This window comes from Glutamicibacter sp. BW77 (assembly GCF_002332285.1).
GTDB classification, from domain to species: Bacteria; Actinomycetota; Actinomycetes; order Actinomycetales; family Micrococcaceae; genus Glutamicibacter; species Glutamicibacter bergerei.
In genome coordinates this window covers 1-97,541 of the sequence record NZ_NRGT01000053.1, presented here as the reverse complement: position 1 = coordinate 97,541, position 97,541 = coordinate 1, and the positions used below count along the sequence as shown (strand labels likewise).

Genomic DNA, 97,541 nt, shown 5'->3' with positions numbered 1-97,541 from the left:
TTGACTTGAAAATTTCCGCACCCCTAGCCGCTCACTCAAAATATCAAAAATTAGAACGTCGGTTTTATTAGCGTATTGGGCAATTTTAGGAAAAAGGGACGACTCTATGTCTCCTTTAACCATCCGGGAGCTGAAGTCTGCCGGTAGCGAAGCTACAGGCAGTCGCTTTTCAGGCTTGGAAGTAGAACTAATGAGTGATTGCCTAGCTACATAGTGGACCAGTGTGTTCTCTTCTTTAATTAACTCGAACGTGTCACGTGATACGCAACCGCCATATACGAAAAAATTCTTCATCATTCCCGAACGTGTATGATTTTCTTGTTCACTGTATACTTGTAAGTTTCTTGTTCTCTGATACTTGTAAGCATCAATATTGTTGTGCATTGCTCTAGTGCTATGCTACAGGGCCCCGTTCCTTTGACAGGATACTGACTTCCATGCCTTGTTAATCAAACTTTCCGAAGTTCCTTGCGCTTCGACACTCGCAAATCATATCGAGTTATTCTGCAGACGTCATATCTCTCGTTTCACTGCTACATGGAGAACAATTCAGTCAAGCCAGATATGAAACTTGGGTTTCAAGGTTCCTCAGGCAACGTCTAGGACCGCAGCGGTCTATAAGTATCTAGGATCTTAATAGACGGGATCAGATTCTCTACACCGGCTTTGAACATAGCAGTGTATGCGCTCTTGGATACGACGCACTCCAAGATTCCCTAATCTTACTGTCGCTCAGAATCGCGGTGTTAAGCACGCGGAGCTACCTCCCTGTTAAGATGGAGATAACTGCACACTCACATTTACTGGAGGAAAAGAATTACGCATGGTTAGCGAGCCAAAATCAAATCCGTCTCCGCAATCACGTCCGAACTCTGCAACACCTCAAATAGCGGAATCCACGAGCTTGAATTCGAGTGATGTCGCCCGCAGGTTGCGGAAGATGTCACGGCAAGTCGCATCGTCTGAACAAAGCATTGTTCAGCTCAAGTCCGAGACGTATGCGCTCCAAAAACGCCGGAATGAACTCACTGATCAAGTAACAAAGTTGTCAAAACAACTGGAGCAACAGACTGCGGGTCGGAGAAACGAGTACCTGGCACGCATCTCTTTGGAAAAACGTTTAGCCAAGGAAACCGAACGAGCCAACCGGTTCAAAACGGCCTACGACAAACTCAAGTCTCATCCGGTTGTGCGTTTGGCGCGCGCGGTGACAACACCGATGAAGAAATTTTCCGGATCAAGTAAATCGAATCAACCCCTCGAACTCACAACTACGACGACAGCCACAAATCAGCCACTTCATCCGGTATCCAACAAGCCTGTAACTTCTGAGCTTTCGCCAATTACGGAAATTGCCAAGGCCTACCGCAAGAATGGGCACATCCATCACGCCGTGGAACTGATTGCCTCGTTGCCCGATTCTTATACACCGAATCCATCTGATTCGGTTCTTCTAGAACAAGTGGCCGGAGCAGCACGACTCCTAAATTCCTCGATTTCAATCCCAAGCCGTGCAACTGGACTTGGTTATGTTCCCCAGCCGGGAAGGCTTATGTATTGTGCCCACAGCACCGGGGAATATAACAGTAATGGTTACTCAACGCGCACGTCTGGTCTCACCAAGGCATTGGTGGCGCAACACAGCGATGTCGTCGTAGCAGCTAGACCCGGATATCCATGGGATGCGAAGACAAATAAAAAACCCAATAAAAAGTCACGTTTCGAATCTAATTTCGGCGGTATAAAGACCGTATACAACCCTGGCACTTCATGGTCCCGTCTAGCCCTCGATGAATTCATTCATGAAGCAGCGGATGTCTACGCCCGTGAAGCGATAATCAATCGCCCTTCCCGGATTGTCGCGGCCTCGAACCACGTCACAGCGCTGCCCGCCCTGATCGCCGCCCGCCGTTTAGGCGTCCCGTTTGCCTACGAGGTACGTGGCTTGTGGGAAGTAACCGAAGCCTCAGGAACTGAAGACTACAACCAAAGCGACCGTTATTCCCTAGCTGTCCAGCTGGAAACCTTGGTCGCCACCGAAGCCGATCATGTCTTCGCAATTACCAGCCAGGTACGGGACGAGCTGATCCGACGAGGCGTTGACGAACACAAAATTAGTTTGTTACCGAATGCGGCTGACATCTATGAGTTCGCCCCGGCACGTCCCGACGCTGCGCTGGCTGCCAAACACCGTTTGCAGGACGGCCTGACGCTCGGGTACGCCGGTTCGGTGTTGGCATACGAAGGACTCGATTTGGTCATCCGCGCCATGGTGGACTTGAATGCCAATGGTGTTCCCGCCAAATTTGTGCTCGTCGGAGATGGGCCTGCTCTAGCAAGCTTAAAAACACTTGCAAGTGAAATCGGAGCCCATAAGTTCGTTACGTTCGTGGGTAGGGTACCTTCTAAAGATGTGCCCCGATACATCGAAATTTTCGATGTAGTCGTGTGCCCTCGTGTAAGCTCCGTCGTCACAGAGATGGTTTCTCCATTGAAACCACTTGAAGCAATGTCTGCCGGCAAACCTGTCATCGGCTCAAACGTGGCACCGCTGGCCGACCTGATCGGTTTGGATGCAACGCGTGGCCTGCTGTTCAACGCCGGCGAACAAGCAGACTTTGTACGTGCGGCTACATTGCTGGCGAGTGACCGTTCTCTTCGTGAACAAATGGGGCGCGTTGCACGGCAGTGGATCCGGAAAAACCGTTCTTGGGAAAAAATTGCAGAAGATCAGCTCAACGGACTCAGTAGCATCGATTTACCTACGGCTTCTGAAGCAGACAGGCCCCTTTCGGATCTCACTATCGCGCTGATCTCAGACGAATTCACCCGGACCAGCATGCAGGGCGACCTCGATATCGTCCTGCCTACCCCCGACGATTGGAAAGCCGTTTTCACCGGTCAACCGATTGACGTTCTTCTCGTTGAATCCGCTTGGGACGGAAACAACGGAACGTGGAACCGAAAAATCGGTTATTACGAAGATGAAGAATGCACGGATCTACGCGAACTTTTGGCATACTGCCGTACACAGGGAATCCCCACTATCTTCTGGAATAAGGAAGATCCCGTTCATTTCAATAGATTCCGTAAGACTGCAAAGTACTTTGACCATGTGTTTACTACTGATGCCAATTGTCTGAAGGACTACTGGGCCCAGCGTGGGACACATCTGAAGACCTTGGCTTCCCTGCCATTCTGGGCACAGCCCTCCATCCACAATCCATTGCCAACAGGAGATGTTCGCGAACATTCCATCGCTTACGGAGGCTCGTACTATGGCGAGCGATTCGCCAAGCGATCAAAGGAACTCGTGACCCTGCTCGATGCAGCCATCCCTCACGGCTTGAAAATCTACGACCGCCAGTTCGATAATCCCGAGTCCCCTTACAAGTTCCCCGCACATCTACAAGAGTTTGTGCAGGGGGGGTTGCCCTACGCTGAAATGCTCAAGGCATACAAGAACCACACTGCACACATCAATGTGAATTCGGTGTCTGACTCCCCCACTATGTTTTCTCGCCGAGTCTTCGAGTTGGCAGGTTGTGGAACGCCATGCATCTCCGGTCCCGGTCTCCAGATCGGTGGTCTATTCGGTACAGCAATCACTTCCTCATTCGGCGAAAAAGATACGGTTGCAAAGCTGAAGCTCTGGATGAACGATGAATACGCTCGTCTCGAAGCAGCATGGGATGCAATGCGTACCATCTACCGCTCACACCTTTCGGTACACCGTTTGGCCTATCTTCTACGCACAGCTGGGATTCCGGTGACGGTACCGGCCTTGCCAAAATACGTGCTAAAGGTTGAAAACCTTGACTCACAGACTGCGGAACTCATTACGCGACAGTCCCATATCGCCAACGCAGTCCTTGCCATGAAGCGTCCAACATCTGAAACCGTCGCGATACTGGATAAGCACGGCATATCGGTGGTTGACACTATCCCAACGGACACCGATACGTTCGTCGCGGATATCGAGGAATTTTTGAACGATCCGATGGTTGCCGAGGATCTGGTGACTGCGCTCCTATATACGGGTGCCGACGCTGCTGAACTTCGGGAGGCCGATGTTTCTGCCCAACAGACATCGCTCTGGGCTCTGACGAGTGGTTCGGAAACGACCCCCGGTATGCACCGAAGTGGAGCAGCACCCTCATCGGCCGTCGCCCTTTACCGTCTACCACATCGTGAAATTGTTGAAACAGCACTCCCCAGTGACTTGGCCATGGAGGATAATGAGCCACGTAACGTCCTAATTGCCGGACATGACCTGAAGTTTGCAGGGCAGATCATCGAGGGTCTTAAAGCAGCCGGACATACTGTGACTATCGACAAATGGGCAGGCCATGCCCAACACGACGAAAACTTGAGCCGGCAATTGTTGTTGGATGCCGATGTTATTTTCTGCGAATGGTCTCTGGGCAACCTTGCTTGGTATTCAAAAAATAAGCTACCCGGTCAAAGACTGGTCTCCAGGTTCCACTTCCAGGAAATCATCACCAAATATCCAGCTGAAGCGGATTTCGGCAATGTCGATGAACTCATTTTTGTTGGCGAGTTCCTGCAGCGGACGGCAAATGCAAAATTTGGGATCCCAGAAGAATTGACAAAGGTAGTTTTTAATACGGTGGATGTTCAAGGGCTCGACCGTTCCAAGCATCCAGACGCAAGATTTAATCTGGGATTGGTCGGCATAGTTCCGGAACACAAGCGACTTGATGTTGCATTGGACCTGATGTCCAAACTGCGATCCCAGGATGACCGATACCACTTATACATCAAGGGGCGTCGGCCGGAAGATTACCCGTGGATGGCTGCACGCACCCACGAAATGGCCTACTACGAGGCGCAGTATTCGCGGATCGAGAACGACCCACTGCTCAAGGGGGGCGTCACCTTTGATGAGCACGGGGATGATATGAACGGTTGGTACCAGAAGATCGGCGTTGCGCTTTCGGTAAGCGACTTTGAGTCCTTTCACTACACCCTCGCCGACGGTGCCGCTTCTGGCGCAGTCCCAGTTAGTTTGGCATGGCCCGGGGCAGACCAGATTTACCCGACCGCGTGGCTTTGTAATGGCGTAAATGAAATGGCGCGAAGAGTCGTGGCTAAGACCACGGACGGCACGACATTCCAAGTTGCTGGTGCCGAGGCAAAGTCTTTTGCGAACTCGGAATTCGCGAAGGCGAATACACTAGATGTGCTTCTAGCAGACATCATCGGCTAATATGAATACCCTCTGCTGCTCCTGACCGCCGTTACATTCCGGCGGTTAGGAGCAGTTCCATTTTGCTTTCAGCACCATCTACTAGCTTTCTGACTCTAGGCTTGCTATTGAGCCTTTTCGCGCAAGATGACGCGAGTGAGCCGCTCGACGGCCGCGCGAATGTCCTTGGCGGTCTGCCGTAGTGTTTGGGTCCCCGAACAGTAGTCCACCAGTGGCCTTGTGAGTATTCGTGTTCTTCAATGGACACGGGAGGAATCACAGTAACAAAAGGCACGCAGACACACGCCAGACCAGGACATCGCTAAAGTCCGCCAAGTGCAAAAGATACTCAACGAAGGCCACCCGATGATCGAGGTCTTCAAGGAACTGCAGATCACTGAAGCTACTTAGTACCGCTGGCTCAACTTGTGTGTATCCAAGAAAAACTCCGAAGCCAGAAAACGCACCAAAGAACTCGAAAAGGAAAATGCCCGCCTGAAGAAGCTCCTAGCTGATCAGATGCTAGCCAACGAAATCCTGACCGAGGTGGCCAAGGGAAAATTCTAAGCCCCGAACCGCGCCGTCATGCCGTACGGCTGGCGATGGAAAACTACGGGGGCGTCCGAAAGCTTCGCTTGCCAAGTTCTGGGCCAGAACCAGTCTGCACTACGTAAGAAAAAATTACCGATGAGCTTTGACGAAGCGCGGCTTAGAGCAGATCTGAGGGTCGTCGCGTCCAAGCCCCCGACATGGGGTGGCGCAAGTCCCGTTGGCACCAGCTGACCACCGAACGAAGGAAAGACACCGTCTTGAACAGCGAGCGTGTTCGACGGTTGCGGCGCGGGGAAGGTCTGGTCTGTAAGCCGTGACGTCGAAAGAAGCGGCGCACCGGCTCTGGAGCCGGGGAGCAAAAGCGTTTGACCGCAAAGTATCCGATGGATGTGCTCAGCTTCGACTTTCAGTCGGATGTCACCTCTTGCGGTCGTTATATCCGGTTCTTCAACGTCATTGATGAGTAATAAGTACCGCGTTGGCGGTCGTTCCTCGCCGGTCTTTCATGGCTAAGGACATGATGGCAGTCTTAGAGGGGATCATTGCTGAAACTGGGATCCAGACGACGTTCGTACGGTGGTGCTGATAACGGGCCTGCATTCACTGCCGGCGCGCTGGTGGATTAGTGCAACACTGTTGGGGTGCGGGTTGCGTTTATCGATCCAAGGTCGCCAAGGACGAACGGTTTTTATTGAGTCGTTTAATGCGCACTTCCGGCGTGAATAGATCCGGGGGTATCATGGTGGAAACGAAATAATTGGCTGAAGAATAGAAAGACATTTACAATCAGGAACATCCCCATGGCTCCTTAGATGGAATGACGCCATCCCGATTTTGGGATGGCTCGCTTTTAGAGAAAAAGTTAGCTATTGCATAGCTCTGGGCTACTCAAAGGGAACCAACCAGAGGTTCCGCCTCAATAACAAAGCAAATTAATAGATTCGTCTCTGTTTCCTAGATGATTTGGCAGTGTCTGAACTTCTCCTACATTTAAAGAGATGTAGAGACATTTCGGCGCGAACTGCCAAGTTACAGTAAGCAGATGATCTTTTATGAAATAATCACAGGTAGTACTAATGCTAATCAGCTCGTTGTGCATTGAAGGAGAAAACTATGGCAGTTTCTTGGCCCGATCACTTTCCGTCGCGGTTGATGGGGCGAAGATTGGGCAGCAGCGGCCTCTCAAGTTTCGCTATTGCTTTAGAAGCTTGGCGGCGCGGGCTCGAGGTAACTTTCACTGCTGCCGACCTCCACTTATACACAGTTTCAAATAGCGAAAAAAATGTTAAATTCAACTTCTCAAGGCCTGACTCTCATACGACACGCGAAGATTATCTGCGTCTTGATAGAAAAGCCGAGACTAATGCGATACTTGCAAGTCACGGAATACCGTCGCCAACTAGCAAACTCCTTGAAGTGACGAATATAACCCATGATCAGCTTCGCGTCATTGCTTCCGAAATTGGATATCCCTTGGTGTTGAAGCCTAATCAAGGCTCAATGGGCCGAGGTGTGTTCTCTGGCATCAAGGATTCGGAAGAGCTTTTCGATGCTTTTCAAGAACTGACTGTTAAGCAGAAACAGAAATCGATCCTTATTGAGCGTCATCACACAGGAGATGACTACCGATTACTCGTAGTAGGCAATCGGGTTGTTGGTGCCGTGAAACGTATCCCAGCTAACGTTATCGGAGACGGTAAGTCGACGGTCGCAGAGCTTATCTCTGCCAAAAATGACCGCCGAATCAGGAATCCGTTCTTGGAATCTGGGTTAATCAAAATCGATTATGAGGTCCGTAAATGTTTAACAGACCAAGGATTGACGGTTGAAAGCATTCCTCCGAATAAACGAAAAGTAACGCTGCGCAGGGTCGCAAATGCCTCAGCCGGTGGTGATGTTCAGGACGTAACAGATACTATCCCGGAAAATATCAAGGAGGCTGCGATATCCGCCGTGCGTGTTCTTCCCAATATCTATATCGCCGGCGTTGACGTCCTTTACGATGCTTCTGACGAAGAAAACTATGTAATCATTGAGATTAATTCGCGTCCACAGATCGGAGTGAATATGTATCCCTCAATTGGAACGGGCCGAGACGCGCCAAAGGCCATTCTCGATTCATTTTTTCCAGACTCATCCCGCCCCTCCGAAGATGGGTTCAAGACCATACGTTTTAATCCCTCAGCGGTCCGCGATATTTTTGCAGAAGGTTTGGCCTCAAAGGTTACACTTCCCCATTTACCGCTAGAAGCATTTCCATTTCGCCAGAGGTTTCTCTTCGAAGCAATTGAAGGAGCAGTTCAGCTACGACCTTACACAGGTAGAATCGTAAAGAAGATGGCTCGAACTCGAGGAATTTCTGGGAAAATCATAAGCCGGGATGACGGGTCGCTCGAACTATTCGTTGCCGGTCGCTCAGCTTCAGATGCAAAGACACTTGTCGACAAGGTTTCAGAATTTTGTGGGCAGATTCCAAAAGCTTCGGCGTGGGAGGGGATCGTCACTGTAGGATTCCAAATTTCATAGTGAACACCCATCTCTCTCCGACATCTCATAAACTGCCTGGCTTCGAGGCCAAACGAAAGCTCCGCTACGCACCATGAGAGTAGAGAAGTTTAAAAGGCGATTCTAAATTGAAAGTAGTTTAACGTTTGCTACGCCGAGGCCGTGGCTGACACACCGGGCAAGTGTAAGATGAACGTCCCATAAATGGGTCACGGCGGATCAGCGATTCACGGCCATTATCCGCGCAACGAAGGCATGTCTTGCCTTCGCGGCCGTAAGCATTAAGCGACCGCGAAAAGTAACCACTGGCGCCGTTGACGTTGACATATAACGAGTCAAAGCTTGTTCCACCCGCATCCAGCGCCCGGGTCATCACATCGACTAGTGCCTCGTCCAGTCGGGTGACCTCTGGACGTCGCATAGTTGCTGTATTTCGCAGTCCAGAAAGTCCTGCCTGCCACAAGGCCTCGTCAGCGTAGATGTTCCCCACGCCGGAAATAATTCCCTGGTCAAGGATGGCACGTTTCAGATCTGTGGAGCGCTTACGTAACGCCAAGTACAAATCGTTGGGGTCTCTATGTGGGTCCAAGACGTCGCGCGCGATGTGTGCGGCACCCTGTGCGATCAACAGCTGACTACTACCTGCACCTCCGGGGTATCCATCTGTTGTGAGAACTAACGGAGAGAGGAACATCCCGCCGAAAATACGCTGATCAACAAAACGAAGTTCGCTCGGCGCATCAAACCGCTCGGCAAGAGATAAACGCACCTTGAGGTGCTTTTCATCCTCAGCGTCAGGGTCTTCGACAAGTAACTGTCCGCTCATCCCTAGATGAGCTACGAGTGCTGTAGGTTCTGGCAGCCCTTCGAGATCCATCCAGAGAAATTTGCCACGACGCACTACTGATCTCAGCGTGCAGCCCGTAAGCGTTTCTTCAAAGTCTTGAGCACCATCGGTGTGCCGGCGAACCGAACGCGGGTCAAGCACCTGGACAGACTCGATCAAGCGGGCTCTAACCCACTTGTCGAGTCCAACACGTACAACTTCAACTTCAGGTAGTTCAGGCATGGTGCAACTTTAGTTTGCCGGGAGGTCTTCACCGGGGTGAAGCATATTCCAGGTGTTATGTGCAGCTTCTTGTTCGGCTTCCTTCTTAGAAGGACCAGTGCCGGTGCCATAGACCTTGTCTCCAATAAGAAGTTCGGCCACGTAGGAGCGTGCGTGGTCTGGGCCTGAGCCGCTGACCGCATAACGCATTTCACCATTTTTGGTCGCAGCGACTTCTTCTTGAATGACGGTTTTCCAGTCGGTGGCAGCGCCAAGCAACCGAGGATCTGAAAGAAGCGGTCCGATAAAGCGCATGACCATCTGGCGTGCTTCATCCATGCCGTGGGACAGGTAGACAGCGCCAATGAGCGCTTCCATGGTGTCGGCGAGGATGGAGGATTTATCTGCACCATTGGACTGGCTTTCGCCACGCCCCAAAAGAATATGTTTGCCGATTTCCAGCTCGCGGGCGATGCTGGCCAATGCGCGGGTACTGACTACTGCGGCGCGACGCTTCGCGAGGTCACCTTCAGCCAGATCCGGGAAGCTGTTATAAAGATGCTCCGCAACGCAGAATCCCAGAATGGAGTCGCCGAGGAACTCCAGGCGCTCATTTGTGGGTATGCCACCGTTCTCGTAGGAATACGAACGGTGGGTCAATGAAAGATGAAGCGTCTCGGAATCTAAATTGATTCCGAGACGCTTCAAAAGTTCTTCTTTAGAAGACATGTCTTAGACGTCTGCTACCTTGCGACCCTTGTATTCAAGGAACAACTCGGTACCTGCTGAGTCAGTGACAACCTTTGCCTGGTGAGGCAGGCTGTAGGTAACGCGACCGTTTTCCATGGTTTTCACCAAGCTCGGCGCGGTAGCCTTCCACTGTGCACGGCGGGCACGAGTATTCGCACGGGACATCTTCCGCTTTGGAACAGCCACGACTACTTCTCTTCTCTCTCGTCTGACGTTTTGTCTGTTGCCACATCTTCTGTGGCGGCCTCGGACAACTGCGCAAGCGCTGCCCAACGAGGATCAACTACCTCGTGGTGGTGCTCAGGATCATCATTCAGGTTGGCTCCGCATTCATTGCAAAGTCCTAAACAATCGTCCCGGCATACCGGCTGAAACGGCAGGACAGTTCCCACTGCGTTCCGCAATACCGGATCGATGTCCATGTGGTCACCGATAACCCAATACTGATCTACATCATCATCTTCTTCGAATTCATCACTATCTTCATAGTAGAAGAGTTCCTGAATATCAGCCCCGTACTTGAACCCGATAGGATTAAGGCACCGTCCACATTCGCCAGCGATTTCCACCGTGGCGATGCCGGATACCAAAATGCCCTCGTGTACAGCTTCAAGGCGAAGATCTAAGGAAACCTCAGATCCTCCACGAATACCGATGAGTGCGTTACCCACATCTGCGGGTGCCGGGACTTGCTCGTTGAGAGTCCTCATGGATCCTGGTGCACGACCGAGCTCCATGGCTGATATAACCAATGGCGACTTGCGATCGAGTTCGCCGTGTGACGATCGATCAGAACGCTTACCGCTAATGATGACTCCTACTTAAACATAGTCCGACATTTCATCTTAGCTTGCGCGGAGCCCAGTTCCCAAACTGAAAACCGTTCCACGCGCGAAGATTCACTGTTGCACTGAACACACTTTATCGCACAGATAGCAGAAGGCGGAAGTTGAACACCCCTGCACTAGGGCATGTCTTTTGGATAAACAATAGAACTCACGCATAGGATTGACTCAGCTTTCATCATCACTAAGGGTTCTTATGCGTGCTTTACCAGTTTTGGCCAGTGCAGTTGACTTCGCTAAAAAACGTCTCAAAGCGCAACAACAACGCGGTCAAGTTAATCGTTATGCTAAGCACCTGTTCCACCTGCCACAAGGCGAGCAACGCTACCGAGTGGGCCTGTACTTTGCTGACGAGATGGTCAATGCTTATCAATTGCGTCAGTGGTACGCGCCGTTGCAACAGCTGGCACAGTCAGTTCCGGTAGTCGTGATTACTCGCCAACCCGGGACAGCATTGGCGCTATCTGAAGAGTGTCCATTGCCGGTACATTTAGCACCAACAATCGGTGACGTCGAAGCTCTCATTGATTCACAACGTATCGATGTCGTGTTTTACGTTAACCAGAACATCAAGAACTTCCAGATGATCCGATTCAACGAACCGAATCATGTTTTCATCTGTCATGGCGAAAGTGAAAAGGCCTATATGTGGTCGAATCAGCTGAAGTCTTATGACTACGTTTTTGGGGCTGGTCAGGCGGCCCGGGATCGCCTAGCGAAGAACTTGCGCAACTACGATGCCACGTCACGTACCCGTCTCGTGGGGCGTCCACAGATAGACACAGAGTATCTGGCTCCCTATTCATTGAATGCCAAGCTACCCACCGTGTTGTATGCCCCTACATGGGAGGGTGACCGCCCTTCGATGAATTATGGCTCGGTAACAAGTCACGGCGTCAAAATTATTGAATCACTGATTGCTGACGGCGGCTTCAACATAATCTTCCGCCCTCACCCACGTTCCGGGGTCAACGTAGAAGAATACGGTGCTGATGTTGCCCGGATTCGGCAAAAACTATCTGAGGCGAATCCCGGTTCAGCAGGGCGGTTGCTTTTTGACGACACCGCGCATTGGGGTTGGCAGTGGTCCAAGGCTGACGCGTGTATTACAGATATATCCGCTGTTGCCTATGATTTCCTTGCCACAGGCAAACCTATTTTTATTACTACTCCGGTGTCACCCGAAGCTGTGGTGGCGGACTCACCCGCGCTGGAGCAGTTACCCAGCCTGAATTCAGTACAGGCTGAGAATGCGGCAGAGCTAATTCATCAGGCGCTAGAAATGGAAGACGCCGAACGTAACGCCCTGATTGAGCGTTACTTCGGCGACATCACTCCAGGAGCCAGCATGTCCAGATTCATTTCAGAGACACTGGATCTGCTAGACAACTAATTTTTTATTGCCAGACATGGGCAGGCTGTTTAACAAGTGATTCAAACTGCTTCAAGGCCTGTTTCTGATAGCTAGTAGCATCAAATTCTCGCTCGGCTCGATACCCTGCGAGATACTTTTCCATTCCCTCTTTTAGCCCTGCAACGGAGTTCTCGACTAACTGTCCGTAGCCTCCAGCAAGCACACTGTGTGAACCTACGACGTCAGTAGAAATCGCCGGAAGACCAAGCATCATTGCCTCGATCAGGGCAAGGCCCTGGCCCTCGTAGTCGGAAGAGAAGACAAAGCAGTCTGCAGATTTCAGTGTGGGGAACGGATTTGCCAACAGTCCGGTTATCGCGACTTTGCCATCGAGCCCCAGTTCAATAACCTGCTCTTCTAGGCTCATCCGCAGAGGACCATCACCGATAAGCAGCATGCGCGTGTTCGGATTAGCTGCATGAACTTCCGCGAATGCGCGCAACAATTTGGCTTGTCCTTTTTCTGGGGAAAGACGTGCCATATTGGCGAAGACGGTTAGGTCTTCGCCGGGGAACTCATGCACCGTTTCAGACAGTTGTGACCATTGAACAGGTTTTACGAGGTCCAACAGATTTTCAGAAACGGTAAACGAAGCTGGGTCGATATCAAACCGTTGACCCAGTTCGCGTTCGTTAACTTCGCCAACACTATCCGTGACGGAAACCAAACGGTCATAGTGGGGGTAGGTGGCGAAGAGTCCTGGCATGCTGCCAAAGCGTAGGAGCCACTCGCCCACCATGTCGTTATGGAGGTAAATGCACGTTTTCGTTGCGTGACCGTGAGCGGCAGCAAAAAGTGCCGCCCAGAACCGCGAGTAGCCTTCAAAGTTGATTGCGACGTCAAAATGGGCAGCTCCGAAACTGCGACGCATTTCTCTGGCCATGGTGTTGAGGTGAATTTTTTCTGCCTCGGACGAGCTAAATCCGCGTTGTGCATGATACGAATCTGAAACCCATCGTTCCTCGGCCGACATGGCCGTGGCGCCCGCGCGCGGAAGCACCTGCACATGACTCGGTAGCGAGTTGAGGATCTGAAGTGCTGCCGGGTCAGCGGCTGTTGCATTCATGTCTACCGCCACAGTGACCAAGTACTTGCTTGGATCTAGTGCACCAATCAAGTTAACAAATGCTGTGGCAATGCCGTTGGGCTTAAATGGGCCCTGATAGAACAACAATTTGGTGCGTTGGTCCAATGCAGGAACAAGCACATGTGAATCATCGTCAAAGAAGAAGAATTCAATCACGCGCTTACTTGCCTCCCCATCTTCCAAGGGCGCGAATTCAGAGACATTATCCGCGAAGTTTTCATGTAATTGAGCCGCGGGGGCATCCAGTACAAGGTGCAATTCGTTTAACAACTCGTCAATGCTGTCACTGACAGGGCCTGGCCAGGTAGATCTGTCAAAATACAGACCGCGTTCGGCATCATAGGACGCAAAGTCGGGCGTATAGAAAAGAACTGGTTTACGTGCTGGTAAGAAGTCGTAGAAGATTGAGGAGTAGTCGGTGATGAGCACATCAACTACAGCCAGTAGCTCATTGGTATCGATAGAAGCGGGCACGATGGTTGCGTTTAGCTCCGCATCACCAATGAGCTGCTCGGCAAAACGGTGGGCACGGAACAACATATGATGCTCACCGTTGGCCATCTGAGCAACGTCCGAGACTAGCGAATTCACATCGTAGCTTCGGTCGTTGAGCTGACCGCGCCAAGTGGGAGCAAAAAGAACGATTGGCTCATTACTCTGCGCATCAATTCCAAGCAGGCTTAGAATCTCATCTTTTCGTTCTTGGCTGAGATTAACCATCGAGTCAATTCGAGGGCTGCCAGTCAGAGCCACCTTGGCCGGGAAGATACCATCCAAGTCATGGTCAATGGAGAGAGTCTTCAACGTGTGTTCGTTAGGCACCATCATATGCGTGGTTTGCAGGAAATTGCGCTGCACATTCCGGTGCTCACCCACCGCGCCCTTAACCAGTTTGCCCATAAACTTCAGCGGCGTGCCATGCCAGGTGTTTAGTACCTGTTGCCCCTCCCGACGCGCATAATAGGTTGGGAACGTTGCATTATTCACGAGGTACTTCGCTGTACCGAGTAATCGTATGTAAGCGTCCGAATGCTGTTTGATGACTGCGACGTCTGGATAGTCGGCTAGTTGCGCCGGAGTCTGCGTATGGTCGTTATATACCCACGCGTAGCGGAAACCCGCAAAGCGTGGATCGTTGCGCATCTGCAGGAAGATAGCCAAAGGGTGGCAATGAACGTTCCTACCATGTGAGGATTCAAAAACTACGAGCTTTTCATCCAAAGGCAAATGTTCGCTCGCGTGAATGAACAGTGCCCCACGATGACGTCCCGCGCCCTTGAGCGCGTTGCCGATTCCAGCGACTGCGATTTCGTTAAAAAGCAGCATGTTCTCAAAATACTCGCAGGCCAGTTGTGGCTCGCTAATTTTGCTGAGTGCCTGTCCGGCACGGGCTTGCCACATACGCTGCGTGCTTGAGGTGTGCCACAACGCCTCGCGGTAGCCATTTGCGGCCTGCTGCCATTGCTCCCGCTTCTCGGCACTTTGGGCTAGTGCTATGCATTCTGCGGCGCGGGGACCGGCAACCGCCGGCACTTTGAGCTCATCAGTGAGGTATCCCCACGCCTCTGCGGCCCGCAAATAGATATTCGTAGCTTGTTCATAGCTACCCAACTGATGTAACGCGTGCGCATACCTGTAAAGCGCTACAGGAATTTCTACCCGGCTCTGCTCAGGAAGTAATTCGACAAATGTGGAGTAGGTATTGGCAGCACTAGCAAAATCTTTCGCACGCGCATAGGCACGTGCTTGCGCGTAGGCCGAGATGACTTGTTCTTTAATACTCGTAGCCGTCGCTCGCGACTCACCGAAATGCTTCGCAGCAGTATCAAGAGTGAACAGCTTGCTGTTCACTTCTCCCGCGCGGTAATTCAGCGCTTGCCGAATTTCTGGATCACCGGATTCATTCAGTGACTGGCGATAGGACCGTTCGGCTCGGTTCCAGTCACTTTCTCGCTCATGCAACCGGCCAATGCCGAGCTTAATTATCCGCTCGTTACCAGTGGTGAGCACAGCTTGGGCATCAGCGACTCTGGAACTTTCGTGTTCTCCCAGTTCTTCGTAAGCGCGCGCCAGCCCGTACCAGGCCTTTGAATGCTGTGCTTCGAGGGAGGTGGCTTCTTGGTAGAAGTCTCGTGCTTGTTCGAAGCGGGACATGAATTGTGCCGCTTGGCCTGAGAGGAACATCCACTTTGCGTCTTGGCTATGAACGTCGGAAAAGTTAATTCGTACTTCGAGTTCTCGCCAGCGTTGGCCGGTAACCAGCAGGTGGTTCGCGAGGGCTTCGGAAGTCTCAGGATCTAGGGGGTACTTTGTCACCAAAGTTTCAAGGATATTCCCGGCCAAGTCTTTGTTGCGCGCCGCTACCGCGCACTTGGCATAACGCTGATGCCAACGAACATTCTGGGGCTGTCCGGCGCACGCAACGGCAAACAATTCCAGCGCACGATCAAATTTTTTCATGCGTTGCATGTTCAACGCCAACGATTGAATCCAGCCATAACGATGGGGCTGGTGAGCAATCGCCATTTCCATGTTGGACATGGCTAACGAGTACTTCTTTGACTTATATTGGCACAGTCCTAAACGGAACCGGACGTCGTCAGATTTCAGGAATTTGGCTTTCAGTACCCGTTCATAGAAAACTGCAGCGAGGCGATACCTGCCGCGACGTTCGAGACGTCGTCCAATTCCTAAGACAACCCGGAGACTATACCTGTTCACGTTAACCCTTTTACCATCGACCTAAGAGGTTCCACGAAACCGATCATTCCGCGGTTCAATGCCCACCAGATGATTCTGCCTCATAACGCCAACCAGACTTGGTAATTACTCCCGTGTTGGTATCTAGGAGCGCGTTAGCCCGGTAGTCCTAAGGACTACCGGGCTAAGCATTGACGCTACTTGTTCTGTGGGAAAAACTTCTGCACAACCCGACGCGAGGCAAAGCCATCATCTTGTGGTGCGAACCGTTTAACGAATGCTTCTCTTTCCACTCCCCCGATGTTTTTACCTTCAAGGGCATCGGCGACGGTATCCCAAAGTTCCGCTTCGGTTTCTACAATCGGGCCAGGCATTTCGCTCTGGTAATCAAGATAGAATCCACGCAAGTTGTCGCGATAATTTTCCAGATCATACGCGTAGAAGACGATAGGCCGACGAAGCAACGAATAGTCAAAGAACACCGACGAGTAATCTGTGATCAACACGTCTGTAGCGAGGTACAGTTCCTGGATATCTGGGTATCCAGAAACGTCCAATATCCGTGCGTTAAGTTCCTCCGGAATGCTAATCGCGTTAGACACCAGTACATGCATGCGCAGCAACAAGACGGTGTCCTCGCCAAACCGGCGATCAAACTCTTCAAGGTCCATCGGTAGCTCAAACTTAAAGCGTCCACGCCCATTTCCAGCGTCGTCACGGAAAGTCGGAGCATAAAGCACCGTACGAACGTCCGGCGCTAGTCCCAATCCTTCACGTATAGAGACTTCACGCGCCTCGGCGTCCGGAGCCATGAGGATATCATTGCGCGGATAACCCAGCTCGGTGGCAGTTCCGGAGAACGAGTATGCCGACTTCATGATGTCGGTGGTGTACTTTGATGGTGAAATCAGGTGAGACCATTGTTTGGTCGCATTGACTACCCGCTGCACATAACCTTCATCGCGACCATGGATTTCTTCGATATCCAATGCCATATGCTTCAGCGGCGTACCGTGCCACGTCTGCAGGTAAATGCCGTTCTTGCGCCGGCGCAAATAGTGCGGGAAGCTCTGATTGGTTACCCAGAACTTAGCCCTGGCCAAATACCAGAAGTACTCCGGAGACAGGCGCTGAATAGTGATGGTATTTGGGTCGGTGAAGCGGTGCGCGCCTGAATAGATCCAAACTTTCTTCCGAGTATCACCACTGCGTACGAGCTCCTCGTAAATGTATCGCGGTGAGTCACCATATTGCTTACCCAAACCCGATTCAAAGACTACGAGATTCTCATCCATCGGGGTCCGCGAGACGGTCTTGAACATGGCCCGCATCACCGAGTAGTACCGCTTGTTCTTGCGGAAGCGACTTTTCAGTTTTTCGGGAAGTTCTGCTTTCCAGCCGTCCTGGGAACGCTTACGAAGTGATGCTTTCTCAATTTCCTCGGTCACCCGCTGGCTGTTGTTCTGGTCGCGGTGCGACATGAAAACATCTGCGCGCTGAACATACCGCGGCTCCATGATCTTTCCACGGTCCATGGACTCAGCAAGATCCGTAAGCAGGCTGGCACTGTCGAATGCGATGCGACCTGGAAGTTCAGCATCTAGGTCAAGGTGAGAACCCTTTTTCCCTAGGAACCTTGCACGGTCAAATTGGAAGTAATGCACGGGTTTGTGTAGGAAGCTGAAGTCAAACGCAACGGATGAGTAGTCGGTGACCATGACTGCAGCGGTTTTGATGAGTTCCTGGACATCTACTTCGCCCTGGACGATTAATCGCGCGGGGGTGTCTTGGAAATGCTCACGGAAGTGCTGCATGTTTGGGTGCAGACTGAAAACTACTTCCAAAGAATGCTTGGCTGCCATCTGCGCTAGTTCTGGGGAAGACAGCAGGCCCTTCCATTCCTGAAGGTACGCCGATTCGAGGAAAGCTTCCTCGTTTTGCAGCCAATCCCTCCAGGTAGGGATGATCAGCAGCATATTCTTGTTCGTTGGAACGTCGTTTGCAAGCAGGGAGTCAAAACGCGAGAGTCCGGTGACCTTGACGTCTTCCGGTGAATACAAGAAATCGGAAACGATATATTGTTTCTCTCGATCCGAAGACACCATGAATAAGTCGGTGGTGAAGCCCGGCGAATTCTTGCCGTAGTTCGGCACCATCCACTTGGTTCCCATAACTCCGTGCTGCAGGAATACGCGAGTTGCACGAGTCCTTGCAGAGAAACTCTGATGCCGTGTTGGATACAGGTAGTCGGCATGATGCGTACCAATAAAACGCGAAGCACGTATTGCGAGTTCGAAATGTTCCTTACTTCCGTGGAAAACAACGTGATCCATGGAATCAAAGTTACGCAAGTCTGGGGAATTTTCATCGATGACGTAATAGGCATCGATATCTTGGCGTTGGGCACGAAGGTAGCGGAATAGGTGGAGCGCATTGTCTTGCGCTTTATAGGAAAGCTCGCCAACAATCCAGATTGGGTGGCTTCCACTCTCAAGTATGGGGAAGCTCTTGGCACGAGAATCTTCCAACACTGCGAAGGCTTCCTTCTCGTAGACCTCAAGAATCAGCGACGTCGATTTTGCTTTGAAAGTGAAGTACGGGGAAATCGCAAGTGTTTGGCTTCCCTTGTGTACGGCGCCGGCCTGCGTAGTGGAGCGGACAATATATGGTGTCCTGGTGACACGCATCCGCCGTTCTTCGTCGCTACCCGCATGGCTGAGCATCAGGTAGATGTCGTAATTGTCGCCACGGTCAAATACCTCCCAATCCTGCGCAGCGAAATCCAAATCGGCTTGCCACTTGTATGTCGCCTTACCGAAGCGGCGGTCGGCGAGGTCCGAGTCAAGCTTCAGCTGAACTGGTGCTTCGAACTCAACCTTAGTGCGGCGCCCAATAACACTCAATCGTGCACCGGTCAGACGGTCGGTTTGGGTGTCTAGGACTCCGGCGAGAGAAAGGATACCCGCGTGAACCTGGGTCTTATCCGTTCGAATACGATATGAGTGCGAAACTTCACGGTTGATACCAATCGAAATTTCGGCTCGCTTGTTGACATACACTCCGGTGCTACGTTCGCCCGCTTGATAGCTGCCAGCGCCGAGAAGTTCAGTCTTTTCAAAGCGCCCCATAATCCGGTGAGCAATCACCGGACCTTCTAGCGAGAGCTCGCCCTCTTCTACTAGAGCTTTGACTTCTTTTCGACGCAGTAGTTCACCATGTGGTTCAACTTGGATCCAAGCGATAGCGCTTGGGAGCTCTGTGAATTCGCATTCAAAAGTAAATGCTAGCCTCACGGTTCCAGCAGGAAGCCCGTCTTCCTCCTCGACCTCTTCGATCTCGGACTTGGTTTCGCCGTCTTCCTCTGCATCCAAATCCTCAGAGTTCAAGGTCGCAAGTTCGCGATACTCTTCCCAAGCGTCTAAAACCTGGTCGAGCCCTATGTTGGCCGTGGCATGATAACGGTCTGCGGACTCGTGAGATTTCGAGATGACAGGTTCGGAAAACACGATTTGACGTCCATGAAGTACGGCGACAGCGCTCGGTACATAGTTCAGTTCAGCTTCCACGTTTAGCCGACCGTCGTGAGATTTCACGGCTAACGAGTGGTGGCCCGAGTAGTAGCGGTAGGTTTTCCGCTTTAGCCGTTGATCTCGCAAATCACTGACTAGCGACTGTACTAGTGCCTGCGCGGAATGCTTCTTGAATGCCACTGAGATGTGTTCCTTTAATTTGTGCGTCACTAACTTTGAGAACTCGGTTCTAAACCAGATTCAACTTTTCAAATGAAGATCTATATGGGTACATACTCTGGAACAAGTTTTTGATTACCCGTTCCTGCTGTTGTACCTCTGAGGCCTGACGAATTTCGTTCAGGCAAAACATTTGTGGAAGCACGCCGCGGGTTAGCCTGAGTGCTTGTAGAGCAAAGTCGCTGTCGCCTATATCGAGGTACGCGTAGTCTATCTCCGTCGGGTAGCCCTTAGCACTGCGGGCTGCGAGTTGATGCGCGAGCGACGACGGTAAAGAGATATCCGTTGGATGACGAAATTGATGTTCGACGGTCCGGGCAAGTTCCTCCGGATACTGCTTGTAAGCCAGCTCGTGGATGCTTCTCAATTGGGGATGCGCAACATGCTTAAACTTTCGTGATGTCGTCCGGTGATACGTGGAGCTCATCAACGATTGGTTGTTTTTGGCGGCCGAGTTGACGGGCAGATCGACCTCGTCCGCATCCATAAAATGTCCTCGCGACAGCGAGAATTTCGCCTGCCCAGCAGGACCATAAAATACATTTGGTGAGACTGGCCGGCCAAAAAACACATCATCGTTGATGTAGAGGAACCGTTCTGACAACCCCGGAATGAAAGATAGCCGAGCTTCGATTGCGTGCGAGTTGAAGGTTGGCAGGCACGCTGCATCCAAAATTTCCGAATGATCAACGATAGTTATTTTCGGGTGTTCTTCTACGAGCCATGACGGGGCTTGCCCAGCAGTGACCAAATAAATGTGGTTGATCCATGGCAGATTGAGTTCCAGGGAGCGAAGGGAGAACTTCAGTTCATCATGAGATACAAAACGTCCGGGATCAGTGGAACTGCTGTTCAAGTTGCTATCTGCTTCTGCTTTCGCGTGCTCGTAGTCTGTACGCCACGAAGGATCCGCGGAATTAACCCACGTATAGACTGCGTCTACCGGACCTACGTGATCCATCACGTCGTGGATGGGGTCAGTGGCATTCGGAAATACATTCCAAATCGCACCGGCGCCAAGAACACCAGATTCCAAGGGTGTTGCGCTCACAGACCAAGATGCAGTGGCCGAGTAAGAGCCAGCCTCTGCCAATTGCGCCGAGAATAAACCATTGTCTCGAAGTTCGGATTGCAGTAGGTTCCAAGCTTCGCGTCCAATAACAAACCTGCACGAATTTTCATCCCACATATATTCAATGCCCGTGCTGTCTGCGATCGCACGAACAGCGTTTTCATTCTCTTCGCGTAATTTTAAGATGCTACTAACAGACGTGGGTGCGAGATGGACACGGGATTTAAGTAGTTGCTGGAAAAGTTGTTGGGGCAGCAACTGCCCTATTTTTCCTCTCCATCCTGCGAAATCCACTTGCGAACCTATCCTCGATATTCTTTGACGTACGCCAATATTCTACGTAGCCGTACAACATAATTCGTCCGCAAGACCAGAGATCAGTCCGAGACTTCACCGTGAATATTCTGCGCAAGTACTTGATGACCCACGTTGGATCCTTAGAACTGGGGTCCGAATATTAGTACTACCGTGGAGCTGAGTTAAAACTCCAGATTTGCGGAAACATCGACGGAATTTGAGCGCACTCGCTGGCGGCCGGGGACTGATATGGTCCTCCCATCCAGCAGTAAGTTACCTCAAAGCCGTCACCCTGAGTCACGGATCCGAATTACTCTCGACATGGCCTGGTAGTCTGCTTTCGAAAGTCGACACAGCATCATGCTCATTGGCACTCTATGGTTTTGCCAATGTTCGTCTGCGAAACTCATTGTAATTTCGGTGATTGGTTCGGCTGTCGTCTTCAGTCAATTGCAACGCAGTAGCAAGGTACATACATCTCATACCTAAAGACGATATAAGTCGCAGGCTTCATCGAGTATGAGAGCACTTTGGTGAACAAGCTCGAAGGACGCGGATGGGCGGAATTAATCTACTCTGCGCCTAGACTGACGCATGGGAACTAGCTGAGTTCTTTGACAATCTGGCTCAGCGCGTCGAGGGTGTTTTTCAATGATTCGACATGGCGTTCATCAAATTCGCTCAGCACGCGCTTCATCTCGGTAGTCGAAACTCCTGCAGTACGGGGCAGGTACACTACTTCGACTTCGTCGCCCAGATCATCGAATTTACCCTGCCAGTCTTCGCCAATGCCGAACACCGTTGCATCATATTTTTTGATATCAAGGCGCTTCTGTTCCCAGTTGTCCTCCGGAATAGCCAGATCTACGTATTTGATGGCTTGAACGATCTCTAGTCGTTGGGCGAAGGGCACGATAGGCTTTTTGCCTTTGATCGCATTGAATTCATCGGTAGAGACGCCGACTACGAGGCGGTCACCTTTTTCCTTGAGTCGCTTGAGAATGTTCAGGTGTCCAATGTGGAACAAATCGAACGTACCGTAAGTAAGAACTGTTTTAGCCATGTTTACCTCCACGTCATGTTACTGATGCATAGTTATTGTGGTGGGCTCTGTGGCCCGCCGCCCAGGTTAAAGAACTGGTGGTCGTCCTGCCATAGTCATTCTAAGCACGGTAGACCACTTCAGTTTAGGCCGAGCCTCACGATGCCATGGGCTACCACGCCAACCAGCGCGCCAACCAGCCAAATACTGACGAACCGCAGAGCGATTTTTTCGCATTCTGAGGCACTCCACCAGTAACCAAGATGTCGGATATATCCAGCACAATGGTGCTGGTAGGTTTCTTCGGGCAAGCCAAACTCTGTTGCGAGCGTTCAGGCGGTAAAACTCATCGTGACGACGGGGGTCCACGACCGGATGACCAATGCGCATGTCCCCTGCGTACCAAACATAATGCCCGGTATCCCAAATGCGCCAAGCGAGTTCGATTCCTTCATGGGCATACCAGAATCCCGCGGCCCACCCGCCAGTCGCATCAAAAAGTGCCCTGGGACTGACTAAACATGTCTCCCCCACGTGGAAGACCTTGCTCGGTTCTTCAGCAGTACGTTTATTAAGACGTGGAATCCACCGCGTTGGATCATTTTCTAAGGATTTCGGATCCGTAATTCGGGGCTGTAAGAGTCCCATTTTCGGGTACCGCTTGAAACGTTCAACGGAGGTCATCAAAAAATCTTCGTCGAGGAACCAAGAATCATCATCCAGGAAGCAAAGAAATTCGCCTTGCACATGGCTCACGCCTGCATTGCGTCCTGCAGGAATACCAATATTCTCAGGAAGGAAGTGTGTCTTGATGGGCGCCGGAATGTCCACAGGGTCCCAACCGTTGCCCACAACTACGGCATCAATTTGAACGCACTTCTGTGCCAGCAGAGACTCTAATGCGCGTTTCAATTCGATGGGGCGATTTCCCATCGTCAGGACAACAACGCCAATGCGCGGCAAAGTACCTGTCGTCATTTTCTTCCTCCCTTCAAACTAATTAGCTTTGAGCCTAGTAGAAGCCATGTTTGCAATGAAATGTCCTACGTTGACTAGCACCGTAGCTGGAAGCAAAATCCAGATCATCCATTTTTCGGCAATTCCCGGTTCTCCAACGAGAGCCGAGACGACAGCGCAAGCCAGGATCACGAGGCTGAGTTCCACCGCGTGCAGCATCCGGTGAAACGGCGCAAATCGCGCCAGCGAACGTAAACGTCCGACGAGCGATGTAACCGGGATGGAGCGTGCTTCTGCGGTATCCGGCAGTTTTCCAAGCCCAGCCATCCCACGGGCTGCATGCACCATCAGGGACTGAGACCTGTTTAGTACTAGGAGGACCGCAAGGCATCCACCCATAAACAGGGTTGGCCAGGCTTGAGATGCATTGGCGTTACTGGCAGAGAGCTCTACGAACACGCGATATCCCAGGGCGATGGGAATCAATGCTTCAGTCGTATGGTGACCCACCATGTCGATGAAGATTCCGCGCGGTGACTGAGTTCCTCTCCACCGCGCTACTTCACCATCCGAACAGTCAAAGTAGAGCTGTACCTGCGAAAGCACCACGGCGAGAATCGGTCCCCATATTCCAGGGATCAGTAGTGCCAATGACATGCACCAACCAGCAAGGATCATTAACCCGGTGACGCCGTTGGCCGAAATACGAGTTCGTACAAGTACTGCCGTCAGGTAGATCGAAATATGCCGAAGGTACAGTTCCGCGGTCCAATGCTCGGCATTTTTCCGAGCACGAACTTCAGGCGGTTGGCAGACCGCGCGAAGTTCTTCCAATGTGGGACGCAATGGGCGTTCGTGGCTCATTTAACTCGTCCCTTGTCCAAGGTGCTGCCAGCTCCAACTGCACGACCCTTTATGTAACCCGCAGCCCACGGAAGGTGAATCATGGGGAACGTTGCAGCCGTAAGCAGCTTTTCTTTCAAACCTTTTCCCTTGGCTCTTATCCCTGCAAACACGCAGCAAGCTGCGTAAAGAACCGGCACTACTTGACTAAGTTTCATCAGGATATTGACTTGTTTCGGAAGTGCGTTGGCGGCAACGGCTTGAATAACAGCTGAGAGAAGTCCTGTGCCAACTCCCACGAGAAGCAACGGTGGAAGGTCATGTCGCAGGGATTTCCCTTCGGGGAATCGCCGGGCGATTTCACCACGCCATGTCCCAGAGGCGAACGACTGCTTCATCAGAGAAGGAAAGTTGTCACGCGGGTAATAGCCAACCTTCAGCTCTGGATCAAACCAAACTTTGTGGCCGGCCTGTCGTATCCTCAGGCAAAGCTCCCAGTCTTGTGCTCGCCACATGTTCTCGTCAAAGTATCCGACTTCGTCAAAGACTTCACGGCGGAAGATTCCTAAATACGCCGACTCGGCTTCACCTTCGGGAGCACCTGAATGATAGGCGGGTCCACCGAAACCAAATTTCGAGTGGTATGCAGCGGCAATGGCTCGTTGCAGTGGCGTGCGGCCACGAGCATCCATCAGACCGCCAACATCATGTGCACCAACGCGTTTGAGCGTCTCTATGCCGCGTTTTGTGTAATAAGTAGGAAGCTCACTATGCGCGTCGACGCGGATCACAATGGGATGAGTTGAATTACGGATGGCAAGATTCAATGCTATTGGGGTTCGCCCCAGCGGATTGTCCACCAAGGTAATACGGGAATCACGAGCTGCTAAACGCTGGGCAACAAGAGTCGTTTCATCCGTGCTCGGACCCAATGCAAGCACCAGTTCCTTGTCGCCCTCATAATCCTGCGCGAGAATCGATGCGACTGCCTCTTCGAGGTAATCCGCTTCGTTCAGCACAGGCATTACGTAAGCGACGCCTGGATATTCAGTCATCCGTCCCTTTACTTCTTTTTCTTCAGATGTGCTTGATAGGCCTTGATTACGGTATCCGGGTCGCCGTCCATTTTCTGCACGCCTTTTTCGATCCAGATGCAGCGGTTACAGGTCTCCTTGATTGAATTCATAGAGTGCGAAACGTTAAAGATCGTTCCCGCGTTCTCGCGGATTTCCCGGATCTTGGCTTCACTTCGCTTCTTGAACTTCGCGTCGCCAACAGCCAGTGCCTCATCGACGATTAGAATGTCGTGTTGCTTCGATGCCGCAATAGCAAATTTTAGGCGAGCGCTCATACCTGAGGAGTAAGTACGCATCGGTAGGTCTATGAACTCTTCGAGCTCAGCAAACTTAATAATTTCCTCACGCATTTTCTCCACCTCCTGTCGGCTATAGCCGAGAGCAAGTCCACCAAGAGTGATGTTTTTGTCTCCAGACAACGCAGGGAGCAATGCAGCTCCTACACCAAGCAAACTTGGGCGAGAACGCGCAAAGATACTTCCGGAAGTGGGTGGGGTCAAGCCAGTAATTGCACGCAATAAAGTAGATTTACCCGAGCCATTTGAGCCAATGACACCAATTGATTCATTCTCATACGCTACGAACGAAATGCCCTTCAGCGCGTGGACAGTCCGCGCACCACGCATATTGGTTTGAAACAAGCGACGCGCTCCAGCGGCACCGACTGCTTTACCGCTGGAAAAGACTTGGTACTTCACGTGGAGGTTATCGACCATGACCACCGGCTGACGTGTGTCGTCAACATGAAGACTTGTATTCTTGATTTCCTCTGAGGGGACGACATCAATAAACGATGTATCGTCAGAGAAAATACGCTCAGGCTCATATTCGGGATGAAGTTCCGGGTTAATGAGGTCATCGAAATTAATCCGCACGGCCGTAACGCTCCTCAGCTTGCCAGAAATAGATGAGACCAAATACTAGGGTGCCAATTGCCCATATTCCAACGACGAACCAAGCACGTGGCTCGTATGGACTATTGTCCATAATCATCGCTCGCGCGATGGTTAAAGTCTGGTACAGCGGGTGATAATCAAAGACAGTAATCATCCATGGCCACTTGTTCAGAATTCTATCCACACTGAACAAGACGCCTGAGGTATAGAACAAGACACGACCGATTAGAGGCAGAATATTAGTGAAATCTCGAACATGAACAGTAATACGAGCGCATATCAGTGCAACACCCATATTAAATACGCTGAACAGAAGCACCAAGGGAATAATTACAAACCAAGTCCATTTAGGGCTTGTACCCAAAATGAGTGCGTAAATGAACATTACACCCAGCATGGGAACGAGAGTTAGGAAATTCTGAGTTACTTGAGCAACGGGAAGCGCCAAGCGCGGGAAGGACAGCGACTGAACTAACGCGCTATTTCCCGTGATCGATTTTGCCCCGCCTGACATGGATGATGTGAAAAATTGTAGGAGGAATACACCGATGACTACAAATACCGGAAAGTCCTCAGGCCTGCGACCACCTTGCAACACACCGAAGATGAACCCATACATCAAAGCCAGAAAGGTTGGTTTAAGTACCTCCCAAACCATGCCGAGACGGTTTCGCTCATTCGCAGATTGAACGCGTGCCTTAGCTAACTCATAGATAAACTGGCGCCGGTTCCAAGTCTGCTTCAGGTAATCGACCAGTGACGGTCTTGCCCCTACTCGGTGCAAGCCGTACTTTTCGGCCTCCTCCGCAACTGTCATGTGGAAAATGTCCTCTTGTCGAATGCTAACTACTACTTGAATTCGTAAGCACAGATGATCAAAGTCTAGTTTATGGGCGGTGGTTACACGTGATTTCGGACTCCGAGCTCACGTGCAATTAATCCCACTCACACCTGCATGCGTCTATTCCGGTGGATTCTCCGCCAGGTATTTGACCATGGAATCCGTTTGCAAAGCTTCGGAAATTTGCGAGATCGCCAACTCGCTGGCTAGTTCGATGGATTGCCCGTCCGGGCTAGTGGAACTTCCCGCGGTAGGCATAGTGAACATTTCTAAATTTTTAGTGTCAACATTTTTCAGCTGCATGCCTAACCCAACCATCGTTGCCGCATCAAATTCTGAGTCAAAGGTGAGATACGGCGAGACCTTGTCAACGATGTTGTACAGCTTGGTTGGATTAGTGAGCGTATCGTTTGACAACATTTGGTTAACCGCGGCCATCAAGAAGGTGCGTTGGTTTTTCACTCGCTGGTAGTCGCCATCGCTGAACGATTTACGTTCGCGCACGAAGCGCAGGGCGCGGTCGCCTTCGAGGGTGATCTCGCCTTCAGGATAGAAGTAGTCGGTGTCGTTTGCAGTGAAGGGGATTTCATTAGTCACCTTCACACCGCCGAGGGCAGTGGAAAGTTCACGGAATCCTGCGAAGTCGATCATAGCCACGTGATCAACTTTCGTATCAAATAAGCCCTCTACCGTTTGCATCAGTAATGGGACTCCCCCAAGCTCTACGGCGGCGTTTAGCTTGTGCTGTCCATAGCCCGGAACATCTACCCACATGTCTCGCACTAATGACATGACATAGATTTGTTTTCGGTCCTCTGGAATATGAACCAGCATCATCGAGTCACTTCGTTGACTTACAGCACCATCTAGCGCCGCTGATTCTGCCTCATTCTCATCTGCATGATCAACACCCAGCATCAAAATGTTCATCGATCCATCATCCGGGTTTTTAACCGGACGCAGGCTCTGCTGCTCTTCGGTGTAGTTGATGGCTAAGGTGTTGGATTTAGAATTGAAATTATGCTGAAGGTTAAAGACATAGAATCCAGCACCCAAAGCAGCAACAACGACGAGAGAAACAACAGACAGCAAAACACCGCGCATGCGTCGTTTCCGCTTGCGCTCCACCCCATAGCGGGCGCTACGAGAGGTGAAGCTTTCGCTCTGGTTTGGGATATTCATTCCTGCAGCTTCTCAAAGAAAATCTATGGTCTTCCCATGTGGCAAGTATTTGCTCGCTACAGTGGCAATGAAAAAGACTACTCAAGATAAATGTGATTATCCTGAGTAGCCCCTTACTGTTCGGTTTAGAGAGTTGCCACGAAAGTCTTGAGCCAGCTCTTCATACCCTCGCCCAGCTCTTCGTTCTCGACAGCTAGCGTCACGTTTGCCTGCAGGTAGCTCAGTTTGTCGCCAGTGTCATAGCGTCGCCCTCGGAAAATGACCGCGTGAACTCCGCCGCCTTCGCTATCGATATCAGTAGCCAGTTCCTGAAGCGCGTCAGTTAGCTGAATTTCTCCGCCCCGACCCGGGGCAGTGTGCTCCAACACCTCGAAGACTTGTGGATGTAACAAATATCGACCGATAATCGCTAGATTACTTGGTGCTTCTTCAACGCTTGGCTTCTCGACGAGCGCGTTAACCTTGACGTAGTCTTCACCGTCGACCGCGGAAACGTCCGCACAGCCGTACGCACTAATCTGTTCAGGCGCAACTTCCATGAGCGCAATCACAGACCCGCCGGTTTTCTGCTGCGTGGAGATCATGACTGAAAGTAGTTCGTCGCGTGAATCTATAAGGTCATCGCCCAATAGAACCGCAAATGGCTCATATCCGACGTGTTGCTTAGCACAAAGAACCGCATGCCCTAGCCCACGAGGGTCACTCTGACGAACATAGTGTATATTTCCCAGTTCAGTTGCTTCCTGAACCGAACGAAGCTTTTTGTCATCGCCTTTGGCTTCCAAAGTCGCTTCCAGCGCTGGAACTCGATCAAAGTGATCCTCGAGTGCTCGCTTACTACGTCCAGTAATCATGAGAACGTCATCGAGCCCAGCCCCTACTGCTTCCGCAACGACATACTGGATGGCCGGCTTATCAACAACCGGTAGCATCTCTTTCGGCATCGCTTTGGTAGCAGGCAAAAAGCGAGTTCCCAACCCTGCTGCTGGAATAACAGCCTTTGTTATTGACGACCCGAGAGCCATAGTTTGTTCCAATCGTTAAAATGACATAATTATGATATTTGCATTAGCTGCCGAGATCACACCTAGCTAGACTTTTTCGACAGTCTCTTAATGACCGCGCGTGGGAAGTACTCGTTAACATCCCCACCTAATGACTGCACTTCTTTGAGCAGCGACGAAGATAGATGAGTAAATCTCGTATCAGCCTGCAGAAAGACTGTCTCCACCCCGGTCAGATGACGGTTCATCGTAGCCATAGGAATTTCATAGGCGTAGTCCACTGTGCTTCGCAGTCCCTTGACTATTGCCTCTGCACCTTGTTCCTTACAGAAGTCTGCAAGCAGACCCTGCCCCATGGGTATGGCTGAGACCCCTCGAAGACCTCCAACGGTTTCTTCGACGATGGCAACCCGTTCCTCTTCGGAAAACCGGTAATTCTTTGAGTAGTTAGTTGATACAGCAACAATGACCTCATCAAAAAGACTTGCCGCTCGGGCAATGATCTCAACATGGCCATTGTGAAGGGGATCAAAGGATCCTGGGCATACAGCTCTGCGCATATCTAGAATCTATCAACAAACCTTTGATAACACGTGATTTTGATACAACTGTCATGTAACGATTCATGCGTGTTTGCTTAGACCATCCAGAGGCCACGAAGCATAATTGAGCTATGACCTTTGAATCTACCCCTTGGCGACGAACGGCTCAGAGCGCAAATCTCTTGGGAGCAAATGGTGAACCCGGTGTCACTATCTTTGAAGAAATTACCGGCCTAGCCAACGAACATCAGGCAATTAACCTAGGTCAGGGATTCCCAGATGCAGAAGGTCCACAAGAAATTCGTGAGCTTGCGGTCAAAGCTATCCAAGACGGAGCCAACCAATATGCTCCTGGCAGCGGAATTCCGGCGCTACGGAATGCAATTGCAAAGCATCAACACCGATTTTACGGATTGAACATCGCCCCTGACACTCAGGTGGTTGTCTCCACAGGGGCAACAGAAGCAATAGCTGCCGCAGTTTTGGCCTTCGTCGAGGCCGGCGACGAGGTAGTCACCTTTGAACCCTTTTACGACTCCTACGCCGCCATGATTGGACTGGCTAACGCAACTCACAAGGTAGTGAAATTGCGAGCTCCCACCTTCGCACCTGATCTTGATGAGCTTCGCCAAGCCGTCACGAGTAAAACTCGGATGATTATTGTCAATAATCCGCATAACCCTACCGGGACCATCTTTGACACTGAGGTCTTAGACGAAATCGTTGCTCTTGCACACCAGCACGATTGCATTATCCTTTCGGACGAAGTTTACGAGCATCTCACCTTCGCTTCTGCTCATATTCCCATCGCTACCCGCCCCGGCGGCTTCGCGCGAACCATTACTCTTTCATCCGCAGGCAAGTCCTTTTCCTTTACTGGTTGGAAAGTTGGTTGGGCAACAGGGCCACGTGAGCTGATAACGGCTCTGCGCACAGTCAAACAGTTCCTTTCATACTCTTCTGGTCCTGCCTTCCAGCCAGCCGTAGCGCAGGCTTTGGAACTACCCGATACATTCTTTGAACGTTTTGCCGCAGACCTTGGCGCTCGGGGTGATCAACTTGCCCAAGGACTTGAAGACGTTGGCATTCAAGTGATTCGACCCAAGGGTACGTATTTTCTGGTTGCAGATTTGCAGGGGCTGGGCAATGAAAATGCGGTGGACGTGGCGAAATTGATGCCAGAGCGAATCGGTGTTGCCGCGATCCCCATGTCCGTGTTCGCGCTCCAAGAAAACCAGAAAGACTACTCGTCCTTGCTGCGGTTTGCTTTCTGCAAACGACCTGAGGTCATCAGTGAAGCGGTAGAAAGACTCCAACTACTTCCTAAGGTATTGGCAAAATGAGTGTGAAACCGCTGAAACGCTGGCTTGGTGGGATCCAAGAACACGCAAGCATCTATCCTGATGATCTAGTTCCAGGAGCGATGATCTTGGCCATTGGTGGCGCCGAACAGTCTCACGTTAATCTGGACCAGCCAGAAAAGATCTTCTACGAATACCTCGCGAGAATTGCAAATCACCTTGACGTGTTGCGCCCGCAGCGTGAGCCGCTTAAGTTCTTGCATTTGGGTGCAGGCGCACTGACCTTAGCGCGGTGGGCCTCACTACGGTATCCCGAGAGCAAACATGTGGCTGTCGATATCGAACGTGAGTTGCTTGATTTTGTGTTGACGCACTTGCCTTTGCCAGAACATTGCGATTTGCAAACGCTGGTGGCTGATGCCCGAGCAGTCTTGAAAGAAAAACTGCTCGATAAAGAATTTGACGTAATCGTCTTAGATATTTTCAGCGGCCCGGAAGCACCAGAGCATCTGACTAGACCGGAATATTATGAAGAACTGGCTCTGGCGCTCGCGCCTGCGGGTTTGCTCTTCGTAAATATTGGTGACGACCCACCACTGGCGTTTACGGATCGCCAGGTTCAAGCCGCACAATCTGCCTTCGAGTTCGTCCTGCTAAGTTCAACCCCGGAAATGTTTACGCGCAAATTCCCTGGCAACCTGATACTTACCGCGTCAAAGATGCAAATCGACCAGACTACTATTGCAGCTTGCGAAGCGGCCGGTCCTTACCCATCAGAGGTCAAACACTCCTTAGCCCTGGACCGGTTCGGCAAACCATAACCGTGTTTCACCGTATTTTTTTTCGGCAATCTTTTCCATGTTTGCGGGCCATATCGGTTCAGGCGAACGGCTTGAACGCTCGACAATCACCGTCGCATCCTCTGCCAAGATCCTAGAAACTTTGTCAAGGGTGACAGCGAGTTCCTGATCAGTCAGAGGATATGGAGGATCCATGAAAATTAGGTCAAAGGTCCTTTTTGGAGCATTAGTCTCCTCGTCGAAAAAGCTGGATAGAACAGTATCAACTTTGCCCCGTTGGACCGAGACGACGTCATTCTTCAGCGCCTCATTGATTTTGGTGGCGTTGTGCTGACAGACGCTCACCGCTTTAGGAGCTAGTTCAACGAGCAATACCTGGCGTGCTCCACGGCTTGCGGTTTCAAGTCCTAGGGAGCCAGAACCGGCAAAGAGGTCCAACACGCGTGCCGAAGAAATGACGTTCCAGCTTTCCAGACGCGAAAACAGTGCCTCTTTGACGCGGTCGGTAGTCGGTCTTGTTGCGTCTCCGGGTACTGATTTCAGGCTAGTGCCCCCGGCAATTCCGGAGATAATACGGCTCATGTCTTGCTACTACTTTCGAAGTGTCAACGTTAGTTCTTATTCAGAAATTCTCGGGTGGACTGATCTATCCATGACTCGGCGACAACCAAGAGCTCAGGATACTTTGTAGCCCAGGCGCCATCTTCCATGAGTGCCAGGACGTCTTCTCTCGCAGATTCAATGAGCCCCCGGTCTTTGATAATACTCAGTTCTCGCAACGTTGAGCGGCTACCAGATTGCTGCACTCCAAGGATATTTCCTTCCTTGCGTTCGGCTAGATCCGCTTCGGCTAATTCAAAACCATCAAGGGTTGATTCGATGGTGCGTAACCTATTCACTGATTGATGATCCGCGTCCAACCACGTGGTGAGTAAGCAAGTACCGGGTAAACCACCACGGCCCACTCGCCCTCGTAGCTGGTGAAGCTGCGAGATGCCGAATCTTTCGGCATCCATGATCACCATCAACGTTGCGTTATGAACATCCACGCCAACTTCAATCACCGTGGTAGAGACCAACACATCTATCTGCCCATCAGCAAACTCATCCATGATTTCTTGTTTATCTTGCGAATCAAGTTGTGAATGCAAGGCTTCCAGACGCACACCATCAAAAGACGGCATCGAGGAAAGCAACTCGAACATTGCTTCAACGCTCATTGTTTGGTTGGCGCCGTCCTCAGCGGTTGCCACCAAAACTCCTTGTTCCGCAGCTGTCTCCGAAATTCGAGGGCACACCACATAAACCTGATGCCTCTTGGTCACTTCTTCACGGATTCGTGAGAAAAGTCTGTCACGGTAACCGGTCAACTGCATTGGGACAATATGCGTTGAGATCGGGGCACGCCCGGCTGGCAGCTTTTTAATCGTTGAAGTATCTAAGTCTCCAAAGACCGTCATTGCTACGGTACGTGGAATGGGTGTGGCCGTCATGACCAACGTATGCGGTACGTTTTCTTCACCCTTAGCGCGCAGTGCGTCACGTTGTTCCACACCGAATCGATGCTGCTCATCGATAACTACGAGACCAAGCTCTGCGAAACGTACATGCTCCCCTAACAATGCATGCGTTCCAATGATCAGGCCCGTTTCCCCGCTAGCAATACCTAGAAGCGCCTGACGGCGCTGTGCCGTCTTAGCGGACCCGGTGAGAAGTGCGACCCCAGTACCTTCGCCTTCGCCAAATAAGCCTGGTTCGGCCAAGTCTCCCAGCATCTTCTTAATGGAGGAATAGTGCTGGGCTGCAAGAACTTCAGTGGGGGCCAGTAGGGCGGCTTGTCCACCGGAATCAATGACCTGCAAAATAGCTCGCAACGCGACAACGGTTTTACCCGAGCCGACTTCACCTTGAAGAAGACGGTGCATCGGATGCTCATTGAGCAGATCTGCGGAAATCTCTTTGCCAACCTCTATCTGGTCTTCAGTGAGTGTAAAAGGCAGTCTTGACTCAAACTTTTCAGCTAACCCACCCGTGACCGGTTTGCGCGCGATGGCTGGCTGGTTTCCTACCGCACGGTTTCGTTCTGCCAGGGAGAGTTGCAGCATGAAGGCTTCTTCGAAGGCAAAACGCTGGCGAGCAACATAGGCATGCTTGATTTCACGCGGGTGGTGCCTATCTAGGTAGGCCTTGGCCCTACGTGGATAATGATGCTTTGCCAGTAGTTGTTCTGGCAAAAATTCGGGGAGTTGTTCCTCTGTCATTTCGTCAATGAGCAGTGACAGTAAGTCTCGAATTTTCTTGTTTGGCATTTTTGCCGAGGCCGGATAGATCGGTATGGGCCGCGGATCAGCCTCGGCTACCGTGTCTAAGATGGCGTAATCGGGTTGGCTCAGCTGTAGGTGGTCCTGATACCAGCCGACCTTGCCACTAAACATCGCGATGGTTCCGACTTGCAAGTCTTGACGCGCTTGGTAGCCGTTGAAAAAAGTCATCTTGAGTTCTTGACCATTCTGGTCAAGTTCGTCACTGACTGTTACTTCAAAAATGAAGCCACGACGTGAGTGCATTTGTCGCTGACTTACGTTAGTAACTTGGGCCACGACGGTAACATGCTCGTCGAAAGGTAATTCTGCAATGGGAGTCAGCTCCCCCACATCGACATAGCGCCGGGGAAAATGCCAGAGGAATTGACCAACGGTGGTGTATCCAAAGGCTTTTTCTAATGCGCCGGCATTCTTGGCCCCGAGCACTAGCGACAGTTCAGCCTGCTCCAGAGATACCGCTTTGTTCTCATCCATCATGAGTACACAAATCGGTGATGCTGATGTTCACCGGCTCCCCCTGCTGACGGATAAGCTCTAACGCCATGTCCGCCTCGGCCACGTGCACATGGACCCTCCAGCGGTAAACTTCTTCTCCGGTGGGATTGACTGGCGACATGATCACCGAATCGCCCACTCGATCCAGTTGTCCACGTAGCGTGGCTGCTCCCAACGCATCAAGTGTAATTGTGCACATGACCTCAACACCCTGGGCATCATTTTGGATCAGATGTACATGTGGATCTTGGACTTGGTATCCGTTGAACCCTTCATAAGATTCAAAGTCGGTTTCCGTCCCACGAACTGCAGCGCAGAGCTCGTCCAAGATCACCAGCATGCCCACAGCACCAGCGTCGACTACACCAGCATTTTCAAGACTAGGTAATTCGTTTTCGGTACCGCGAACTGCCATCCGCGAGGCCTGGGCCACCTGATGCAGTACCGTATCCAGAGCTGCGCGGCTCTCCACATCGGTTTTAATATGGGCCAAAGTTGAACCGGCAGCCAACGCTGCAGCACTGATCACCGAGAGCATGGTACCTTCGACCGGTTCACTCAGTGCAGACCAAGAACGGACCTTAGCCCGTTCAAGGCCCTTGGAAAGCAGGCTTGCGGTCAATCGGTCGTGACCCCGCCATGGTTCTGAGAGCCCACTGAGGAACACCGCCAGCAGAGTTCCTGAGTTGCCGCGCGCTGACTCCATGGACGCGCGGGCGGCAACTTCTAAGAACCCACCGATGTCGTCACTTTCCAGCTTGCTGACGGCATCATGTCCGGCTCGGGCGGTGAGATATAGGTTAGTTCCTGTATCCCCGTCGGCGACCGGAAACACATTGATGGCGTTGAGCCTATCTGAATGATTTCCTAGACTCTTCACGCTCCGCTGCAACCATTCACGAATGGCGCGCACGGAGGTATCGAGTTTTTGAGTCATGGGAAATCGGGTCTTTCAGTGTTATTTGGACAGGTCCGTGGTTGCCACGAACTCTTCCATTTTGTCTTCCTGCAACGCCTTACCAAACTTATCAATAGTTTCCATGTCAGGTATCACTATCGACTGGCCGTCTGCGGAACGTCCAGGTCCCTTGTTTGGCAACGTAAAGAAGGTCATGTCACTTGGACGCACGTTGATCATTGACGCCGCGTAGCTGGCAACCTTGGAAGCATCCAATGTTTCATCCACGGCAATAAATGGCGCAATCTCAGTGACAACGTTGTTAAGTTTACCCGGGTTGGTCAAGGTGTCTTTGGACATAATTTGTCCAAGCATCGCCTTGACGAAGAGCTGCTGGTTCTTCACACGCCCGTAGTCACTACCTGGGAAAGACTTACGCTCACGCACAAAGGCTAGTGCTTGTTCGCCGTCTAGGGTTTGCACTCCGGCGGGGAAATACATGCCGTTGGTAATCGACTGGCGGAAGGCTTGCGGGTTGTTTACCGTCACTCCTCCGAGAGCATCGGTCAAACCTTTGAAGCCTTCAAAGTCTACGGAGGCTACGTGGTTGATACGGACGCCGAAGAGCCCTTCCAAGGTTTCTACGGCCTTGGGAACGCCGCCACTGGCAAATGCGCGGTTGATCTTTGCAGTTCCAACACCAGGAATATCTAACCAGGTGTCACGCATCACCGAGGTGACGTACATGCCCTTACGGTCTTCTGGGATATGTACCAGCATCATGGTGTCCGAACGGCCACCGTTTGGAAGGGTTCCGAACTCCTCGCTTGATTCGTCCGTCTCGCGAGTGGCACGGGTATCACTACCCAGAAGCAGGATGTTCACTGCGTCTTTAGATTCTTCTTTAACCTCTGGGCGGGTTTCTTCGGCAGGGAATGCCTCGGCAATCTTGTCGCTCTTCGAGTCGAAGGTTCGACCAAGATTCCAAACGTACCCACCGGCCACGAGGCCAGCAATCACTACTAGCGCCAGAATGCCAATGAGGATTCCACGCCCAGTGCGTTTTTTCTTCGCACGTGGACGCACGGGCTGTTCTTCGAAGGACATATGCTACCTTTCACAGTTTCATCTTTTTACATCTTATCTTTCAGAAACGAACGGTACGCTGTTAAAGTGTCCGTTTTCAGTAATAAGAGTCAAGAGTCATCAAAACTTAATCTAAAGATTAGGCGTACGGCTACTTTAGCCGTAGGCGCCTTGGTGATCACACCCACACTTGCAGCGTGTGCTTCGTTAGCAGCTGTAGAGCCCGCAAGTGACGCAGGAAATCCAGTCTGTGCCGAGATGATGGTGATTCTCCCGCAGTTCATTGGTGATGCTGAGCGTCGCAGTACTAACTCTCAGGCTACTGCCGCCTGGGGTGACCCATCTCAGGTCGTACTACGCTGCGGGGTTCAAGTCCCCGGCCCAACGACTGATCCCTGCGTCTCAGTGAACGAAGTGGATTGGATTGCCCACGAAGGTGAGGACGGTGTGTGGACCTTAACCACCTACGGCCGCACCCCAGCTACCGAAGTCGTTTTAGACCCGCAGGTAATTCCGTCTAGTACTGTGCTCGCTTCGCTGTCTCAGGCAGCCTCGCGCATTCCTGCAGAAGGTGCTTGCGTCAGCGTAGAGAAGAATGTAGACCTCTAAGGCAATATAGCCAGGCAAACACCGAAGCAGTTCAAACATGCGGACCGTCAAAGATCTGAGATCTTTGACGGTCCGCATCAGTTAAGTTGCTTTAGCGTAAACCAATTTTTCGTTCGCAGGCTAACGCTATGAGTTCATTGATCAGTTCGCGGTAGCCGATACCCGTCTTCGCCCACATTTGTGGATACATACTCGAGGGGGTGAACCCTGGCATGGTATTGATCTCATTGATAATCCATTCACCATCAGCGGTGTAGAAGAAATCAACCCGAGATAATCCTTCAGCATCGATGGCATCAAATGCTTTCACTGCCAACTCGCGGATAGTTGATGTCGCCTCATCGCTGAGGACAGCCGGGCAGCTGAGCTTCGCAGCTGCACCATCAACGTATTTTGCCTCAAAATCGTAGAAGGTATGTTCGTTCCCAGCTACCGCTATCTCCCCTGGCATGGACGCACGAGATTCCAGTGAACCATGGCCTTCTAGGACACCGCATTCGATTTCTCGCCCGCTGATCCCCTGCTCCACGATGACCTTAGGATCTTCCGCGCGAGCTAGCTCAATGGCTGCCTGTAACTGCGTGTGGTCATCAACTTTGGTGATACCAACTGAAGACCCTGCACGAGCCGGCTTGACGAACAACGGGTACTGCAAGTCCGCGCACCGCTCTAGTGCGGCCACGCTGTTACGGAGCCACTGTTTGTTAGTGATGACCTGGTACGGGCCAACGTTAAATCCAGCATTCTCGAAGACGACCTTCATGAAATGCTTGTCCATGCCCATGGCGCTAGCTGCGATGCCCGAACCGACATAGGAAACGCCAGACATTTCCAGCATCCCTTGGATCGACCCATCTTCGCCGAAAGGACCGTGAAGCAATGGGAAGACCACATCAATAGGCCCTAAATCAGTGATCTCGGATCCTGAATACTGCAAAAGACACGTACGCTGACCATCATTGGACAGATGCACGGGCTTGTCTGCCACTGAAATCTCAGGCAGGGAGCCGGAGCTCAGCGTCCAGTCCGAGGAGTCTTGGTCCACTAGTGTCCAAGCCCCAGCGCGGGTGATTCCCACGGGAATGACTTCAAAACGATCTTTATCGATTTCCTGCATCACTCCGGCTGCGGTCACACATGAAACTGAATGCTCAGAGGAACGGCCGCCGAAGAGTAAGAGGACTCGTGGTTTTGGTTCGCTCATTTTTGGAGTTCTCCTTCAGATTTCAGTTCTCGGGCCAGAAGACGCTCGGCCATATTCTCTACGCTCAAGCTACCTTCCAAGACCATGACTACCGCTTCGGTGATTGGCATATCAACCTTATGGCTTCGAGACAGGTCAAAGACTGCACGAGCTGATTTGATGCCTTCGGCAGTTTGGGACATACGGTCATTAACTTCTTCAATGAAAAGTCCCTGACCGAGCAGCCGGCCCGCTGTGTTATTCCGAGAAAGGGAGGATGAGCAGGTGGCTACTAAGTCTCCAAGTCCCGACAGTCCTGACAAGGTCTCTAGCCGGCCACCCAAGGCGAGGACTAGTCTGGTGGTTTCTGCCAGCCCGCGGGTGATAACGGTGGATTTGGTGTTATCTCCCATACCCATGCCATCACACATCCCTACGGCCAAGGCGATGATATTCTTAACGATTCCGCCCAGCTCAACACCGAGTACGTCGTCATTGGTGTATGGACGGAAGTATGGGGCGGAGCACAATTGAGCTATCCAATGCGCCGTCTGCCCGTCGGTGCATGCAACAACGGAAGCGGTTGGTTGTTCACGGGCAATTTCCATGGCCAAGTTCGGACCGGACAGCACTGCAATGCGATCAGCGGAAATACCGCTGATCTCCGCCATGACTTCACTCATACGCAAGTCGGTGCCGCGTTCAAGGCCCTTCATCAAGGACAACAAGACGACGTCTTGTTCAAAGTGCTGAACGAATTTAGCAAGTTCTTCACGTAACGACTGGGCAGGAATTGCCAAGACCACCAGGTCTGCGCTCGTTAGGACCTCAGATACATTTGCTGAAGCTGAAACATTGGCCGGAAGTTTTGTGTCTCGCAGGTAACGCGAGTTTGTGTGCCGCTCGTTGATTTCGCGAGCGGCTTCCTCTCGACGGGCCCAGATCTGCACCGGAATATTCTGGTCAGAAACTGCGTCCGCCAGAACCTTCGCAAAGGTGGTTCCCCAGCTTCCGGCACCCATGACGGCGATCTTACGTGGTAGCGGCTTACTCAAGGCTTTTCCTTCGCTAGGTGATCAGACTTAGTCGTTTGGCGGTTTCGGGACATCAAAATCTCTGCCCGTAGTTGTTTGCCCATGTTCACTCGGGTTCCACAGATTTTCTGGAGGTGTCTCGTCACGCAGTTCAGCCTGTAGCTCGGTAATGGAGGCCATGATCCGACTGGTTGCTTCTTGAAGCACAGTGCGTGTGCGCGGTCCCGTACGCAGATCATCAAGTTGTACCTGCTCCCCCACCGTAACTGTCACGTGTTTGCGCGGAAATAGGTACATTTTTTTGGCGTACCGGGGAAACAGTTTCTGATCTCCCCAGTGGGCCATCGGCACCACGGGAGCTCCGGTTTGCAAGGCTAGGCGGGCGGCACCGGTACGGCCCACCATTGGCCACAAATCCGGGTCACGCGTTAGTGTGCCTTCGGGGTAAATGACGATCACGCCACCGGCTTCAAGGACTTTTTTAGCAGCATCCAAAGAGTCTGCGGCACTCATGGATTTGCGTGACACTGGAATCTGTCCGGTAGCGCGCAACGCTGCCCCTAGTACGGGAACCTTAAATAGTGAATCCTTAGTCAACCAGCGCGGTAACCGTCCGCTGCTATATATCGCATGACCAACCACCAGAGGATCAATCTCGGTCAGGTGGTTAGGGCAGAGAATAAACCCGCCGGAAGGAAGCCTGTCAAAGTTTTGCCAGGTCCTGCCAATCAAGGCATTCATAGCCGGACGAACTACACCGGCCAGAATTGCAAAGACGGTTTTACTTTTGACTGTTTCCCGATGCACTGAGTTATCTGTCACGAACTAACGCTCCCCTAGTTGCTCAGTTCAACGTTTGCACCTAGTGCGGTCAGCTTTTCCATGAAGTGCTCGTAGCCTCGGTTGATAATCTCAATACCAGTAACCTTGCTGGTGCCTTCGGCGGCCAGTGCGGCAATCATATGGGAGAATCCGCCACGCAAATCAGGAACGTCAATGTTTGCGCCCTTCAGCTTTGCTGGGCCGAGAACTACCGCTGAGTGCTTAAAGTTACGCTGGCCGAAGCGGCATGGGGTAGACCCCAAGCAGTCGGTATGCACCTGCACGGTAGCGCCCATGCGCACCAAAGCGTCGGTGAAACCAAAGCGGTTTTCGTACACGGTTTCATGGATGACAGACACACCACTAGCTTGCGTCAGCGCGACCACAAGAGGCTGCTGCCAGTCGGTCATGAACCCTGGGTGCACATCGGTTTCAAGGATCAGCGGGTTCAGCTCTCCACCTGGGTGGTAGAAGCGAATACCGTTCTGCTTCACTTCAAACTCTCCACCAATCTGGCGGTAGACGTGAAGGAAGGCGGTGAGGTCACGCTGCTGCGCTTCTTCAACAAAGATATCGCCCTTGGTAACCAGTGCCGCAGAGGCCCAGGAAGCAGCTTCGTTCCGGTCCGGCAAAGCGTAGTGGTCATATCCACGCAGTTCGTCAACACCCTGGATACGGATCACCCGGTCACGGTGAACCGAGATAATGGCACCCATTTTCTGCAGCAACGAGATCAGATCCAAGATTTCCGGCTCAATCGCCGCGTTGCTCACCTCGGTGACTCCCTTGGCGCGCACCGCGGAGAGCAGAACCTGCTCTGTAGTGCCAACGCTTGGGTATTGAAGTTCAAGTTTCGCACCGGTCAGTCCCAGAGGAGCGGAGATACGGATGCCAGCGGCTTCCTTATCCACTACGGCGCCGAATTCGCGCAGGACTTCCAAATGGAAGTCGATAGGACGGTCACCAATTCGGCAACCACCGAGGTCCGGGATGAAAGCTTCGCCCAGAGAGTGGATCAGTGGTCCACAGAAGAGAATAGGGATACGTGAGTCGCCGGCGTGAGCATCAATGGCCTGATTTGAGGCGCTCTTCGCGGCGGATGGATCCATGGTGAGGTCACCGGTCTCGGGGTCCTGAGAAACCTTAACCCCATGGATCTCTAAAAGGCTACGCACGACTGCGACGTCTTTGATCTCCGGAACGTTGCGTAGTACCGAAGGAGAGTTTCCGAGCAGTGCCGCAACCATGGCCTTTGGAACCAGGTTCTTAGCGCCGCCTACTCGAACGGTGCCGTTCAAAGGGACACCGCCATGGACCGTTAGAATCTTACCCATGTATGAATAAACCTCATCGCGTAGTCGTTTTCTCCTGCCAGGGCCGGTAGGCCGATAAAACAGGCAGGACTAAGCAAGCATACCGTCATTGCCGGTGCGCTTCGGAGCAGTTCTGCCCGTGGCGCACACATTGTGAGGATGCTTTCAGGGAAGGGCTGTAGATGGTGAGTCCGTGGTTTGCAATAAAAAAGGAAGGCCCCGTTCGAATACACCTACTGGTGAGTACGAACGAGGCCTGCCAGTCAACTTAGTCAGCTGTTCTTGCCGGCAAAGTCTGAGGTTTAAATGCTGGGCGGCTAGCTTCAAAGGACGTAATGTCTGCTTCTTGCTTCAGCGTCAGTCCAATATCGTCCAGGCCTTCCATCAGACGCCACCGGGTGTAGTCATCAATCTGGAACGGAGCCACGATTGATCCGCACTGCACGGTGCGCGCATCCAGATTTACGGTGACTTCAGTGCCTGGATTATTTTCGAGTTCTTTCCAGATCAGTTCAATGTCACTCTGTGCAACCTCGGCGGCAACCAATCCCTGCTTACCGGAGTTTCCACGGAAGATATCGGCAAATCTGGCTGAGATAACAGCTTTGAACCCATAATCCTTCAGGGCCCAAACCGCGTGCTCACGCGAAGAGCCGGTACCAAAATCCGGACCTGCGACCAAGACCGAGCCCTTGTTATATGGCTCGGTATTCAGGATGAAGTTTTCATCCCGGCGCCAGCCGGCGAACAGCGCATCTTCAAAGCCGGTACGTGTAATCCGCTTCAGATAAACCGCAGGAATGATCTGGTCGGTATCGATGTTGCTTTGACGCAGCGGGACACCAATTCCGGTGTGGGTAACAACTTTTTCCATGATGGTGTTCCTTCCTAGGCCGAGACCGGAGTGTTGGCGATATCCGAAGGGGAAGCGAGAGTGCCACGAATAGCCGTAGCTGCTGCTACCAATGGCGAGACCAGGTGGGTACGCCCGCCCTTGCCCTGGCGTCCTTCGAAGTTTCGGTTGGAGGTAGAAGCGCAACGTTCCCCCTCAGCCAGTTGGTCTGGGTTCATTCCCAGGCACATGGAGCAACCTGCGAAGCGCCACTCGGCACCGAAGTCCTTGAAAATCTTGTCCAGTCCTTCGGCTTCTGCTTCGAGGCGAACCCTGGCCGAGCCTGGCACCACGATCATGCGGATCTGCGGGTCCTTTTCACGGCCCTTCACGATTTCGGCCGCCGCGCGCAGGTCTTCCATTCGTGAGTTGGTGCAAGAACCTAAGAACACCGTGTCCACACGGATTTCCTTCATGGGAGTTCCGCCGGTCAAGCCCATATAGGTCAATGCACGTTCGCAGGCCTTGCGGTCATTTTCGTCTTCAAAATCTTCGGGGACCGGAACGTTGGATGACAGTGAGACACCCTGACCGGGGTTGGTTCCCCAGGTGACGAATGGTTCTAGTTCATCAGCATTCAGGAACACTTCGTTATCGAAGCGTGCACCCTCGTCACTTTGCAGGGTCTTCCAGTAGTCAACAGCAACGTCCCAATCATCACCCTCAGGTGCATGTGGGCGGCCCTTGACGTATTCGAAGGTCGTTTCGTCCGGTGCAATCATGCCAGCGCGAGCGCCAGCCTCGATGGACATATTGCAGATAGTCATGCGGGCGTCCATGGACAATGCGCGAATCGCAGATCCGCGGTATTCCAGCACGTACCCCTGTCCACCGCCGGTGCCAATCTTGGCAATAACTGCCAAGATGATATCTTTTGCAGTCACGCCCGGCTTCAGCGTTCCCTCGACGTTGATGGACATCGTCTTGAAAGGCTTCAGGCTCAAAGACTGAGTAGCCATGACATGTTCAACCTCTGAGGTGCCGATACCAAAAGCCAGGGCACCGAAGGCACCATGGGTTGAGGTATGGGAGTCACCGCAGACAACGGTCATACCTGGCTGAGTAAGACCCAGCTGGGGACCTACTACGTGAACAATGCCCTGCTCTTTGTCACCCAACGAGTGCAGGCGGACGCCAAATTCCTTGCAGTTATCACGCAAGGTGAAAATTTGTGTCCGGCTGGTCAAATCTGCAATGGGCTTATCAATATCAAGGGTCGGGGTGTTGTGATCCTCGGTCGCGATAGTGAGATCTGGGCGGCGAAGTTTGCGCCCCGCCAGACGCAAGCCTTCGAAGGCTTGCGGTGAGGTGACCTCGTGTAGCAGGTGAAGGTCAATGTAGATCAAATCGGGTTGGCGCGCTTCGCCTTCCCCTTCTCCATGGCGCACTACGTGCGCATTCCAGACCTTCTCTGCGAGGGTCTGGGGCGACTGCATGGTGGACATGCGACACACTCCTCAAGCTACGAACTATCAACACCTTTACTTTGACACTTCATAGAACATCATTTCCAGTATTTGGACTTGAATCTCAAATACTGAGACGCAATAATGGTTTTATGACTACAGGTAGCGGTGTTGGTGTTCTCGATAAGGCAGCAGCCATTCTTAACGCATTGGAAAATGGCCCGACTACCCTTTCGCAGCTGGTGGACGTCACCCAGATCTCCCGCCCCACGGTTCACCGTATCGCTCAATCGTTGGTTCATCATGGGCTGGTGGGCCGCGACATGCACGGCCGTTTCGAGCTCGGCGGACGGCTTGTAGAGCTCGCTAGCGCCGCGGGAGAAGACAGACTGGTGACCACCGCGGGGCCGGTACTCACGAAATTGCGGGATCTCACCGGCGAGAGTACTCAGGTATTCCGCAAACAAGGAGACTTCCGTGTTTGCATAGCCAGCGCCGAACGGCCTGTAGGGTTGCGCGACACGATTCCTGTGGGTACCCAGCTATCGATGAAAGCCGGCTCCGCGGCTCAGGTTCTCTTGGCTTGGGAAGACAATGAACGCATGATTGATGGCCTGCATCACGCGCGCTTTACCCCGACCATCTTGGCCGGGGTGCGGCGCCGCGGTTGGGCGCAGTCACTGGGTGAACGAGAACCCGGAGTTGCCTCGGTCTCTGCCCCCATTCGGGGGCAGTCCGGACGCGTGATCGCAGCGCTGTCCATGTCCGGGCCCATTGAGCGCTTGACCCGCCAACCAGGCAAGATTCATCACGAATCGGTAGTGAACGCGGGCCGGGAGCTGTCAGATTTATTGCGCATTCAGTCCGAAGGCTAAAGACCCGGCCAAGCTCTAGCCGAAGTGGTCAAAACCGTTTCGGTAATCCAGCTGTTTTCCGTCGAGGCGAATTGTTGACCGTCGGCCAGCCGTTCGTAAGACCTTTCCAACAACGGTAAATTCTTCAGGAAGTTCGGCCTCGGCCGGGAAAGTTGCGAGCAGGCCGAAGTCTTCTCCGCCGCGCAACACCCACTCCATGGGGTCTGTCTTCAGGAGCGTTGCAGCAGGTTCCAGACGCTGAGCAAAAACTTCCAGTGCCTGGCGGTCTAATTCGAGACTGACTCGGCTAGCCTTTGCTAGTCTTCCAGCATCCCTGAGCAGCCCGTCTGAAATATCCATCATGGCGCTTGCCCCGGCTTGTGCCGCACGCGGACCAGACTCCAAAGGTGGTACCGGCTTGCACTGTGCCTCAACTAGACGGAGCACCGCACGGTTCCAGCTAGTTGAATCGTGAAGCGCATCCAGAAGGGCCAGGCCCGCACCAGCGGAGCCTAGCCTTCCTGCAACCGCAACCAGGTCCCCCGACTTCGATCCATTGCGCAGGACTTTACCGTGTTCGCATTCACCAAGAACTGTAGTGGTCACCGAAATTTCCGAGGACCTGCTTAAATCTCCGCCCAAAATCGCCAAGCGATCGGCGCCTAGCGAAGTAATCGCTCCTGCGATTCCGCGGGCAAATTCTTTGGCCCATGACAAAGTAACGTCTGATGGCATGGATAGCGAAACGACTGCTCCGGTTGGCACACCGCCCATGGCATTGATGTCTGAAACATTCTGAGCAATGGACTTCCAGCCAATGTCATACGCTTTATGCTCGTGACCGCTGGGCCAAACCAAACGGAAATCCTGGTCTTGGACAATAGTGTCTACGGAGACCACTACTTCGCCACCAGCCACGCGAAGCGCTCCAGCGTCATCCCCTGGACCAAGTCCGGCGTCTTTGGCATCTAGCAAAGGAAGAATCTCATTAAGAATCCCCTGTTCGCCAATGTCGCCTACGGTCAAGTTTTTCTCTGTCTGTTGATTAGTCAAAGGCTGCTATTCGACTTTCTTCGCCGCACTGGTAATCAGCGACGCATAACTGTTGTATTGCTCTAAATGGTGTGATGTTGGATCTACGATAAATCGCCGAACAACTTCACCCACTGAATTTTGAAGATTTTTTAGTGCTTTCCTTCGCTTCAGTCTAGCGACCATTTTATTTATAAATGAACCGAAGATTCCTAATACTATGCCCAGCAGTACCCCCACAAATACCATCAGAGTCGGAATCGCGAATCCTTCCACACGCGGAGTCTCTGGAAGGTTGAATTGGAAGTACGCGGCCAGTGCAATTCCACCAAGCCACAATCCCCCTGCAAGTGCCACCACGACACCAAGCCACTGAACAAATTCTGTCACCGGCCACCACCACGACTTTTTTTCAACTCCAAGGGTGCAACTAGCGATAGCAATATCGATGTCGTTTGCCAGCTCTGTTCGCTGTTCACGGATGCCGTCCTTGAATGACTGGGACCAACGTGGCGAGAGATCTTCAGTTGCCGTGTTCAGATACTTCACGACTGCTTGGTCTACAGCAGCATTCTCTGCGACTGATAGTTCGGGACGCGACGTGAGAGAAATTTCAGGCTTTTCAATTCCGCGGCCAAGATTCATTCGTTTCAGTGGGTCAATACGCAACCTGGTCAACCAGCTAGTCAGTGGCCACCCGGTGTTAGTCGAAGCACGCAGCTTATACGAAGTCTGGACCGCATCAGCGATCCGGTGCGTTCCATGCGCCTTGGCAATAGTGCCCTCAAGCTCACTCTGTTCCATAATCCCGGGGGTATGGACCTTGGGCACCGCAAGTTCACCGTCCAACAAGCGCAACAGTCCATCCACATCTGCACGCAATCGCCTAGTTGCCTGCACCTTGTTATTCAGTGCTACCGCAAATTTTTCGCGAACGGCATCTAGGCCTTCTCCCGAACGTGCTGAGGCCAAAACGATGGGCACTTGCCCGATTCCCTCATCCGCAAGCAATGCATTTAAAGATGCCTTGACCGGTTCACGGTCCCTTTCCGCGATGGTATCGACCTGGTTAAGCACCACCAGGAGGTTTCCACGTTGGCCAGTCAGCTCACTGAGGTAGCCATGGTGAATCGAAGCATCAGCATACTTCTGTGGGTCAAGGACCCAGACAAGGTAATCGACTTGTCCTGCGAGCCGTGAGGCGATGAGGTGATGTTCAGTTGAGGTTGAGTCCATATCTGGAAGATCAAGCAGAATAAGTCCTCCACCTAGATCTTGAGACTTCTTGGAGGCTTTGTCCAGAACTTGTGAACTCAGAATATGACGCTCACTGACCTCGAGCCAGTCAAGTAATGCGTCGGCGCCAACAGGCTGCCAGATGGCAGCCACGGTTTTGGTGGTGGTCGGTCGGATGACACCGGTTTGTGCTATCTCAGAACCCACGAGCGCATTAAATAACGAGGATTTCCCACTGCCAGTGGCACCGAAGAGCCCTACCACCACATGATCAGCTGATAGTTGCCGGCGTGCTTCGGCACGTTCAATGATCACCGCTGCTTGGTCAACGACCTCAGGCTCAAGATACGGTTCAGCAATTTGCATCGCTGAAACCACCGCGTCTATTTGTTCCGTAAGTCCCGTATGCGCACGAGTTACCTTGCGCTCACTCATGCTTTGTACCCTCCACCACGTAAAGGCTTCACTTGATTAAGTAGTTCTTGAACAATTTCTGGCTGAAGATGAGCGTCAATTTCATTGCGGTACACGGCTAGATTTTCATCAATGAGTTCCTGGGTTCGAGTTTCGAGCATGGTGCGGGCGCGTGTAGCCATTCGCCTCACCGCGTCTTCACCAAATATTGCTTCCAGCAATTTTTGTCCTACCACTGCTGAGCCTCCAGCGATTCCTACTTCCAATCCGGTGACTCCGGCAGTGGAGGCAAAGACCACCACCATGAGTGCCACTGCCACGCCGTTCACACCGAAGGCAGCGATTCTGGCTGTTTTGCGCTTCCCTGCACCTTCACTGCGAATCATTTCAAGCACATCTTTTTGCCAGGCGCGGATCGTGTCGGCCGCCCTAGTATCCAGTTCCTTGGGCGGACGGTGGGCAGGCAATGAACTGAGAAGTTGGATTCCAATCGGCGTATTGCGCCAGCTGCGATCTACGTCATGGAATGCATTGGTGATCTCACCAACCAAAACCGTATGAAGCCCTGATTCGATGGCATCTTCAACCCGATGAGTTGCTGGCGGCTTTCCGCTAAAGAATGAACCGACTCGGTCACGGATGCGCCCCACTACACCTTCAATGCCCCGCAGCAATTCTCCGGCCCCGACAAAGTCTTGCCACCGCGCTAAAATCTCACCACGCAGTAGCGATCCGTCTTTCAACGCTTCGGTGGTCTTTCCCAAGGTAAATTCAAAACGCTCGGTGGCAATCTTAGCTAGGGCAGACAATTGAAGATCTTGATCTTCCGCCTGTTCACCAAGGCAACGAACATCATATTGCAAACGCTTAATGGCGCCGTCAAGAGTCTGTTCGGCAATGCGTTGACGTTCGGCTGCGTTGGCGGCTAGAGAATTCAGCCATGCCGAAATCGGTTCGAGCCGCTCGCCCGGAATCATTTGCTGTTCATCAAGCGGAACCTCGTTGATGACGTGCAGTAGTTTAGGGTCTAGGTTTTTTGCTGCGAGCAGTCTTTGCAGATCCGGAACAATATCAGTCTCGGCTCCGGACGGGACGCGATTGAGTATCACGCAGACCGTAATTTCCCGACCGCCAGCTTCGGTGAGCACTTCCCACGGGATCGCGTCGGCGTACCGGTTCGCAGTGGTGACAAAAATCCAGAGATCTGCGGCATTCAGCAGCTGTCCTGCAAGAGCCCGGTTGTCATCTGACACGGAGTCAATGTCAGGTGCGTCAAGAATAGCTAGTCCCCGGGGCACATTGTCGTGCGGTACCACCAGAAGTGCATCGTGGCGCTCCATACCGTGGCCTTCGCTGTAACCGGCACCTCTGAGACGGGTCAGTTCGGGAAGGATCCGTTTGTTGGCAAACCACGGCTCGTCAGCGGGGTTCACTGCGAGCACCGGCGTTCGGGTGGTGGGCCGTACTGCGCCGGAGCGGCTAATACGATCACCGAGAAGGGAATTGACTAGAGTAGATTTTCCGGCACCGGTGGAACCTCCGACCACTGCAAGCAGAGGTGCATTTAAATTTTTGATGCGCGGTTCGAGATAGTCATTGATCTGGTGCAAGGCCTTGATGCGCAGCGATTCACCACTGGCGTCGTGAGCGAGAATGAACCGCAGATTAGTGAGTGAGTCTTCAAGCTTGGCTACTCGCTCCAGCAGTTCAAGGGCGTGCGTATCCGGCTCGGTGTTATCCGGGTTTGTCGATTCCGGCAGTGATGACGTGGACTCCATGAGTCCTATCATGCCTTATGACAAGTTGAACGCCGCTAGCAACAAAGGTGTCAGTAGAGGTTAAAAAGAAAAACCACGACAATGTCGTGGGTTTTGTGACCCCAACGGGATTCGAACCCGTGTTGCCGCCGTGAGAGGGCGGAGTACTAGGCCGCTATACGATGGGGCCGTACGCTAAAGATTTCTCTTCAACTCACCGAATAACTCCGGTGAAGCGCTGGGATACCAGGACTCGAACCTAGAATGACGGAACCAGAAACCGTTGTGTTGCCAATTACACCATATCCCAATGTGACTTGGGCATTCAGCGAATAATCCTCGTTGGGATTTGCGCTTGATGCCGTAGCACGAGAATTAACTATACCTAGCTAATTAGTCGCTGACAAATTGAGAAATTGGCGTAGGGCTCACTCTCGCGAATCGATGCTTTGACTAATGAAGACAGTGAGCTGTTCGAGGTTGGATACGGTGAAAGCCGATTGCACTGCATGCTTGGACTCACGGTCCACAAAGATTGCAACAAGTCCGGCGTTCTCTGCGCCCTGAACATCATTTATTGGATTATCACCCACATACAGGGTTCTGCCCGGCGTGGTATCCAGCTGACTGCACCCAGCAAGAAAAGGTGCAGGATCGGGTTTGGGCGCCCCGGCCGTATCTGATCCAATAACTACTGCGAATCCGGTCAATCCGGAACGTTCCAGCTTCATTCGCTGATACGCCTCGACGTTATTGCTCACCGCGCCATAAGGTATCCCCCAACCGCTGAGGGCAGCAAGATGCGGCAATACGTCGTCAAAGGGTTTCCACGAATCCTTGACCAGACATTCATACTTTTCAGCCCAGCGCAGGTAGGACTGCGCAGAAAGTGGTTTGTGGCCAACAAGGTCAAAGGCGCGGTTCAACCGCAATTGTCGTTGCCCGAGAAACGAGACTTCGCCAGCCATATAGAGTTCATAAGCCCCGGCCCCATCATCAGCAAAATCTTCGGCAATGAACATTAACCGCTCGCTAGTAACTCCTTCTAGCAGGTCATCAACCATGGCAAGAAATGCATCGATTGCTGCGGTCCGCAGGTCGACGAGTGTGTCATCTATATCAAAAAGAACACCTTCGATTCCGCCACCCAGGCGGGTGGCAGAATCGAAGGTGTTGTCTAGTTCGCCCAATGTGCGTTCTATCGTCTAACGGGATTCGCCAAAAGCACGCAGGCGCTTCAAGCTGGATTCGCGTCCGAGAATTTCCATTGATTCAAACAATGGAGGCGAAACACGCTTGCCCGAAACTGCAACACGAGCCGGGCCGAAAGCCTGACGGGGCTTGAGTTCAAGCTCGTCAATCAGCTTTACACGTAGCGCATCCTGAATGTTTTCAGCATTCCATTCCTGGACACTCTCAAGTGCAGCAATGCTCGCGTCGACAACCTCAACCAGGTTGGCAGGCATTCCCTTCAGAGCCTTCTCTTCAATCTCAATCTCTTCATCAGATTTGAAAAGGAACTCCATCATTTCGGCTGCTTCGCCGAGCAAGCCGATACGCTCCTGAACCAGAGGTGCGGCCGCGTCAAGTATTTCGTCCTCGCGTGCGCTCAATTCGCTACCGACAAGCTGAGCAGCCTGCAGGTAAGGAACTAGACGGTCACGGAAATCTTGCGGCTCAAGTAGACGTACGTGAGTGCCGTTGATAGCTTCTGCCTTTTTGATATCAAAGCGTGCTGGGTTTGAGAGCACGTCTTTGACATCAAATGCTTCGATTAGTTGATCACGGGTGAAGATATCTTCATCCGCGCTCAGCGACCAACCTAGCAGCGACAGGTAGTTCAGCAGACCCTCGGGGATGAATCCGCGGTCACGGTGCAGGAACAAGCTCGACTCTGGGTCACGCTTGGACAGTTTCTTATTGCCCTGACCCATTACGTACGGCAGGTGACCGAACAGTGGCATGTACTGTGCAACGTTGATGTCAATCAAGGCGCGGTAGAGCACAATCTGACGTGGAGTAGAGGAGAGCAGGTCTTCACCACGGAGCACGTGGGTAATACCCATCAGAGCGTCATCTACCGGGTTCACCAACGTGTACAGAGGCTGGCCGTTGGCACGGACAACCACGAAGTCGGGAATGGTGCCCGGCTTGAAGGTAATCTCTCCACGGACCAGGTCGGTAAAGGTGATGTCATCTTCTGGCATGCGAATGCGCAGCACCGGTTCACGGCCCTCCGCCTTGAACGCGGTGATCTGCTCTTCGCTCAGTTCACGGTCAAAGTTGTCATAACCCAGTTTTGGATCACGGCCGGCAGCCTTGTGGCGCGCTTCGACTTCTTCAGGGGTGGAATACGACTCGTAGACGTGTCCAGCATCGCGCAGCTTGGCAATGACGTCTTGGTAGATGTCACCACGCTGGGACTGGCGGTATGGCTCGTGTGGGCCACCGACGTTTACGCCTTCGTCCCAGTCGATGCCCAGCCACGCCAAGGCGTCCAGCAGCTGGTTGTAGCTCTCTTCGGAGTCGCGCTTCGCATCCGTATCTTCGATACGGAAAATCATCTTGCCCCCGGTGTGGCGTGCGTAGGCCCAGTTGAACAGGGCGGTACGGATTAGGCCAACGTGTGGGGTGCCCGTAGGCGATGGGCAGAAACGAACCCGAACCGGGGTTTCTTCGGTCACGGTAGGAATCAGCGATAGATCAGTCATGGTGATTTCATTCTAGTCCCGGAGACGTGCCGGAAGCATAATAAGCAGCGAAGCTCCTCATCACATTGTGATGAGGAGCTAGTGCGGGACCACCGCCTGTTGATGGCAAGTTGGTGGTCAGTTTAATACTAATCTATGCGATGTCTAGTCGGTGTCTATCGACGGAAGACGCTTCGAAGGGTTCCGATTCCTTCGACTTCAATTTCTACGTTGTCACCTTCAGCGACTAAACCAACACCTGCTGGGGTGCCCGTAAGAATGACATCTCCTGGGAGCAAAGTGAAAGCCTCGGACGCACGAGCGACAAGGTCATTGACTGACCAGATCATTTCGTTGGTTGATCCGTCTTGGCGAACTTCGCCATTCACGCGGGTAACGATTCCCACGTCATCTGGATCCGCTAGCTGCGTTTCAATCCATGGACCTAGCGGACATGCCCCGTCAAAACCCTTTGCTCGCGCCCACTGTGGATCCTTACGCTGTGCATCACGAGCGGTGAGGTCATTTGCCACGGTGTAGCCGAAGATCACGTCTGCAGCTTTTTCTGCGGGAACATCTTTGCAGATACGGCCAATGACCACGGCAAGTTCGCCTTCAAAGGAGACTTCTTCAGAGAATGCCGGAAGAGTCACGGGATCTCCGTGACCCACCACTGAGGTGTTTGGCTTTAAGAACATCAACGGCTCGCTAGGAACGTCGTTGCCTAGTTCCTTGGCATGTTCGCGGTAGGTACGGCCGAAACCGATGACCTTTGAGCGCGGAATGATTGGGGCTACCAATCGGACGTCGTCAAGCTGGTGAGTGACACCGGTGGTTTTGATCCCTTGGAAGAAAGGGTCTCCTGCTAAGACGTGGACATCGTTTCCGTCTACGACTCCGTACATTGGGTCGCTATCAACTACAAATCTGGCAATGCGCATACACACAAGCCTAGGGCATGTTGCCGATCAGACATCCCGTCTCTGACTCGCTTTTCGATGGGGTGTTGTGGAATTCATTACTACGCTGTTTTTATGCGTTTAGCGCGTCATGCTCAGCTGCCTCCGGGTCTTTCCTAAGTAGTTGCAGTAGCCTGTGGCGATGCTTTCTTTGCACTCGGCTTCTTTGGCTGGGATGCGATGGGCTGCAGATCCAATTCAGCAATCGCAGTTTTTTCTACGTTGGCAAAGACCCGTCCGGAATTTGTTACCGTCAGCCGAGTACCGAATTGGCTCTTCAGTTGCGGGCTACCAATCGTCGCTAGTGTTCCCGAATCGAAATCAATGGCAGTGGTAGTTCCTGCGGCGGTATGCACAGCCTTGCCTCGATTCTCTACTACTACTAAGTCTGCGTTTTTCCATCCGGGTCGGTAGCTGGTGTTACGTGAGTTGGTTAATCGGTGTTTCTTCAGAAGTTTGCCACTTACTGGGTCGAGCACGCTGACACCCTCCAAATCGGCAACTAGCAGCCATCCGGCCAAAAGCTTGGGTGAGTAGAGCGCACCACATTGTGCAATGGGCGCCACACTCCATGAGATCTTTTTTGTTGCAATATCTAGCTTGAAAACTTTGGCGTTTCCGTCAGTGTCGGCAAGACCGTAGCCATTTCGCACCGAGGTAGTTCCATAAATGTACTTTTCGTCAGCAACGAGTCCGGTGATCGAATGGTGACGGATAAACCCTTCCCCATCTCCGTCCAACACCCAGCTCACCTCATCGGTACGTGGGTCTATCGCTCCCAGGACTCCGCCGGAACGGCCGTATTCTGGAACCGTACCGAAGAATACCTGCTTGGAATTTTTAGCCCACGCAAATATCCGGGATTGTTCATAATCGGTGGCCAGTCTAAGGAGGCGCTGGTATCCCTCAGGATTGTTTTTAGCGTTGCTGTTGAGCCGAACAATGTCCGCCGAACCGTAAGACCCTACATAGGTTTTTTGAGCGTTGAATTCAATCATTCCCTCAATCTGATTGATGGCATTCTGCTCAGAAGGGGAGGTCCAGTGTTTTCCGGTATCAGGATGAACTGCCGTAATGCCGTGGCCCATATAACCTCCGACATAAATGTTCCCGTCCGAATGCGACATAAGAGATTGAACAACGAACTGCCCACGAGCCAACGCCACGGTGCTTACCAGCTGCACTGATTTACTCGACAAACGGAACACTTCGATCTGAAGTCCCGTCTTATTCGAAGAGACAACCACCACTTGACTGCTCGTGGCGTAAATAGCCAAAGGTGCGCTGGCAGAAAGTTTGCCTACAAGTTGGTCTTGCCACGTGGAGCTGCTGGTAGCAAAGAGCTGGCCGTCGCTAACGTTGTAGAACTGCTTGGTTGCAGGATTTACTGCAGACAATTTACGGCCTGACCAAACTCGATCCATAGATCCAACCCACGAATTAGTTTGAGGATTCAGCAATAGCTGGCCCGAAACGTTGTCAATGGAGACAACGATTGAGTTACCTACAGCTTCCAGCGAAGAGACAAAGCCCGCTCTTTTGGGTTCCGGCAGCGGAATCTCGGTGATTTTCTGCGGGCTCTTCGAAGAAAACCGAAACACACGCGGGTTTCGCGAGCCTGTGCCCAGCCATACGTCATCATTTGAATCAATGGCTACACGCCGCACATAATCTGTGTCGGTGGCTACCCGCTTGAATACGTCTATTTTCTTGGTTTTCGGAGCGTATTTAAACGCCGCACCGAGAGGATAGGTTCCGCCCCACACCGTGCCTTGGGAATCAAGTTGGAGATCATAGATAGTTGTGGCGCCAGGTACTTTACCTACTATCGTTATTTCTGATGGGCTAGAAGGTTTCCAGACAAGCAAATAGTTGAGCGTCGCAAGATAGAGGTACTTAGTCTTTTTGTCCCAGATCATCGATTGCACGCCGCCACTATGGCTCTTGGGAATCTCCACAATATGAGCTGGTGTATTTCGGCTCGGATTAATAATCTGCAGTTGGTGAATTGGACCAACAATTGAAACGGCTAACCAAGGCAGCCCGGTCGCCTGCAATCCTGGCAATAGCTCCACGCGACGTATTTTTGTTGCCGGAAATGCGCCTTCGTATCGCCGCAGCGCGCCCGAGGTGTTTCGAGTTCGTTTAAGTGGCGCTATGACCGACGGGTCACGGTTCTTGAGAACGGGCGTGGGTTTCGGCGTTTGAATCGGCTTCTCTGGCGGACTGGGAGAAACAGAAGGATCTGGTGGTGATTTTTGAAGCTGACCGTAAACGACCGCTCCTGCAGTTAGCGCTCCGAGAGTGAGAACCACGCGTCGACTAATTCTTTTTGCCGAGCGTTCCTCAGTTTCTGCCACTAGTCGACTCCTGAACTCTCATTGAACACCAGAAATAAGGCTAGCGAAAGAAAATGTTTGAATCCTGATACCGTGAGGTCAGGTCTCGGCACGCAAGTCAGTTAGTGGTGCTGGCTAGTCAATGGCCCGAATTAATGGATAGACCGGCTGTATTTCACGACGGCTCAGATTATCCCTGAAACCGAGTCACTCCCCGTATGACAATTACTTGTTCGAGGCCACTTCCCCAAGAACAAAGTCGCGAAGCTCTAGGGAATTCATTTCTTCATGCCCAACTTTTGGGAATCCGTCGGGGTTCTTGAATTGCCATCTCCACATGTCCTCAACCATTTGCTCGAGGCCGCGTTCGGCTTTCCACCCTAAATCTAAACGGGCCTTTTCTGCGTGCGCATAGCTCTCTGCGACGTCACCGGGCCGGCGAGCAACAATATCGTAGGGAACGAGACGTGCGGAAATACGTTGGAATGCCTCAATAACATCCAGAACACTCGAACCAGATCCAGTCCCAAGATTCCAGACATGCAGGCCCCCACTGGAAGCTAAGTAGTCCAAGGCAGCTAAGTGACCGGCAGCCAGATCCAAGACATGAATATAATCCCTGACTCCGGTCCCATCTGCCGTCGGATAATCATTGCCGAAGACTTGGACTGCATCGCGTTTGCCTACAGCAACCTGTGCAACAAACGGCATCAAGTTGTTTGGGATCCCTTGGGGATCCTCGCCGATTAGTCCAGATTCATGGGCACCTACCGGATTAAAATAGCGAAGATTGGCGATGCGCCACCGGGAATCGGAGGCGGCTAGCTCTTCGAGCATTTCCTCGATATGTAGTTTCGTTCGTCCATAAGGATTAGTCGCACTGCGTGGCGTAGTCTCACGTAAGGGAAGGTCAACCGATTCGCCATATACGGTCGCAGAAGAGCTGAAAACGATAGTTCGGCAACCAGCTTCGTCCATTGCTTCTAGAAGATTAATGGTTCCAGTCACATTGTTTTTGTAATAGCGCAAAGGTTGTGCGACAGATTCGCCAACCGCTTTCAACCCTGCAAAATGGATCACAGCATCTGGCTGGATACTGGTAATTGCTTCAGCGAGGGCTTTCCTGTCTAACAGATCTACCCTGAAAGTCGCCACTTTTTTAGAGGCAATCGATACGACTCTCCTGAGTGATTCTGGAGATGAATTGATGAAGTTATCAACTACCGATACCTGGTGTCCCGCTTCCAGTAGCTGTAGAACCGTGTGAGAGCCGATATATCCAGCTCCACCGGTGACTAAAACGCGCATCTACAACATCCTCAATTTTGAATCAGAATAGCCCATGCAAAGGTTACTTGCATGGGCTATTCTATCGACACTTCTACTTTTTAGGCTAAGCGCTCAAGCCAACTGTGGCGATCTTCTACGGTTCCGCGTTGGATACCGAGAAGCTCTTCACGGATGGACATTGTCACTTCCCCGGCAGGCGCATTCTCATCACCAATAAGTTCTTCGCCGTTCTTGAGCACGCCGATCGGGGTAATCACTGCAGCAGTACCGCAGGCGAATACCTCGGTGATGTCGCCGCTGGCGACCGAGTCACGCCATTCATCCAAGGTAATCTTGCGCTCTTCAACGTTCATGCCGCGGTCTTTGGCCAACTGAATTACCGAAGAACGAGTGACGCCTTCCAAGATGGTTCCGGTCAACGCTGGGGTCACCAATGATCCATCCTTGGTGACGAAGAATACGTTCATGCCACCAAGTTCTTCAACGGCGTTGTCATTGAAAGAATCAAGGAAGAGCACCTGCTTGCAGCCATTCTCTTCTGCTTCTAGCTGCGCCACGAGAGAAGCAGCGTAGTTGCCACCGCATTTAGCTGATCCGGTGCCGCCACGGCCTGCGCGGGCGTAATTCTTTGAAACCCAAATACCTACTGGCTTGAGTTCTCCGCCGAAGTAGTTTCCGGCGGGTGAGGCAATCACCCGGTAGGAGACTTCGCGCGCGGCACGAACACCCAAGAACGCTTCGGTAGCAATCATGAATGGACGCAGGTAGAGGGCTTCCCCGTCACCGGTTGGTACCCAGTCAATATCCGTGGAAACAATTTTGCGCAGGGAGTCAACAAAAACGTCTTCATCCAGCTGTGGGAGTGCAAGGCGTGAGGCTGACTTATTCAGACGTGCTGCATTGGCGTGCGGACGAAAGGTCCACACGGAACCGTCTTCGTGGCGGTACGCCTTGAGTCCTTCGAAGATCTCCTGGCCATAGTGCAGGACGGAGGCAGCAGGATCCATGGCGATGGGACCGTACGGCTCAACTCGGGCGTCATGCCACTGACCGGTGCCAGCCTCGGAGCCTGCAGACCAGTCAACAACCACGGTGTGGTCGGTGAAGAAGTCCCCAAAACCGGGGTCTGCCAGGACGGCAGCGCGTTCTTCCGCGCTCTTGCGATTCGATGACAGATTTTCGGTGAATTCCATCTAACTCTGGACTTCCTTGCTCAGTGAACGAAAAACGGGTGCCCCACGCCATTGGCGGAACACCCGTCAGTGGATTTGCTACTCGATTAACAACTAACCGAGCTACATCACTTTTAGCTTAGGCCAGTAGCGCCACAATTGCATCGCCGATTTCACTCGTGGTGCGGTGATCAGTCAATTCTTGGCGTGAAGTAATCTCTTTTTCGACGGCTTGCTCAACAGCGGTAGCCGCAGCTGACATTCCAAGGTGTTCCAGCATCAGTGCCACCGAAAGGATTGCTGCCGTGGGGTCGGCTTTCTGCTGACCGGCAATATCCGGTGCCGAGCCGTGGACCGGCTCGAACATCGATGGGTAAGTTCGGTCCATGTTGATGTTACCGCTGGCCGACAAGCCGATGCCGCCGGTGATTGCGCCAGCCTGGTCGGTGAGGATGTCCCCAAAGAGGTTGTCTGTGACAATGACATCAAAACGCGATGGGTTGGTAGTCAGGAAGATGGTGGCCGCATCCACGTGGAGGTAGTCGTGGGTGACTTCCGGGAATTCTGGGGCCACCATTTCTACGGTGCGGCGCCATAGGTGTCCGGCGTGCACCAGTACGTTGTGCTTGTGGACTAGGGTTACGTGCTTTCGTGGACGTGCTGATGCACGGGTAAAAGCATCACGGATTACGCGCTCTACACCATAGGCGGTGTTTACCGAGACCTCGGTAGCAATTTCATGCGGGGTGCCGGTACGTACCGAACCGCCGTTGCCTACGTAGGGGCCTTCGGTGCCTTCGCGGACAACCACAAAGTCGATTTCTCCCGGGTTGGCCAGCGGGCTCTCAATTCCTGCATACAACTTGGACGGACGCAGGTTCACGAAGTGATCAAGGGAGAACCGAAGTTTCAACAACAGTTCGCGCTCTATGATTCCCGAAGGGATTCGCGTGTCGCCCGGGGCGGCACCCACGGCACCGAACAAGATAGCGTCATGCTTCTTGATAGCTTCAAGAGTTTTATCGGTCAGGGTCTCCCCCGTCTTGAGCCAGTGTTCTGCACCCAAGGTGTACTCGGTGAGATCTACCTGCTGGTCTCCACCGTTAGTCACGAACTTCAGGACTTTCACGGCTTCGGCAACCACTTCTGGGCCGATACCATCGCCTGGAATGACAGCAATATTAATGACGTTTCCCATGCCCTCATCATAACCAAGTGAATCCACCATTTGAGAACCTATCTCAAATTATGAGATAGATTTCTTTTTGCTTCACAGAAACTCAGACCGTGGCATGAGGACTCCGGCCGGGACGCTGGCTAGAATTGAGGTAGAACAGAGCTTTAAGTACGCGCGAGGGAAACTTGATATTCACTAATCCACACCGGCGGATAGATCGGTGGATCCGGTCCAACCCCGGCCGGATAGATATGATTACTGGTGCGCTGTACACATTCCTGTGCGTAATTTTCTCCATAGGCATCGGCTTCAGCGTGGGCGTAGGCTTTGGACTCAGCATCGCGGCCATATCACTACTGCAATCTGCACCTCTCATGGTTCGCCGCCGCTATCCGTGGGCCGCTACCATCACCATTGCCCTTGCCCATATTCTGCAGCTATTCTTCCAAGGCGTGTTTTTGCCTTCTCAGTTCTCGGTCCCACTCATGATTTACACCATGGCTGTTTATGGGAAACGTTGGCAATCCTTTGCTACCTTAGGTCTTGGATTCCTTGGAGCCATTCTGGCTACCTTCAATATTTTCGGCCCGGGGCTTGATGGCAGCAATCCAATTTCCTTTGACAAGATTATTTCCTTCGTCGGCTTGTCCTTAGTAGTCACCGTCGCCTGGACCTTTGGCGACCTCGCACGCAGTAGAAGGCAAACGTTAAGCGCGTTGCGGGCTCACGCACAGCGCCTGGAAAATGAGCGTCTGATTGAACGCGAGCTGGCCGCCTCTGATGAACGCAACCATATCGCCAGAGAGATGCATGACATCGTGGCGCATTCCCTCTCGGTGATTATCACGCAGGCTGACGGAGCACGCTACGCAGCGGCTCAGGACCCAAACATTGCCATTGAAACGTTGAAGACCGTCTCTGATGCGGGCCGGGCTTCCCTGCGGGAAATGCGTCGTTTACTGGGCGTGCTGCGCACCGACGAAGAAACAGAGCACCGGCCGTTGCCGAGTTTGAGTGATATTCCTGAACTCGTAAAAATGGCAGTCAGGTCTGGTCTGGAAGTCTCTTACCAGGCTCAAGGGTCCCCTCGCCGGACCCTGCCCACCGGTGCCGAGCTCACTGCGTACCGATGCGTGCAAGAAGCGATCACCAATGTTATTAAGCATGCGGGACCACAAGCTATATCAACGGTTTCGTTGTACTGGTCAAACCGTGGCCTCGATATTAATGTCAAGGATGACGGAGCCTGTGCCGGAAAACTTGAAATCGATGGTGCCGGCCAAGGGCTGCGTGGATTACACGAACGAGTCGCCCTATACGATGGAACCAGCACGGCTGGCCCGCTTCCCAACGGAGGCTTCTGCGTCTCCGTCTTCATCCCCTACTCCGAGGACTAAAAACGAATGACCACCACCGAGCCGATTAAAGTTGCCTTGGTAGATGACCAGCTACTGGTCCGTAGCGGATTCCGAATGCTGATTAATTCCCAGGACGATATGAATGTGGTTGCCGAAGCATCAAATGGTCGTGAAGCCTTGGCATCTCCGGCCCTGGCTGCGGCGGACGTCATCCTGATGGATGTTCGCATGCCTGAAATGGACGGGATTGAAACCACTGAACGCCTACTGGTTTCCCGCGCGCAGGCAATCGATTCACCGAGAGTCATTGTGCTGACAACTTTTGACATGGACGAGTACGCGTTTAGCGCCATTCAGGCTGGAGCCAGTGGATTTCTGCTCAAAGATGCGCCACCTGAAGAGCTGCTTGAATCCGTGCGTACGGTGAACCGCGGAGATGCGGTCATTGCGCCTTCAACTACCCGACGACTGCTGGATCACATGGCGCCATTGCTGAAGCGCGCTAGACCAACTGAGGACCCCTTGACGGCTGCAGTGGATTCCTTGACCCCGCGCGAACGCGAAGTATTCGGTCATATTGCCCAGGGGCGTTCAAACCCGGAGATTGCCATAGACTTGTTTCTCTCTGAGGCAACGGTGAAAACACATGTAGGTCATATCTTGTCCAAGCTTGGAGCTCGTGATCGAGTGCAAGCCGTGGTCATTGCCTACCAGACCGGTGTGGTCAGCCCGTAAAGATTGTAATTAAGAACAAAGAAGTCCAAGTTTGGTTTTAATCCCAAGCTTGGACTTCTTTGCTTGCTGCGAATTATTTGTCTTCTTCGTACCGCGGGAATACCGGTGCGGGTGCCGGAAGTTCGGTTCCTGGAACCAACGCGGTGCCGAAGTGCTCGAAGCTACGAGCGGTTCCCTGACCGACAGCCAAAAGGTCAAGCATGCTAGTCATGGTTTGCGGCAATACCGGCTGCAGCAGCAAAGCGACCTTACGCACGATTTCGATGGTGACATAAAGAACCGTTTCCATACGCGCTGGATCAGTTTTCTTCAGCTTCCAGGGCTCTTGATCCGCAAAGTACGCGTTGGTGTCTCCCAAGACGTGCCAGACGGCTTCTAGAGCTCGGCTGAAGTCTTGACGCGAGTACGCGTCGCGGTTGAGTTCCAAGAGCTCTGAAGCTGCCGCCAGAATCTGCTCATCGGCGGACAAGAGCTGACCAGGAGTCGGCACGCCTCCCCCGCAGTTCTTGGCAACCATCGACAGCGAACGCTGAGCGAGGTTTCCAAAGTTGTTTGCGAGGTCACCGTTGATGCGAGCAACGATAGTGTCATGGTTGTAATTTCCGTCGGCGCCAAAGGTCACTTCGCGCAGGAAGAAGTAGCGCACCTGGTCAAGGCCATAACGTGCAACAAAGTCATCCGGAGACACGGTGTTGCCCAAGGACTTGGACATCTTCACACCGTTATTGTGCAAGAAACCATGGATCATCACGCGCTTGGGAACCGACAACTTTGCAGACATCAAGAATGCGGGCCAGTAGATCGCGTGGAAGCGCGAAATATCTTTGCCTATGACATGTACATCCGCAGGCCAGTACTTCTGGAAGGAAGCAGAATCCACGTCTGGGAAACCGGCACCGGTCAGATAATTGGTCAGTGCGTCAACCCATACGTACATTACGTGCTTCTCATTGCTTGGAACAGGGATTCCCCAGTCAAAGGTAGTACGTGAAATAGAGAGGTCGGTCAGACCGCCTTCAACAAAACGAACAACCTCGTTAAAGCGTGAACGCGGTGCGCCAAAGTCTGGATTGTTATCATAGTGGGCCAAGAGCTTGTCTTGGTACTTAGAGAGCCGGAAGAAGTATGACTCTTCTTCGGTCCAAGTAACCTCAGTGTCGGTTTCCGTGGCGTAACGGATCCCGTCCTCGCGGACATCCGTTTGTTCTTCGGTGTAAAAAGCTTCGTCACGTACCGAATACCACCCTGCGTATTTATCGAGGTAAATATCGTCATTAGCTTCCATCCGGCGCCACAGCTCCTGTGCCGCGGCATGGTGGTCAGCGTCGCTGGTGCGGATGAAGCGGTCGTAGCTGGTTCCCAACTCGTCATTCATCGCTTGGAAGGCGTCCGAGTTACGCTGCGCCAGCTGTGCGGGGGTAATCCCCTCCTTTTCAGCAGTCTGCATCATCTTCTGACCGTGTTCATCCGTGCCAGTCAAGAAGAAGACGTCATATCCGTCCAAGCGCTTAAAACGCGCCATGGCGTCGGTAGCGACTACCTCGTAGGCATGCCCAATATGCGGGGTACCGTTTGGGTAGGAGATTGCAGTGGTGATGTAAAAGGGTTTCTGCGGAGAAGTCACGATACAAATTTACCTTAGTCAGTGTTGGAAGCTTGATTCGTCAAAGCGATCGTCTCGTCACATGATTTGATCCAAGTAATCCCAGAAGGCTCCGCGAAGCGTCCGGCGTATCGTTTGCTGATCGGTTTTCCACTCCCCCAAAACCTGGGAGCAGTCTTTCAGCAGGGTGCGGTCAATCTCCGGCGGCAGCTGTGGTTTATCTGCTACGAGTTCAACTACTTCGGCTTGTGTGGTGCTGGCCAACCACGACTGAGCCACTTTGGCACCAATCTCTTCGGCTGCGGTAAGTTCCTTCTGTTCATAGGCTGCTTGTCCGTGGAATCCGGAACGCTCGCTATCCGAGGAATACACCATTTCTGGTTGTGTTACTGGTTCTGCGCTCCTAATAGCCTGGGCTTTTTGCGCCAGCATTGCCGGAGTCGGAATACCGGGTTTAGGAGTTGCTGCGGGTTTCGCCGTTGGGGCAGCAGCAACCAAGGCGGTCTTCGCGCAATTGTCCTTGTCCCAATCAATAATCCGAGTAAACGAACTATCTATAATTGAGTCAGGCATGACTTCAATAGCGTCTGCGGTCAAGGCTAAATGCTCGGCCACCGATGCGACGCCAAGTCTACTCTGATCCTTCTGCAACCCAAGCAAGACAACTTTCATTCCTAGATCCTGGGCTTCTTCGACAGCTTCAGCTAAGTCATCATCGCCAGACACTAAGTAAGCGACAGATGCAGATCCATGGCGGGCCACACCAACCAGGTCTAGGGCTAATCGAAGATCAACGCCTTTTTGTTCACCGTTATAAGAGATACGTCCCAAACGAACCTTAACGCCCGGGATTAGCCCGATACGCTTATGCTGCTCAGTAAAAAGACCGTCTTTAGACGCGTCATACCAATAAACACGTAAGTTATTTAGTCCAGTATTTTTCTTGACGGTTTGGACTATCCCGCGAACTAGCGACTCATAATGAGTGGTGAAAGCCGAACGCAAGGTGGTTCCTGCAACCCTGTGCCCGCCTAGAGATAATAAGAACCCGGCATCAACAAATATGGCAGTTTGATTCATCATACTTTTGATACTAGTCAGTGCAGCACAAACTTTCCTGCTCCACAGATGGACTTCACAAACAGAAAAGCACTAAAAAGTCAGAAGGGCTAAGACAAATTGTCCTAGCCCTTCCAAAAGATGCTTTAGATGCTTGTTGCGCGCATCATGTCATCTGCGTCGGAAAGACGCGAATCAAACTCTTCAATTCGGTGACCCACACCAAGCAGCTCAGCAATGGCGGCTACGGTACGCTCCGAAGCCTTACCATCGCCGTACGGGTTGACGGCGGTTGCCATCTCGTTGTAGGCAGCGGAGTCATTGAGCAGCTCCGAAACCGAATCAAAGATCCGCTGTTCGTCGGTACCGATGAGACGTACGGTACCCGCAGTTACGGCTTCTGGGCGTTCGGTATTCAAACGCATCACCAGTACAGGCTTGCCCAAACTTGGTGCCTCTTCTTGTACTCCGCCGGAATCGGTGAGTACCAAGGTCGAGGCATCGATGATACGGGTGAATTCACCGTAGGCCAGTGGTTCGGTCAGCGTGATGTTTGCAATTCCATCGATTTCCGGCAGCAAAGCTTCTCGCACCGCAGGGTTTCGGTGCAATGGCAGAATGAATTGAACGTCCGGCTCGGCTGCGGACAGGCGTGCGAGGGCACGTCCGATGCCGCGCATTGGTTCACCCTGGTTTTCACGACGGTGAGTCGTCACCAGAACGATACGCTTACCGGAGTTTACGAGTTCTTCTAGCTGTGGATCGCTGAATGGAACTTTCTTCTCGACCACGGTGAGCAGAGCATCAATCACGGAGTTACCGGTGATCACGATGTCCTTGCTGTTAAAGGTTTCGCGCTCAAGGTTACGCTTGCTCAATGAAGTTGGAGCTAGATGAACGCTCGCAATCTGACTGGTGAGCTTGCGGTTGGCTTCTTCCGGGAATGGCGAGAAGATGTCGTAGCTACGCAGGCCTGCCTCGGCGTGCACTACTGGAATTCCGCGGTAGAACGCTGCAATAGCGCCAGCCGTGGAGGTAGTAGTGTCGCCTTGGACTACAACGGCGTCCGGCTTTTCCTTTTCAAAGATCTCATCCAAGCCAGCAATGGTCTTGGTCAACAAGCCATTGAGAGTCTGGCGAGGCTGAATCACGTCAAGATCATAGTCCGGCGTGATGCCGAACAATTCATTAACTTGATCCAGCATTTCGCGGTGCTGCCCAGTAACAACAACTACGCAATCGAAAATTTCAGCCTCTTTTAAGGCCTTGACGATCGGAGCAACCTTGATGGCCTCTGGTCGAGTGCCATAGATCGGCATGATCTTTTTCATTTGAATCTACCCTGTCAGGTGGAGAGCGATTAGCGCCAAAGACCGCGAGTGTCGATGACTTCCTTGCCAGCAAGAGTGGTTGCTGGAACCGACTTGAATTGGTCGTGGTCAACCAACAAGGTTACAACGTTTGCTGCTTCCAACGCTTCATCCATTGGAGTCAATACCAAGTTCGAGATGCCTTCGAGCTTCTTAGGCAACGCCTCAACATGTGGTTCGACTGCCAAGAATTCAATGGTCGGGTTGGCCACCGCAAGCTTGCGAGCAATCTCGATTGAAGGCGACTCGCGCATGTCATCGATATTTGCCTTGAATGCAAGACCCATTACTGCGACCTTGCCGGTGAAGCTGTCAAGCTTAGTAGCAGCCTCGACCTTTTCAATGACCCAGTTCGGCTTGGCGTCATTGGTATTACGTGCCATACGAATCAAGTTGGATTCTTCAGGGGCTGCCGAAACGATGAACCAAGGATCAACCGCAATGCAGTGTCCGCCAACGCCTGGGCCAGGCTGCAGGATGTTCACGCGTGGGTGACGGTTAGCTAGGGAAATCAATTCCCACACGTCGATATCCAAACGGTCAGAGATGACCGAAAGTTCGTTAGCGAAAGCGATGTTAACATCTCGGTACGAGTTCTCGACCAGCTTCGCCATTTCGGCAGTCTTTGCATCCGTAGTCAAGATGGCTGCCTGGCAGAAAGTCTCGTAAAGTGCCTTGGCCTTCTCGGCTGCTTCTACCGTGATGCCGCCAACAATGCGGTCATTGGTAACTAGCTCTTCCATCACGTAGCCCGGAAGCACGCGCTCTGGGCAGTGCGCAACCAGAAGACTGTCAGTAGTGAGGTCCGGACGCTTAGCCAGTAGGTATTCTGCTAGGTGCTGGGTAGCACCTGGAGGGGAAGTTGACTCCAGAATGACGAGCTCGCCACCCTTGAGCTTAGGTGCGATACCGTCTGCAGCTGCCTCGATGTAGGACAGATCTGCGGTGTAGTCAGCGTTGAATGGAGTAGGAACCGCAACGATGTACGCTTCGGCTTCTGGAGTCTCAAAGCTTGCGCTGAGCGTGCCTGCTTCAACGGCAGCTGCGACGAAGTCACCCAGAGCTGGTTCAACAAATGGAACCTCACCCTTGTTGACTGCTTCAACCGTGCGAGGGGTAACGTCTACGCCCTTTACGATGATTCCCTTGGAGGCCAGGATTGCGGCGGTAGGCAATCCGATATATCCCAAACCGATGACTGCTACTTCTTTAATGCTATTCACTAAAGTGGCTTTCCTTCTGATGCGAGTGTAATTCTAAAATTTTTTGAGCTTGTTACTGATCATATACCGCAGCTTTTAGCCAGCGCGCCCAGTAAACCCTATCGCAGGTCCCCGCGGTAAGTAAGGAGGTGGATCACAACGGTTTATTTATTACCAACCGGTAGACGCAATCTAGCTTCTTGGCATTTTGCGACCACGTGCGCGTATTAAGTACGAGTTCCCTACCTGAATCGCCCATAACTAATAATTTTTCGGGGTCCTTCATCAAGCGATCTATGCTGCTCGCCCATTGATCAACATCACTTGAGTCCACTAAATAACCCGTAACGCCGTCTTCAATCAGTTCTCCGAGGGCAGGCAAGTCGGAAGCTAGAACCGGAACTCGCGAGGCAAGCGCTTCGACCGGCTTCAGCGGAGTCACAGCACGCGTTACAGCGCTGTCTTTGCGTGGCACGACGAACAAGTTTAATGCTGCGTGATATAAATGTGCTTTTTCACGCGGTACACGGCCCGTGAATTCGCAGTACTTCGAAATTCCAAGTTCAGCCGCTAAGCGTATGAGATTTTCCTTGTCAGTGCCGTCACCAACAATCAGGACTCTAAGGTTCTTATTTTCCGGTTGCAGTCTCGCCACCGCACGAAGAACTGTATCTAGCCCTTCGTAGGGAACCAAGCTGCTGACGGTGCCCACATAAAATGCCTGAATATCCAAAGCGAGTTCATGACGAGCAGTAGAACGGTCAACGGGCTCATTGAGAAATTCATCGCCAATCCCGTTGGGCAAAATTTCAATTTTATCTGCCGCTACACCAACCGACGTAAGATTTTCTTTCATCTGATCGCCAAGAGTGATCACGTGGTCCGCGCTTTTGGCTACATATGCTTCTCGTTCGCGAAAGAGTTTGTAACGCTCGGAATTTTCGGCCGATTCTGGCCTTGTAGAGAGCCAGGTATCTGCCAGTTGACCTCGAACTTCATATACCCAAGGAATGCCGGTGGACTCAGAGACTGCCTTGACTGCAAGAGCATTGGAAAAATCTGTCGTGGTGTGCAGGATTTGAGGACGGTCACGAACAACCTTCGCAAGCAGCTCCTCCGCTTGCTGCTGAATTCGCCCAGACAAGTCGTATTTTGCTCGAGTTGGAATTAACCGCTCGTACTCCACAGGCCCAACGTGATCCGAGGATTTCGTTTGGAATGCACCGATATTTAATGGATAGTTCAATCTCGTGCAAGCATTTGCTTTCCAGCCTTCAGCGACTAGGGCTGACAATGTGGACTGAGTTCGCTGCGCGTAACCACTGCCGGTGTGAGGCAACGAATTGGTCGCTAAGAAGACAACGGATTCCGGTCCGGCACCTCTTAGATTCGAAATTCGTGTTTGGGGCAGCTTCGGTTCAGCTCCCGAATAGACTTGATATTCAGAGACGTAATGCCGCTTTTGCCTGCTTCGGGGTATTTCTTCAAGCAAGGCAATTGCCTCACTCATGTTTCCTAAACCCCATTGCAACCGAGCTCTAGCACGAACCGCGTTTGAAGATGACTTTGTTTGATCCAACAAGCCGCTGGCAGTATCCCATTCGCCACTGGCGATGCAGAGATTCGCTAGGAACACTGCGCCACGCCTTGAACTCGATTCGTCCAGCCACAGGCGGCAGGTTGTTTGTAATTGAATGCTGTCGTCACGAATCATTGCCGAGAACGCAGCTGCTACGCCGTTATGTTTTCCCAGCGAGAGCACTTTGTCCAGAACCTTCACAGGGACTCGATTTTTGAATTTCCTCGCTACCTGGAGGGCGAAGTAGCTTGGGTCGTCGGCAAGATTTGAGAGGACCAGGAAACTGGTATTAGTAAAGTTTGATAATAACTGGGTATTCAAATTTCTGTCCTAGCTCTTGCCTACACGGATTACGACGTCGCTTAACAGCTTGGCGTAGGCTTGGGCAGCATCACGCAGTGACCCGTTTTTCTTGACCCAATTTGAACCATGGTTGTTGGTCTTTAATTTTTCCGGATTAGCTGCCAAGTTCGTTAAATATTCAACAAGTGCGGAAACACTCTGACCAACAACTTCTCCGGATTCAGCAGCGGTAATTATCCCAGCGGCTTCGCCACGCACCATGCCGGTAATATGACGGTCTAAATACAGCAATTCGTAGAGTTTCGAAGGAACCGTGTGTTCAAAGCTAGGCCAGTCCGGCCTAAGCGAAACGATGCAGGTGTCAGCCCAAGCGTAATTTTCTAGTACGAGATCTCCATACACCGGATCTCTGAAATCAACATTTGCTTCGAGTTCATCAGCTAGTTCTGCCAAACGCCGTTTCTCAGTTCCGTTACCTACTATTCTCACGGAAACCTTGTCGCCAAGAATACTTGCTGCCTGAATGAGTGTTTCTAGGCCTTGGCTTCGGCCAATGTTTCCCAGATAGAGCACCTGCAAGGTTTGGGTTCTAGGTTCGTTGTCAATAGCGACTTCAGGCCGTTCAGTTTCCACACCATTGGCTATCGTCGCAACATTTTTGACACCATTGAGTCGCATCTTGATTGCAAGGCCATGGGTCACTGTCACCAGCAAGTCGCTTCGTTTCACAAGATACGCAAGCGCGTGAGAAACCATCGGTTCCAGCCAGCGCCATTTTAGGACCTGGGATTCTCTCAAAAGGTCAGGCCACGCATCGCGTAAATCCACGACGAAAGGAACACCACGGATCTTACTGACTGCGTAACCGACAATGAGTGTCGGCAATGCCGGCACAGTTGCAATCACAACGTCAGGACGTGTTGCTTTTAATGCTTCAGGCAAACTCAATACTGCATCCACGCCATGTTTGAGAACTTTTCCAACCATGGTTTTGGATTTTCGCATCGATTTATAGCGTTTAACCTGAATGCGTTGGTTGTTTATAAATGGGGTAGCTCCCTGAACAGAATTCCCCCTTGGTCGAGGGGTGACTACAGTTATCTCGTTGCCTAGTTTGGCTAGTTCATCTGCGATGACCGCCCAACGTCGTTGTGGAGGAGATATTTCAGGGGAAAACGAATGAGTCAGCAACGTGATTTTCATCTACTGCGTACTCCTTGGTCCTCGTATAAAAATTCGCACACAAGTCCTTTAGAAGAAAAGATGCTTGTCATTGCGTCCAAACCATTGAATCTTACCAGTCGCCGTGAGTTCAGCATCGCTGAGCCCCCAGGTGTGCGCTTTTCCGTCCCCGCTACGCATTTGCATGAAGTTAAACCGGTCGCTCGAATAGACGGTTCCGCCTTCATCTATCACGTCACGCAGGAATTGGGTATCTTCTCCCCTGCTTCGCGAAGCAAAGGGTGTGTTCTTGAAGACAGATGCATGTCCAAGCATCGTTGGCCCCATGACCAGATTCGTAAACCGGTGCTCTCGTTCAGTAAACCTCAATAGGGTCGCATCCGAATCTCCAAGGTACATGAAGTGAGCTTGTTTACCGACCACTGAGGCACCGCTGTAGCGCAGGGCAGACACTTGATCAAAGAGGTAGTTCTCGCCATAAAGATCATCGTCATCCATTTTAGTGATGAAGTCACCGCTGGCCTCCGCGACAGCTGCGTTCAAGCAGTCGCCCAAAGACAGCTCGGATGATAATTCAAGAATCTTATATTCTTTAAGCTTCGCTTCCACGGCTTTCGTCTTAAATTCTTCATGATCAATCCTGAATCCGTGTGTGACCAGAATAAGCTCGGTATCAACATTGAGCTGAGATGCGACGGTGGAAATAATATGGTTTATCTGGTGCGGACGGATCGTTGAAACCACCGCCGTAACCTTGGGGCGCGTGGTCATTGAGTCAGCGGAAGGTTCAACCTGCGGTAACCCCACAAATGCTTCGACTTCGCGGGCACGATGCGCATACGTGTGTTCGGTCCAGATACGCCGTTGCCCAAGGTGCACCATCCGGTCACGCAGCTCGGGGCTCTGGACGATGCTGCGAATCGCGTTAGCAGCGTCTTCACGGGTTGAGACTTCTAAGACCTCTGAGGAGTCAAAGAAGTTACTGATGGCGGCACTTGGAGCCGATACAACTGCACTGCCGGCCGCGGTAATCTCAAAAATGCGGCGTGCACACATGCTCGGTGAATCTGCGACCGAGTTTACGTTGAGGAAAACGTTGTAGTACTTATAGGCCGATAACATCCGGTCATAGTCCAATGAGCCAACCACATACTGGTCATATGGAGCAGGGAACTGATACTTTTCGTCTCCCCCGTGTTGGCGGGAGAAGATATCCACTCCGTGAGGGAGTTTGTGGGAAACATCCGCCGCGCCGCCGAGCACAATTTCCATTTGTTCACGACGCTCTGGGAACTTGTGGGCAAAATACATCCCAGCAAAAGCCACGTCGCGGCGCTCTTGTGTTAGTGGACGTACTGGGTTGTGGAATGCCGGCTGGGCCGCGAAGCTCAAGGCGGCCACCTTATCGTGGCCTAATTCGCGCCTGTAATCCACAATTTTTCGCTCATCAGAAGTCAAAACGAAATCAAAAAGACGCGCGCAGTCCAGGAAGTCTTCGAAGTGTGGCGGGTCTTCCTTATTCCAGAAGACCGCAGGAATTTCTTTAGCTTTGAAGGCCGTGACCATCTCAACTAATGCTGGTCTTGGCGCGCTCGTGCCCGTGAGGTGGTATTGCCAGGCTTTGTTGTTGCCTGCCCACGCGGATTCAACGAACAGCAAATCGAATTCTATCGACTCAAGGTGATCTTGCCAGTCGGTAGGAGTGATGAATGTGCAATCCCATTCTGGACCCCAGGCCCTGGCACTAAAGTCGTCCAAGATGACTGCAACTTTTAGCGGCGTTGCGGAGCCTTGCGCTGGTTCAAAAGTCACCGCAGGCAGCTGAAGACCGAGAGTCTTTTCAACATCAGTTTGGAAGCTGTGGCTAAAACCGCCGGTCCGAGATTCGTAATTACTGCGACGGTACCATTCCTGGAATTGCCGGGGGCCACCTTGGCGGAGGTGCCACAGGGCTTTTCGAAACTCGCCTATTGCAATTTTCACTTCTCAACTCACTCTAAATACTCGCAGGCAGGAATTATCAATATTACAGCGCGGTGCGCCCCGGCTCTATTCGAGCCTGAGGCGCACCGCGCTAACTAGAACTAGGTTCAGAGAACTAGTCAGATTCTATGGCTTCAACTAGCTCAGCCATGATCTTCTTGGCATCGTAGTTTTCTACCGTAAATTTTCGGGCTTCTTCAACAGAGAGGTCGAATCGATCCTGGTTCGAAACGATGTCGACCACCCGATTCGCAGCGAGTTCGGTATCCGTGAACAGCCATTCTTTCGGGTAAAGCCATTCAGAACCTGGCCATGCCAAACCAACCGGTAACGCTCTTGAAGCTGCTCCATCGGCCAACGTAAAGTGGAATGACTCAAAATCGCTGGTGGATACAGCGACACCAATTTGCTGATACCACTGTGCCATGTCGTCTCCCTGCGGGTCGAAGCTGACCGCACCTTGAAGAAGAGGAGATTCTTCGATTCGAGCGTACTGAGCATCGTAGAATGCCATCTCCTCGGTCCTTGCAGCCATCCAAGGATAGTCCTCAGGCCGCTTGCCCTTCACCCGCAAGGTGAATCGTGCGTCCTTTGCGCGTAGCTCTTCCAACAGGTCAAGTACGAGATCAAAGCGCTTCATTTGCGGAACCATGCCGACAAAGCCCAAGACAAACTTGGCGTCTGCATTCTTTGGTAGATCGAGTTTTCGAGTATCTACCGAGTTGGGGATGACACACGTCTTCTCTTCTGGAATACCGAATTTTTGGATCGCCATTCCGCGGATCAATTCGCTTACAAAGATGATTCGATTCACGTTCTTGAACTTGACCTTGTGCGGATAGTCGGTGAACAACTCCTGAGAGTGGAATCGGGTGACTAAGCGCTGGCCTGGTTTGACATGCTTTGAATACCAGGCAAGGTTTCCCAAAGACCACTCACAAAACACTATGTTGGCGTCTTCTAGTAGTTGAGTGCTCAGCTCGCTGTCATGCTGGGCATGACCTGCCCACCGATCTACGTTCAGCTTGTGGCCTTGGCCTTCGACAGTCTTCATGATCTGACCAGCAAATTTAAGGTCATGACCAGCAATCAGAACGTTGCGTTCACCCGTGGTGAAGCGTGTCTCCTCCGAAGCAACAACACTATTCTGCTCCTCCATTATGTTGAACGGACGGCGCAGACGCAGATGGATTTGGCGCAAAGAGTCGTTCGCCTGTTCCATCTTCAGCAGCGGTGAATCCGCAGATGGCTCGTCCTTCATCCATAGCGGCAGACCACGAACGTTGAGGTCCAGTTCGGAGGCTTCAACACTTGCAGCTCCCCCGTACTGGTAGGCGATCAGCAAATCTTCTAATAGGTGTGAGTCGCTTAGAACCTCTTGGACGCGTGAAACAGAAACCTCGGCCTTTCGAGGAGCCTCAGAAGATACAACTCGAATCCCGTGCGCTAGCAACATATCGATGGCTGCAGAATTTTCTTCCGTCAGCGCCACATATACTTCGCTCGGACGAATAGTGGATGCCAAAATCTGTCCTGCAAGATCCTCGTCCAACTTCTCAAGTTCCAAGCCAAGAGTTGGCAGAGTTGGGATTTCAACTGCAATCCCAGCCATACGAAGCGCCAGCGCGAGGCGGTGATGTGCTAAATGCTTTTGAAAGGTCACGCGCATTGGTGCCCAAGCATCCATGACACGATCTGCTTCACTTTGCATCCACAGCGACGTGATCAGTTCAGATTCTTCTCGGCTGCGAACAACAGGCACGGTACCGTCAAACATCCAGGTAACGCCGAAGCTCTTACCACTGATCAGCGGGGTGCCACATGCTGCAATTTCAAAGACACGACGTGAGAACATGGTCGGTGAACCGTTGACCGAGTTGACGTTGACGTGAACTGGATGAGACTTGTAGGCCTCCACCATTTCGTCATAGGTCAGTCCACCTTGAACAAACGGCTGGAGAGCCGCCGGGAACTTATATGGTGATTCCGGGTTATCGGCTTGGCGATCATAGATGGTCAGCCCCTGCTTGCGGGCACCTTCAAGGATCGCACGCAGTTCTTGGGACCGCTCCGCATAACGTTCGCCGTAGTAGGATCCGCCGTAGGCTACAGAATGGGAATAAGGGCGGTTAGAGCCCATTGGGTTATGGATTTCTGCTTGCGCCCAGAATGGAAGGCTGCCCAAGGCGCTCATGTAGCCGCCGCGGTTCTCCCAATAGTCTTCAAGGCAATTCGCATCGGTGGTCAAGACGACATCGAAGAGCTTCGCTGTCCGACGGAACCGGTTGAAGTGAACAGGATCTTCCTTGTTCCAGAAAATGGTCGGAATACCGTTCTTACGGCAGTATTTTGTCAGCGCGTCAAGGTCCGAGCACTGGTCATCATCGTAGTAGCCGACCTTGCGAGTCCAAGTCTCGGAATTACCTGCCCAGGCCGACTCAACAAAGAGCACGTCCACCGGCTGAGCCGAAAGAACTTGACGCCAGTTCTCTGGCGTCGGGGCAACGAGGCTCACTTCACGCTTGAGCGTGGAAGTGGTGAATTCATCCGCAATAATTGCCATACGAATGTCTTTGAGCTTCTTACCTGCGGCAGTACGATTTTGCACCGTTCGTACTTGCTCAGTGAAGGTCTGCGCGACTAATGGCCAAGTTCGGGTTTCTACCGTCCATTGTCGAGCCCTGCGACCAATACTCTGACCAAGTTTAGGATCAAGTGCAAGCTTAGTGATCTGCTCGGTCAAGGAGTCCACGTTATCGGCGGCAAAGAGCAAACCGCGTTCCGAGTCAGTTCCGACCAAAGTAGCAATAGGTGAGACATCCGAGCCAATGACAGGACGGCCCGCAGCCATCGCTTCAATAGGTTTCAGAGGCGAGACCAGCTCGGTGACGATATTGGATTTACGAGGGCAAACCACTGCATCGAAGATCGCAAGGTAGTCGTTGATCTTGTCATTCGGAACACGTCCCGTAAATCGAATACGTTCTTCTAAGCCCAGTTCTGCGACTTGCTGTTTCAAAGCGGGCAAAGCGTTGCCGTCTCCGACGATCAATGCGCCAACATGATCAAATTCTTCTGGTAACCCTGCGATGGAGTCAACGAGAAGGTCCAGTCCTTCGTAGCTGACGAGGCTGCCGGCGTAACCGAGCAGGAATTCCCCAGCTCGTTTTTGAGTAACGACTGAGGAACGCTCAGCAGGCAGCGGAACATACTGGAAAATATTTGCAGCGTTAGGCAGGATTGAAATATTTGCATTAGTCGCACCGCGCGCAACAAGCTCTTCGCGGACTTCTTCGGTGATCGCGAATACCTGATCAGCTTCGTTTGCCACAAGTGATTCAAGGTTGCGTGCAAGTTCAAAGCGCTCTGAATTTAGCCAGGTATCGTTGTCTGCTGCGGCGGTAATTTCCCACAGTCCGCGTACCTCATAGATGAATGGAATTCCGAGTCGACGCGCAGCGATGAGTGCTGGAAGTGCAGTGATGTGATTTGAGGCCGAGACGATGACCGCGGGGCGGTTCATCATTGCTTCGCGTACATAGATATCGGCTGCCAACTGGATAAATTTGTCGAGAGGATCGATTCGAAGAGAGACACCAGGGTTAAAGTGTGTCTTAACACCTTGATAATCGCGGATAAGGCGCTTCTGCGATGGGACTTTCTTGGTTACTTTTGAATCCCAGGGGTAGCCCGGACGCGCGGCAATAAACAGATCCATACCTGCGTCAATAACAGCCTTGGTAAGGCCAGTCGTGCGGGTCGAGTACCCGTTGCTGTTGAACTCACCAGTGCTGTGTGCGCAGTACATCACTTTATCTGTTCGCGGGACGTATGCCGGTGAATACGTCTTTGGCGGTACCGAAGGCAGTGCCTTCAGCAGGCGCTCTTGCCCCATGACTTGTAAATGGAGCGGACCGAAATTCTTTGGCGCGTCTGGCTCTGCTAGAAGTAAGCGTAGAGCATCTGCTGGTTCAGTAATCTGCCCCAAGTCGCGGTACTTTTCGACTTCCAGCTTCGCGATTTGCTGGATACTAGGTTCAGCGACTTCACTGCCCGAAGTAGTACCTGGGGCAATCGGTGTCAGTTCTTTTTGCGAGATCATCGCATTTTGCAGGGTCATCGCAGCTGCTGATTTTGCCGCCGTAGGTTTCTTGCTAAACGGGGTTTTTAGTCCTCGTGCTGTTCGAACTACCGGGTGGTCACGCAAATTATCATAGGCTCGTTTAAACTTCTCGGCACGTGCGTGTTCGTTAGCTAGCTGAGTCTTCAGAGATGCAGCCATGAGGCTGAACCTTTGTCTTTCAGCTTCTGTCTTCTTAATTGTAGATTCATGACGAGCAACCAAACCATTAAGTTTGACGGTCTGTTTCCTAAGCCTCTCGTTTTCTGATTTGAAGGTCAGGTATAGAGACTCAAATTTCACCAAGTCGGCAAGCATCGCCTGTTCGATACCCTGAGCATGTATTTCATACCGCTGTCGAATGGCAAATAACTGGGCTCTCGAGGCCGTTGGTGAACCAGAACTCTGACTTGATGATTTCAACTACGATACTCCGTCTAAGGATTTTGCGCGTTCATTGTTTATTCTATCTGATCGCGCATAACTGGTAGTCGTGGATGACTCAGAGCGCCCGAACATTTCCACGGAGATAACCACCACACGCTCGTCAATCTGGATGCTTAGGACTCTTCGGACAGCGGATTAGTGGTTTCTATAAGCTGCCGTGGCTGACCGCTGGCAACCATAAAGGACTTCATTTGGACGTCAGTAATCGAGCGCCGAATGGCGCTTGCGATTGTTGTAAAAGCCTCGATGCAGCGAATGTCGCATTTGCGTGACCATTCCTTCATGGCGTGGTCCGTGTGATAAGACTGTTTATTTTCGCGGCCGAGAAGAAAGTATCAGCCTGGCCGTTGTTAAAAGGAAATTCCAGTTTTGCCCGTGGACGAACGCATGCCCAACCGGTCGACCAAGCTCCTGTAAGAGGCTGAGACATAGACGCTTCCGCGGCCTGAATGGCAGTCGATGATCGTGAAGAGATAGATGAACCCCTGCTACGTGTCGGCCGGATTACTGCATTGCTGAGCATCCTGCATAGCCAATAGCTACCTCACCCTAGGCATCTTTTAGCCGATAGTCGCTCTCCCCTACTGGAATAAGATGATTATGCTGACCCGTTGATTTCTAGATGACAGGTATTCAACTTTACTAAAAAATTGTTACTCATCGTCTTCACGCCCCGGCAACCCATAAACTTCGCTAATTTCGATTCTCGCTATTCTGCCGATACCATAAGTTTGATTAGCCACCGTCTGTCGGGTATGACTGAATCGCAGCAACGCGACGAAAGAGTAGATATGCAAAGCAATAAACAAAAAGTATTTTCGTACTTCGTCACGGAACCTAACACAGAGGTCACCTTGGTTTTTGCACTTAGCGAAATCGTGAGTCCAAAATCAATCGTTGCTAAAATTAGATGGCTTCCCGAGAACACTCACGGTCAATCAAAGTTAGAACTGGCTTGGTCTAATTCTCTTGATTCGTATTTCGCGTACGTACCCGAGGCTGAAACTCCTGGGCTCAAATACGGACCAACTCTTTTGCTTGACGGTCCAGGCATCCTTGAAATTATTTTCCTCACTTGGCCGGAACGTAAACCATTTACGGACGGGCGCATTAGCGGCACATACGTACAAACCCTTAGCTCACTAAACGGTCAGGTTTATTCTGGTTTACAGCGGATTCTTGAAGTAGGTATGACTCGATGAGCACAAACGTGGATATTTCAGTAGTTATCGGATTTCGAAACTGGGGCCAAAGACGACTACAACTTGCTGTCCAGAGCATTCTCGAATCTTTCGGACCGCTCAAGGGTGAAGTCATTGTTTCAGACTACGGTTCCGATGACGGTCAAGTAACAAAAGCAGGAATAGAATCTGTCGGAGCACGTTACGTATATACCGAAACAAATGGAACTTGGTCCCGATCACGTGCGCTAAACGCTGGATTCGCGCATGCAAAAGGCAAAGTACTTGTCTCAACGGACGCGGACATGATCTTCAGTCCTCGATCATTTGAAGTAATTGGCAATACTTTATTGAACGATCCAACTTTATGTCTTTTGCTTCAATGCCGCGATCTTCCAAAAGGCTGGAGTGACCAAGAAGTTGCGGAAGCCGGATTTACTTGGGAAGAGTTTGATAGTGTGTCCAGACTCCGACCTCGATGGGGCATGGGAGGGATGATGGCCGTCCATCGGGAAATCTACGCACGCATTCGCGGTTTAGATGAACGGATGCACACGTATGGCGGGGAGGATATCGATTTCGCCACACGTGCCAAACGCGCCGGGCAGCGTCTTCTTTGGGTAGATGATCCCGATGTTCGGATGTACCACATGTGGCATCCTCCAACGAGAGCGTTGGTGGAAGTCTCGAAAGAGGCCCGAGAGGCAATCGAGTACAACAAAAGCATTGTCTACAACGACAAATCCTTCGTGCGGAACACGAGCGACTGGCTCCACCGGCTGGATGGTACTCCCCCGTTAGTCTCCGTAGCCATAGCTACCCATAACCGTTCCAAATATCTGTTCGAGAGCATCACCTCCGTACTCGGTCAAACAATGCAAGACTTTGAGATCGTTGTAGTCGACGATGGATCTACCGACGATACACGCGAAGTTGTCGAGGGCTTCAATGACCCCCGGATCCGCTACTTCCACCAGAATCAGGCAGGTGTAGCTGCGGCACGAAATCGTGCCGCAGACGAATCCCGGGGTGCTTATACGGCAGTCCACGATGACGATGATTTAATGACACCCTGGCGTCTTCAGTCGCAACTAGATGCGCTTGAAACGGGCCTCCACGGGACGTTTGGCGCGTTCGTTAATTTTGATGATGCATCGGGCGAGATGAAGCTATACCGGGCAAAAGCCCTCAATGCTGGAACCATCGACGACACAGGTGGGGCACCCGGTCACGGAACATGGCTCTTGGAAACGAAAATACTTCAGCGCTTAAGATACGACGAATCGCTCTCCAGCGGGGTCGACAACAATCTGGCCCTGCGGATGGTTCGATCGGGGTATCGGTTCGCTCATTCAGGAGAAATCCTAATGATGCGCCGAATGCATCCAGGCCAAATCACCGTATCCGACGAACACACCCAGAAGCTGGCGGCACGGCAAACCCGTCAGATGTTTTCGTTCGGGACAACGGCTCGGGGAGCCAAGCACATGAAAGAGCAACGCGGAGCCAACGATTGGACCAAGATTCGCTTCGCAGATCAGCTGGATAGACTGCTTCCGTTCCTCCCGGACCATTTGGTGACGCGACGGTCTTCGGCTCTGCAACTTGTCGCCGACGACGGAACCTCGAACGGTGTACAGGTTTCCCACGAGGATAGAGAACTTGGTGTTTTAATTTCCGCAGGCACAGTTTCTGCTGCGAAACTCGCAATGATCACTGCAAGCGGTATCGTCCCAAATGTAGTTGCTGTCCTTAACACCGAGTCAGTTGGCCCTGATACCTTTGGCAATATTGATGATCCGAATGTCATGATCAATGACTACCTCTCAGACACCGCGCAAGTACTTTTGGAACAATCAGGCTTGAAACAAGCAATAGTAGTGACGGTTCGAGGACTCCTTGACGAAGATAAAAACCAGTTGATCGAAGCGAATTTCTATGCGGATTCTCGGAAAATCCGCCATCGGGAGAAGACAACATCATTTACTTTTCTGATTGATCCGACCGGTACGACGTGGACGTCATGGGTTGCCTTGGGGCGAATGGATGTACATAGCGTCTTGGCCAGGGATGAACTCAATATTTACGCTCCAGTGAATACCCTTCCAGCATCAGAAAGAGTCAAGGCATGATCGTAACGTGGCAAAACGAGTTTGATGGACAGTCGGGATTATTCGCCGAACCCGGCGAATATGACGGAACGCCCACGATCTCGGCACTTTGGATGGATTGCCAACCAAAGACGCGGCACTGGGATAGGCAAGCTATTGCGGCGTATTTGGTATTCGGTTCAACATTTGGCGGTCCGGTGACCATGCCTCACAAGTTTTCTCCTGCCGTCGCAAACGCGATGAAGGCACTTTCGATTCCAGTGCAACTTGACCTGCAACCGATTGAATACTACCCACAGCCCTTGCCCATCGGAGAACGGAAGCTCATTTTAGTCCGGGATACCCTGGTGCCCGATCGTCTGCTGCGGCCCTCGAACCAGACCGAAAGCTATTTGGAGGTGCTGCATTCGGATAAGGCCAGCGGAGCTGTCCGCCGGATCAACGGGTTGTCTGTAGCCTCCAATGCTTGGTTGCACCAGTCCTCAACGGGTCTCGCTTCTTGGTACCCGTTCATTGCGATGGCATGCTTGTTTGCCGAAGACCTCGATGCTGGAACCATTGTGATCCCCGACAGCATCGACACATCGTTGCAGGAATGGAAGAACCTGAAATACCTACTTTCAACAGCACGCCTTGGATTGGAACTAGCATAATGACCATCACACCAGAAAACATCAGCACCAAACCACGGCTGACCGTGATTGGGACAGGCTACCTTGGTGCCACTCATGCAGCGGCCATGGCCGAGTTGGGGTTCGAAGTGCTGGGGGTTGATGTAGACCCAGACAAGATCGAACGACTGAGCCGCGGCGTGCTCCCCTTTCATGAGCCTGATCTACCAGAGCTGCTAACCAAGCACCTTAGCTCCGGGCGGCTCAAGTTCACGACGTCTGTCGAAGAAGCTGGGGCCTTTGGGGATATCCATTTTATCGCTGTTGGCACCCCGCAGAAGGACGGCGAAGGAGGTGCTGACATGACCTATGTAGACGAAGCGGTGCGAGCAATTGCCACTGCGGCGACGCATGATTGCGTCATTGTTGGAAAATCGACAGTACCTGTCGGATCCGCCCGGCGCCTGCAAAACCTCGTTGAAAGCGTCAAGCGGCCCAACGTCGACATCAGCTTTGCCTGGAACCCGGAGTTCTTGCGCGAAGGTTTTGCCGTTCAGGATACCCTTCGTCCGGATCGTCTCGTCGTGGGAGCCAACGACGAGACTGCGATAACTGCACTACGCGAAGTCTACGAGGAGGCCATCTCCCGAGACACCCCGTTCATCACCACAGATTATGAGACCGCGGAGCTGGTCAAGGTCGCGGCGAACGCCTTCCTTGCGACAAAGATCTCGTTCATTAACGCGTTCGCCGAAGTTACTGAAAAGGTTGGCGGTGACATCCGAACTCTCGCAGATGCCATTGGTCACGACGCACGTATTGGGCGAAAATTCCTCAACGCCGGCGTCGGTTTCGGTGGTGGTTGTCTACCTAAGGACATCAGGGCACTTCAGGCACGAGTCAGCGAACTCGGACTGGACCGCACCATGGCCTTCTTGCATGAGGTCGATAACATCAATCTACGCAGACGCGAACGCGTCATCGATGTTGCGCACTCTCTCACCAACGGAGTGAACAAAAAGAAGATCGCTGTCTTGGGTACTACCTTCAAGCCAAACAGCGACGATGTCCGCGATTCGCCGGCACTGGATATTGCTGCACGTCTTTATGGGCAAGGTGCTGACGTTCGTGTTTTCGACCCTAAGGGTATGGAGAACTCCGCCAAGCGGTTCCCGAGGTTAACCTATAGCGATTCGCTCGAAGCTGCTCTACAAGGAGCTGATCTCGTCCTTCTCCTCACGGAGTGGCAAGAATTCCGCGAGATGGATCCGGTACAAACTGCCCATCTAGTTGACTCCAAGAAGATTGTCGACGGACGCAATGTTCTAGATCGAATGAGCTGGATCAATGCTGGGTGGGACTATCACGCACTCGGAATGAAATCGGCACATGTCAAGGACTGATCGACAGTCTAATCAGTCATTAAATTTGGGATTGGCCCGGATCATTACCGTTCCGGGCCAATTGAACCGTCTGTAATTGTTGGTAGTGGCTGCCCTGGGGCTAGCTGGCAGGGTGATACTGGTTCCTCCGACCCGATGTGACTCATGAATCTTCTGACCCGCAAAGGGTGTCATTTCCGGGATCTGTCCGTCTGGCCGGAAGGACCGGCGTCGACATGGCCCACCGCGATGGCTTGATCAGAAGCCTGCACAATCTTCGTGGATTGTGGCCCCTTACAGGCATGCCTCGTAATGAACTTCTCCCGGGCTGCCATCGGTAACGACGTCCGCTCGCAAGAAGGAGACATCTTATGCCAATTGTGGCAGATCACTATCGATTTATTATTGGCGTGGACACTCACGCAGCAACACAGACATACGCGATTTTGGAATCGCCTTCAGTTCGGGATCTGGCTCAAGAAACCTTCCCGACCAATTCCACAGGCTTGACCCGTGTAGCAACCTGGATTAAGCGCCGAACCGAAGGAAGACAATATCGACGCTGTTCTTACCACGGCAGAGTGCACCGGTTCTTACGGAGCCGTCATGTCCGAACGACTAGCGCAGGAAGGATATCGTGTGGTTGAAGCGCCCACTCCTTCAGCCAAACGGCTTCGAGGCAAAGGGAAAACAGACAATCTGGACGCAATTACAGCAACTAGATCGACACCAGTAATGGATCTTGAAAAGCTGCGTGACCGTCGAACAGGCGATGTGCAGACTTGCGCTTAGAGTACTTAGCGTAGGGCGCGACCAGATGAACACCGATCGGCTACGAGCCATTAACGCACTGACGGCGCTGGTACGGGCACAAGATTTAGGTATGGATGCCCGTAAGCCCCTGAGCGCAATGCAGATCAAGAGCATTACAGCACGGCGCGATCGAGATGAGCCGCTTGGCACCGGTATTGCCCGCGGCGAAGCTGTATGTCTAGCAAAACAGATCAACGGGCTGGATGGCGATCAAAAGGCCAACCAGATCAACCTCACGGAGCTGACGTCTGAACATACACCGTCGCTGTTGGCGATGCATGGCGTGGGTGCGGTGACTGCTGCGATCATCATGACCGTCTGGTCACATCCAGAACGTATACGTTCCGAGGCTGCCTTTGCCATGATCGCAGGTACCTGTCCGATTCCCGCGTCCTCAGGAAACACCGTCAGGCATCGGCTTAATCGGGTGGTGACCGTCGACTGAATCGAGCCATCAATACCATCGCGTTAACAAGGATGCACACGGACCCTGGCACTCGCGAATACGTTGAATGCAAGACCGCCGAAGGTCGCAGTAACCGCGAAATTATGCGTAGCCTCAAGCGATATATCACAAGACAAATCCATCGGACATTGACTAACGGAATGCCGTTGTCGGCCCATTGACAAACATAGAAGCATCCCGAATTTGATGCCGCTGTCTAGTAAGACCCTAGTACGTGAATACTGGAACGTCCGCAATCAACGCTTCCACCATGAAGGCGCACGTCAGCACCCAAGCCTCTGGCAAGAGTCGAAGCCCAGCAGGGTCAAGAATTCTGATATTGATTCCAAACTATCGAACGTAGGTGATGATGTGCGCGTTCAGGCAGCCGAGTCCAGATGGACCTCGTAGCCAAGCCGTTCAAGTTCCTTGACCGCCCGTGATTTCGCACGATCCTTGTTGTGCTGATCGTAGTAGTCCGGACCAAGCTCCTTGAACACCTCACCGTTAGCCAACAAATGCCAGATAGCCACGATGATGGTGTGCTCAATGGCAACCAGCGCGCGGCTTCCTCCACTGCGAAGATACAACCGCCGGTACCGGGCCGCCAGGAACGACTCCTTGTACTTGATCGCCGCCAGCGCGGCGGTTCCCAGCGCCGCCCGCAAATACACGTTGCCACCACGAGTATGCGAGGAGCGTTGCCGTCCTGCTGACTCGTTCTGCCCCGGGCAGACTCCGGCCCACGAGGCCAGGTGCGCCGCATCAGCGAAAACATTCATGTCCACGCCGACTTCAGCGATGATGACCTGCGCCGTCTGCTTGCCGATCCCGGGCACAGTTTCCAAGGCCTTGCAGGCCTGATCGAATGGGATCATCGCCTCGGTGATCATCTGATCCAGCACCCGAAGCTGTTCATCGAGCGTGTCGATGTGGTGTAAATGAAGTTTCACCATGGCGGCATGATGCTCGGTGAACCGCCCCTCAAGCGCTTCGACAAGTTCAGGGATCTTGCGCCGCATAGAACGGATCGACAGGTCCGCCAAGACTTGCGGGTCTCGTTCCCCGGCCACCAGAGCGTCAAGCATATGCCGCGAGGACACCCCAGTCAGGCTGGAGGCAACGCTGGAGAGCTTGATTCCGGAAGACTCCAAGAACTTCTCCAACCGCTGATAGACCTTGGTCCGGTCATGCACCACCGCCGAGCGAGCCCGGGTCAGATCGCGAAGATGCCGGATCGGTTCAGGAGGGATGAAGGAGGCGGCCAGCAAATTGTGGGCCGCCAGTTCAGCGAGCCAGGTCGCGTCATTGACGTCGGATTTCCGACCCGGAATGTTCCTGGCGCGTTTGGCATTGACGAGGATAACCGGCAGTTGTTCTTCCTCCATAAGGAAATAGAACGGCTTCCAGTAGTCGCTGGTCGCTTCCATGACGATGACACTGACCTTTTCGGCGTTCAGGTAGCCGATAAGTTCGCGGATCTGGGCGGTGGTGGCGCCGAAGGTCTTCACCTCGGTGCGGTAGGTTCCGCGGCGCTGCCCCGGTTTCCGCACGGCAACTTTGGCGTCCCGCTTGGAGATGTCGATTCCTGCGGCACGCTCATGCACGATCTCCATCGTGCTTCACTTCCTTCCAACATGATCATCGGATCCTGGCGTTGGTGGTGTCGTGGGATTAAGGAGTGAAACGTTGAAATCTAGTACTCGTGCTCGAAGCAACAATCCACGGTTCTCGTGAAAATCCGCGCAGGCCAAGCTTCTATCCGGGCTCAAGGCACCAAAGTCATACCGGCATGTCGACACCACCAACAACCTCAGAATGCGCTTGCCGCCGGTTCAGCACAAGGCTCCAGTTTGGGAACGCAAGCAGAGTGGTAATTCTCAATCATGCTCGGCGTTGGCGAAGCCCGCTGGGAAGCTTCTATATTCAAAGTAGAGCCATGAGTTGCTGCAACTAACGATAGATGTTGCGCGTAATGTACGCGTTGCAGGATCCGCTTGATCTCCCGGTAGGTCAGGGCTTCGGCGGTGCGGTGTTCCACGTATTTCTTGGCTTAGATCCGCTAAGGAGCTGGCTACTCCTCTCGCTCATCCGGCGTTCAGGGCGGGTTCGCGAAAGGACCCCAACAGCACCGGGGACCTTCTCGGTTGTTATGTCACGTGGTTGGGAATCGCCCGAGAAACCTTTCGATTGTTTGGGCGATCACATAGTCGGGCTTCACCTTGTCGATGTAGTCGTAGTCGATTTCAGGCTTCCACACAAGGTGATACTCGGCGAACAGTCGTGCGAACCACCAACCAAGTTTGGCAGGTGAGTTTGCACTCTGGCCGAAAAATGAATTTCCGAAAACGACCACGGATTTCTGAATCGGTGCCTTGTTGTTCCGCCAGACCATGTGAGTGCCCAGGTGACCTTTGGCCGGGTTGTAGGCTATTGTGTTCTCGATCCCGGCGCTGGCCTCGGCCAGAAAATTCGGTTCTGGGTTGAGGTGCTCGTCCCAGAGCGGGAGGCCGAAGAATCTCTCCGCGAGGTCTCCGTCTTGGTAGCTGCGGTTTATGAGGGGCACATCGTCCAAGACGTCTGTTTCGCATCCTGGTAGTCCTGCGATCAGTCCTCGGGTGATCGCGAGGGAACCGGCAGCCGAGTTGTGCGAGTCGTTGCGCTGCCACGGAGGGATCTGGCCGACCCAGTTTTTAAAGATCTCCAGACCGCTGATCCAGTATGGCTCGGTTATTAGCGCTTCTTCGATCCGCGCAAACAGTGGGGTCGGTCCGGTGATACTCACCGGGGCAAGTTCCCTCATGGCCGTGAGCTTCTCCGGAATGACGATCTGAACGAATCCCATCCCTCTTCCTGCGATCTTGTCGTTACGCTCACGGATCAGATTCACCCAAGCTTTGGTTTCCTGCTCCAGCTGCATTCGTCCCTCGGGGCCTTCGGGCTCTTTATATCGGCCGAGGAGGTTATTTGACCCCTCGGTGAGAAAGATATGTCCGTCATGACCAAGCTGGGCCGCGTTGTCCCGCGATCGCAGTCCGATGGGGAACAGCACTGGCGTCAGATGCCCAGATTGCCCCACCTGCTTCGTTTCTGCAGCGTAGGCCAGAGCCTCGCCATGATCGTATCTTGCATCGGAGGTGCCAGATACTGAACCTGGTAGCTTGCTCGACAGGTCAGCAAACGCGAGTTTGGTTTCGGCGAGCTTCCCCCCGGCAGACAGCGGCAAAAGCTGTTGCTGGCCATCGACATCAGTCGCCACCTGTAGGCCGCCTCCCAGGACCTCGAGCGCGCTGATTGGGCGAGTAAACGTGATAGCGAACGCCCGATTCTTCAGACCCGTAGCCTTCAACACATCCTCGCGCTCGCGACCAAACTCGGCCGCACCCAGGACCTTACCTCCAAGTGTTGCTTGAAGATGTGGCGCGATACCGTCGCTGATCCGGAGCCAACCGAGCACTTTCAAACGGTCCCCCGTAATTTGATCGATGAAGCCAATCATGTCTGCTTTGCTCATCCGGACCTACTCCTTAATCATTGTCATTTCGATGCCACTCTAGTGGCGGGCTAGAAAATCGACGGTCCTAGTGAAATGAGGCTACTTTATTGCCCGTCTAACATCCGGCTCGGTGATTTTATTGATCCACAAGCCTTTGGTTCATACCTCGTTCATGGATGGCTTCACATTCCTCTGCAATAGCCACTCGCGAACATCTTGCGTCAGCGTTCTTGCCCTGGCTTGGAACGAATGCTGTTCTAGTACTTGGCGGGCTTGCGCAGCACGTTCTTCTCCCGTACCGAAAGCTGCAAGCCCTTCTGGACTACACAACCATCGGAGCTCATCGAGTGACTCATAAACCTGAACCATGCTGCCGAAAACGTCTGACAGGCCAGACACTTGGTCCGAGACTACAGGTGTACCACAAGCAATTGCATCGAAGATACGATTCTGAATGAATCCCTGCTCTGCCATGTCCGTCCAGTGGTCAGCTAGGACGCGCTTCGAAGACCTGTAGAAATCCCCCAGAAGTTCATTTTTGATTCCCTCGGCCTCGTACATCCGCGGCTCGAGAACATCAGCCCAGCCGTGCCCGATGATTCGAAGATCAATACCGGAAACCAACGCATCCGAAACAACCTTTCGGTCACGATTGTATGTATTGGCCCCTACGAAAGTTGTTGGCCGCGACCGGTCTTCGGATCCAAGCGCTGGCAGATGGAATCGACTAGTATCCGTAGCTTGGAGAAGAGGTCTGACTTCACGCCCACTCAGCTTGGTCATATCAGCAGACCAAGACAGCGAAGATGCGTAGACGAGATCAAAGGATTGAATTTCCTCGACAGACACATCCTCAGGATGGCTAATTACCCACAGAACATTTACCGCTCCCGGAATAGGCGATATTTTATCCAGCCCTCTGATGACGAGATTGACATCGTCAAATACCTGATCTTGGTCGACATTATGGCCGTGGCGGTAGCTCACGACTTCACAGTCTGCTCCTCGCAAGGCTTCGGCCAAGGAATTGACGTAGTGAGTATCGCCCCACTTATCTCCGTTTGAGCCGCCCGTCGCTGCGAATCGAATGCCCCAACGCGGCTTGTCAGGCTGTTTAGCACGCGTAACGATCGGCCGTGGAGATGGGATGAAATTGTTGTCGCCACCCACGTGCGCCAACTCGAAACCAGCCCGAACGTACTTGTCCGTTTCCGGTGAGGGAAGCTTGCCTGCCCACCGCTTCATAAATTCTCGTCGGTTAGACACGATATTTCGCCCACGCCCAGGCGTTTTACTTTCATGGTGCGTGACCTTAGAACGGGGCTCAACAGCAAAGTAGCCGCCATTCTGTTCGATTGCCCGTAGACATAGGTCAATGTCCTCCATTCCGTTGACGAAGAATGGGTCAAAACCTCTCAGGCTTGCCACGTCTTTTGTTCGCCACAGCATGCAAGCACCAGTAATGGCCGAAAATTCGCTGTCCGCGACAATTGCTGCATCTTCTGGAGGGTGGTTGGCAAGGAAGTGACCCGGCAGCCTATTCTCCGCCATGAAGACTGTGCCCGCTGTTTGGATGGAATCGTCCGGATATTGCAACAGCGGCTGCACTGCAAGCACCGCTGGGTTCTGCAATCGCTCCAGCAACGGTTCCAACCAGCCCTCACGGACGATAGTGTCATTGTTCAGGAAACATGTGAATTCGCCCGTTCCTAGGTATGCACCATAATTTGAACCGATGGCGAAGTTCAAATTGCGCGGTAGACGTACGTATTTGACTCGTGGATCAGATTCAAGGAGCAAGCCGAGGGCCGCGCTGTAGTGATAAGCCGATCCGTTGTCGATTACTACTACTTCAATATCGACTGACCCTGAGCGCTCAAGAACACTCTTTACTGCTCGGGCGGTCATCGACCAATCCTGATAGACGGGCATAGAAATCGTCACTCGTCCCGGGACTGTTGTGCGTTCTTCCTTCGACTGCCAATCGACTAGGTTCTTCCCGAGCACGACCCATTGCCACGACTCCGATTCGGAAGTGGTAATCCGAGTTTCGGCTTCACGATCATCCCAGTACTTGCACCCTATGAATGGTAAAAGCCGAGGAACTGAAAGCTTTGCGATGCGAATAGCGAAGTCATGATCGACCCAGCGTTTAAGCCCTTCGTCGAATCCCCCCACCTCAACGGCCAAAGACCGTTCGACGGTTAAGACGTTGAGATCAATGTGGTTCACAATCATCAATTCATCTAAAGCACCCTGGTATGCCCTATAGGAGACTTCCCCTGCATTATGAAGTTCCAGCCCGGCATAAACTGCTTGTGCGTCGGACTCGAGGGCGCCCTTGATAGACAGTTCAAGATATTCGTCAGGCCAGACATTATCCGTGTCTAAAAAAGAAACCCATCGACCAGTTGCACGGTTGATCCCATGGTTTCGGGCAGCGGATACTCCGCCATGCTCCGCTGAAATCAAAGAAATGCGAGGGTCTGCGGTCGCCAAGAGACGCACGACGTCCCGTGTTGCGTCTGAAGATCCGTCATCAACAACGATCAATTCCCAAAGATCCATTGTTTGACGTTGCACGGATCGAATAGCTTTAGCTATGACGTCGGCACGGTTCCAAGCCGGCATGATGATGCTAACGAGCGGCTCGCCGCCATTCGAGGAGGGCAGACCAATCGGATTGACCCTTCCTCTCCATTCGTCTTCAGCGCTCTTGTCCCACTTGGCTGTCACACGCCGTCGCGACTTGTAGGTTTGGGTTTTGATTGTGTCGACGATTTTCGTCTTTGAACTCAGTACATTTCCCCAGACCCACTGTCCTTCAGGAAAATCAACGACATAGTCATCGGGGGCATGTTGAAGAAGCCAACCTAATGTGCCGCCCGCATGCGCGGCCACGTCCCCAGAAGAAATAACGTTGCCACGGGTATTTAGCATGCGCGGGACAAGGAGTGGTCCAACGGGGGGCTGAGAATCAAGAGATCTGCGGAACCATTTTAAGACGGGGCCGAGTTTTCCATCCTTCCACGCGGTACGCAAATGTCCCGGCCACGACCGGACGTCCATGAGCGGGTGTGGGGACATCTCTTTCGACATGCCCAACGCGAGAAAGTCCTCCGCAGCCGCTTGAACACTTGAAAAAAACCTGTCACTTTGAGCGGAATACCAATATCGATCAAAGATTCCTGAATCGAGCAAGAGATCTAAATCAGAATATTGATCGAACGTTTTAGACATTTATTTTATCCCTATGAGTGTTGATATATATCAAGTATTTAAAAGAGCCCAAGTTATGGGCTGCAGTTGCCTTGGGAACCCGAAATACCGACTATGGATAGTGGATGTGACGTTGGAATGTCACTCTTTGGACGCTGATCCCTCTGATCTGGCACCGAAGCGTAAGAAATAAACCACTCCCGGCTGTCGTCCTCCGCCAACCAACCACGAGCTGCTTCACACCTATCAATCAGTCCATCGGAGCGCGTACTCCGATTCAAGGGTCCCCAAAGTACGGCGACTTCTGCGGAAACGAGCGTCAAGTCCGCGTCGAACAAGTAGGTCTGAACTTCTTCGTTGAGGCGGACGTCGACTGACAGTCCATAGGTCGTCGTAAGTGGAACCCCAATTTCAATCTTGAAGTCCAATGATCCTTGCCCTTGGAAGTTCCAGGCGAAGTTCCAATTCGTAACTTGTCGTATGATCCAGCTCGAATCTTCAAATATGGCTGACCATAGTTGTTGCGAGCCGCTCGCATCCCGCTTGTGATATAGCGCGACAGGGCGGTGGTCCGGCATGAAGCCAAGCCGAACGTTATTGTTAATAAGCCCATGGCCCATTGGCACCGGATCCACTACGCTCTGTTCATTTAGAGTAATCGGTCGATTCAGCGGACGGCCATCCCCACTTCTCCACGCAACCAGGTCTTGACTGCACGCGTAGTTGATGGTGTGAGTCGACTCAGCGTCAGGTGAGTCCCGCCACACCCACAGCAGATGCCAGAGACCATCGGGTCCCAAGATCGGGGCGTTTGAGTCAAGATAAGCGTTGCGTTTGCCGCCGCCGTCTATCAATGGACCTTCACTAACCAGCTTGTGTCGCTGTTCAGGGTCATCCCAAATTACTGCCACGAAGTCGCCGTCGCCACTTGACCCGTTTCTATATGTGAAGACTAAGGAGCCATCGGACGAACGGATGAATCTAGGATAAGTAATTTTCAGCTCGGCCTGAGAATCAAACAGAGCATTCACTTTTACCGGTCGAAATTCATCGTTTGAGAGGTCGATTATCCAGTATTGCAAGGGCGAAGCATGCATGTTTCCCGCGACATGCAACTTGCCAGACTTATCGAACCCAAGGTCTACGTAGTTGTGACTGTCCCATTTTGCGCTGGAGTCGAGCTTCCTATAATTCCAAACTAGACCGCCAATATTCCTGTCGGCAATAGTCAGCGTCCGATCGGCATCGTAATACGCGACCACCTGAGAATTCTTATACTGAAGCAACGTCGGTGGAATCGCCACATCTGAGACTGCAGCACCCACCACGTCGATCGAAGTAATCACAGCATTGCCCCACGGTTGTCCAACGCCATAGCTGATCCTCGGTACAGTCATTGCTAGTCGCCCTGACCATGATCAATAAGGCTCAACAGGTAACTCCCGTATCCACTTTTCACGAGACTTTCGGACAGTTTTCTAAAGTGGTCTGTGGTGATAAATCCTTGTCGCCAAGCGATCTCCTCGGGAGCACTCAGCTTCTGCCCCTGACGAGCCTCAATGGTACGTACGTAGTTAGACGCATCGTTCAGCGAATCAAACGTGCCCGTGTCCAACCACGCCGTCCCACGTGGCAGGATCGAGACCTTTAGCTCGCCCATTTCTAGGTACCGACGGTTAATATCGGTGATCTCAAGCTCCCCCCGTGGTGAAGGCTTGAGACCACGAGCTATCTCGACTACCTGATTATCGTAGAAATAAAGGCCTGGCACCGCGTAGTTACTTCGCGGGTGTTCCGGCTTTTCTTCCAGGGAAATCGCGTTTCCTTCGCTGTCAAATTCCACGACTCCATAGGCCTGAGGATCAGCAACGTGGTAGCCGAATACCGCTGCGCCTTCGAGATCGTTCAGGGTCTGCAGTTGCGTACCCAACCCCGAACCGTAAAAGACGTTGTCCCCCAGCACAAGTGCAACCTTGCCGTCACCGATGTGTTCCTCGCCAATCAGAAACGCCTGCGCCAAGCCGTCAGGAGATTCTTGGACTGCATAGGTCAGTTCTATCCCCCACTGTGAACCGTCACCTAGCAGTCCACGGAACTGGTCGGCGTCGTGCGGAGTAGTGATCAATAAGATTTCGCGAATACCAGCGAGCATAAGAGTGGCTAGTGGATAGTAGATCATCGGCTTGTCGTAAACCGGAACGAGCTGCTTGCTAATGCCTTGGGTGATTGGGTGCAGCCGCGAGCCCGTACCACCGGCGAGAATGATTCCCCTCATGAGCACAACGATACGTTGCTGAGACACTGATATCGAAACTAGGAACGCGGGAGGCAGAAACATATTAATTGCCTTAGACGCGATCCGCGTCAACCTGGAATCATCGGGATTCACATACCTAAACTCTAAATGCGGCCTATCCGGGCTGAGAAACGGCCGCCCTCGGTCCATGCGAATCGAGACTTTTGCAGCGTCAGGCAACCTTTGCCCGATTGGCTATTTCGTTGCAGCTGACGATCTTTTGCAGCCACAGTTCGCTGCTTCAGCCAGAAAATGCAGGGGCACAACATGCTGGTTCATATCGGTAGGGGCTGTGGACCGTGGCACGCCTACGTCTAGTAGCGCAGGATCGTGAGCGGGGTTCAATCCAGCCAAAATCAACACTTAGTCCCTGTAATCTGTACCAAGCATTTCAGCTTATCGAATCGTCGCCCTATTCCAATGGGATTCAAGCTGGCCTGGAAATCAAATTATGATTACAAACATATGCTCCGACTCAAGTGCCATAAATGCGTTACCTAGATCAAGAGGGTAATCTGGTGCACATGAAGAACATTCTAGTTACCGGTGGCGCCGGTTTTATCGGTTCAAATTTCGTGCACTACGTACTTGAACACACAGAAGCGAGTGTCACCGTCTTGGACAAGATGACCTACGCGGGAAATCGCGAGTCTTTGGTCGGCTTGGATCCGCGTCGGTTCCGCCTAGTTGAAGGTGATATCTGCGATGGCACACTGGTCGAAAACCTCGTGAGCGAGGCCGACGCCATCGTGCATTATGCGGCAGAATCCCACAACGACAATTCTCTGTCCAATCCTCGCCCATTCGTGGATACGAACATCATCGGAACCTTCACGCTTCTCGAGGCCGCTCGGAAGCATGAGGTGCGGTACCACCACATTTCCACCGATGAGGTCTACGGCGACTTGGAGCTCGATGACCCGCAGCGGTTCACCGAAGAAACCCCGTACAATCCGTCCAGCCCATATTCCGCGACCAAAGCCGGGTCCGACCTGCTGGTGCGGGCCTGGATACGCTCATTCGGCGTTGCCGGTACGATCAGCAATTGCTCAAATAATTACGGACCTTACCAGCACGTTGAGAAGTTCATTCCGCGCCAGATCACTAATCTGATCGATGGTGTACGGCCCCGACTCTATGGCAGCGGTGAGAATGTACGCGACTGGATCCACGCCGACGACCATTCCAGCGCCGTCTGGACTATCCTGAACCACGGACGGATTGGTGAAACTTACTTGATTGGTGCAGATGGGGAACACAACAATCTCGACGTTGTAAAATCGTTGTTGAACATCTTCGGCCAGGAACAAGACGCATTCGACCACGTCACCGACAGAGCCGGGCACGACTTGCGCTACGCGATCGACTCAACCAAGCTACGGACCGAACTTGGTTGGACCCCTGCCCGTTCCGACTTTACTGTTGGTCTGGCCGAAACCGTCGCTTGGTATAAGCAGCACGAAAACTGGTGGCGCCCACAGAAGGCGACCACCGAAGCTGTCTACCGGAAGGCTGGCCACTAAGAATGGCTGACGTGAATAGCACTCTCCCGTCCTCCGACCTACAGGTCAAACTGGTTCCCGGTATACCAGGAATGCGCATAATCCATATGCCCGTCCATGGCGACAACCGTGGCTGGTTCAAGGAGAACTGGCAACGAGCGAAGATGACTGCGCTGGGCCTGCCTGATTTCGGCCCCGTGCAGAACAATATTTCCTTCAACGCTTCAGTGGGCACAACCCGCGGCATCCATGCAGAGCCATGGGACAAGCTTGTTTCTGTCGCCACGGGACGGATTTTCGGTGCTTGGGTGGACCTCCGGGCCGGGGAATCCTTCGGTTCGGTCTTCACCACCGAACTGGATCCGGGTACTGCAGTGTTTGTTCCCCGCGGCGTCGGCAACTCATTCCAAACACTGGATCCTAATACCGTCTACAGTTATCTAGTGAATGACCACTGGTCGGCAGAGGCAACGGACAAATACGCGTTCCTTAACCTAGCCGACGAGACGGCAGCCATCGCCTGGCCTATTTCTTTGGCAGAAGCCGAGCTGTCGAACAAGGACCGTCAGCATCCGCGCCTAGCCGAAGTGGCACCCGTGCCACCGCTGCGCACATTGGTGCTCGGCGCTGGAGGTCAACTCGGTACTGCACTTCGGCGCCGCTTCGCCGGACGCGACGACATCGACTTCGCCACTCGCACCGATCTGGATCTCGCCAACGCCGCCGACCTAGTCGACTACGACTGGTCCGGATACAGCACCGTCATCAATGCTGGTGCCTACACCCAAGTCGACGCGGCCGAGACATCGGACGGGCGGTCCGTCGCCTGGACCGTCAACGCCACGGGCGTGGGAGTACTTGCCCGTGTCTGCATCGAACACGGCCTAACATTGGTTCATGTTTCCAGCGATTACGTTTTCGACGGAACTTCCCCTGTCCCCTACACCGAGGAAGCCCCGTTCGCGCCTTTAGGGGTCTATGGCCAGTCCAAGGCCGCCGGAGACTTAGCAGCATCTACCGTTCCGAATCACTACTTGATCCGCACCAGCTGGGTCATCGGAGATGGTGGGAACTTCGTGGCCACCATGCTCAATCTGGCGGCTAGAGGCATCGAGCCCAGCGTGGTCAACGACCAATTCGGTCGGCTGTCATTCACCGACACCATTGCGGCAGGCATCGACCACCTCTTGGCCACGAATGCACCGGCTGGTACCTATAACCTGACCAATTCCGGGGATCCCATGAGCTGGGCCGATATTGCTGAGGAAACATTTGCCGCTGCAGGTCGAGAGCGCAGCGCCGTGACCGGAACTAGTACTTCGGATTACTTTTCCGGGAAGCAGGCAGCGCCACGCCCAATGAACTCCATGCTGGATTTGGCCAAGATCATAGCTACCGGCTTCAGTCCTCAAAATCAGGGCGAGGCCCTTCACTCCTACTTGGATGGCCTCAATACCGACATTTAGAGCAAGGCCTGGTCAATCACGTGGCGTTCGATGCACCTACGGAAACACTTGTTCAACGGTGTGTTTCCACTTTCTTTCGAGCTTGAATGGCCAGCGTCATGACTACAGACTCCGAGGTGCTCGTTTCGGTCATGATACCTCGCTAGGTTTTGTAAGGCTTAGCCAACTTGCTGAATATTGCAGCTACAACTTTGTCTTGACTCGTGAGCATTGTCAGGCACGCCCCAAGTTCTGACTCACCAATTTTTACTTGCTACCATGACGACTAAATATGCGAGAAAACGCAAAACAGAAAGCAGTCAGGTTCCAGATTTCCCCATTGCGATAGATGTTAGTGCCAGCGCCAATTCCAAGAGGGCGATTCTAGCAAGCGGGAGGTACAAGGCTTAAACCCAGCTTCACACCCATGTCGGCACGAGTGTGCGGAGCAATCCAGGTGGACTCAGCGGGCGTCAATTTGTGGAAGGCTAAGGTCAGTTCAGCTACTTGCTCGCGTAGTTCAGCGAGTTCTTTGTAAGGCTTTGCCGTGCTCAGAGATTAGCAGCCTCTCAATTTGTGGAACAACATCTCCTTACATGATGCACCTTTTGCATTATCAATTTTGCCAAAGCCTAAGGAGTGGTCTGGAAACGGCGCAAGGGACGCAATGGGTCGAAAGTCAAAGGTACTTCTGCAATATCAATTTCACGCCGGCCTGCGCGACTATTTTCCATGGCGATCCTACGCCCCGCAAGTTCCCACGCCATGATCGGAAACGAGGACCAGTAAGGAACAATCATGTAGCTCGACGAGGCCAACAGATACAGATCAACCACGCTGGCAACCACGCCTTCAGCTGAGTTGTATTTGCCCTTGTCCGCCAGACCGATACTCGACGGAAAAGTCGACACGATTTGATCCTGCACTTCGGGCACATCGCAAGAAATGAAGAACTTCATGTTGGGAAACTGGACCAGAATTTCCGCCATACGGTTCAAATACCAGCTGACCGGAGATCCCTCCTTGGTCTTGGCGTGAGACTGCTCGTGGGCTCTAATCGAGACACCAACGTATGGAGCCCCACGTAAGCCATCAAAATAAGTCTCGACCCTTTCTCGGACGACTTGGGTCGGGGTAAGCTTCCGTAGCCGCTCAAACCATGTCTGCGCTCCAGCTGGAAGCGTAAGCGGATTTCCAGAGCGCAGATGCCAAAGTGAATCTTCCGCTTTGAGATCTTCACTAGTACCAACGTAAGGATAGGTCTTGGCGATTTCGATTGATTCTGCCCATGTGATCTCAGCGTGCTCGAAGTGCCACAAGTCAGTTAGTGCGGGCCGGAACTTGTCGGACTGTGGCCATGCGTAACAGAACTCGCGTCCTGTGCTTTCGGCGAGGCTTAGGGCGCTGAGAGTGAATCGCATTCTGTTGCCAAGACCAGCACTACTTATGTTTGTTGCGAGCAAAGTAGCGTCAAGTGAAGCATTATTCATCCCACTACACTAACAGTTATTGGTAGTGGTGGGATTGGAGGTTTCACTTCTTTTCAACCGGCCAGGACTAGAATGCAAAGAGCCTAGAACTTTGTGCTAGTCAAGAATGTAGTCAATGCACCTCAATCGCCCGAAGACAGTTGAGGGGTGTGATGGCGCGAAGTGATCGCGCGACAGCGAGTTCTTCAAAAACCTAGCCCCGCTTCTAGGCTGCCCCAGCGTACTGCGATACAAACCGTAAGTCGTTGACCATCAGTCGCTGCACCAGAATGGCAAGATGCAGAGCAACCCGGTGCACGCCTATATGTGAGTGATGTGACCGCATAGGTTGATGTCCTTAGCGTAACTGAGCGGATCATGCAGGTTCACCCTGAACTCCGACCGAGCTGGGAGTTGATCTCAGTGGAAGCCGAGTGAACTGCTTGACGTTGCCGCAATACAGACGGCGGGACAAAACTAAACCGTCAGTTGAGGATCTCAAAGCACCGCGCCCGTCGCATTGACAAGAGTTTAGGCCCTTGGTGATCAGTGATCTTGGGGTTAGCCTGACCCTTCTATGGGTTCTGTCAAGGGACCAGCACGCGTAGCCGACGAAAAACTTTCCGAACGATGTACCGTTTCAGCACCCGTTTGATTTCCCGGTAGCTCAGCCCCTCAGCCTTGCGTTTCTCCACGTAGTCCTTGGTCTGAGGATCGAACTGCATCCGTACCTTGGCAATGACGTCCACCGCTTGATTCAGCATCCTGTCACCATGCCGATTAAGCCGGTGCCGTACCGTGTTCCCGGAGGATGCCTGCAACGGAGCGACCCCAGCCATAGACGCGAATGCCGCTTCAGAATGTACTCTGCCTGTGTGCGAGTAAGCGATCAGGATCCACGCAACAGTCACCGGCCCGTACCCGAACTCGGCGGCCAGCCCGGGGGCCATCTGCTCATCCAATTCAGCCATTTGTGTCTTGTTTGCGGCCAGTAGCTTGTCGGCGTCAAGCACCGCCGTGGCCAAGCGACTGGCCTCAGCCCTCGCGTAGCGTTGCGCTACCGAATCGGTGGGGTGCTCACGCCAGGCGCTGATCTGTTTGACCTGCATGTCAGTGAGTGCTTTACGCGCATCAACACCGAGGTCGATTTCTCGTGCCAGAGCCGTCAGGGCATTGCGGTTCCGGGTGCGTTCAGCGTCGATGCGTTCGCGGCTGGCAACCAGTACGTTCAACGCTGAGCGCGTGCCTTCGGCGCGGGGCGTAAGCAGACGCTCGGTGTCCTGATAAAGAATGCCCATGGCCGCTGCGGTGGCGTCGATCTCGTCGGTCTTGCCCACCCTGGCACGGGCCTGTTTACGTGGTGGTTTGACCTCGACCACGGGGAACCCAGCCATGGTCAGGGCATGGGTGATGGTGGCCCCGTAAGACCGGGTTCCTTCCACCGCGGCCAGCAGGGTGCCGGTAGTGCGTTTGGTGATCCAAGCCAAGGTCCGGTTCATGCCGGCAGGGCTGGTCGGAAAGGCCTGGCAGGCCTCTCTGCTCCCGGTGCGGGTGTTGATTATGGCGTAGGTGTGGGTTCGTGCGTGGGTGTCGATTCCGATGACGTAGTCGTATGTTTCTGCAACGATGGTCATGACGGTTTCGCCTCCTTCATCGGTTGGTAGCCGTTATGGTTGGCACCGGTCCGGGAAAGAGTTCTTGGCAGGCGATTCTCTAATGAGTCACGCACCCGGTGGGGTGCGGACGGCCTTCTATGAAGCCATGTCAAGGGGCCGGGCTGGTGTCACCAGCTACGACGGACACGTCAGGCTAAAGTCACTCAGAATACTCTAAGGACAGAATTAGTGTGAGTCACATCGTGGCTGGTGGCACCTATCCTGCCAGCGGGTCCCAGACCTGCCAATAACCATTAGAGAATTAGTGGACAGCCGAACAA

68 protein-coding genes, 2 tRNA genes and 2 pseudogenes are annotated in these 97,541 nt (G+C 52.6%); 17 read left to right on the top strand and 55 right to left on the bottom strand.

What is annotated here, in order from left to right; translation table 11 throughout:
* Positions 1 to 384: DUF6270 domain-containing protein (locus tag CIK74_RS18935; RefSeq protein WP_205738263.1), on the bottom strand; the 384-nt coding region annotated here is incomplete at its 3' end.
* A gap of 556 nt (positions 385 to 940) precedes the next feature.
* On the opposite strand from CIK74_RS18935, the gene CIK74_RS07975 reads away from it, so the two are divergent.
* From CIK74_RS07975 to CIK74_RS07965, 3 genes and pseudogenes are all read left to right on the top strand, one after another.
* A complete protein-coding gene (locus tag CIK74_RS07975; RefSeq protein WP_170947794.1) occupies positions 941 to 5,230 on the top strand; it encodes a glycosyltransferase in 4,290 nt (1,429 codons plus the stop codon).
* A gap of 297 nt (positions 5,231 to 5,527) precedes the next feature.
* A pseudogene (locus CIK74_RS07970) lies at positions 5,528 to 6,638 on the top strand (IS3 family transposase).
* Between the two features lie 236 nt (positions 6,639 to 6,874).
* The gene (locus tag CIK74_RS07965) at positions 6,875 to 8,287 is read left to right on the top strand and encodes a hypothetical protein (protein WP_096255367.1); all 1,413 of its coding nucleotides are present in this window, start codon (positions 6,875 to 6,877) and stop codon (positions 8,285 to 8,287) included.
* Between the two features lie 118 nt (positions 8,288 to 8,405).
* On the opposite strand, the gene mutM is transcribed toward CIK74_RS07965, so the two are convergent.
* Genes mutM through CIK74_RS07945 form a run of 4 tightly spaced genes read right to left on the bottom strand, consistent with a single transcriptional unit; the run spans position 8,406 to position 10,774 of the window.
* Positions 8,406 to 9,335 (bottom strand): bifunctional DNA-formamidopyrimidine glycosylase/DNA-(apurinic or apyrimidinic site) lyase, encoded by a 930-nt coding sequence (mutM, locus tag CIK74_RS07960; RefSeq protein ID WP_096255365.1) that lies wholly within the window; start codon positions 9,333 to 9,335, stop codon positions 8,406 to 8,408.
* Positions 9,336 to 9,344: 9 nt separating this feature from the next.
* Positions 9,345 to 10,043 (bottom strand): ribonuclease III, encoded by a 699-nt coding sequence (gene rnc / locus CIK74_RS07955; RefSeq protein WP_096255363.1) that lies wholly within the window; start codon positions 10,041 to 10,043, stop codon positions 9,345 to 9,347.
* A 3-nt stretch (positions 10,044 to 10,046) separates the two neighbouring features.
* On the bottom strand, positions 10,047 to 10,250 hold the full coding sequence (gene rpmF, locus CIK74_RS07950) for a 50S ribosomal protein L32 (RefSeq protein WP_096255361.1): 204 nt from the start codon (positions 10,248 to 10,250) through the stop codon (positions 10,047 to 10,049).
* Positions 10,251 to 10,252: 2 nt separating this feature from the next.
* A complete protein-coding gene (locus CIK74_RS07945) occupies positions 10,253 to 10,774 on the bottom strand; it encodes a DUF177 domain-containing protein (RefSeq protein WP_096255359.1) in 522 nt (173 codons plus the stop codon).
* Positions 10,775 to 11,105: 331 nt separating this feature from the next.
* Here CIK74_RS07945 and CIK74_RS07940 point away from each other — a divergent pair, with 331 nt between their 5' ends.
* Positions 11,106 to 12,302, top strand: coding sequence for a CDP-glycerol glycerophosphotransferase family protein (locus CIK74_RS07940; protein WP_096255357.1), 1,197 nt, complete (start codon positions 11,106 to 11,108; stop codon positions 12,300 to 12,302).
* Positions 12,303 to 12,306: 4 nt separating this feature from the next.
* Here the strand turns inward: CIK74_RS07940 and CIK74_RS07935 are convergent, their stop codons facing one another.
* The 12 genes from CIK74_RS07935 to coaD form a co-directional block, all read right to left on the bottom strand.
* Positions 12,307 to 15,951 carry a CDP-glycerol glycerophosphotransferase family protein gene (locus CIK74_RS07935; protein ID WP_096255355.1) on the bottom strand — a complete coding sequence of 1,215 codons (3,645 nt, stop codon included), beginning with the start codon at positions 15,949 to 15,951 and terminating at the stop codon, positions 12,307 to 12,309.
* A 356-nt stretch (positions 15,952 to 16,307) separates the two neighbouring features.
* Positions 16,308 to 19,820, bottom strand: a complete 3,513-nt coding sequence (locus CIK74_RS07930) for a CDP-glycerol glycerophosphotransferase family protein (RefSeq protein ID WP_096255353.1) — start codon at positions 19,818 to 19,820, stop codon at positions 16,308 to 16,310.
* A 49-nt stretch (positions 19,821 to 19,869) separates the two neighbouring features.
* Positions 19,870 to 21,225: a stealth conserved region 3 domain-containing protein gene (locus CIK74_RS07925; RefSeq protein ID WP_141392905.1), complete on the bottom strand. Its 1,356-nt coding sequence runs from the start codon at positions 21,223 to 21,225 to the stop codon at positions 19,870 to 19,872.
* Positions 21,226 to 21,829: 604 nt separating this feature from the next.
* Positions 21,830 to 22,291, bottom strand: a complete 462-nt coding sequence (locus tag CIK74_RS07920) for an adenylyltransferase/cytidyltransferase family protein (protein ID WP_096255349.1) — start codon at positions 22,289 to 22,291, stop codon at positions 21,830 to 21,832.
* A gap of 66 nt (positions 22,292 to 22,357) precedes the next feature.
* Positions 22,358 to 23,248 carry a glycosyltransferase gene (locus tag CIK74_RS07915; protein ID WP_096255347.1) on the bottom strand — a complete coding sequence of 297 codons (891 nt, stop codon included), beginning with the start codon at positions 23,246 to 23,248 and terminating at the stop codon, positions 22,358 to 22,360.
* 18 nt (positions 23,249 to 23,266) lie between these two features.
* Complete coding sequence (locus CIK74_RS07910) at positions 23,267 to 24,091, bottom strand: CDP-alcohol phosphatidyltransferase family protein (RefSeq protein WP_096255345.1); 825 nt, start codon at positions 24,089 to 24,091, stop codon at positions 23,267 to 23,269.
* Positions 24,088 to 25,125, bottom strand: a complete 1,038-nt coding sequence (locus CIK74_RS07905; RefSeq protein ID WP_096255343.1) for a glycosyltransferase family 2 protein — start codon at positions 25,123 to 25,125, stop codon at positions 24,088 to 24,090. The genes CIK74_RS07910 and CIK74_RS07905 overlap by 4 nt, the downstream gene beginning before the upstream one ends.
* A gap of 8 nt (positions 25,126 to 25,133) precedes the next feature.
* Positions 25,134 to 26,021 carry an ABC transporter ATP-binding protein gene (locus CIK74_RS07900; RefSeq protein ID WP_240520493.1) on the bottom strand — a complete coding sequence of 296 codons (888 nt, stop codon included), beginning with the start codon at positions 26,019 to 26,021 and terminating at the stop codon, positions 25,134 to 25,136.
* The gene (locus tag CIK74_RS07895) at positions 26,011 to 26,859 is read right to left on the bottom strand and encodes an ABC transporter permease (RefSeq protein ID WP_096255341.1); all 849 of its coding nucleotides are present in this window, start codon (positions 26,857 to 26,859) and stop codon (positions 26,011 to 26,013) included. Before CIK74_RS07895 ends, CIK74_RS07900 begins: the two co-directional genes overlap by 11 nt.
* Positions 26,860 to 27,003: 144 nt before the next feature.
* On the bottom strand, positions 27,004 to 28,065 hold the full coding sequence (locus tag CIK74_RS07890) for an LCP family protein (protein WP_096255339.1): 1,062 nt from the start codon (positions 28,063 to 28,065) through the stop codon (positions 27,004 to 27,006).
* A gap of 125 nt (positions 28,066 to 28,190) precedes the next feature.
* On the bottom strand, positions 28,191 to 29,090 hold the full coding sequence (galU, locus tag CIK74_RS07885) for a UTP--glucose-1-phosphate uridylyltransferase GalU (protein WP_096255337.1): 900 nt from the start codon (positions 29,088 to 29,090) through the stop codon (positions 28,191 to 28,193).
* 62 nt (positions 29,091 to 29,152) lie between these two features.
* Complete coding sequence (gene coaD / locus CIK74_RS07880; RefSeq protein ID WP_096255336.1) at positions 29,153 to 29,629, bottom strand: pantetheine-phosphate adenylyltransferase; 477 nt, start codon at positions 29,627 to 29,629, stop codon at positions 29,153 to 29,155.
* Between the two features lie 113 nt (positions 29,630 to 29,742).
* On the opposite strand from coaD, the gene CIK74_RS07875 reads away from it, so the two are divergent.
* Together CIK74_RS07875 and CIK74_RS07870 are read left to right on the top strand one after the other, a co-directional pair.
* Complete coding sequence (locus CIK74_RS07875) at positions 29,743 to 30,954, top strand: aminotransferase class I/II-fold pyridoxal phosphate-dependent enzyme (protein WP_096255334.1); 1,212 nt, start codon at positions 29,743 to 29,745, stop codon at positions 30,952 to 30,954.
* Positions 30,951 to 31,733 (top strand): fused MFS/spermidine synthase, encoded by a 783-nt coding sequence (locus CIK74_RS07870; RefSeq protein WP_096255332.1) that lies wholly within the window; start codon positions 30,951 to 30,953, stop codon positions 31,731 to 31,733. Before CIK74_RS07875 ends, CIK74_RS07870 begins: the two co-directional genes overlap by 4 nt.
* Here CIK74_RS07870 and rsmD read toward each other — a convergent pair.
* Genes rsmD through CIK74_RS07850 form a run of 4 tightly spaced genes read right to left on the bottom strand, consistent with a single transcriptional unit; the run spans position 31,704 to position 36,536 of the window.
* Positions 31,704 to 32,294, bottom strand: coding sequence for a 16S rRNA (guanine(966)-N(2))-methyltransferase RsmD (rsmD, locus tag CIK74_RS07865; RefSeq protein WP_096255330.1), 591 nt, complete (start codon positions 32,292 to 32,294; stop codon positions 31,704 to 31,706). The genes CIK74_RS07870 and rsmD overlap by 30 nt on opposite strands.
* Before the next feature lie 29 nt (positions 32,295 to 32,323).
* Positions 32,324 to 34,513 carry an ATP-dependent DNA helicase RecG gene (gene recG / locus CIK74_RS07860; protein ID WP_240520492.1) on the bottom strand — a complete coding sequence of 730 codons (2,190 nt, stop codon included), beginning with the start codon at positions 34,511 to 34,513 and terminating at the stop codon, positions 32,324 to 32,326.
* Entirely contained in the window at positions 34,503 to 35,468 is a 966-nt protein-coding gene (locus tag CIK74_RS07855; protein WP_170947793.1) for a DAK2 domain-containing protein, read from the bottom strand. The genes recG and CIK74_RS07855 overlap by 11 nt, the downstream gene beginning before the upstream one ends.
* A gap of 21 nt (positions 35,469 to 35,489) precedes the next feature.
* A complete protein-coding gene (locus tag CIK74_RS07850; RefSeq protein ID WP_096255328.1) occupies positions 35,490 to 36,536 on the bottom strand; it encodes an LCP family protein in 1,047 nt (348 codons plus the stop codon).
* Positions 36,537 to 36,689: 153 nt separating this feature from the next.
* On the opposite strand from CIK74_RS07850, the gene CIK74_RS07845 reads away from it, so the two are divergent.
* The gene (locus tag CIK74_RS07845; RefSeq protein ID WP_240520491.1) at positions 36,690 to 37,124 is read left to right on the top strand and encodes a DUF3515 family protein; all 435 of its coding nucleotides are present in this window, start codon (positions 36,690 to 36,692) and stop codon (positions 37,122 to 37,124) included.
* 91 nt (positions 37,125 to 37,215) lie between these two features.
* On the opposite strand, the gene CIK74_RS07840 is transcribed toward CIK74_RS07845, so the two are convergent.
* The 6 genes from CIK74_RS07840 to leuC form a co-directional block, all read right to left on the bottom strand.
* A complete protein-coding gene (locus tag CIK74_RS07840) occupies positions 37,216 to 38,328 on the bottom strand; it encodes a D-alanine--D-alanine ligase family protein (protein WP_096255324.1) in 1,113 nt (370 codons plus the stop codon).
* Positions 38,325 to 39,362 carry an NAD(P)H-dependent glycerol-3-phosphate dehydrogenase gene (locus CIK74_RS07835; RefSeq protein ID WP_256382718.1) on the bottom strand — a complete coding sequence of 346 codons (1,038 nt, stop codon included), beginning with the start codon at positions 39,360 to 39,362 and terminating at the stop codon, positions 38,325 to 38,327. Before CIK74_RS07835 ends, CIK74_RS07840 begins: the two co-directional genes overlap by 4 nt.
* A 27-nt stretch (positions 39,363 to 39,389) precedes the next feature.
* Positions 39,390 to 40,082: a lysophospholipid acyltransferase family protein gene (locus CIK74_RS07830; RefSeq protein WP_096255380.1), complete on the bottom strand. Its 693-nt coding sequence runs from the start codon at positions 40,080 to 40,082 to the stop codon at positions 39,390 to 39,392.
* Positions 40,083 to 40,177: 95 nt separating this feature from the next.
* Entirely contained in the window at positions 40,178 to 41,497 is a 1,320-nt protein-coding gene (gene murA, locus CIK74_RS07825; protein WP_096255322.1) for a UDP-N-acetylglucosamine 1-carboxyvinyltransferase, read from the bottom strand.
* 247 nt (positions 41,498 to 41,744) lie between these two features.
* Positions 41,745 to 42,350, bottom strand: a complete 606-nt coding sequence (gene leuD, locus CIK74_RS07820; RefSeq protein ID WP_096255320.1) for a 3-isopropylmalate dehydratase small subunit — start codon at positions 42,348 to 42,350, stop codon at positions 41,745 to 41,747.
* A gap of 14 nt (positions 42,351 to 42,364) precedes the next feature.
* Positions 42,365 to 43,804 (bottom strand): 3-isopropylmalate dehydratase large subunit, encoded by a 1,440-nt coding sequence (leuC, locus tag CIK74_RS07815; protein ID WP_096255378.1) that lies wholly within the window; start codon positions 43,802 to 43,804, stop codon positions 42,365 to 42,367.
* A 122-nt stretch (positions 43,805 to 43,926) separates the two neighbouring features.
* Between leuC and CIK74_RS07810 the strand changes: the two genes are divergently transcribed.
* The gene (locus CIK74_RS07810; RefSeq protein ID WP_096255318.1) at positions 43,927 to 44,649 is read left to right on the top strand and encodes an IclR family transcriptional regulator; all 723 of its coding nucleotides are present in this window, start codon (positions 43,927 to 43,929) and stop codon (positions 44,647 to 44,649) included.
* A 15-nt stretch (positions 44,650 to 44,664) separates the two neighbouring features.
* Here CIK74_RS07810 and thiL read toward each other — a convergent pair whose 3' ends face one another.
* The 12 genes from thiL to CIK74_RS07750 form a co-directional block, all read right to left on the bottom strand.
* A complete protein-coding gene (gene thiL / locus CIK74_RS07805; RefSeq protein ID WP_096255316.1) occupies positions 44,665 to 45,681 on the bottom strand; it encodes a thiamine-phosphate kinase in 1,017 nt (338 codons plus the stop codon).
* 6 nt (positions 45,682 to 45,687) lie between these two features.
* Positions 45,688 to 47,331, bottom strand: coding sequence for a GTPase (locus CIK74_RS07800; protein ID WP_096255314.1), 1,644 nt, complete (start codon positions 47,329 to 47,331; stop codon positions 45,688 to 45,690).
* Positions 47,328 to 49,088, bottom strand: coding sequence for a dynamin family protein (locus CIK74_RS07795; RefSeq protein WP_096255312.1), 1,761 nt, complete (start codon positions 49,086 to 49,088; stop codon positions 47,328 to 47,330). Before CIK74_RS07795 ends, CIK74_RS07800 begins: the two co-directional genes overlap by 4 nt.
* A gap of 96 nt (positions 49,089 to 49,184) precedes the next feature.
* A tRNA-Glu gene (locus CIK74_RS07790) sits at positions 49,185 to 49,257 on the bottom strand.
* 48 nt (positions 49,258 to 49,305) lie between these two features.
* A tRNA-Gln gene (locus CIK74_RS07785) sits at positions 49,306 to 49,377 on the bottom strand.
* Between the two features lie 118 nt (positions 49,378 to 49,495).
* Entirely contained in the window at positions 49,496 to 50,257 is a 762-nt protein-coding gene (locus CIK74_RS07780) for an HAD family hydrolase (RefSeq protein ID WP_170947792.1), read from the bottom strand.
* Positions 50,258 to 50,272: 15 nt separating this feature from the next.
* Positions 50,273 to 51,778: a glutamate--tRNA ligase gene (gene gltX / locus CIK74_RS07775; RefSeq protein ID WP_096255309.1), complete on the bottom strand. Its 1,506-nt coding sequence runs from the start codon at positions 51,776 to 51,778 to the stop codon at positions 50,273 to 50,275.
* A gap of 155 nt (positions 51,779 to 51,933) precedes the next feature.
* Positions 51,934 to 52,698, bottom strand: coding sequence for a fumarylacetoacetate hydrolase family protein (locus CIK74_RS07770; RefSeq protein ID WP_096255308.1), 765 nt, complete (start codon positions 52,696 to 52,698; stop codon positions 51,934 to 51,936).
* A 134-nt stretch (positions 52,699 to 52,832) separates the two neighbouring features.
* Positions 52,833 to 55,076, bottom strand: coding sequence for a hypothetical protein (locus CIK74_RS07765; protein WP_141392904.1), 2,244 nt, complete (start codon positions 55,074 to 55,076; stop codon positions 52,833 to 52,835).
* A gap of 204 nt (positions 55,077 to 55,280) precedes the next feature.
* Complete coding sequence (gene galE, locus CIK74_RS07760; protein WP_096255304.1) at positions 55,281 to 56,363, bottom strand: UDP-glucose 4-epimerase GalE; 1,083 nt, start codon at positions 56,361 to 56,363, stop codon at positions 55,281 to 55,283.
* Between the two features lie 80 nt (positions 56,364 to 56,443).
* Positions 56,444 to 57,538: a branched-chain amino acid aminotransferase gene (locus CIK74_RS07755; protein WP_096255302.1), complete on the bottom strand. Its 1,095-nt coding sequence runs from the start codon at positions 57,536 to 57,538 to the stop codon at positions 56,444 to 56,446.
* A gap of 118 nt (positions 57,539 to 57,656) precedes the next feature.
* A complete protein-coding gene (locus CIK74_RS07750) occupies positions 57,657 to 58,715 on the bottom strand; it encodes a 3-isopropylmalate dehydrogenase (protein ID WP_096255376.1) in 1,059 nt (352 codons plus the stop codon).
* Positions 58,716 to 58,945: 230 nt separating this feature from the next.
* Here CIK74_RS07750 and CIK74_RS07745 point away from each other — a divergent pair, with 230 nt between their 5' ends.
* Positions 58,946 to 60,091, top strand: coding sequence for a histidine kinase (locus tag CIK74_RS07745; protein ID WP_096255300.1), 1,146 nt, complete (start codon positions 58,946 to 58,948; stop codon positions 60,089 to 60,091).
* A gap of 6 nt (positions 60,092 to 60,097) precedes the next feature.
* Entirely contained in the window at positions 60,098 to 60,787 is a 690-nt protein-coding gene (locus CIK74_RS07740) for a response regulator transcription factor (protein WP_096255298.1), read from the top strand.
* A gap of 73 nt (positions 60,788 to 60,860) precedes the next feature.
* On the opposite strand, the gene metG is transcribed toward CIK74_RS07740, so the two are convergent.
* The 9 genes and pseudogenes from metG to CIK74_RS19025 form a co-directional block, all read right to left on the bottom strand.
* Positions 60,861 to 62,411 (bottom strand): methionine--tRNA ligase, encoded by a 1,551-nt coding sequence (gene metG, locus CIK74_RS07735; protein ID WP_096255297.1) that lies wholly within the window; start codon positions 62,409 to 62,411, stop codon positions 60,861 to 60,863.
* 57 nt (positions 62,412 to 62,468) lie between these two features.
* Positions 62,469 to 63,473, bottom strand: coding sequence for an NYN domain-containing protein (locus tag CIK74_RS07730; protein ID WP_096255295.1), 1,005 nt, complete (start codon positions 63,471 to 63,473; stop codon positions 62,469 to 62,471).
* Positions 63,474 to 63,595: 122 nt separating this feature from the next.
* Positions 63,596 to 64,780, bottom strand: a complete 1,185-nt coding sequence (gene wecB / locus CIK74_RS07725) for a UDP-N-acetylglucosamine 2-epimerase (non-hydrolyzing) (protein WP_096255294.1) — start codon at positions 64,778 to 64,780, stop codon at positions 63,596 to 63,598.
* Between the two features lie 29 nt (positions 64,781 to 64,809).
* Positions 64,810 to 66,042, bottom strand: a complete 1,233-nt coding sequence (gene wecC / locus CIK74_RS07720) for a UDP-N-acetyl-D-mannosamine dehydrogenase (protein WP_096255293.1) — start codon at positions 66,040 to 66,042, stop codon at positions 64,810 to 64,812.
* 133 nt (positions 66,043 to 66,175) lie between these two features.
* A complete protein-coding gene (locus tag CIK74_RS07715; protein WP_141392903.1) occupies positions 66,176 to 67,921 on the bottom strand; it encodes a glycosyltransferase family 4 protein in 1,746 nt (581 codons plus the stop codon).
* Positions 67,922 to 67,930: 9 nt separating this feature from the next.
* A complete protein-coding gene (locus tag CIK74_RS07710; RefSeq protein ID WP_096255289.1) occupies positions 67,931 to 69,106 on the bottom strand; it encodes a glycosyltransferase family 4 protein in 1,176 nt (391 codons plus the stop codon).
* A gap of 48 nt (positions 69,107 to 69,154) precedes the next feature.
* Positions 69,155 to 70,897 carry a glycosyltransferase gene (locus CIK74_RS07705; protein ID WP_240520490.1) on the bottom strand — a complete coding sequence of 581 codons (1,743 nt, stop codon included), beginning with the start codon at positions 70,895 to 70,897 and terminating at the stop codon, positions 69,155 to 69,157.
* A 286-nt stretch (positions 70,898 to 71,183) separates the two neighbouring features.
* On the bottom strand, positions 71,184 to 75,350 hold the full coding sequence (locus CIK74_RS07700; RefSeq protein WP_170947791.1) for a glycosyltransferase: 4,167 nt from the start codon (positions 75,348 to 75,350) through the stop codon (positions 71,184 to 71,186).
* A gap of 483 nt (positions 75,351 to 75,833) precedes the next feature.
* A pseudogene (locus CIK74_RS19025) lies at positions 75,834 to 76,129 on the bottom strand (IS3 family transposase); the annotation flags it as partial.
* A gap of 261 nt (positions 76,130 to 76,390) precedes the next feature.
* Between CIK74_RS19025 and CIK74_RS07695 the strand changes: the two are divergent.
* From CIK74_RS07695 to CIK74_RS19020, 5 genes are all read left to right on the top strand, one after another.
* A complete protein-coding gene (locus CIK74_RS07695; protein ID WP_141392902.1) occupies positions 76,391 to 76,837 on the top strand; it encodes a hypothetical protein in 447 nt (148 codons plus the stop codon).
* Positions 76,834 to 78,948, top strand: coding sequence for a glycosyltransferase (locus CIK74_RS07690; protein WP_096255283.1), 2,115 nt, complete (start codon positions 76,834 to 76,836; stop codon positions 78,946 to 78,948). Before CIK74_RS07695 ends, CIK74_RS07690 begins: the two co-directional genes overlap by 4 nt.
* Complete coding sequence (locus tag CIK74_RS07685) at positions 78,945 to 79,580, top strand: hypothetical protein (protein WP_096255281.1); 636 nt, start codon at positions 78,945 to 78,947, stop codon at positions 79,578 to 79,580. Before CIK74_RS07690 ends, CIK74_RS07685 begins: the two co-directional genes overlap by 4 nt.
* Positions 79,580 to 80,941, top strand: coding sequence for a UDP-glucose/GDP-mannose dehydrogenase family protein (locus CIK74_RS07680; RefSeq protein ID WP_096255280.1), 1,362 nt, complete (start codon positions 79,580 to 79,582; stop codon positions 80,939 to 80,941). Before CIK74_RS07685 ends, CIK74_RS07680 begins: the two co-directional genes overlap by 1 nt.
* Positions 80,942 to 81,737: 796 nt before the next feature.
* Positions 81,738 to 82,178 (top strand): transposase, encoded by a 441-nt coding sequence (locus CIK74_RS19020; protein WP_240520489.1) that lies wholly within the window; start codon positions 81,738 to 81,740, stop codon positions 82,176 to 82,178.
* Between the two features lie 380 nt (positions 82,179 to 82,558).
* Here the strand turns inward: CIK74_RS19020 and CIK74_RS07670 are convergent, their stop codons facing one another.
* From CIK74_RS07670 to rfbA, 5 genes are all read right to left on the bottom strand, one after another.
* Positions 82,559 to 83,794 (bottom strand): IS110 family transposase, encoded by a 1,236-nt coding sequence (locus CIK74_RS07670; RefSeq protein WP_096255279.1) that lies wholly within the window; start codon positions 83,792 to 83,794, stop codon positions 82,559 to 82,561.
* A gap of 539 nt (positions 83,795 to 84,333) precedes the next feature.
* On the bottom strand, positions 84,334 to 85,692 hold the full coding sequence (locus CIK74_RS07665; RefSeq protein ID WP_096255277.1) for a hypothetical protein: 1,359 nt from the start codon (positions 85,690 to 85,692) through the stop codon (positions 84,334 to 84,336).
* Positions 85,693 to 85,833: 141 nt separating this feature from the next.
* Positions 85,834 to 88,914 carry a glycosyltransferase gene (locus CIK74_RS07660; protein ID WP_096255275.1) on the bottom strand — a complete coding sequence of 1,027 codons (3,081 nt, stop codon included), beginning with the start codon at positions 88,912 to 88,914 and terminating at the stop codon, positions 85,834 to 85,836.
* Between the two features lie 53 nt (positions 88,915 to 88,967).
* Positions 88,968 to 90,290 (bottom strand): BNR repeat-containing protein, encoded by a 1,323-nt coding sequence (locus CIK74_RS07655; RefSeq protein WP_096255274.1) that lies wholly within the window; start codon positions 90,288 to 90,290, stop codon positions 88,968 to 88,970.
* A 2-nt stretch (positions 90,291 to 90,292) separates the two neighbouring features.
* Positions 90,293 to 91,168, bottom strand: a complete 876-nt coding sequence (gene rfbA / locus CIK74_RS07650; RefSeq protein WP_096255372.1) for a glucose-1-phosphate thymidylyltransferase RfbA — start codon at positions 91,166 to 91,168, stop codon at positions 90,293 to 90,295.
* Between the two features lie 545 nt (positions 91,169 to 91,713).
* Between rfbA and rfbB the strand changes: the two genes are divergently transcribed.
* A complete protein-coding gene (gene rfbB / locus CIK74_RS07645) occupies positions 91,714 to 92,712 on the top strand; it encodes a dTDP-glucose 4,6-dehydratase (protein WP_096255370.1) in 999 nt (332 codons plus the stop codon).
* Positions 92,713 to 92,783: 71 nt separating this feature from the next.
* Positions 92,784 to 94,157 carry a bifunctional dTDP-4-dehydrorhamnose 3,5-epimerase family protein/NAD(P)-dependent oxidoreductase gene (locus tag CIK74_RS07640; RefSeq protein WP_240520494.1) on the top strand — a complete coding sequence of 458 codons (1,374 nt, stop codon included), beginning with the start codon at positions 92,784 to 92,786 and terminating at the stop codon, positions 94,155 to 94,157.
* Positions 94,158 to 94,768: 611 nt separating this feature from the next.
* On the opposite strand, the gene CIK74_RS07635 is transcribed toward CIK74_RS07640, so the two are convergent.
* Together CIK74_RS07635 and CIK74_RS07630 are read right to left on the bottom strand one after the other, a co-directional pair.
* Positions 94,769 to 95,626: a hypothetical protein gene (locus CIK74_RS07635; protein ID WP_141392901.1), complete on the bottom strand. Its 858-nt coding sequence runs from the start codon at positions 95,624 to 95,626 to the stop codon at positions 94,769 to 94,771.
* Between the two features lie 566 nt (positions 95,627 to 96,192).
* The gene (locus CIK74_RS07630; RefSeq protein ID WP_096255269.1) at positions 96,193 to 97,239 is read right to left on the bottom strand and encodes an IS110-like element ISAar41 family transposase; all 1,047 of its coding nucleotides are present in this window, start codon (positions 97,237 to 97,239) and stop codon (positions 96,193 to 96,195) included.
* Positions 97,240 to 97,541 lie beyond the last annotated feature (302 nt).

Bases quoted from the DNA above. Each gene is read 5' to 3' on its own strand.
- galE (WP_096255304.1), bottom strand. From the start codon at position 56,363: ATGCGCGTTTTAGTCACCGGTGGAGCTGGATATATCGGCTCTCACACG.
- CIK74_RS07700 (WP_170947791.1), bottom strand. From the start codon at position 75,350: ATGGCTGCATCTCTGAAGACTCAGCTAGCTAACGAACACGCACGTGCC.
- CIK74_RS07710 (WP_096255289.1), bottom strand. From the start codon at position 69,106: ATGAAAATCACGTTGCTGACTCATTCGTTTTCCCCTGAAATATCTCCT.
- CIK74_RS07795 (WP_096255312.1), bottom strand. From the start codon at position 49,088: ATGGAGTCCACGTCATCACTGCCGGAATCGACAAACCCGGATAACACC.
- rfbB (WP_096255370.1), top strand. From the start codon at position 91,714: ATGAAGAACATTCTAGTTACCGGTGGCGCCGGTTTTATCGGTTCAAAT.
- CIK74_RS07665 (WP_096255277.1), bottom strand. From the start codon at position 85,692: ATGAGCAAAGCAGACATGATTGGCTTCATCGATCAAATTACGGGGGAC.
- CIK74_RS07660 (WP_096255275.1), bottom strand. From the start codon at position 88,914: ATGTCTAAAACGTTCGATCAATATTCTGATTTAGATCTCTTGCTCGAT.
- CIK74_RS07680 (WP_096255280.1), top strand. From the start codon at position 79,580: ATGACCATCACACCAGAAAACATCAGCACCAAACCACGGCTGACCGTG.
- wecB (WP_096255294.1), bottom strand. From the start codon at position 64,780: ATGAAAAAGATCATGCCGATCTATGGCACTCGACCAGAGGCCATCAAG.
- CIK74_RS07730 (WP_096255295.1), bottom strand. From the start codon at position 63,473: ATGATGAATCAAACTGCCATATTTGTTGATGCCGGGTTCTTATTATCT.
- leuD (WP_096255320.1), bottom strand. From the start codon at position 42,350: ATGGAAAAAGTTGTTACCCACACCGGAATTGGTGTCCCGCTGCGTCAA.
- CIK74_RS07670 (WP_096255279.1), bottom strand. From the start codon at position 83,794: ATGGAGATCGTGCATGAGCGTGCCGCAGGAATCGACATCTCCAAGCGG.
- CIK74_RS07870 (WP_096255332.1), top strand. From the start codon at position 30,951: ATGAGTGTGAAACCGCTGAAACGCTGGCTTGGTGGGATCCAAGAACAC.
- CIK74_RS07855 (WP_170947793.1), bottom strand. From the start codon at position 35,468: ATGACTCAAAAACTCGATACCTCCGTGCGCGCCATTCGTGAATGGTTG.
- CIK74_RS07915 (WP_096255347.1), bottom strand. From the start codon at position 23,248: ATGACGACAGGTACTTTGCCGCGCATTGGCGTTGTTGTCCTGACGATG.
- CIK74_RS07840 (WP_096255324.1), bottom strand. From the start codon at position 38,328: ATGAGCGAACCAAAACCACGAGTCCTCTTACTCTTCGGCGGCCGTTCC.
- rnc (WP_096255363.1), bottom strand. From the start codon at position 10,043: ATGTCTTCTAAAGAAGAACTTTTGAAGCGTCTCGGAATCAATTTAGAT.
- CIK74_RS19020 (WP_240520489.1), top strand. From the start codon at position 81,738: ATGAACACCGATCGGCTACGAGCCATTAACGCACTGACGGCGCTGGTA.
- CIK74_RS07940 (WP_096255357.1), top strand. From the start codon at position 11,106: ATGCGTGCTTTACCAGTTTTGGCCAGTGCAGTTGACTTCGCTAAAAAA.
- CIK74_RS07695 (WP_141392902.1), top strand. From the start codon at position 76,391: ATGACTGAATCGCAGCAACGCGACGAAAGAGTAGATATGCAAAGCAAT.
- CIK74_RS07895 (WP_096255341.1), bottom strand. From the start codon at position 26,859: ATGACAGTTGCGGAGGAGGCCGAAAAGTACGGCTTGCACCGAGTAGGG.
- CIK74_RS07635 (WP_141392901.1), bottom strand. From the start codon at position 95,626: ATGAATAATGCTTCACTTGACGCTACTTTGCTCGCAACAAACATAAGT.
- CIK74_RS07800 (WP_096255314.1), bottom strand. From the start codon at position 47,331: ATGAGTGAGCGCAAGGTAACTCGTGCGCATACGGGACTTACGGAACAA.
- coaD (WP_096255336.1), bottom strand. From the start codon at position 29,629: ATGCGCAGAGCTGTATGCCCAGGATCCTTTGATCCCCTTCACAATGGC.
- CIK74_RS07810 (WP_096255318.1), top strand. From the start codon at position 43,927: ATGACTACAGGTAGCGGTGTTGGTGTTCTCGATAAGGCAGCAGCCATT.
- CIK74_RS07685 (WP_096255281.1), top strand. From the start codon at position 78,945: ATGATCGTAACGTGGCAAAACGAGTTTGATGGACAGTCGGGATTATTC.
- gltX (WP_096255309.1), bottom strand. From the start codon at position 51,778: ATGACTGATCTATCGCTGATTCCTACCGTGACCGAAGAAACCCCGGTT.
- CIK74_RS07920 (WP_096255349.1), bottom strand. From the start codon at position 22,291: ATGGCTAAAACAGTTCTTACTTACGGTACGTTCGATTTGTTCCACATT.
- CIK74_RS07830 (WP_096255380.1), bottom strand. From the start codon at position 40,082: ATGAATGCCTTGATTGGCAGGACCTGGCAAAACTTTGACAGGCTTCCT.
- rsmD (WP_096255330.1), bottom strand. From the start codon at position 32,294: ATGAGCCGTATTATCTCCGGAATTGCCGGGGGCACTAGCCTGAAATCA.
- CIK74_RS07975 (WP_170947794.1), top strand. From the start codon at position 941: ATGTCACGGCAAGTCGCATCGTCTGAACAAAGCATTGTTCAGCTCAAG.
- CIK74_RS07890 (WP_096255339.1), bottom strand. From the start codon at position 28,065: ATGAATATCCCAAACCAGAGCGAAAGCTTCACCTCTCGTAGCGCCCGC.
- CIK74_RS07640 (WP_240520494.1), top strand. From the start codon at position 92,784: ATGCGCATAATCCATATGCCCGTCCATGGCGACAACCGTGGCTGGTTC.
- mutM (WP_096255365.1), bottom strand. From the start codon at position 9,335: ATGCCTGAACTACCTGAAGTTGAAGTTGTACGTGTTGGACTCGACAAG.
- CIK74_RS07630 (WP_096255269.1), bottom strand. From the start codon at position 97,239: ATGACCATCGTTGCAGAAACATACGACTACGTCATCGGAATCGACACC.
- CIK74_RS07690 (WP_096255283.1), top strand. From the start codon at position 76,834: ATGAGCACAAACGTGGATATTTCAGTAGTTATCGGATTTCGAAACTGG.
- CIK74_RS07875 (WP_096255334.1), top strand. From the start codon at position 29,743: ATGACCTTTGAATCTACCCCTTGGCGACGAACGGCTCAGAGCGCAAAT.
- CIK74_RS07850 (WP_096255328.1), bottom strand. From the start codon at position 36,536: ATGTCCTTCGAAGAACAGCCCGTGCGTCCACGTGCGAAGAAAAAACGC.
- CIK74_RS07770 (WP_096255308.1), bottom strand. From the start codon at position 52,698: ATGCGCATTGCCAGATTTGTAGTTGATAGCGACCCAATGTACGGAGTC.
- CIK74_RS07655 (WP_096255274.1), bottom strand. From the start codon at position 90,290: ATGACTGTACCGAGGATCAGCTATGGCGTTGGACAACCGTGGGGCAAT.
- CIK74_RS07905 (WP_096255343.1), bottom strand. From the start codon at position 25,125: ATGACTGAATATCCAGGCGTCGCTTACGTAATGCCTGTGCTGAACGAA.
- leuC (WP_096255378.1), bottom strand. From the start codon at position 43,804: ATGCAGTCGCCCCAGACCCTCGCAGAGAAGGTCTGGAATGCGCACGTA.
- CIK74_RS07945 (WP_096255359.1), bottom strand. From the start codon at position 10,774: ATGAGGACTCTCAACGAGCAAGTCCCGGCACCCGCAGATGTGGGTAAC.
- murA (WP_096255322.1), bottom strand. From the start codon at position 41,497: ATGGGTAAGATTCTAACGGTCCATGGCGGTGTCCCTTTGAACGGCACC.
- galU (WP_096255337.1), bottom strand. From the start codon at position 29,090: ATGGCTCTCGGGTCGTCAATAACAAAGGCTGTTATTCCAGCAGCAGGG.
- rfbA (WP_096255372.1), bottom strand. From the start codon at position 91,168: ATGAGGGGAATCATTCTCGCCGGTGGTACGGGCTCGCGGCTGCACCCA.
- CIK74_RS07965 (WP_096255367.1), top strand. From the start codon at position 6,875: ATGGCAGTTTCTTGGCCCGATCACTTTCCGTCGCGGTTGATGGGGCGA.
- CIK74_RS07755 (WP_096255302.1), bottom strand. From the start codon at position 57,538: ATGGAATTCACCGAAAATCTGTCATCGAATCGCAAGAGCGCGGAAGAA.
- CIK74_RS07745 (WP_096255300.1), top strand. From the start codon at position 58,946: ATGATTACTGGTGCGCTGTACACATTCCTGTGCGTAATTTTCTCCATA.
- recG (WP_240520492.1), bottom strand. From the start codon at position 34,513: ATGATGGATGAGAACAAAGCGGTATCTCTGGAGCAGGCTGAACTGTCG.
- CIK74_RS07935 (WP_096255355.1), bottom strand. From the start codon at position 15,951: ATGTCCAACATGGAAATGGCGATTGCTCACCAGCCCCATCGTTATGGC.
- CIK74_RS07740 (WP_096255298.1), top strand. From the start codon at position 60,098: ATGACCACCACCGAGCCGATTAAAGTTGCCTTGGTAGATGACCAGCTA.
- CIK74_RS07750 (WP_096255376.1), bottom strand. From the start codon at position 58,715: ATGGGAAACGTCATTAATATTGCTGTCATTCCAGGCGATGGTATCGGC.
- CIK74_RS07910 (WP_096255345.1), bottom strand. From the start codon at position 24,091: ATGAGCCACGAACGCCCATTGCGTCCCACATTGGAAGAACTTCGCGCG.